Annotated in this window: 99 protein-coding genes, 2 pseudogenes, 1 riboswitch and 1 other annotated feature (2 of these 103 running past the window's edge); of the genes and pseudogenes, 39 read left to right on the forward strand and 62 right to left on the reverse strand. The window is 56.5% G+C overall.

What is annotated here, in order from left to right; genetic code table 11:
- A protein-coding gene (hofC, locus tag FFS28_RS11325) for a protein transport protein HofC (protein WP_137849581.1) crosses the window boundary here: on the forward strand, positions 1-825 show its 3' portion. The gene continues 372 nt to the left of window position 1, outside the view; only the last 825 of its 1,197 coding nucleotides appear in the window; its start codon lies off the left edge, out of view; its stop codon occupies positions 823-825.
- Between the two features lie 31 nt (positions 826-856).
- Here hofC and FFS28_RS11330 read toward each other — a convergent pair whose 3' ends face one another.
- Positions 857-1,900, reverse strand: a complete 1,044-nt coding sequence (locus FFS28_RS11330; RefSeq protein WP_006173824.1) for a GMP reductase — start codon at positions 1,898-1,900, stop codon at positions 857-859.
- A gap of 228 nt (positions 1,901-2,128) precedes the next feature.
- Between FFS28_RS11330 and coaE the strand changes: the two genes are divergently transcribed.
- Genes coaE through yacG form a run of 3 tightly spaced genes read left to right on the forward strand, consistent with a single transcriptional unit; the run spans position 2,129 to position 3,696 of the window.
- Entirely contained in the window at positions 2,129-2,749 is a 621-nt protein-coding gene (gene coaE / locus FFS28_RS11335; RefSeq protein ID WP_137849582.1) for a dephospho-CoA kinase, read from the forward strand.
- Positions 2,749-3,492 (forward strand): cell division protein ZapD, encoded by a 744-nt coding sequence (zapD, locus tag FFS28_RS11340; protein WP_042320460.1) that lies wholly within the window; start codon positions 2,749-2,751, stop codon positions 3,490-3,492. The genes coaE and zapD overlap by 1 nt, the downstream gene beginning before the upstream one ends.
- 9 nt (positions 3,493-3,501) lie before the next feature.
- Positions 3,502-3,696, forward strand: coding sequence for a DNA gyrase inhibitor YacG (yacG, locus tag FFS28_RS11345; RefSeq protein ID WP_006173828.1), 195 nt, complete (start codon positions 3,502-3,504; stop codon positions 3,694-3,696).
- A 1-nt stretch (position 3,697) separates the two neighbouring features.
- Here yacG and mutT read toward each other — a convergent pair whose 3' ends face one another.
- The 23 genes from mutT to leuO form a co-directional block, all read right to left on the reverse strand.
- A complete protein-coding gene (gene mutT / locus FFS28_RS11350) occupies positions 3,698-4,090 on the reverse strand; it encodes an 8-oxo-dGTP diphosphatase MutT (protein WP_042320465.1) in 393 nt (130 codons plus the stop codon).
- A 57-nt stretch (positions 4,091-4,147) separates the two neighbouring features.
- Positions 4,148-6,853, reverse strand: a complete 2,706-nt coding sequence (secA, locus tag FFS28_RS11355; RefSeq protein WP_137849583.1) for a preprotein translocase subunit SecA — start codon at positions 6,851-6,853, stop codon at positions 4,148-4,150.
- Positions 6,854-6,913: 60 nt separating this feature from the next.
- Positions 6,914-7,417, reverse strand: a complete 504-nt coding sequence (gene secM, locus FFS28_RS11360; RefSeq protein ID WP_042320467.1) for a secA translation cis-regulator SecM — start codon at positions 7,415-7,417, stop codon at positions 6,914-6,916.
- A gap of 278 nt (positions 7,418-7,695) precedes the next feature.
- The gene (gene lpxC, locus FFS28_RS11365) at positions 7,696-8,613 is read right to left on the reverse strand and encodes a UDP-3-O-acyl-N-acetylglucosamine deacetylase (RefSeq protein ID WP_006173839.1); all 918 of its coding nucleotides are present in this window, start codon (positions 8,611-8,613) and stop codon (positions 7,696-7,698) included.
- A 101-nt stretch (positions 8,614-8,714) separates the two neighbouring features.
- Positions 8,715-9,866 (reverse strand): cell division protein FtsZ, encoded by a 1,152-nt coding sequence (ftsZ, locus tag FFS28_RS11370; RefSeq protein ID WP_006173842.1) that lies wholly within the window; start codon positions 9,864-9,866, stop codon positions 8,715-8,717.
- A gap of 63 nt (positions 9,867-9,929) precedes the next feature.
- The gene (gene ftsA, locus FFS28_RS11375; protein WP_006173845.1) at positions 9,930-11,186 is read right to left on the reverse strand and encodes a cell division protein FtsA; all 1,257 of its coding nucleotides are present in this window, start codon (positions 11,184-11,186) and stop codon (positions 9,930-9,932) included.
- Complete coding sequence (ftsQ, locus tag FFS28_RS11380; RefSeq protein ID WP_006173847.1) at positions 11,183-12,025, reverse strand: cell division protein FtsQ; 843 nt, start codon at positions 12,023-12,025, stop codon at positions 11,183-11,185. Before ftsQ ends, ftsA begins: the two co-directional genes overlap by 4 nt.
- 1 nt (position 12,026) lies before the next feature.
- Entirely contained in the window at positions 12,027-12,947 is a 921-nt protein-coding gene (locus FFS28_RS11385) for a D-alanine--D-alanine ligase (RefSeq protein ID WP_137849585.1), read from the reverse strand.
- The gene (murC, locus tag FFS28_RS11390) at positions 12,940-14,415 is read right to left on the reverse strand and encodes a UDP-N-acetylmuramate--L-alanine ligase (protein WP_088208867.1); all 1,476 of its coding nucleotides are present in this window, start codon (positions 14,413-14,415) and stop codon (positions 12,940-12,942) included. The genes FFS28_RS11385 and murC overlap by 8 nt, the downstream gene beginning before the upstream one ends.
- A gap of 59 nt (positions 14,416-14,474) precedes the next feature.
- The gene (murG, locus tag FFS28_RS11395) at positions 14,475-15,539 is read right to left on the reverse strand and encodes an undecaprenyldiphospho-muramoylpentapeptide beta-N-acetylglucosaminyltransferase (RefSeq protein WP_058609678.1); all 1,065 of its coding nucleotides are present in this window, start codon (positions 15,537-15,539) and stop codon (positions 14,475-14,477) included.
- Positions 15,536-16,780, reverse strand: coding sequence for a cell division protein FtsW (gene ftsW, locus FFS28_RS11400; RefSeq protein ID WP_102891427.1), 1,245 nt, complete (start codon positions 16,778-16,780; stop codon positions 15,536-15,538). The genes murG and ftsW overlap by 4 nt, the downstream gene beginning before the upstream one ends.
- Positions 16,780-18,096 (reverse strand): UDP-N-acetylmuramoyl-L-alanine--D-glutamate ligase, encoded by a 1,317-nt coding sequence (gene murD / locus FFS28_RS11405; protein ID WP_006173855.1) that lies wholly within the window; start codon positions 18,094-18,096, stop codon positions 16,780-16,782. The genes ftsW and murD overlap by 1 nt, the downstream gene beginning before the upstream one ends.
- A 2-nt stretch (positions 18,097-18,098) precedes the next feature.
- Positions 18,099-19,181: a phospho-N-acetylmuramoyl-pentapeptide-transferase gene (gene mraY / locus FFS28_RS11410; RefSeq protein ID WP_003856353.1), complete on the reverse strand. Its 1,083-nt coding sequence runs from the start codon at positions 19,179-19,181 to the stop codon at positions 18,099-18,101.
- Complete coding sequence (murF, locus tag FFS28_RS11415; RefSeq protein WP_137849586.1) at positions 19,175-20,533, reverse strand: UDP-N-acetylmuramoyl-tripeptide--D-alanyl-D-alanine ligase; 1,359 nt, start codon at positions 20,531-20,533, stop codon at positions 19,175-19,177. The genes mraY and murF overlap by 7 nt, the downstream gene beginning before the upstream one ends.
- A complete protein-coding gene (gene murE, locus FFS28_RS11420; protein ID WP_137849587.1) occupies positions 20,530-22,017 on the reverse strand; it encodes a UDP-N-acetylmuramoyl-L-alanyl-D-glutamate--2,6-diaminopimelate ligase in 1,488 nt (495 codons plus the stop codon). The genes murF and murE overlap by 4 nt, the downstream gene beginning before the upstream one ends.
- Positions 22,004-23,770, reverse strand: coding sequence for a peptidoglycan DD-transpeptidase PBP3 (ftsI, locus tag FFS28_RS11425; protein ID WP_006173859.1), 1,767 nt, complete (start codon positions 23,768-23,770; stop codon positions 22,004-22,006). The genes murE and ftsI overlap by 14 nt, the downstream gene beginning before the upstream one ends.
- Positions 23,771-23,785: 15 nt before the next feature.
- Positions 23,786-24,151: a cell division protein FtsL gene (gene ftsL / locus FFS28_RS11430; protein WP_006173860.1), complete on the reverse strand. Its 366-nt coding sequence runs from the start codon at positions 24,149-24,151 to the stop codon at positions 23,786-23,788.
- Positions 24,148-25,089 carry a 16S rRNA (cytosine(1402)-N(4))-methyltransferase RsmH gene (gene rsmH / locus FFS28_RS11435; protein ID WP_006173862.1) on the reverse strand — a complete coding sequence of 314 codons (942 nt, stop codon included), beginning with the start codon at positions 25,087-25,089 and terminating at the stop codon, positions 24,148-24,150. The genes ftsL and rsmH overlap by 4 nt, the downstream gene beginning before the upstream one ends.
- A gap of 2 nt (positions 25,090-25,091) precedes the next feature.
- Complete coding sequence (mraZ, locus tag FFS28_RS11440; protein WP_006173863.1) at positions 25,092-25,550, reverse strand: division/cell wall cluster transcriptional repressor MraZ; 459 nt, start codon at positions 25,548-25,550, stop codon at positions 25,092-25,094.
- Between the two features lie 588 nt (positions 25,551-26,138).
- Positions 26,139-27,143 (reverse strand): catabolite repressor/activator, encoded by a 1,005-nt coding sequence (gene cra / locus FFS28_RS11445; RefSeq protein ID WP_006173866.1) that lies wholly within the window; start codon positions 27,141-27,143, stop codon positions 26,139-26,141.
- Positions 27,144-27,322: 179 nt separating this feature from the next.
- A complete protein-coding gene (gene ilvN, locus FFS28_RS11455) occupies positions 27,323-27,814 on the reverse strand; it encodes an acetolactate synthase small subunit (protein WP_137849589.1) in 492 nt (163 codons plus the stop codon).
- 1 nt (position 27,815) lies between these two features.
- Complete coding sequence (gene ilvI, locus FFS28_RS11460) at positions 27,816-29,540, reverse strand: acetolactate synthase 3 large subunit (protein WP_137849590.1); 1,725 nt, start codon at positions 29,538-29,540, stop codon at positions 27,816-27,818.
- 378 nt (positions 29,541-29,918) lie between these two features.
- The gene (leuO, locus tag FFS28_RS11465; protein WP_006173872.1) at positions 29,919-30,863 is read right to left on the reverse strand and encodes a transcriptional regulator LeuO; all 945 of its coding nucleotides are present in this window, start codon (positions 30,861-30,863) and stop codon (positions 29,919-29,921) included.
- 638 nt (positions 30,864-31,501) lie between these two features.
- Here leuO and leuL point away from each other — a divergent pair.
- The 5 genes from leuL to leuD all read left to right on the forward strand — a co-directional run bounded on the left by leuL (position 31,502) and on the right by leuD (position 36,361).
- Positions 31,502-31,588, forward strand: a complete 87-nt coding sequence (leuL, locus tag FFS28_RS21970) for a leu operon leader peptide (RefSeq protein ID WP_101738246.1) — start codon at positions 31,502-31,504, stop codon at positions 31,586-31,588.
- A 91-nt stretch (positions 31,589-31,679) separates the two neighbouring features.
- Positions 31,680-33,251, forward strand: coding sequence for a 2-isopropylmalate synthase (leuA, locus tag FFS28_RS11475; RefSeq protein ID WP_006173874.1), 1,572 nt, complete (start codon positions 31,680-31,682; stop codon positions 33,249-33,251).
- Positions 33,251-34,342, forward strand: a complete 1,092-nt coding sequence (gene leuB / locus FFS28_RS11480; protein WP_058609675.1) for a 3-isopropylmalate dehydrogenase — start codon at positions 33,251-33,253, stop codon at positions 34,340-34,342. Before leuA ends, leuB begins: the two co-directional genes overlap by 1 nt.
- Positions 34,343-34,344: 2 nt before the next feature.
- Complete coding sequence (gene leuC / locus FFS28_RS11485) at positions 34,345-35,745, forward strand: 3-isopropylmalate dehydratase large subunit (RefSeq protein ID WP_137849591.1); 1,401 nt, start codon at positions 34,345-34,347, stop codon at positions 35,743-35,745.
- A 10-nt stretch (positions 35,746-35,755) separates the two neighbouring features.
- Positions 35,756-36,361, forward strand: a complete 606-nt coding sequence (gene leuD / locus FFS28_RS11490) for a 3-isopropylmalate dehydratase small subunit (protein ID WP_137849592.1) — start codon at positions 35,756-35,758, stop codon at positions 36,359-36,361.
- Positions 36,362-36,453: 92 nt separating this feature from the next.
- Here leuD and FFS28_RS11495 read toward each other — a convergent pair whose 3' ends face one another.
- From FFS28_RS11495 to sgrT, 3 genes are all read right to left on the reverse strand, one after another.
- Positions 36,454-36,606, reverse strand: a complete 153-nt coding sequence (locus FFS28_RS11495) for a Hok/Gef family protein (protein WP_010427008.1) — start codon at positions 36,604-36,606, stop codon at positions 36,454-36,456.
- A gap of 217 nt (positions 36,607-36,823) precedes the next feature.
- Positions 36,824-38,002 carry a sugar efflux transporter gene (locus FFS28_RS11500; RefSeq protein ID WP_137849593.1) on the reverse strand — a complete coding sequence of 393 codons (1,179 nt, stop codon included), beginning with the start codon at positions 38,000-38,002 and terminating at the stop codon, positions 36,824-36,826.
- A gap of 119 nt (positions 38,003-38,121) precedes the next feature.
- Positions 38,122-38,274: a glucose uptake inhibitor SgrT gene (gene sgrT / locus FFS28_RS11505; RefSeq protein ID WP_042319274.1), complete on the reverse strand. Its 153-nt coding sequence runs from the start codon at positions 38,272-38,274 to the stop codon at positions 38,122-38,124.
- A gap of 88 nt (positions 38,275-38,362) precedes the next feature.
- Here sgrT and sgrR point away from each other — a divergent pair, with 88 nt between their 5' ends.
- From sgrR to thiQ, 4 genes are all read left to right on the forward strand, one after another.
- Positions 38,363-40,018 carry an HTH-type transcriptional regulator SgrR gene (gene sgrR / locus FFS28_RS11510; protein WP_137849594.1) on the forward strand — a complete coding sequence of 552 codons (1,656 nt, stop codon included), beginning with the start codon at positions 38,363-38,365 and terminating at the stop codon, positions 40,016-40,018.
- A 36-nt stretch (positions 40,019-40,054) separates the two neighbouring features.
- A riboswitch (TPP riboswitch) is annotated at positions 40,055-40,155 on the forward strand.
- 31 nt (positions 40,156-40,186) lie between these two features.
- Positions 40,187-41,170, forward strand: coding sequence for a thiamine ABC transporter substrate binding subunit (thiB, locus tag FFS28_RS11515; protein WP_137849595.1), 984 nt, complete (start codon positions 40,187-40,189; stop codon positions 41,168-41,170).
- Positions 41,146-42,756, forward strand: coding sequence for a thiamine/thiamine pyrophosphate ABC transporter permease ThiP (gene thiP, locus FFS28_RS11520; protein ID WP_137849596.1), 1,611 nt, complete (start codon positions 41,146-41,148; stop codon positions 42,754-42,756). The genes thiB and thiP overlap by 25 nt, the downstream gene beginning before the upstream one ends.
- Positions 42,740-43,441: a thiamine ABC transporter ATP-binding protein ThiQ gene (gene thiQ, locus FFS28_RS11525; RefSeq protein WP_058609672.1), complete on the forward strand. Its 702-nt coding sequence runs from the start codon at positions 42,740-42,742 to the stop codon at positions 43,439-43,441. Before thiP ends, thiQ begins: the two co-directional genes overlap by 17 nt.
- Positions 43,442-43,472: 31 nt before the next feature.
- Here the strand turns inward: thiQ and FFS28_RS11530 are convergent, their stop codons facing one another.
- Both FFS28_RS11530 and araC read right to left on the reverse strand, forming a co-directional pair.
- Positions 43,473-44,240 carry a DedA family protein gene (locus FFS28_RS11530; RefSeq protein ID WP_006173888.1) on the reverse strand — a complete coding sequence of 256 codons (768 nt, stop codon included), beginning with the start codon at positions 44,238-44,240 and terminating at the stop codon, positions 43,473-43,475.
- A gap of 128 nt (positions 44,241-44,368) precedes the next feature.
- Positions 44,369-45,214, reverse strand: a complete 846-nt coding sequence (araC, locus tag FFS28_RS11535) for an arabinose operon transcriptional regulator AraC (RefSeq protein WP_006173890.1) — start codon at positions 45,212-45,214, stop codon at positions 44,369-44,371.
- Positions 45,215-45,549: 335 nt separating this feature from the next.
- Here araC and araB point away from each other — a divergent pair, with 335 nt between their 5' ends.
- The 6 genes from araB to rluA all read left to right on the forward strand — a co-directional run bounded on the left by araB (position 45,550) and on the right by rluA (position 55,772).
- On the forward strand, positions 45,550-47,259 hold the full coding sequence (gene araB, locus FFS28_RS11540; protein ID WP_137849597.1) for a ribulokinase: 1,710 nt from the start codon (positions 45,550-45,552) through the stop codon (positions 47,257-47,259).
- A 9-nt stretch (positions 47,260-47,268) separates the two neighbouring features.
- The gene (gene araA / locus FFS28_RS11545; protein ID WP_137849598.1) at positions 47,269-48,771 is read left to right on the forward strand and encodes an L-arabinose isomerase; all 1,503 of its coding nucleotides are present in this window, start codon (positions 47,269-47,271) and stop codon (positions 48,769-48,771) included.
- Between the two features lie 84 nt (positions 48,772-48,855).
- Positions 48,856-49,551, forward strand: coding sequence for an L-ribulose-5-phosphate 4-epimerase (araD, locus tag FFS28_RS11550; RefSeq protein WP_137849599.1), 696 nt, complete (start codon positions 48,856-48,858; stop codon positions 49,549-49,551).
- 155 nt (positions 49,552-49,706) lie between these two features.
- Complete coding sequence (gene polB / locus FFS28_RS11555) at positions 49,707-52,064, forward strand: DNA polymerase II (RefSeq protein WP_137849600.1); 2,358 nt, start codon at positions 49,707-49,709, stop codon at positions 52,062-52,064.
- 129 nt (positions 52,065-52,193) lie between these two features.
- Positions 52,194-55,100 (forward strand): RNA polymerase-associated protein RapA, encoded by a 2,907-nt coding sequence (gene rapA / locus FFS28_RS11560; protein ID WP_137849601.1) that lies wholly within the window; start codon positions 52,194-52,196, stop codon positions 55,098-55,100.
- 12 nt (positions 55,101-55,112) lie between these two features.
- On the forward strand, positions 55,113-55,772 hold the full coding sequence (gene rluA / locus FFS28_RS11565; protein WP_137849602.1) for a bifunctional tRNA pseudouridine(32) synthase/23S rRNA pseudouridine(746) synthase RluA: 660 nt from the start codon (positions 55,113-55,115) through the stop codon (positions 55,770-55,772).
- A 32-nt stretch (positions 55,773-55,804) separates the two neighbouring features.
- Here the strand turns inward: rluA and djlA are convergent, their stop codons facing one another.
- Positions 55,805-56,620 (reverse strand): co-chaperone DjlA, encoded by an 816-nt coding sequence (gene djlA / locus FFS28_RS11570; RefSeq protein ID WP_006173902.1) that lies wholly within the window; start codon positions 56,618-56,620, stop codon positions 55,805-55,807.
- Between the two features lie 240 nt (positions 56,621-56,860).
- Between djlA and lptD the strand changes: the two genes are divergently transcribed.
- The 6 genes from lptD to apaH are packed head-to-tail and all read left to right on the forward strand — an operon-like array spanning position 56,861 to position 63,590.
- Positions 56,861-59,212, forward strand: a complete 2,352-nt coding sequence (lptD, locus tag FFS28_RS11575) for an LPS assembly protein LptD (RefSeq protein ID WP_137849603.1) — start codon at positions 56,861-56,863, stop codon at positions 59,210-59,212.
- Positions 59,213-59,265: 53 nt separating this feature from the next.
- Entirely contained in the window at positions 59,266-60,552 is a 1,287-nt protein-coding gene (gene surA, locus FFS28_RS11580) for a peptidylprolyl isomerase SurA (protein WP_006173906.1), read from the forward strand.
- On the forward strand, positions 60,552-61,538 hold the full coding sequence (gene pdxA, locus FFS28_RS11585) for a 4-hydroxythreonine-4-phosphate dehydrogenase PdxA (RefSeq protein ID WP_137849604.1): 987 nt from the start codon (positions 60,552-60,554) through the stop codon (positions 61,536-61,538). Before surA ends, pdxA begins: the two co-directional genes overlap by 1 nt.
- Positions 61,535-62,356, forward strand: a complete 822-nt coding sequence (rsmA, locus tag FFS28_RS11590; protein ID WP_137849605.1) for a 16S rRNA (adenine(1518)-N(6)/adenine(1519)-N(6))-dimethyltransferase RsmA — start codon at positions 61,535-61,537, stop codon at positions 62,354-62,356. The genes pdxA and rsmA overlap by 4 nt, the downstream gene beginning before the upstream one ends.
- Positions 62,357-62,359: 3 nt before the next feature.
- A complete protein-coding gene (gene apaG / locus FFS28_RS11595) occupies positions 62,360-62,737 on the forward strand; it encodes a Co2+/Mg2+ efflux facilitator ApaG/CorD (RefSeq protein WP_006173911.1) in 378 nt (125 codons plus the stop codon).
- Between the two features lie 4 nt (positions 62,738-62,741).
- The gene (gene apaH, locus FFS28_RS11600; protein WP_102891442.1) at positions 62,742-63,590 is read left to right on the forward strand and encodes a bis(5'-nucleosyl)-tetraphosphatase (symmetrical) ApaH; all 849 of its coding nucleotides are present in this window, start codon (positions 62,742-62,744) and stop codon (positions 63,588-63,590) included.
- Positions 63,591-63,626: 36 nt separating this feature from the next.
- Here the strand turns inward: apaH and folA are convergent, their stop codons facing one another.
- From folA to kefF, 3 genes are all read right to left on the reverse strand, one after another.
- On the reverse strand, positions 63,627-64,106 hold the full coding sequence (gene folA, locus FFS28_RS11605) for a type 3 dihydrofolate reductase (protein WP_006173915.1): 480 nt from the start codon (positions 64,104-64,106) through the stop codon (positions 63,627-63,629).
- A 114-nt stretch (positions 64,107-64,220) separates the two neighbouring features.
- Positions 64,221-66,086 carry a glutathione-regulated potassium-efflux system protein KefC gene (gene kefC / locus FFS28_RS11610; RefSeq protein ID WP_137849606.1) on the reverse strand — a complete coding sequence of 622 codons (1,866 nt, stop codon included), beginning with the start codon at positions 66,084-66,086 and terminating at the stop codon, positions 64,221-64,223.
- Positions 66,079-66,609: a glutathione-regulated potassium-efflux system oxidoreductase KefF gene (gene kefF / locus FFS28_RS11615; protein ID WP_137849607.1), complete on the reverse strand. Its 531-nt coding sequence runs from the start codon at positions 66,607-66,609 to the stop codon at positions 66,079-66,081. Before kefF ends, kefC begins: the two co-directional genes overlap by 8 nt.
- A gap of 367 nt (positions 66,610-66,976) precedes the next feature.
- Here kefF and FFS28_RS11620 point away from each other — a divergent pair, with 367 nt between their 5' ends.
- A complete protein-coding gene (locus tag FFS28_RS11620) occupies positions 66,977-69,901 on the forward strand; it encodes an autotransporter family protein (protein WP_171007405.1) in 2,925 nt (974 codons plus the stop codon).
- A 49-nt stretch (positions 69,902-69,950) separates the two neighbouring features.
- Here FFS28_RS11620 and FFS28_RS11625 read toward each other — a convergent pair whose 3' ends face one another.
- The 5 genes from FFS28_RS11625 to FFS28_RS11645 form a co-directional block, all read right to left on the reverse strand.
- Positions 69,951-70,184 carry a YgdI/YgdR family lipoprotein gene (locus FFS28_RS11625; protein WP_006173922.1) on the reverse strand — a complete coding sequence of 78 codons (234 nt, stop codon included), beginning with the start codon at positions 70,182-70,184 and terminating at the stop codon, positions 69,951-69,953.
- 140 nt (positions 70,185-70,324) lie between these two features.
- Positions 70,325-73,549 carry a carbamoyl-phosphate synthase large subunit gene (gene carB / locus FFS28_RS11630; protein WP_137849608.1) on the reverse strand — a complete coding sequence of 1,075 codons (3,225 nt, stop codon included), beginning with the start codon at positions 73,547-73,549 and terminating at the stop codon, positions 70,325-70,327.
- 18 nt (positions 73,550-73,567) lie between these two features.
- Complete coding sequence (gene carA / locus FFS28_RS11635; protein ID WP_042319283.1) at positions 73,568-74,716, reverse strand: glutamine-hydrolyzing carbamoyl-phosphate synthase small subunit; 1,149 nt, start codon at positions 74,714-74,716, stop codon at positions 73,568-73,570.
- 454 nt (positions 74,717-75,170) lie between these two features.
- Positions 75,171-75,992 (reverse strand): 4-hydroxy-tetrahydrodipicolinate reductase, encoded by an 822-nt coding sequence (dapB, locus tag FFS28_RS11640; protein ID WP_137849609.1) that lies wholly within the window; start codon positions 75,990-75,992, stop codon positions 75,171-75,173.
- Between the two features lie 128 nt (positions 75,993-76,120).
- Positions 76,121-77,128 carry a LacI family DNA-binding transcriptional regulator gene (locus tag FFS28_RS11645; protein WP_137849610.1) on the reverse strand — a complete coding sequence of 336 codons (1,008 nt, stop codon included), beginning with the start codon at positions 77,126-77,128 and terminating at the stop codon, positions 76,121-76,123.
- Positions 77,129-77,315: 187 nt separating this feature from the next.
- Between FFS28_RS11645 and FFS28_RS11650 the strand changes: the two genes are divergently transcribed.
- Genes FFS28_RS11650 through FFS28_RS11670 form a run of 5 tightly spaced genes read left to right on the forward strand, consistent with a single transcriptional unit; the run spans position 77,316 to position 81,623 of the window.
- Positions 77,316-79,061, forward strand: a complete 1,746-nt coding sequence (locus tag FFS28_RS11650; RefSeq protein ID WP_137849611.1) for a class I mannose-6-phosphate isomerase — start codon at positions 77,316-77,318, stop codon at positions 79,059-79,061.
- Positions 79,062-79,063: 2 nt separating this feature from the next.
- On the forward strand, positions 79,064-79,492 hold the full coding sequence (locus FFS28_RS11655) for a PTS sugar transporter subunit IIA (protein WP_137849612.1): 429 nt from the start codon (positions 79,064-79,066) through the stop codon (positions 79,490-79,492).
- 10 nt (positions 79,493-79,502) lie between these two features.
- Complete coding sequence (locus tag FFS28_RS11660; RefSeq protein ID WP_137849613.1) at positions 79,503-79,997, forward strand: PTS sugar transporter subunit IIB; 495 nt, start codon at positions 79,503-79,505, stop codon at positions 79,995-79,997.
- A 10-nt stretch (positions 79,998-80,007) separates the two neighbouring features.
- Positions 80,008-80,805, forward strand: a complete 798-nt coding sequence (locus tag FFS28_RS11665; protein ID WP_137849762.1) for a PTS mannose/fructose/sorbose/N-acetylgalactosamine transporter subunit IIC — start codon at positions 80,008-80,010, stop codon at positions 80,803-80,805.
- Complete coding sequence (locus FFS28_RS11670; protein ID WP_006173945.1) at positions 80,805-81,623, forward strand: PTS system mannose/fructose/sorbose family transporter subunit IID; 819 nt, start codon at positions 80,805-80,807, stop codon at positions 81,621-81,623. The genes FFS28_RS11665 and FFS28_RS11670 overlap by 1 nt, the downstream gene beginning before the upstream one ends.
- 37 nt (positions 81,624-81,660) lie before the next feature.
- Here the strand turns inward: FFS28_RS11670 and FFS28_RS11675 are convergent, their stop codons facing one another.
- From FFS28_RS11675 to FFS28_RS21825, 8 genes and pseudogenes are all read right to left on the reverse strand, one after another.
- The gene (locus FFS28_RS11675) at positions 81,661-82,431 is read right to left on the reverse strand and encodes a glucose-6-phosphate isomerase family protein (protein WP_137849614.1); all 771 of its coding nucleotides are present in this window, start codon (positions 82,429-82,431) and stop codon (positions 81,661-81,663) included.
- Positions 82,424-82,987, reverse strand: coding sequence for a glucose-6-phosphate isomerase family protein (locus FFS28_RS11680; RefSeq protein ID WP_137849615.1), 564 nt, complete (start codon positions 82,985-82,987; stop codon positions 82,424-82,426). Before FFS28_RS11680 ends, FFS28_RS11675 begins: the two co-directional genes overlap by 8 nt.
- A 137-nt stretch (positions 82,988-83,124) precedes the next feature.
- Positions 83,125-84,075 (reverse strand): 4-hydroxy-3-methylbut-2-enyl diphosphate reductase, encoded by a 951-nt coding sequence (gene ispH / locus FFS28_RS11685; RefSeq protein ID WP_006173954.1) that lies wholly within the window; start codon positions 84,073-84,075, stop codon positions 83,125-83,127.
- Between the two features lies 1 nt (position 84,076).
- Positions 84,077-84,526: an FKBP-type peptidyl-prolyl cis-trans isomerase gene (fkpB, locus tag FFS28_RS11690; RefSeq protein ID WP_006173955.1), complete on the reverse strand. Its 450-nt coding sequence runs from the start codon at positions 84,524-84,526 to the stop codon at positions 84,077-84,079.
- A gap of 118 nt (positions 84,527-84,644) precedes the next feature.
- A complete protein-coding gene (gene lspA, locus FFS28_RS11695) occupies positions 84,645-85,145 on the reverse strand; it encodes a signal peptidase II (protein WP_006173956.1) in 501 nt (166 codons plus the stop codon).
- Positions 85,145-87,961: an isoleucine--tRNA ligase gene (ileS, locus tag FFS28_RS11700; RefSeq protein WP_137849616.1), complete on the reverse strand. Its 2,817-nt coding sequence runs from the start codon at positions 87,959-87,961 to the stop codon at positions 85,145-85,147. Before ileS ends, lspA begins: the two co-directional genes overlap by 1 nt.
- 45 nt (positions 87,962-88,006) lie before the next feature.
- A complete protein-coding gene (gene ribF / locus FFS28_RS11705) occupies positions 88,007-88,933 on the reverse strand; it encodes a bifunctional riboflavin kinase/FAD synthetase (protein ID WP_088208840.1) in 927 nt (308 codons plus the stop codon).
- Positions 88,934-88,940: 7 nt separating this feature from the next.
- A pseudogene (locus FFS28_RS21825) lies at positions 88,941-89,148 on the reverse strand (DUF2575 domain-containing protein).
- Positions 89,149-89,261: 113 nt separating this feature from the next.
- On the opposite strand from FFS28_RS21825, the gene rpsT reads away from it, so the two are divergent.
- Positions 89,262-89,525 carry a 30S ribosomal protein S20 gene (gene rpsT / locus FFS28_RS11720; protein ID WP_003856458.1) on the forward strand — a complete coding sequence of 88 codons (264 nt, stop codon included), beginning with the start codon at positions 89,262-89,264 and terminating at the stop codon, positions 89,523-89,525.
- 57 nt (positions 89,526-89,582) lie between these two features.
- On the opposite strand, the gene nhaR is transcribed toward rpsT, so the two are convergent.
- The 4 genes from nhaR to dnaK all read right to left on the reverse strand — a co-directional run bounded on the left by nhaR (position 89,583) and on the right by dnaK (position 95,036).
- Positions 89,583-90,482 carry a transcriptional activator NhaR gene (gene nhaR, locus FFS28_RS11725; RefSeq protein ID WP_006173964.1) on the reverse strand — a complete coding sequence of 300 codons (900 nt, stop codon included), beginning with the start codon at positions 90,480-90,482 and terminating at the stop codon, positions 89,583-89,585.
- 57 nt (positions 90,483-90,539) lie between these two features.
- Positions 90,540-91,715 (reverse strand): Na+/H+ antiporter NhaA, encoded by a 1,176-nt coding sequence (nhaA, locus tag FFS28_RS11730; RefSeq protein ID WP_137849618.1) that lies wholly within the window; start codon positions 91,713-91,715, stop codon positions 90,540-90,542.
- 173 nt (positions 91,716-91,888) lie between these two features.
- Positions 91,889-93,037, reverse strand: a complete 1,149-nt coding sequence (gene dnaJ, locus FFS28_RS11735; RefSeq protein ID WP_006173972.1) for a molecular chaperone DnaJ — start codon at positions 93,035-93,037, stop codon at positions 91,889-91,891.
- An 85-nt stretch (positions 93,038-93,122) separates the two neighbouring features.
- Positions 93,123-95,036, reverse strand: a complete 1,914-nt coding sequence (gene dnaK, locus FFS28_RS11740; RefSeq protein WP_137849619.1) for a molecular chaperone DnaK — start codon at positions 95,034-95,036, stop codon at positions 93,123-93,125.
- A 296-nt stretch (positions 95,037-95,332) separates the two neighbouring features.
- Here dnaK and satP point away from each other — a divergent pair, with 296 nt between their 5' ends.
- From satP to FFS28_RS11760, 4 genes are all read left to right on the forward strand, one after another.
- Positions 95,333-95,899, forward strand: coding sequence for an acetate uptake transporter (gene satP / locus FFS28_RS11745; RefSeq protein WP_006173976.1), 567 nt, complete (start codon positions 95,333-95,335; stop codon positions 95,897-95,899).
- A 236-nt stretch (positions 95,900-96,135) separates the two neighbouring features.
- Positions 96,136-97,209 (forward strand): FecCD family ABC transporter permease, encoded by a 1,074-nt coding sequence (locus FFS28_RS11750; RefSeq protein ID WP_137849620.1) that lies wholly within the window; start codon positions 96,136-96,138, stop codon positions 97,207-97,209.
- Entirely contained in the window at positions 97,206-97,985 is a 780-nt protein-coding gene (locus FFS28_RS11755) for an ABC transporter ATP-binding protein (protein WP_137849621.1), read from the forward strand. Before FFS28_RS11750 ends, FFS28_RS11755 begins: the two co-directional genes overlap by 4 nt.
- 16 nt (positions 97,986-98,001) lie before the next feature.
- The gene (locus FFS28_RS11760; RefSeq protein ID WP_137849622.1) at positions 98,002-99,138 is read left to right on the forward strand and encodes an ABC transporter substrate-binding protein; all 1,137 of its coding nucleotides are present in this window, start codon (positions 98,002-98,004) and stop codon (positions 99,136-99,138) included.
- Between the two features lie 44 nt (positions 99,139-99,182).
- On the opposite strand, the pseudogene FFS28_RS11765 reads toward FFS28_RS11760, so the two are convergent.
- The 3 genes and pseudogenes from FFS28_RS11765 to tal form a co-directional block, all read right to left on the reverse strand.
- Positions 99,183-100,471 (reverse strand): annotated as a pseudogene (locus FFS28_RS11765) (MFS transporter).
- Between the two features lie 122 nt (positions 100,472-100,593).
- The gene (mog, locus tag FFS28_RS11770; RefSeq protein WP_137849623.1) at positions 100,594-101,181 is read right to left on the reverse strand and encodes a molybdopterin adenylyltransferase; all 588 of its coding nucleotides are present in this window, start codon (positions 101,179-101,181) and stop codon (positions 100,594-100,596) included.
- A gap of 111 nt (positions 101,182-101,292) precedes the next feature.
- Positions 101,293-102,246 (reverse strand): transaldolase, encoded by a 954-nt coding sequence (gene tal, locus FFS28_RS11775; protein ID WP_006173984.1) that lies wholly within the window; start codon positions 102,244-102,246, stop codon positions 101,293-101,295.
- Between the two features lie 262 nt (positions 102,247-102,508).
- On the opposite strand from tal, the gene FFS28_RS11780 reads away from it, so the two are divergent.
- Entirely contained in the window at positions 102,509-103,939 is a 1,431-nt protein-coding gene (locus FFS28_RS11780; protein ID WP_137849624.1) for an alanine/glycine:cation symporter family protein, read from the forward strand.
- Between the two features lie 66 nt (positions 103,940-104,005).
- A complete protein-coding gene (gene yaaA / locus FFS28_RS11785; RefSeq protein WP_137272865.1) occupies positions 104,006-104,779 on the forward strand; it encodes a peroxide stress protein YaaA in 774 nt (257 codons plus the stop codon).
- Between the two features lie 33 nt (positions 104,780-104,812).
- On the opposite strand, the gene FFS28_RS11790 is transcribed toward yaaA, so the two are convergent.
- From FFS28_RS11790 to yjjY, 7 genes are all read right to left on the reverse strand, one after another.
- The gene (locus tag FFS28_RS11790) at positions 104,813-105,106 is read right to left on the reverse strand and encodes a DUF2502 domain-containing protein (RefSeq protein ID WP_058609644.1); all 294 of its coding nucleotides are present in this window, start codon (positions 105,104-105,106) and stop codon (positions 104,813-104,815) included.
- 301 nt (positions 105,107-105,407) lie between these two features.
- Positions 105,408-106,694 (reverse strand): threonine synthase, encoded by a 1,287-nt coding sequence (thrC, locus tag FFS28_RS11795; RefSeq protein WP_006173993.1) that lies wholly within the window; start codon positions 106,692-106,694, stop codon positions 105,408-105,410.
- Positions 106,695-106,697: 3 nt separating this feature from the next.
- Positions 106,698-107,627 (reverse strand): homoserine kinase, encoded by a 930-nt coding sequence (thrB, locus tag FFS28_RS11800; RefSeq protein ID WP_137849625.1) that lies wholly within the window; start codon positions 107,625-107,627, stop codon positions 106,698-106,700.
- Position 107,628: 1 nt separating this feature from the next.
- Complete coding sequence (gene thrA / locus FFS28_RS11805) at positions 107,629-110,091, reverse strand: bifunctional aspartate kinase/homoserine dehydrogenase I (protein ID WP_006173999.1); 2,463 nt, start codon at positions 110,089-110,091, stop codon at positions 107,629-107,631.
- Between the two features lie 24 nt (positions 110,092-110,115).
- Positions 110,116-110,233, reverse strand: a sequence feature (Thr leader region).
- Positions 110,172-110,240, reverse strand: coding sequence for a thr operon leader peptide (gene thrL / locus FFS28_RS11810; protein WP_072039575.1), 69 nt, complete (start codon positions 110,238-110,240; stop codon positions 110,172-110,174). (Overlaps the previous feature by 62 nt.)
- A 211-nt stretch (positions 110,241-110,451) precedes the next feature.
- Positions 110,452-111,138, reverse strand: coding sequence for a tRNA/rRNA methyltransferase (locus FFS28_RS11815; RefSeq protein ID WP_058609641.1), 687 nt, complete (start codon positions 111,136-111,138; stop codon positions 110,452-110,454).
- 399 nt (positions 111,139-111,537) lie between these two features.
- A complete protein-coding gene (yjjY, locus tag FFS28_RS11820) occupies positions 111,538-111,678 on the reverse strand; it encodes a YjjY family protein (RefSeq protein ID WP_001541509.1) in 141 nt (46 codons plus the stop codon).
- A 95-nt stretch (positions 111,679-111,773) separates the two neighbouring features.
- Between yjjY and arcA the strand changes: the two genes are divergently transcribed.
- Positions 111,774-112,490 carry a two-component system response regulator ArcA gene (gene arcA, locus FFS28_RS11825; RefSeq protein WP_006174002.1) on the forward strand — a complete coding sequence of 239 codons (717 nt, stop codon included), beginning with the start codon at positions 111,774-111,776 and terminating at the stop codon, positions 112,488-112,490.
- 46 nt (positions 112,491-112,536) lie between these two features.
- On the opposite strand, the gene creD is transcribed toward arcA, so the two are convergent.
- Both creD and creC read right to left on the reverse strand, forming a co-directional pair.
- Complete coding sequence (creD, locus tag FFS28_RS11830; RefSeq protein ID WP_137849626.1) at positions 112,537-113,889, reverse strand: cell envelope integrity protein CreD; 1,353 nt, start codon at positions 113,887-113,889, stop codon at positions 112,537-112,539.
- 56 nt (positions 113,890-113,945) lie between these two features.
- On the reverse strand, positions 113,946-115,343 hold the 3' portion of the coding sequence (creC, locus tag FFS28_RS11835; protein ID WP_137849627.1) for a two-component system sensor histidine kinase CreC. Its footprint extends 27 nt past the window's final position; the window shows 1,398 of its 1,425 coding nt (coding positions 28-1,425); the start codon falls outside the window, past its right edge; it ends in the stop codon at positions 113,946-113,948.

Here is a 115,343-nt window from a genome sequence, read left to right on the forward strand (position 1 = left end):
GTCGCGATGGTCAAAACGGGCGAGCTCACGGGTAAGCTGGAGACCTGCTGCCGCCAGCTTGCACAGCAGCAGAAGTCTCAGCAACTTCTGCGCGCAAAGGTGATGAAGGCGCTGCGCTACCCCATCATCATCCTGACGCTGGCCGCAGCGGTGGTACTGGCGATGGTTACGCTGGTCCTGCCGGAGTTCGCCGCCATCTACAGCACATTCAATACGCCGCTCCCCTGGCTGACGCAGAGTGTAATGCGCTTGTCGGCGTTCATTCAGCATCATGCGGTCGTACTGATCGTTCTGTTCATTACCCCTTTTATCGGCGCGTATGGCCTCAGGCGGCATCCTCTATGGCAACAATTCAGCCAGCGTCTGTTGCTGCGTTTGCCGGTCCTGGGTGCGCTGGCACGGGGGCAAAAACTGGGACAGATCTTTACCGTTCTGACGCTGACCCAGCAGGCAGGCATCGCCTTTTTACACGGCATGGAAAGCGCGGCGGAGACCGTTGAAAGCCTGTTCTGGCAAGAGCTACTGACGGGGATCCGTGAAGATGTCGCGCAGGGGTCGCCGGTCTGGTCTGCATTTCAGAAGTCAGGTGTGTTTACGCCCCTGTGCATTCAGCTGGTTCGCACCGGCGAAATCTCGGGCGCGCTCGACGCGATGCTGGCAAACCTGGCACGTCATCATACGGAGCAGACGCTCCAGCAGGCGGACAACCTGGCGGCGCTTCTTGAGCCTTTACTGCTGATCGTGACGGGGGTGATTATCGGGACGCTGGTGGTGGCGATGTACCTGCCGATTTTTCATCTGGGCGATGCGATGAGCGCGGGATAGCGCTGGCGCAAGGATGCGCCAGCGAAAGCCATTACAGGCTGTTGAATACGCGGTTTTCCTGTTCCTGAACGCGAATAAACGTCGTGCGTTTAGTCAGCTCTTTCAGGCGGGAGGCCCCCACGTAGGTGCAGGCAGAACGCAGGCCGCCGAGGATATCACGCGCCGTGTTTTCTACCGGGCCGCGCAGTGGCAGCTTAACGGTTTTGCCTTCTGCCGCGCGGTATTTTGCCACGCCGCCGACATGACGCGTCATCGCGGATTCAGAGCTCATGCCATAGAACAGCATAAATTTCTCACCGTTTTCTTCCACCACGGTACCGCCGCTCTCTTCATGGCCTGCCAGCATACCGCCAAGCATCACGAAATCAGCGCCGCCGCCGAAAGCTTTAGCCACATCGCCCGGCATGGTGCAGCCGCCGTCGCTGATGATCTGCCCGCCAAGGCCGTGTGCCGCATCCGCACACTCAATCACCGCAGACAGCTGCGGATAACCGACGCCGGTTTTCACACGCGTGGTGCAGACAGAACCCGGGCCAATGCCCACTTTCACGATATCCGCGCCGGAGAGGATCAGCTCTTCACACATTTCGCCGGTCACCACGTTGCCCGCGATGATGGTTTTTGTCGGCCAGGCTTCACGCGCTTTGCTGACGAACTGAACGAAGTGTTCTGAATAACCATTCGCAACATCAATACAAACAAAATTCAGCGCCGGGTTGGCGTTCAGGATCTGTTTGGTTTTCTCGAAATCAGCATCGGACGTGCCGGTAGAGACCATCACATGCTTAATCACTTCATCAGAGGCAGCAGCGACAAATTCGTTCCACTCTTCCGGGCTATAGTGCTTATGCACGGCGGTCAGCACGTCAAATTTGGCCAGCGCTGTTGCCATGGCAAAGGTACCCACCGTGTCCATATTGGCCGCGATAATAGGCACGCCAGACCAGGTCTGACCGGAGTGTTTAAAGGTGAATTGACGATCGAGTTCAACGTCTGAGCGACTTTTCAGCGTAGAGCGTTTAGGGCGGATAAGAACGTCTTTGAAACCTAACTTCAGATCTTCTTCGATACGCATGTGCGGATTCCTGGGGTTAGAGGCAAAAATGTTAAAAGCACAACTCCAGTGACGTTATCATACGCACTAATACCTGCTCCGCAAGACTGCGAAAATCTCTTTTTTTACGCTACAATCCTATTAATTTACCTGAGAAAAGGCGGGTAAAGGGAGCGAAACATCGCGTGCAGCATGTTTGAATTTCAAGCAACTGATTTTAAAAATGAATAATTCCCAGGATTTGATTTAATGGGGTACATCGTCGCATTAACCGGCGGCATCGGTAGTGGTAAAAGTACCGTTGCGAACGCGTTTTCTCGTCTGGGCATCACGATAATCGATGCCGATATCATTGCCCGTCAGGTGGTAGAGCCGAATACACCAGCGCTAAAAGCCATCGAAACGCATTTCGGCAGCCGCATCCTCAATGCGGATGGCACGCTTAACCGCCGGCAGCTTCGCGAATACATTTTTTCTGATTCTTCAGAAAAAGTCTGGCTTAATGCCCTGCTCCACCCCATTATCCACCAGGAAACCCAGCGTCAGATCGCTGAAGCACGCTCGCCCTATGTTCTGTGGGTTGTCCCGCTGTTGGTCGAAAACCAGCTGCAGAAAAAAGCCGACAGAGTTCTGGTGATCGACGTGTCTCCCGAGACGCAGATCCAGCGCACCATGGCCCGCGACAATGTTTCGCGCGAGCATGCTGAACAAATTCTTGCCGCTCAGGCCACGCGCGATGCGCGCCTTGCCGTAGCGGATGATGTTATTGATAATAACGGCGCACCAGATGCCATTGCATCGGATGTTGCCCGCCTGCATGAACAGTATCTGTCGTTCGCCGCGCAGGCCGTTGCACAGGAAAAACCATGATGTCGACCCATATCCTTTTTGAGCATCCACTTAATGAAAAAATGCGCACCTGGCTGCGTATTGAGTTTTTGCTCCAACAGCTTTCACATCACCCCTCTATTAGCGACCATGCCGCGGCACTGCACTTCTTCCGCAATATTGGCGACTTGCTGGATGTGATTGAACGCGGTGATGTTCGCACGGAATTGCTGAAAGAGCTGGAGCGCCAGCAGCGTAAATTACAGGCGTGGGCAGAGGTGCCTGGCGTTGACCAGAGCCGCATCGATTCGCTTCGTCAGCAGTTGAAAAACAGCAGCACGATCCTGATGGGCGCACCGCGCGTCGGGCAATTTTTACGTGAAGATCGCCTCATCGCCCTGGTCCGCCAGCGTCTGAGTATTCCGGGCGGCTGCTGCAGCTTTGACCTGCCGACGCTTCACATGTGGCTGCACATGCCGCAAGCGCAACGTGACGCGCAGGTGCACAGCTGGCTGGCAAGCCTGGATCCCATGAATCAGGCCCTGACGCTGGTGCTCGATCTTATCCGCAACTCGGCCCCTTTCCGCAAGCAGACCAGCCTCAACGGGTTCTATCAGGATAACGGCGACGACGCGGATCTGCTGCGCCTCAATCTCTCTCTTGGCGAGCAGCTCTATCCGCAAATTTCCGGCCATAAAAGCCGTTTTGCGATCCGCTTTATGCCGCTCGACAGCGAAAATGGCACCGTACCGGAGCGCCTTGATTTTGAACTGGCCTGTTGTTAAGGAGTGCCCGTGACTGACATTACTACCGTAAGCTGCCCCACCTGTGGGAAAACCGTTGTCTGGGGCGAAATCAGCCCGTTTCGCCCGTTCTGCTGCAAGCGCTGCCAGCTGATAGACCTTGGCGAATGGGCCGCGGAAGAGAAACGCATCCCGAGCGAAGGCGATCTTTCTGACAGCGACGACTGGAGTGAAGAGCAGCGGTAAGTTAACCGCCCTCTACTAACCGGGTGATCACGGGCGCATTGGCGGGTGGGAATTTTTCCGCATCACTCGCCTGAAGCGCAACCCAGTTACCCGGTTGCCCCTCTTTGCCCCAGGGCTCGCCTTCCCAGTTTTCCACCAGCCAGAACCACAGCGTAACGTGGCGATCCGGAAACTGATACTCCAGCTTATCAAACAGCGTAGCGCCCAGCGGGGTGATACCCACCTCTTCCTGAAGCTCACGCACCAGCGCCTGTTCCGGCGTTTCTCCTGACTCTATTTTCCCGCCAGGAAACTCCCACTTATTCGCCATATGGGCGTCGGCGGCACGCTGGGTAATGAAGATCTGATGTTGCGGGTTACGGATAATCCCGACGGCGATTTGCAGTGTTTTCATCATGTCGCTTCCATAAAAAAGGCGCAGTAATCTGCGCCTTTTCAGTGTGTAAACGTTTTAGCTCAGGCGGCCGTGGCACGCCTTGTATTTTTTGCCTGAACCACATGGGCATGGGTCGTTACGGCCCACTTTACGATCGCCTGTCTGCGCGGCAATCGCTTCCGCCGCTTCGCTCTCGTCAGTCTGGTGGCTCAGCTGCTGCATCTGGGCCAGACGCTCGGCCTCTTCGCGACGCTGCTCTTCCATCGCTTCCACTTCTTCAGGCATACGTACCTGAACTTTGCTCAGGGTGCTGATCACTTCATACTTCAGCGACTCCAGCATGGAGGCAAACATGGAGAAGGATTCGCGCTTGTACTCCTGCTTCGGATCTTTCTGCGCATAGCCGCGCAGGTGAATACCCTGACGCAGGTAGTCCATCGCCGCCAGGTGCTCTTTCCACAGGGAGTCGAGCGTTTGCAGCATCACGCCTTTCTCGAAGTGACGCATCATCTCTGCGCCAACCACCTCTTCTTTGCGCTTATACACTTCCAGCGCGTTTTCAAAGATACGCTCACGCAGCGTCTCTTCATGCAGCTCAGGCTCTTTGTCCAGCCACTCTTTGATTGGCAGATCGAGGTCGAAGTCGTTTTTCAGACGTTCCTGCAGGCCTTCGATATCCCACATCTCTTCCAGAGATTGCGGTGGAATATGGCCGTCGATGGTTGCCTTGAAGACATCTTCACGGATGCTGTTAATGGTTTCGCTTACGTCGGACACGTCCAGCAGTTCGTTACGCTGGGTGTAGATCGCACGGCGCTGGTCGTTGGCCACGTCATCATATTCCAGCAGCTGCTTACGAATATCGAAGTTACGGCTTTCCACTTTACGCTGGGCGTTCGCAATCGCTTTGGTTACCCATGGGTGCTCGATCGCTTCGCCTGGTTTCATACCCAGTTTACGCATCATGCCGGACACGCGGTCAGAGGCGAAAATACGCATCAGCGCATCTTCCATAGACAGGTAGAAACGGGAAGAACCGGCATCACCCTGACGACCCGCACGGCCACGCAGCTGGTTATCGATACGACGAGATTCGTGACGTTCGGTACCGATGATATGCAAGCCGCCTGAAGCCAGAACGGCATCGTGACGCACCTGCCAGTCGGCTTTGATCTGCGCGATCTGCTCTGGCGTTGGGTTTTCCAGTTCAGCGACTTCTGCCTGCCAGCTACCGCCGAGCATGATGTCGGTACCGCGACCCGCCATGTTGGTGGCGATGGTAACGGCTCCCGGATAGCCCGCCTGCGCAACGATATCCGCTTCTTTTGCGTGGAACTTGGCGTTCAGAACGTTGTGTTTGATGCCCGCTTTGGTCAGCTCGTTTGAAACCACTTCGGATTTCTCGATGGAGATGGTCCCCACCAGCACCGGCTGGCCTGCTGCGGTACGATCGCGAATATCTTCGATGATCGCCTGGATTTTTTCTGCTTCGGTCATATAGACCAGATCCGGCATGTCCTTACGGATCATTGGACGGTTGGTCGGTACCACCACGGTATCCAGCTTGTAGATGGAGCTGAATTCAAACGCTTCGGTATCCGCAGTACCGGTCATCCCGGCCAGCTTCTCATACAGACGGAAGTAGTTCTGGAAGGTGATGGAGGCCAGCGTCTGGTTTTCGTTCTGGATCTCAACGCCTTCTTTGGCTTCAACGGCCTGGTGCAGACCATCAGACCAGCGACGGCCCTGCATGGTACGGCCGGTGTGTTCGTCAACGATGATCACTTCACCGTCTTTCACGATGTAATCAACGTCGCGGGTGAACAGCGCGTGGGCGCGCAGCGCCGCCGTCACATGGTGCATCAGCATGATGTTGGTCGGAGAGTACAGCGACTCACCCTCTTCCATAATGCCCTGTTCAACCAGCAATTCTTCAATCTGAACCAGACCGCGCTCGGTCAGGTTGACCTGACGTGCTTTTTCATCCACGGAGAAGTGACCTTCACCCTGGAAGGTGTCGGAGTCTTCTTTTTCCTGACGCAGGAGGTGCGGAATGATTTTATCGACTTTGCGGTACATCTCGGAGCTGTCTTCGGCCGGGCCGGAGATGATCAGCGGGGTACGCGCCTCATCGATCAGGATGGAGTCCACCTCATCCACCAGCGCATAGTGCAGTTTACGCTGAACGCGCTCTTCCGGGCTGAACGCCATGTTGTCACGCAGATAGTCGAAACCGTATTCGTTGTTGGTACCGTAGGTGATGTCCGCGTTATAGGCTTCACGCTTGGCCGGAGCAGGCAGACCGGACATGTTGATGCCCACGGTCAGGCCCAGGAACTCGAACAGCGGGCGGTTGTTTTCGGCGTCACGCTGTGCCAAATAGTCGTTGACGGTAACCACGTGAACGCCTTTACCGGTCAGCGCGTTCAGGTAAGCCGGCAGCGTTGCGGTCAGGGTTTTACCTTCACCGGTACGCATTTCCGCGATGCAGCGTTCGTTGAGCACCATACCGCCCAGCAGCTGAACGTCGAAGTGGCGCATGCCGAATACGCGCTTACTGGCTTCACGCACAACGGCGAAAGCTTCCGGGATCAGGCTTTCTAAAGTTTCACCTTTCTCCAGACGGGCGCGGAATTCCGCGGTCTTGGCTTTCAGCTCATCATCAGAGAGCTTCTCCATCGCCGGTTCCATGCCGTTGATAACGGAGACAGCTTTGCGCATACGGCGCAGGGTACGATCGTTACGACTACCAAAAACTTTGGTTAATAATTTGATTAGCATAATAAATTCTCAAACGCCCCAGTGCGGGCAGATAAATTAAGGTATTGAAAAAGGGTTAATTTAGCTGAGGCGCTGAGGCCCGGCGCGAATACCGTGAGCCTGGCTGATCCATGAGGAAACAGAGAATGTGGCGGGAGAAACGAACGCAACGTGCGTCTTCTGGCGTACAGCGACCGGCGGCTGGCTATCCTGCGTCAGCAGGGCATTAAGTGTGTCCAGCAGGGCAAGGTGCTGTACCTGAGCAGGCAGCGCCTGTTCCGCCACCGGCATCGTCTGCGGTGCCATTGCGAATGACAGATGACGAATAACCGTGCGGATGGCGTGCTGGTGCCAGTAATCAACCGAGTAATTAGGACGGCGATTGGCTTCAAGCCACGCGAGGTTAGTAATGTTAACCCGCGTGCTGAGATCGTGTTTACTGGTGGAAGCTTTGGTTGGCGTGTCCGCCTGAGCGCTGTTGCTGAGCGCAGGCAAGCCAAGGCTTGCCGCGACCATCCCTAATAAGAGATGCGGCCAGAAATAACGTCTGCCAAATTGTCGCCAGCGCGTCAGTATTCCGCTCACCTGCTCCACCACATAAGCCAGCCTGATACAGGCCGGGATCAATTATTCTTTTAGCGCCCAGATATTACCACTAAAGCCAATGCACATCAGCAGGAATGACGAGTTGCAGCGAGGAAAAACGGTCAAGAATGCAGCTAACGCACGGATTTTCAGCGCCAGACAAAGGCGACAGGAAAACGGGAACAGATCTGAGAAAGGTAAAAATAAAAACGACTGGTTTTCCTGGCCGGAGAGAGTACCAGGTTAACCAGTCGATTTTTCACGCAACGGATTGAGCGTTACGCCAGGACCGTATTGGGTGCTTTGAACGCCAGCGGCAGTTCTGCTTCGTCTTCGAAGGTCACATATTCCCAGGCTTCCTGTTTCGCCAGGACGGCCTGCAACAATTTGTTGTTCAGCGCATGACCGGATTTAAACGCGGTAAATGCACCAATGATATTGTGACCACACATGAAGAGGTCGCCGATAGCATCCAGCATTTTGTGACGAACGAATTCATCTTCAAAACGCAGGCCGTCTTCGTTCAGTACGCGATAATCGTCAACAACGATGGCACAATCGAAGCTGCCGCCCAGGCACAAACCACGGGACTGCAGATATTCGATATCACGCATGAAACCAAACGTACGAGCACGACTGATCTGGCGCATAAACGCATCAGCAGAGAAGTTCATCGCATAGCGTTGGGTGCTGGCATCAATCGCCGGATGGTTAAAGTCGATGGTAAAGTCCAACGAGAAACCATTGTACGGTTTGAATTCAGCCCACTTGTCGCCATCCTGGACACGAACAGTCTCTTTGATGCGAACAAATTTCTTCGCGCAGTTCAGTTCTTCGATGCCGGCATCCAGCAACAGATAAACGAACGGAGCAGCACTACCATCCATAATCGGGATTTCTGGCGCATCGACTTCAACCATAATGTTGTCGATACCCAGACCCGCCAGGGCGGCGTTCAGGTGCTCTACGGTAGAAATCCGCACGTCATGCTCATTCACCAGGCAAGTACAGAGCATAGTATCACGCACAGATTTGGCATCGGCCGGAAAATCTACCGGTGGATTCAAGTCGGTGCGACGATAGATGACCCCGGTATTGGCCGGCGCAGGGCGTAACGTCAGTGTGACTTTCTTGCCGGTATGCAAACCGACACCCGTCGCCTGAACGATACGTTTAAGTGTCCTTTGTTTGATCATCGTATAATCTCGCCAAATTAACTATCCAACCGAAAGTGTATATCACTAACGGTGGGCCAGTTTAGCACAAAGAGCGAAAATCCCCAAATTCCAGCCAATTCTTAGTCAGCTTGCTTACGCAGGAACGCCGGGATGTCCAGATAATCTGGCTCTTTCGCGGTTTGTGGCGTGTTATCGTTAACCACTTTCGCGGCAGGTTTTTGCTCTTGCGTCAGCGGAGCCATACCGTGCTGCTGGTAACGATCCATTACCGGCTGCTGAGTCTGTTTATTGGTCACCAGGGTGATCTCAGGACGCTTGTCCATACCGATACCGGTGGCAACAACTGTTACGCGCAGCTCGTCGTTCATTTCCGGGTCAAGGGATGTACCGATAACCACGGTTGCGTTGTCGGACGCGAACGCACGGATGGTGTTACCCACGGTTTCGAACTCATCCAGACGCAGGTCAAAGCCAGCGGTAATGTTGACCAGTACGCCGCGCGCGCCGGACAGATCGATATCTTCCAGCAGTGGAGAAGAGATCGCCATTTCAGCCGCTTCTTCCGCACGGTCTTCACCGCTTGCCACGCCAGAGCCCATCATCGCGTAGCCCATTTCGGACATCACGGTGCGAACGTCTGCAAAGTCAACGTTCATCAGGCCAGGACGGGTAATCAGTTCAGCGATACCCTGGACTGCGCCTTTCAGCACGTCGTTTGCTGCGCCAAAAGCGTCAAGCAGGGAGATACCGCGACCCAGAACTTTCAACAGCTTGTCGTTCGGGATAGTAATCAGAGAATCCACGTGCTTGGACAGCTCGGTAATACCCTGCTCCGCGAAAGCCATACGCTTCTTGCCTTCAAAGTTGAAAGGCTTGGTCACGACGGCAACGGTCAGAATACCTAAATCTTTAGCCACTTCTGCCACAACAGGCGCTGCACCGGTGCCGGTACCGCCGCCCATGCCCGCTGCGATGAAGACCATGTCTGCACCGTCCAGCGCGGCACGCAGGGCTTCACGATCTTCTTCAGCAGCGTTACGACCGACTTCAGGGTTAGCCCCTGCACCCAGACCTTTGGTGATGCCACCACCGATCTGAATCGTCTGGCCTACGGCCGTCTTACGCAGTGCCTGTGCATCGGTGTTAACTGCGAAAAATTCAACACCTTCAATGCGCTCGCGCACCATATGCTCTACGGCGTTACCGCCGCCGCCACCGACGCCGATGACTTTAATCACCGCGTCGTTGGTCAGTTCCATAGGTTCAAACATAATTTCTCTCTCCGTTGTGCCTGTCGCCCGAGACCGCTAATTCTCTCCGGTCTCTTAAAAAAATTAAAACTCTTTTCGCAACCAGTTGTTCAGTCGTTTGACCCACGACCCCACTGATACGCGTTTTTCCACTTCTGCTTCACCACTCAGATGGGATTCTTTCCCGTAGTGCAGCAGGCCCACGGCCGTTGAATAGTACGGCTCCTGAGCATAATCCGTTAACCCGGTGATATTCAGCGGCGCACCAATACGCACCTGCGTATGGAACACGCGCTGAGCGCAGGCCGCAAGACCTTCAATTTGCGCTGCCCCGCCGGTTAATACAATCCCCGCCGCGAGATGGTGTTTCACACCCTGCTGGCGAAGCTGCTCCTGCAACTGCAAAATCTCTTCGTTAACCAGATTGAGCAGCTCGGTATAGCGCGGCTCAATCACCTCTGCCAACGTCTGGCGCTGAAGGCTGCGCGGCGGACGACCGCCTACGCTCGGTACTTCAACGCTCTCATCTTTACCTACGATAGAGCCCAGTGCACAACCGTGGCGCACTTTGATCGCTTCTGCATCACTCGGTGGCGTACCAAAAGCGTAAGCAATATCGCTGGTCACAACGTTCCCTGCGTACGGAATCACTTTGGTGTGGCGCAACGCACCGCCGGTATAGACGGCCATGTCCATTGTACCACCACCAATATCGACCACACAGACGCCCAGTTCACGTTCATCTTCGGTCAGCACAGAATAGCTTGCGGCCAGACCGGCGAAAATAAGTTGGTCAACTTTCAGACCACAACGTTCAACGGCTTTTACAATGTTCTTCGCCATATCGTTGTGACATGTGATCAGGTGCACTTTTGCCTGCATACGCACGCCGGAAAGACCGACCGGATTCTTGATCCCTTCCTGATAGTCGATCGCATATTCCTGTGGGATCACATGCAGCACGCGATGCTCATCGCGTACGCGCACGGACTTCGCCGTATGCACAACGTTTTCAACGTCTTCCTGCGTCACTTCTTCTTCTGAAATCGGCACCATACCAATTTCGTTCTGGCAACTGATGTGCTTGCCAGACAGGGCCAGATAGACAGAAGAAATCTGGCAATCGGCCATCAGTTCAGCCTGGTCGATGGCGCGCTGAACGCATTTCACCACCGACTCAAGGTCGTTTACCCCACCTTTGTCCATACCCCTGGACGGGCAACTGCCCACGCCAATGATATTGACCATACCGTCGGGCAGAACTTCCCCTACTAAAGCGGCAACCTTTGCGGTGCCAATCTCCAGTCCAACTACCAGTTTTCTGTCCGTCGCCTTGATCATTGTTGTTTTGCCTGTACCTGTGCCTGATTCTGTTGCTGATTAGGTTCCTCGACCGGAGCCGGCTCCCAACCGACTGCTGCGCCTGAGTCATAGCGCAAATCAACGTAGCTTATCCGTTTGCCGTCCGTCTGCGCCTGCTGTTGTAAAACCGGGTAAAGTTCGACAAAACGCGCCAGACGTTTCATTGTGTCGCCGCGACCAAGGTTAAGCTTAATGCCGTTCGTTAACGTCAACTGCCATGAGCGGCGCGCCGTCATCGCTGCCTCTTTTAACGTAAAGCGGTCCTTAGCCAGCACCTGGCCCATATCACGAAAACCCTGCAACACTTCGTTTTCGCTACCTTCCGGGCCATACAACATCGGTAAATTTTGCTTGCTGACACGATCGCTCGGCACGCTGAAGGAATTTCCATCCACGTCTACCATGTGCTGATCATTCCAACGCGCAATGGGCACATATTCAACCAGATGAATCTTCAATTCATCAGGCCATTGCTTTCTGACGCTCGCCTGTTTTATCCACGGCAGACGTTCAATCTGACTCTGAATGATATTCACATCCTGAGTCATAAAGGTGCCGGGCGAGCCCAGCGCCAGGATCGACTGGCGAATATCATCGTTACGCGTGTAGTGGCGCTCACCGGTCACCACCAGCTTCGAGAGCGGTAACCGCTGCGCATCTTCCATCCACCCCAGCACCATCCAGCCGCTGATAAACACGGTGCACAGCACCCCCAGCAGGAAGAGGATCCCTGCAAGACGCGTTCCATTACTCCGGCGCGAAGACGTATATTCTTCTTCTTCGTCGCGGTTGCGCGTGTTCAATGCAGCCTGAGACATATCAGCCCGCCTGGTCCAGTATGCGTACAACAAGCTGGGAGAAGCTCATGCCCGCCTGACGCGCCGCCATCGGCACAAGGCTGTGGCTGGTCATGCCCGGCGAGGTATTCGCTTCCAGCAGATAAAATTGCCCGTCACCGTCGAGCATCACGTCAATTCTTCCCCATCCCCGGCAGCCTAAAACAGTCCAGGCTTTAAGCACCAGAGCGCGTAAATCAGCCTCACGTTGATCTTCTAAACCTGATGGGCAAAAATATTGCGTCTCATCAGAGAGATACTTCGCCTCATAATCATAGAAGACGCCAGCGGGTTGGATGCGAATTGACGGTAAAATTTCTTCACCGAGCATCGCCACGGTATATTCTGGCCCGCTAAGCCATTTTTCGATTAAAACTTCTTCATCATGTTGAAATGCCAGTGCTAACGCGGCGGGTAAATCCCCCGCTTTATCGACTTTCGACATACCAACGCTCGACCCTTCACGGCTCGGCTTAACAATAACCGGTAACCCCAGCGCCGCAATGCGTCCATTAACGCTATCGTTAAGGCCCATTTCATATTCGCGACGCGTCAGGGCAACCCATGGCGCAACGGGTAAACCCGCGCCCTGCCACAGCAGTTTGCTGCGCAGTTTATCCATTGAGATCGCCGAGGCCATTACGCCGCTGCCGGTGTACGGCAGGCCGATGAGTTCCAGCAGCCCTTGCAGGGTGCCGTCTTCACCGCCGCGGCCGTGCAGCGCGATAAAGACCTTATCAAAGCCCATCGTTTTCAGCTGCGTCACATCCACGTCTTTAGGATCGACCGGGTGCGCATCCACGCCGCCTTCACGCAGGCCCGCCAGTACGGCAGCGCCTGAGTTCAGGGAAACATCGCGTTCAGCGGACGTCCCGCCAAACAGGACCGCAATCTTATCAGCCATGACGCTCGTCCTCGTGAGTTTGCGGCTTCAGTTTGATTTCGGCTAAGGTACGGGCGATTTTGCCGATATTTCCCGCACCCTGAATCAGAATCAAATCGTTACCGGTCAGTACCGGTGCCAGAATTTCAGCCACCTGAGCGGGCTCTGGAACCAAAATAGGATCCACTTTACCGCGTCCACGAATGGTACGACACAAAGAACGGCTGTCTGCACCCGGAATCGGAGTTTCACCTGCTGAATATACATCCAGCATGAGCAGCGTATCGACCTGAGACAATACGTTGGCGAAGTCGTCATAGAGATCGCGGGTGCGCGTAAAGCGGTGCGGCTGGAAAATCATCACCAGGTTTTTGTCCGGCCAGCCAGCACGCGCGGCTTTGATCGTGGCATCGACTTCGGTCGGATGGTGACCGTAGTCGTCCACCAGCATGGCGCTCCCGGATTTACCGTTTACGGCATCCAGCGGGAACTCACCGAGGAAGTCGAAGCGACGACCGGTCCCCTGGAAGCTCTCCAGCGCGCGCAGGATCGCCTCGTCATCAATGCCCTCTTCCGTCGCAACGGCTACTGCCGCCGCGGCGTTCAGGGCATTATGGCGCCCTGGCGCATTAAGGGTAACGTGCAGCAATTCTTTATCCTGACGGGCAAGCGTGAAATGCCCCTGCGCGCCAGATTGTTTGTACTCTTCCACCCGCACGTCAGCGTCTTCGCTAAAACCGTAGGTAGTGATTTGACGACCAACACGCGGCAGCAGCTCGCGGATCACCGGGTCGTCAACGCACATCACCGCACGACCATAAAACGGCAGATTGTGCAGGAAATTAATAAAGGTCTGTTTTAAATTTTCGAAGTCGCCCTGGTAGGTATCCATATGGTCGGCTTCAATATTGGTGACAATCGCCACCATCGGCTGCAGATGCAGGAACGACGCATCACTTTCATCCGCTTCCGCAATCAGGTACCGGCTGTGGCCCAGACGCGCATGCACGCCCGCCGCTTTCACCAGGCCACCGTTAACAAACGTTGGGTCCAGGCCCGCTTCTGCGTAGATGCTTGATACCATTGCCGTGGTCGTGGTTTTACCGTGCGTACCGGCAACCGCAATGCCATGACGAAAACGCATCAGCTCCGCCAGCATTTCAGCGCGGCGGATCACCGGAATGCGCGCTTCGTGCGCGGCAACAATTTCCGGGTTATCTGAAGAGATGGCGCTGGAGACAACAACCACGCTCGCATCGCTGACGTTTTCCGGGCGATGGTTAAAATAGATAGTCGCCCCAAGCGACGCCAGCTGCTGGGTGACCGGGTTTGGCGCCAGATCGGAACCACTGATCTGATAACCTTCGTTCGCCAACACTTCGGCAATACCGCCCATGCCAGCACCACCGATGCCAACAAAGTGAATGTGCCGGACGCGACGCATCTCGGGCACGATTGAACGCAGTTTTGCCAGTTGTTGTGTATTCATTCTCTAAACGCCATCGACTACTTTAAAAAATTCGTGCAGCGCAACACGCGCTGCGAGGGTTAAGCCTGGGCTGCCAGGCTCACTTCTTTTGCCACCCGTTCCGTCGCATCCGGGATGGCGGTCGCGCGCGCGCGTTCGGCCATCTTCAGCAATGCGTCTCTGTCCCAGCCCGCCAGAGTGGTGGCGACCGCATCGGCGGTAAATTGTGGCTGCTCAAAAATTTTTGCTGCTCCGGCTTTCTCAAGCGGCAGCGCATTCCAGTACTGCTGTCGGTCTTTGTGCTGGAACGGCACAAATAGCGCGGGTAAACCGGCGGCGGCGATTTCGCTCACCGTCAGTGCGCCAGAGCGACACACCACAACATCGGCCCAGGCGTAGGCTGCGGCCATGTCATCGATAAACTCCGTCACTTTATGCTGCGGCTGGCCGTGCTCTGCGTACAGCTGCTCTACCATCTGCTGAGCGCCTTTTCCGCTTTGATGCCAGATCGTCACGGCATCACCCAGCTTTGCGGCCGCCTGCGGCATCGTCTGGTTTAAAATACGCGCGCCCTGAGAGCCGCCGACGACCAGCACACGCACCGGCCCTTCACGGCCCGTCAGGCGAGCATCAGGCAGCGGCAGCGCCAGCACGTCCACGCGCACCGGGTTGCCCACAACGTCTGCTTTTGGAAATGCACCCGGGAAGGCCTGCATCACCTTGGTGGCGATTTTCGCCAGCCATTTGTTGGTCAGCCCGGCGATGCCGTTCTGCTCGTGCAGAACGACAGGAATGCCCAGCGACCATGCCGCCAGCCCGCCAGGACCCGAGACATAACCGCCCATGCCCAGCACGACGTCGGGTTTAAAGCGTTTCATAATGGCGCGGGCCTGACGCCAGGCGTTGAAGATCCGCACCGGTGCCAGCAGCTGCGCCTTGATACCTTTTCCGCGCAGGCCAGAAATACGAATAAAGTCGATCTCAATACCGTGCTTCGGTACCAGGTCGGCTTCCATGCGGTCTGCGGTTCCCAGCCAGCGTACCTGCCAGCCCTGATCCATTAAATGGTGCGCAACCGCAAGTCCGGGGAACACATGCCCGCCCGTACCGCCTGCCATCACCATTAACCGCTTCGGTTGATTCATCGTGAACCTCGTGTAAACGCCTGGGCTTTTTCCAGACGCGTTTCATAATCAATACGTAACAAGAACATGATCGCCGTCGACATAATCAACAGGCTGGAGCCACCATAGCTGATTAACGGCAACGTCAGACCTTTGGTCGGCAGCATACCTGCTGCGGCCCCGACGTTAACCAATGCCTGGAAGCTAAACCAGATACCAATTGAGCAGGCCAGAAAACCTGAGAAGCGGTGATCGATTTCCAGCGCTTTCCGGCCAATCGACATGGCGCGGAAAGCGACGAAGAATACCATTAATAGTGCCAATACCACACCGATATAACCCAGTTCTTCCCCAATAATGGAGAAGATGAAGTCGGTGTGCGCCTCAGGTAAATACTCCAGTTTTTGAACGGAGTTGCCCAGGCCTTGTCCCCAGACTTCGCCGCGGCCAAATGCCATCAGCGACTGCGTCAGCTGGTAGCCGCTGCCGAACGGGTCTTCCCACGGGTTCCAGAACGAGGTCACACGGCGAATACGGTATGGCTCAGCGAGGATCAGCAGTACCACTGCAGAAATCCCCATGCCGATAATCGCGATAAACTGCCACAGCTTCGCACCCGCCAGGAACAGCATCGCCAGCGTGGTCACAAACAGCACTACCACCGTACCGAGGTCAGGCTGCGCCAGCAGCAGAACGGCGAGAACCAAAATCACGCCCATCGGCTTTAAGAAGCCGCGAAGGTTGTTACGCACTTCGTCAACTTTACGCACCAGGTAGTTCGCCAGGTAACAGAACAGCGAGAGCTTGGTGAACTCTGCTGGCTGAATACGCAGCGGACCAAAAGCAATCCAGCGCGATGCCCCGTTTACGGAGCTGCCGACAACCAGCACGATCAGCAGCATGATGATCGAGGCAATCAGCATCGCGGTACTGTGGCGCTGCCAGAACTCCATCGGCAGACGCAGGGTTATCATCGCCAGGCAGAACGCCAGAATAATGTACAGGCCGTCACGCTTGGCAAACAGGAACGGATCGTTAGCCAGACGCTGCCCGACAGGCATCGATGCCGAGGTCACCATGATAAAGCCGATCGCCGCCAGCCCCAGCGTGAGCCAGAACAGCATGCGGTCGTACATCACCAGGCTATCGGAATCTTTGTCCCGGGAGGCCATGACCCAGCCTTTTAGCGCCGCGAAAAGCCATACCAGGATGCCAAACCCCGGCAGACGCGGCATTCTCAGGCGAGGGAGAGAGAAACGCATCAGCCTAACTCCTTCGCCAGGCGGGTGAAGATATCGCCCCGCTGCTCAAAATTCTTGAATTGATCGAGGCTGGCGCAGGCAGGAGAAAGCAGCACCATATCGCCGGGCTGAACGCGCGGCGCAATCAGGCGCATCGCCTGCTCCATGGTCTCTGTTTGCTCGGCAATCTCAGGGCGCAGCTGCGCCAGCTCGCCGCCATCGCGTCCGAAACAGTACAGGCGGATGTTATCGCCCGCGAGGTACTGCTTCAGCGAGGAGAAATCGGCTGATTTGCCATCGCCACCCAGCAGCAGATGCAGCGTACCGTCAACGTGCAGGCCATTCAGCGCGGCCTCGGTACTGCCGACGTTCGTGGCTTTGGAGTCGTTGATCCAGCGCACCCCGTTGTGCTCCAGCGCCAGCTGGAAACGGTGTGCCAGACCTGAATAAGTGGTCAGCGCCTGCAGGCTGGAAGAGCGCGGCAACCCCACCGCATCCGCCAGCGCCAGCGCCGCCAGGGCGTTGGTATAGTTATGCTGGCCGGACAGTTTCATCTCTTTCACGTTCAGCACTTTCTCACCCTTCACGCGCAACCAGGTTTCGCCCAACTGACGGTTCAGGTGATAATCGCCCATAGTGATGCCAAAGCTGATACAACGATCGTCCGCGCCGCGTACCGGCATGGTGAGCGCATCATCGGCGTTGACCACGCAGACTTTGGCATTTTCATACACGCGCAGCTTGGCCGCGCGGTACTGCTGCAAACCAAACGGATATCGATCCATATGATCTTCGGTCACGTTGAGGATCGTCGCCGCGGCGGCATGCAAACTGGTGGTGGTTTCCAGCTGGAAGCTGGAGAGTTCGAGCACGTACAGCTCACAGCCTTTATCCAGCAGCATCAGCGCCGGCAGGCCGATATTCCCGCCCACGCCCACGTTCATGCCCGCGGCTTTTGCCATCTCGCCCACCAGCGTGGTGACGGTGCTTTTGCCGTTTGAACCGGTAATCGCAATGATGGGGGCCTGCGCTTCCCGGCAGAACAGTTCAATATCACCGACAATCTCAACGCCCGCATCGGCAGCAGCGCTTAACGAAGGGTGTGCCAGCGCCATACCCGGGCTGGCAACAATCAGATCGGCGGCCAGCAGCCAGTCATCATTCAGACCACCAAGGTGGCGTTCAACCTGCTCTGGCAGCGTGTCCAGACCCGGCGGAGAAACACGCGTATCCATCACCCGCGGCGTTACACCCCGCGCGAGGAAAAAGTCCACGCAGGAGAGGCCGGTCAGGCCTAACCCGATGATAACGACTTTTTTACCCTGGTAATCTGCCATGATTAACGTACCTTCAGCGTTGCCAGGCCAATCAGGACCAGCATCAGCGAAATAATCCAGAAGCGCACAATCACGCGCGGCTCCGGCCAGCCTTTCAGTTCATAGTGATGGTGAATCGGTGCCATGCGGAAGATGCGCTGTCCGCGCAGCTTGAAGGAACCCACCTGCAGAATGACCGACAGGGTCTCCACCACAAACACGCCGCCCATGATCACCAGCAGGAACTCCTGACGCAGCAGCACGGCGATAATGCCGAGCGCGCCGCCCAGGGCCAGCGAACCGACGTCGCCCATAAAGACCTGCGCCGGATAGGTGTTGAACCACAGGAAGCCCAGCCCCGCCCCGACGATCGCCGTACAGACAATCACCAGTTCACCGGCGTGACGCAGGTAAGGAATGTGCAGATAGTTGGCAAAGTTCATGTTGCCTGTCGCCCAGGCGACCAGCGCAAAACCACCCGCGACAAAAACGGTAGGCATAATCGCCAGGCCATCCAGACCATCCGTCAGGTTGACGGCGTTACCGGTACCAACAATCACGAAGTACGCCAGCAGGATGTAGAACAGCCCCAGCTGCGGCATCACGTCTTTGAAGAAGGGCACCACCAGCTCGGTAGCCGGGGTATCCTTACCTGCCAGATACAGCGCGAAGGCGACGCCCAGCGCAATCACCGACATCCAGAAATATTTCCAGCGGGCAATCAGGCCTTTGGTATCTTTGCGCACCACCTTACGGTAGTCATCGACAAAACCAATAATCCCGTAGCCGACCAGCACGGTCAGCACGCACCAGACGTAAGGGTTTGACGGGTAAGCCCACAGCAGTACGGACACGACGATAGCGGTCAGGATCATAATCCCGCCCATGGTCGGCGTACCGCGCTTGCTGAAGTGAGATTCCGGGCCATCGTTACGCACAACCTGGCCGAAAGAGAGTTTTTGCAGACGGGCAATCATGCGCGGGCCCATCCACAAGGAGATGAACAGCGCAGTCAGCAGGCTGACGATGGCGCGAAACGTCAGATAGGAAAAGACGTTAAAGCCTGAATAATATTTGACCAAATGCTCGGCCAGCCAAACTAACATGTTCCGTTCTCCTGTAATGCGTGCACAACCTCTTCCATGGCGGCACTACGTGAACCTTTCACTAACACAGTCACAATTTGTTTTTCTGCAATTAACGCGTTGAGGCGTTCAATCAATTCGGCTTTGGTCGCAAAATGCTCGCCAACGCCGCTGGCCTGAGAAATCGCCTGACTCAATTTTCCTGCGCTCAGCACGCAATCCAGACCCGCCGCTTTCGCCGCCTCGCCCACCTGGATATGGCAGGCTTCGCTCTCATCGCCCAGTTCACCCATATCACCGACAACCATGACGCGGTAGCCCGGCATTTCCGACAACACTTGCACAGCTGCGGTCATAGAACCGACGTTGGCATTGTAGGAGTCGTCCAGCAGCAGTTTGTTTTCTGCCAGCGGGATGGGGAACAGACGCCCCGGCACGGCTTTAAGATTCGCCAGCCCGGTTTTGATGGCGTCGTGCGATGCGCCCACGGCCATCGATAACGCCGCTGCTGCAAGCGCATTCGCGATGTTATGGCGACCCGGCAACGGCAGCAGCACATCCACACCACCCGTTGGGGTGTTGAGCGTGAACTCGGTGCCGTGCGAGGTCACATGGATATTGGTTGCCGTAAAATCGCTGTTGGCGGCATTCGGGGAAAAGCGCCAGGTCTTACGTGAACCAATGATGCTCTGCCAGTTCAGCCAGTCGTTATTGTCAGCGTTCATAATGGCGATACCGTCAGCAGGCAGGCCGGTGTAGATTTCGCCTTTGGCTTTCGCCACGCCTTCCAGCGAGCCGAACCCTTCCAGGTGCGCAGCCGCCAGGTTATTCACCAGCGCCGCTTCCGGACGCGTCAGGCTCACCGTCCAGGCGATTTCGCCCTGATGGTTTGCCCCTAATTCAATTACCGCAAATTTATGTTCTTTAGTCAGGCGCAGCAGTGTCATCGGCACGCCGATGTCATTGTTGAGGTTACCTGCGGTATACAGCGTGTTTCCGCACTGGCCGAGGATCGCTGCCGTCATCTCTTTGACCGAGGTTTTGCCGGACGAGCCCGTCAGCGCCACAACGCGAGCCGGAACCTGCTGGCGTACCCACGCCGCCAGTTCGCCAAACGCCAGGCGGGTGTCTTTCACCACAATCTGCGGCAGATCGATGTCGAGCTTGCGGCTTACCAGCAGCGCACCTGCGCCGTTCTCTTTCGCGCTATCGACAAAATCGTGCGCATCAAAACGCTCGCCTTTCAGCGCCACAAACAGGCAACCCGCGGTCACTTTGCGGGTATCGGTCGTTACGTCGTCAATGGTCAGATCCTGGCCCTGCAGCGTCCCCTTCAGGATGGCTGCGGCCTGACTTAGCGTAAAGCTGATCATGCTACGACTCCCAGCAGACGTGCTGCCGTAACGCGGTCGGAGTAGTCCAGACGGCGGTTGCCAACGATCTGATAATCTTCATGCCCTTTACCGGCCAGCAGAACGACGTCGTTCTCCTGCGCCTGCATAATGGCGTTGGTGACGGCTTCCGCGCGGCCTTCCACCACGCGGGCGCGGCCAGCGTCGAGCATACCGGCCAGAATGTCGTTGATGATGGTGCGCGGCTCTTCGGTACGCGGGTTGTCATCGGTCACCACCGGAATGTCCGCGAACTGTTCCGCAATCGCCCCCATCAGCGGGCGCTTGCCTTTGTCACGATCGCCGCCGCAGCCAAACACGCACCAGAGTTTACCGGCGCAGTGCAGACGCGCCGCTTCCAGCGCTTTTTCCAGCGCATCCGGGGTGTGGGCATAATCCACGACCACGGTCGGTTTACCCGGCGCGCTAAACACTTCCATACGGCCACACACCGGTTGCAGACGCTCCGCCGTTTTCAGCAGCTCCGCCATCGGGTAGCCCAGCGCCAGCAGCGTCGCCAGCGCCAGCAGCAGGTTGCTGACGTTGAATGCGCCCATCAGGCGGCTTTCGATCTCGCCTTCGCCCCATGACGACGCAACGCGAATAGTCGCTCCGCGGTCGTGATACTTCACCTCAACCGCTTTCAGCCAGCGGCCGTGGCAGTTCGGGTTAATATGGTCTTCCATCGAGACGGCAACCGCGTCCGGCAGCTTCGCCAGCCAGCGGCGTCCGACTTCATCATCGGCGTTAACGATAGCCTCGCCGTGATGGTGGGTGGAATAGAGCAGCCATTTCGCGGCTTCGTAATGCTCCATATCGCCGTGATAATCAAGATGATCGCGGCTGAGGTTGGTGAACACGGAAGCGGCAAATTTCAGCGCCGCCACGCGGTGCTGCACCAGCCCGTGGGAGGAAACCTCCATCGCGGCGAAGCTCGCCCCCTGCTCTGCCAGCCCGGCAAGCACATGTTGCACATCTACCGCCGAGCCGGTGGTATTTTCCGTCGGGCTAACGTTGCCCAGCAGGCCATTACCGACTGTGCCCATTACCGCGCCGGTTTCACCCAGCAGCTGAGCCCATTGCGCCATCAGCTGCGTAGTGGTTGTTTTTCCGTTGGTGCCCGTGACGCCCACCAGACGAAGCTGGTCGGAGGGCTCATGATAAAAACGTCCTGCCAGTGCGGAGAGACGCTCATTCAGTTGGCTGAGGTAGATAACCGGCACGCCGTGCATTTCACGGATTTCGCCGTCGGTTGCCTCATCTTTCGCCTCAGCAATAACGGCAGCAACACCTTGCGCAATCGCCTGCGGGATATAACGACGCCCGTCCGCCTGATGACCTACTACAGCCACAAAAAGATCGCCAGAAGCCGCAACGCGGCTGTCCAGAATCATCTCTCGTAGCGCTCGCGCGGGTGCGTTCGGCACCCACGGAGCGAGAAGGTCGCGCAAATTACGATCTGCCACCTGTACCCTCGCCTTGATTAATTACAAATTCACTTTTCTCGCCCGTCGCCAGCGCATCCGGTTCGATATTCATGGTGCGCAACACGCCGCCCATGATGGCTCCGAACACAGGCGCGGAAACGGCGCCACCGTAGTATTTACCCGCCTGCGGATCGTTAATCACCACCACCAGCGCAAAACGCGGATTGCTGGCAGGTGCAACGCCTGCGGTATAGGCAATGTATTTATTGATGTAGCGGCCATCTGGCCCCACTTTTTTCGCCGTACCGGTTTTAATGGCGATGCGATAGCCTTTGATCGCCGCCTTCACGCCGCCGCCGCCGGGCAGCGCCACGCTTTCCATCATATGCACCACGGTACGCACGATGGATTCCGGGAAGATACGCTCGCCCGGAACCGGTGGATCAACTTTGGTGATCGACAGCGGACGGTAAACGCCATAGCTGCCAATCGTTGCGTAGACTCGCGCTAACTGTAACGGGGTTACCATTAGCCCGTAGCCGAAAGAGAAGGTGGCCCTCTCTATGTCAGACCACCGTTGTTTTTGAGGATATAAGCCACTGCGTTCTCCGACCAACCCCAAATTGGTCGCTTTTCCCAGCCCAAAACGTGAGTAAGTCTCTACTAACGCTGAGGACGGCATCGCTAACGCCAGCTTTGAAACACCGACGTTACTCGACTTCTGTAAGACCCCGGTGAGGGTCAGTTCGCTGTAACGGGCCACGTCTTTGATTTCATGGCCATTAATGCGGTAAGGAATCGTATTCAGAACGGTACTTTCATTGACAATGCCACGCTGAAGCGCGGTCATCACCACCATCGGTTTTACGGTTGAGCCCGGTTCGAAAACGTCAGTAATCGACCGGTTACGCATCGCATCTTTTGCGGTGCCCGCGAAATTATTCGGGTTGTAAGAGGGGCTGCTGGCCATCGCCAGCACTTCGCCCGTGTTGACATCAACCAGGACGGCGCTGCCAGATTCCGCCTTGTTAAAGGCCACGGCGTTGTTCAGCTCGCGGTAGACCAGCGCCTGCAGGCGTTCATCAATGCTCAGGGCCAGGTTATGCGCGGCCTGGCTGTCCGTGGAAGAGATATCCTCAATGACGCGACCGTAGCGGTCTTTACGCACGATGCGCTCGCCCGGCTGGCCGGTCAGCCACTTATCAAAGCTTTTTTCGACGCCCTCGATCCCCTGACTATCGACGTTGGTAAAGCCGATGAGGTGAGCGGTTACTTCGCCGGAAGGATAATAACGACGTGACTCCTCACGCAGATGAATCCCCGGCAGCTTGAGCTTTTTGATGTAATCCGCCATGTCAGGGTTAACCTGACGTGCCAGATAGATAAAACGCCCTTTCGGGTTAGCGTTAACGCGCGACGCCAGCTGATCCAGCGGCATTTTCAGCGCATCGGAGAGCGCTTTCCAGCGGTTATCAAGCGTGATACCCCCCGCGTCGTGCAGTTCTTTAGGGTCAGCCCAAATGGCTTTTACCGGCACGCTCACCGCCAGCGGACGGCCAGAGCGGTCGGTGATCATGCCGCGAGAGGTAGACACTTCCTGAACGCGCAGAGAACGCATGTCGCCCTGGCGCACCAGCATGTCAGGGGCGATGATTTGCAACCACGCCACGCGTCCCAGCAGGAACCCCAGCGCCAGTAAAATGCAGCCGCAAAGCAACGCAAAACGCCAACTCACAAAGTTGGCCTGTTCTTCCTGACGTTTTGGTTTTAGCGTTTTTGCCGCTGCTTTCATGCGTCGCGTTTTCCCTTATTTTTGTACTACGATATTTTCCTGAGAAGGATCAACATGCTGCAGCTGCAGCTTTTCCGTTGCGATCCGTTCAACCCGGCTGTGATCGCCGAGCGCGTTCTCTTCAAGAATGAGGTTTCGCCATTCGATATCCAGCGCATCACGTTCCAGCACCAACTGCTCGCGCTGCGCGGTTAACAAACGGGTGTGGTGGGCCGTAGTGACCACCGTTACTGCCGTCACGATGATGCAAATGAACAAGCAGAGTGGCAGCTTCCCAAACCGCAAAAGATCGTCGCCGATCACGCCAGGCAAGGCATGGCGCTCGTTGCTTCCTAACGATCCCTTAACTTTGCTTAGGGTCTCTGTCACTCTGCCGATCATGCGTTCGTCCTCTCTGCTACACGCAGCACTGAACTACGGGCTCGTGGATTCTCTGCCACCTCTTCTTCGCCCGGCATCAACTTGCCTAGTGCTCGCAGCTGACGACCGCCCAGCTTGCTGAGCTGTTCTTCCGTCATCGGCAGCCCCGCAGGCACCTGAGGACCGCGACTTTGCTCGCGCATAAAGCGTTTCACAATGCGGTCTTCCAGTGAATGGAAGCTGATTACGGATAACCGCCCACCCGGGGCCAGTACGTCGAGCGAGCTTTTTAGCGCCAGCTCTATTTCCTCCAGTTCACTGTTTACCCAGATGCGCACCGCCTGGAAGGTACGGGTCGCGGGATGTTTATGCTTATCTTTCACCGGCGTCGCCGCCGCGATAACCTCGGCCAGCTCTTTCGTGCGGGTCATTGGCTCAATGCGGTTACGCTCAACGATGGCGCGCGCAATGCGTTTGCCAAAACGCTCTTCACCGAAGGTTTTGATCACCCAGGCGATATCCGCTTCGTCCGCCGTCTGAAGCCATTCGGCAGCAGACTGACCGCGCGTAGGGTCCATACGCATATCCAGCGGGCCGTCACGCATAAAGGAGAAACCACGTTCGGCATCATCAAGCTGGGGTGAAGAGACGCCAAGATCGAGGAGAATGCCGTCAATCTTGCCGGTTAAGCCGCGCTCGGCCACGTAGTCCGCGAGCGCAGAGAAAGGTCCATGCACGATGGAAAAACGAGGATCGTCGATGGTTTGCGCAACGGCAATCGCCTGCGGATCGCGATCGATTGCCAGCAGGCGTCCTTCCGCTCCAAGCTGTGAGAGGATTAAACGCGAGTGTCCACCGCGACCAAAAGTGCCATCAACGTAGATGCCGTCCGGACGAATATTCAGGCCGTTAACGGCCTCATCCAGCAACACCGTTGTATGTTTATAATTTTCCATCATATTTATAGAGACAAGTCCTGCAGCCGTTCCGATAGTGTCGCGGAATCCGACTGCTCAGCGTCGATATCTTCCCTGACCTGTTGATACCAGGTCGTTTCATCCCACAGCTCAAACTTATTGAACTGCCCGACCAGCATCACTTCTTTTGTCAGACCGGCATGTTGCCGCAACACAGGCGCGATCAGTAAACGCCCCGCGCTATCCATCTGACATTCACTGGCATGTCCCAATAACAGCCGCTGTACGCGGCGTTCCTGCGGGTTCATGCTCGACAGTCGCGACAGCTTTTGCTCAATAATTTCCCATTCAGGTAAAGGATAAAGCAGCAGGCAGGGGGAGTTGATGTCAATGGTGCAAACCATTTGACCTGAAGCGTTCTCGATCAGTTGGTCGCGGTATCGGGTTGGTACCGATAAACGCCCCTTACTGTCGAGATTGACTAACGTTGCCCCACGGAACATGCCAGCCTCACCCCTCTAAACCACTTAACCCCACAAATTCCCACCCAAAGGAGTTTACGGAGCGAGGGAAAAGCTTGTCAAGCCAGGACTATCCCTATATGAGTCCGAAAGCCCGGTATTTACAGAGACAACTCAACCTGATTAATAACTGCACAACTGGCGAGGCAAATTAACGTCATGAATATTTGTAAGAAAAAAAACGAATATGCACGTAAGCGATAAAGATCGCTTCATATCGTCACCAGCAAATATAAAGTGTCAGTTTGCGACGCGGGCAGCATTTTAGGACATATTGCCTGACAGGAACAGCGCCAGATTCGCGCGAGGAAGCAGGTTGATGAGCAGGCTGGCTGGAAGCGAGAAAAAACAGCTGAATATTCATTACCCCGGACAGGGTTTGTAACAAAATAATTCAGAATGGCGGATTAAAAATCGTATAAATGTTCTTTAAAAGGCTATTTAAAAGCCAGAATGAATTAAGAAAAATAGCAGACGACAACGCGTAAAGAATTATCCTAATTTTTCTGCGGGAATTGTCTTTAACCCTATTACGCTAAAAAGGGGTAGCAAACGCTACCCCTGAACAACTTAATGGCGGCTTAAAATGCCGCGGCGATAAAGATTGCGTTTGATACGCGTCAGCCCCGGTTTCGGTTTACGCGGCTCATCCAGGCTCGCCAGCACGATTTCCAGCACGCGCTCTGCCACGTCGCGATGACGCTGCGCAACGGCCAGCACCGGGCACTGCAGGAAATCGAGCAGTTCGTTATCCCCAAACGTGGCAATCGCCAGGTCAGAGGGCAGTTTACCGTCACGACGCAGCGTCACGTCCATCACACCCTGCAACAGCGCGAAAGAGGTGGTGAACAGCGCCTGCGGCATCGGATGCGTTTCCAGCCATTTTTCGAACAGTTGTGCGGCAGCTTCACGCTCATAGCTGTTGGCATAGAGGTAATGGACTTCACGCGGATCGTCTTTCCAGGCGGTTCTGAACCCTTGCTCGCGCAGGAAGCTGACGGACAGCTCGGGTAAAGCCCCCAGATACAGCACCGTTTCCGCCGGGAAGGTTCTTAGCTCGGCGGCCAGCATTTCTGAATCGTCCTGATCGGCCCCCACGACGCTGGTAAAGTGTTCGCGGTCCAGCGCACGGTCAAGCGCCACAATCGGGAACGGGTCGTTCGCCCAGCGTTGATAGAAAGGATGCTCAGGCGGCAAGGACGTCGAGACAATAATGGCATCAACCTGCCGCTGGAGGAGGTGTTCGATACAGCGCATCTCGTTATCAGGCTGATCTTCTGAACAGGCGATGAGCAGTTGGTAGCCACGCTGGCGCGCCTGACGTTCAAGATAGTTAGCAATGCGGGTATAGCTGGTGTTTTCCAGATCTGGGATCACCAGACCGATAGAGCGGGTGCGCCCGGCACGCAGACCGGCGGCGACAGCATTCGGATGGTAGTTATGCTCACGAACCACCGCCATGACTTTTTCCACGGTCTTATCGCTGACACGGTACTGCTTTGCTTTACCGTTAATCACATAGCTGGCCGTAGTTCGTGACACGCCGGCTAGCCGGGCGATTTCATCCAGTTTCACAATTGCCCCTCAAAAAAAGAAAAGAGTCCATGGCCCTGTCAAGGTTATGGTTAAATCTTTTAACATCTAAACGCAGAATAGTCACCGCGGCAATCGCTTTTATCTGCATTCGCGGCGGTTTGAACAAAAAAAAGCCCGGCTTTGGTGACCGGGCAGAAAGAGGCGAACCTTTTTGACGTTTAACGCATGATTTTATCGCCGCGCGACAGGCCCACAATGCCGGAGCGCGCCACTTCAACTATTTTTGCGACATCCCGCACCGAGGTGAGAAAAGCATCCAGTTTGTCACTCGTGCCGGCCAGCTGCACGGTATATATAGAAGGGGTAACATCGATGATCTGCCCACGGAAGATATCCGTATTGCGTTTAACCTCTTCACGGCCATACCCGCTGGCCTGAATTTTCACCAGCATCACTTCACGCTCGACGTAAGCGCCCTGCCCCAGTTCGCTTACGCGCAGCACGTCGACCAGTTTATGCAGCTGCTTTTCGATCTGCTCAAGCACTTTGGCATCACCCACGGTCTGGATGGTCATCCGCGAAAGCGTTGGATCGTCCGTCGGGGCAACCGTCAGGCTTTCAATGTTATAGCCGCGCTGAGCAAAAAGCCCAATGACGCGCGACAGTGCGCCTGACTCGTTTTCCAGTAATACAGATAATATCCGGCGCATATCAGGTTCTCTCCGTTTTGCTTAACCACATTTCGTCCATGCCACCACCGCGAATATGCATGGGATAAACATGTTCGGCCCCGTCCACGATGACGTCCATGAAAACAAGACGATTGTTTTTAACGTGCTCAAGCGCTTCGCTGAGTTTCGCCTCCAGCTCAGCCGGATTAGACACCCGCATCCCCACGTGCCCATAGGCCTCGGCCAGACGGACAAAATCAGGCAGGGAGGTCATGTATGACTGCGAGTGACGACCGGAATAGATCATATCCTGCCACTGCTTCACCATTCCGAGGTAGCCATTATTCAGGTTCAGGATCAGCACCGGCAGTTCGTACTGCAGCGCGGTGGAAAGCTCCTGAATGTTCATCTGAATACTGCCATCCCCCGTCACGCACACCACGGTTTCGTTGGGCAGCGCCAGCTTCACCCCCAGCGCGGCGGGAAGGCCAAAGCCCATGGTGCCCAGCCCGCCGGAGTTGATCCAGCGGCGGGGTTTATCAAATGGATAGTAGAGCGCGGCAAACATCTGGTGCTGGCCAACGTCCGATGTCACGTACGCATCGCCGTGGGTGAGACGCCAGATCGTTTCGATCACCGCCTGCGGTTTAATGTGCTCGCTTTGGGTATCGAACTTCAAACACTGGCGCGCACGCCACTGGGCGATCTGCTGCCACCAGTCGCGGATCTCATCCAGCGGCTGAGCGGTGGTTTCCTGAACCAGCAGCTCCAGCATCTGCTCCAGAACCTGACGAGCATCGCCGACGATCGGCACATCGGCCGCGACAGTTTTGGAAATCGACGTGGGATCGATATCAATGTGCAGCACCGTCGCGTTCGGGCAGTATTTCGCGAGGTTATTGGTCGTACGATCGTCAAAGCGCACGCCAACCGCAAAGATCACATCAGAATTGTGCATCGTCATGTTGGCTTCGTAGGTACCATGCATACCCAGCATCCCCAGCGCCTGACGGTGCGACGCCGGGAACGCGCCAAGCCCCATCAATGATGACGACACCGGAAGGTTTAATTTCTCAACCAGCTCACGCAGTTGCGTTTCACACGCGGCATTAATGGCTCCGCCGCCCACGTAGACCACCGGCTTTTTAGCCGCCAGAAGCGTTTGCAGCGCGCGCTTTATTTGTCCTTTATGTCCCTGAGTCGTCGGGTTGTAAGAACGCATGCTTACCGACTCCGGCCAGACGTAAGGCAGTTTGTTTGCCGGATTCAAAATGTCTTTCGGCAGATCGACCACCACCGGGCCGGGACGACCACTCGCCGCCAGCCAGAACGCCTTTTTCAGCACGCCGGGAATATCTTCCGTCTGCTTCACCAGAAAACTGTGCTTAACAACGGGGCGCGAGATCCCCACCATGTCGCACTCCTGAAACGCGTCGTAGCCAATCAGGGAGGTGGCCACCTGCCCGGAGAGGATCACCAGCGGGATGGAATCCATATAGGCGGTGGCAATCCCGGTGATGGCATTGGTTGCGCCAGGGCCGGAGGTGACCAGCACAACGCCCACCTCACCCGTCGCCCGCGCCAGACCGTCGGCCATGTGCACCGCAGCCTGTTCGTGACGAACCAGAACATGATCGACGCCGCCTACCGTATGGAGCGCATCGTAAATATCAAGAACTGCGCCTCCGGGATAGCCAAACACATGCTTCACGCCCTGATCGATGAGCGATCGGACGACCATTTCCGCGCCAGACAACATCTCCATGCTTTGCCTCCAGGCTTTTGTTATCGACAGGTCGCAAACGTATCATCCACGCCGTCTTACAACGGGGATTAACCCATCTTATATTTTGCAGAGTGAGCGTTACCTTAACCGCTCGTTATGAGGCAGGCAATTAGCAAACCGGGGCGACCTGGAGGCTTAAAAAGTGGAAAAGAGAGGGATTATCATAATTACTGGTGAATTCATCTGAGGGAGTGAAACGCGCTGATAAATCATCGCCTAAAAGCGGGAGGAATCAGTAAATGATCTATTTTTACGCGCTGGCTGGCAGGGCAAAAAAAATGAAACAGAATAAAATAGTAGATATTTAAACAAACCCAGGATAAATCGTGGTCGTTATCACGATTTACCCCGATTCATTTAGCGACCACACACGCTAATAAGAAGCTCTTCCATCCATTGATGGCCTTTATCTCGTCCAGCGGCTTCATGCCAGGAAAGATAGCAGGTGCGGCTATTGAGTTTGAGCGGTAAAGGCAGGACTTGCAGCCCCAGCGGCTCTGAGAACTCTTCAGCCAGCCAGCGCGGCGCAATAGCCACCAGCTGAGTCTGAGATACCACGTTTAATACACTTACCATCGCCATTCCCTGATAGGCCACGCAGGCTTGTTTATCGGGCGTGTCATACCACGGTTGGCTGAACGAAGCATATCTGTCGAGAGCAACAACGGCGTGCTGTTCGTTATAGACATCATTTTCACGCAGCGGTGAATTCATACGCGGATGTTTTTTACTGGCGACCAACACCATTTCATCTTTAAACAGAGGAACGCAGGAAAATTCCGGGCGACGGAACTCTTCATAACCCAGCACAAACTCGGTTTCCTGGTAACGCAACTGATGCTCAGTGTTCTGATTTAACGATGATTTAAAAACGAGGTGAATATTTGGCGCAATCTCTTCCACTTTATTGTAGATAATAGATGTTAAATAATTATCTAAAGGGCTGCAGACGCAGAGATGGAATACACGTTCGCTGCTTAGCGGTTCAAACCCTGAACCCGGCAGTTCATTTTGCACTAATTGCAGCGCCTGGCGAACCGCGCCGAAAAGCTGGAATGCACGCGCCGTAGGTTGGATCCCCCTGCCATAACGAACAAAGAGTTCGTCATTAAACATCACCTTAAGTCTGGCGACAGCATTACTGACTGCGGGTTGAGACATTCCCAGAGACTGCGCCGCTCTCGTGATATTCTGCTCCTGCATGACCGCATCAAACACGGTTAACAGATTAAGATCGACGGTGCGTAACTGAGGCTTAACCCCATCATAGACTTGAGGTTGATTAATATTATTTTCTTGCATTCTTGACTCCACTGTCACGCTAAACTCCCTTTACCAAAGTGCAGTAATAAGTTCGAAAAATATGATTTATCATGCATATAAAACCAGCGAAAGAGAATTCTTTAAAATTCGGAAAATATAAAGAAAAACTCATCAAAAAGTGGCTTCGCTTAGCCACTAAGCGAAAGGTAACGTTCGAATAAACGATATATAAAACATTAATAATGAAATGAAAGCATAATTTCGGCAAATAAACAATCACCTCAAAAATGAATGATAATTTAAGTATTATTAAACTATTAACCTCAGACTACACAAACTCATTAACATTTTGCTATCATAGGGCCCGCCTCAACCCCACTTAAAATCATTCACCGTAGTTATAAATAAATGAATTAAAAAAGGTTTAGCTTCATTACACATGACGTTTAAAATATGTGTTTATTTGAAAGAAAATATATTCAAACCATTTCACAAATAAATGCCCGGTCCAAAAATAGACAATCAGAATGGTTATAAACACGAAATCCAGCACAATTAGCTAAAGTGTAAAATCCGTCCTGCCCGTTTATCCGCTGCGTTTTTACCGTCGGGGGTTGACATGAAACCTCGTATCCAGTACCACTAAAAGCATATCGATTTTAACGGGAGCACGATTCATGATCCGCACCATTCGCTTCACCAGCCTACTACTACTAAACGCATCCACTGTGCGCGGTAGTCTGGCGGGCGAAATTCAGCGTTGAATCGTCTCCAGTAAAACTAAGAACCCGCGCCACTGCGCGGGTTTTTTTATGCTCGTAGCAAGGCGCCCTAAGACAGACAAGGACCTAACCCATGAGCCAGCAAGTCATTATTTTCGATACGACATTACGCGACGGTGAACAGGCGTTGCAGGCAAGCCTGAGCGTGAAAGAAAAACTGCAGATTGCGCTGGCCCTCGAACGTATGGGCGTTGACGTGATGGAGGTCGGTTTCCCGGTCTCTTCCCCGGGCGATTTCGAATCGGTACAGACCATCGCGCGCACCATCAAAAACAGCCGCGTCTGCGGTCTGGCACGCTGTGTTGAGAAAGACATCGACGTAGCGGCCGAGTCGCTGAAGGTGGCTGAAGCCTTCCGAATTCATACGTTTATCGCCACCTCTCCTATGCACATTGCCACCAAGCTGCGCAGCACGCTGGATGAGGTGATTGAACGCGCGGTATATATGGTTAAGCGTGCGCGTAACTATACGGATGACGTTGAATTCTCCTGTGAAGATGCGGGCCGTACGCCGATTGAGGACCTGGCGCGCGTGGTGGAAGCCGCAATCAACGCGGGAGCCAAAACCATCAACATCCCGGACACCGTCGGCTACACCATGCCGTTTGAATTTTCCAACATCATCACCGGCCTGTATGACCGCGTGCCTAACATCGATAAAGCGATCATCTCCGTTCATACCCACGATGATTTAGGTCTGGCTGTCGGCAACGCCATTGCGGCCGTTCACGCCGGGGCGCGTCAGGTAGAAGGCGCGATGAACGGGATCGGCGAACGCGCCGGTAACTGCTCGCTGGAAGAGGTCATCATGGCGATTAAAGTGCGTAAAGACATCATGAATGTGAATACGCGCATTAATCACCATGAAATCTGGCGCACCAGCCAGACCGTAAGCCAGATCTGCAATATGCCGGTCCCTGCCAACAAGGCGATTGTTGGCACCGGCGCGTTTGCGCACTCCTCCGGTATTCACCAGGACGGCGTCATCAAGAACCGTGAAAACTACGAAATCATGACCCCGGAATCCATCGGCCTGAACCAGGTTCAGTTGAACCTGACCTCACGCTCTGGTCGGGCAGCGGTGAAACACCGTATGGAAGAGATGGGTTACAAAGACAGCGATTACAACATGGACCAGCTGTACGACGCGTTCCTGAAGCTGGCGGATAAAAAAGGCCAGGTCTTCGACTATGACCTGGAAGCGCTGGCGTTCATCAACAAGCAACAGGAAGAGCCAGAGCATTTCCGCCTGGATTACTTCAGCGTGCAGTCCGGCTCAAGCGATATCGCCACCGCCTCGGTGAAACTGGCCTGCGGTGAAGAAATTAAAGCCGAAGCGGCCAACGGCAACGGCCCGGTGGATGCCATTTATCAGGCAATCAATCGCATCACAGAGTATGACATCGAGCTGGTTAAGTATGGCCTCAGCGCTAAGGGGCACGGTAAAGATGCCCTGGGTCAGGTTGATATCGTCGTCAATCACAATGGCCGCCGTTTCCACGGGGTTGGTCTGGCAACGGACATCGTTGAATCCTCTGCCAAAGCGATGGTTCACGTCCTGAATAACATCTGGCGCGCCGCTGAAGTGGATAAAGAGTTGCAACGCAAAGCTCAGAATAAAGAGAACAACAAGGAAACCGTGTAATGTCGAAGAATCACCATATTGCTGTGTTACCGGGCGATGGTATTGGCCCGGAAGTGATGGCACAGGCGCTGAAAGTACTGGAAGCCGTTCGCTCGCGTTTTGCGATGAAAATTACCACCAGCCACTACGATGTGGGCGGTGTCGCCATTGATAATCAGGGTACGCCACTGCCAAAAGCCACGGTTGAAGGCTGCGAAAATGCCGATGCCGTGCTGTTCGGCTCCGTAGGTGGCCCTAAATGGGAACATCTGCCACCGGCAGAGCAGCCTGAGCGCGGTGCGCTGCTGCCGTTGCGCAAACATTTCAAATTGTTCAGCAACCTGCGTCCGGCGAAGCTGTACCCGGGGCTGGAAGAGTTTTGCCCGCTGCGCGCGGATATCGCCGCTAACGGCTTCGACATTCTGTGCGTGCGTGAGCTCACCGGCGGGATCTACTTTGGTCAGCCGAAAGGCCGTGAAGGCAGCGGCCAGCATGAAAAGGCGTTTGATACCGAAGTCTATCACCGCTTCGAGATCGAGCGGATCGCCCATATCGCGTTTGAATCCGCACGCAAGCGCCGTCACAAAGTGACCTCAATCGATAAAGCGAACGTACTGCAATCCTCAATTTTGTGGCGCGAAATCGTCAGCGACGTTGCCAGACAGTACCCGGACGTTGAGCTGTCGCATATGTACATTGATAACGCGACGATGCAGCTGATTAAAGATCCGTCCCAGTTTGACGTACTGCTCTGCTCCAACCTGTTCGGCGACATTTTGTCGGACGAGTGCGCGATGATCACCGGCTCCATGGGGATGCTGCCTTCCGCCAGCCTCAACGAAGAGGGCTTTGGCCTGTACGAACCAGCGGGCGGCTCTGCTCCGGATATCGCGGGTAAAAACATTGCCAACCCGATTGCGCAGATCCTGTCGCTGGCTCTGCTGTTGCGCTACAGCCTTGATGCAGGCGAAGCCGCGACGGCCATTGAAAACGCCATCAACCGCGCGTTAGAAGAAGGCATTCGTACCGGCGATTTGGCGCGCGGCACGGCGGCAGTCAGTACCGATGAAATGGGCGACATCATTGCCCGCTATGTTGCTGAAGGGGTGTAATCATGGCGAAGACGTTATATGAAAAGTTGTTTGATGCCCATGTCGTTTATGAGGCGCCTGACGAAACCCCACTGCTGTACATTGACCGTCACCTGGTACACGAAGTGACCTCTCCACAGGCATTTGACGGCCTGAGGGCGCACAAGCGCCCGGTACGTCAGCCGGGCAAGACCTTTGCCACGATGGATCACAACGTCTCCACCCAGACTAAAGACATCAACGCCTCAGGCGAGATGGCGCGGATCCAGATGCAGGAGCTGATTAAAAACTGCAACGAGTTTGGCGTTGAGCTGTACGACTTGAATCACCCGTATCAGGGCATCGTCCATGTGATGGGGCCTGAGCAGGGCATCACCCTGCCGGGGATGACCATCGTCTGCGGCGACTCCCATACCGCCACCCACGGCGCGTTCGGCGCACTGGCGTTCGGGATTGGGACCTCTGAAGTTGAACACGTGCTGGCAACCCAGACCCTGAAGCAGGGCCGCGCCAAGACCATGAAGATTGAGGTAAAGGGCAAAGCCGCTCCGGGCATCACCGCGAAAGATATCGTTCTGGCCATTATCGGTAAAACCGGCAGCGCGGGCGGCACCGGCCACGTTGTCGAGTTCTGCGGCGAAGCCATTCAGGCCCTGAGCATGGAAGGTCGTATGACCCTGTGCAACATGGCGATTGAGATGGGGGCGAAAGCGGGTCTGGTTGCGCCAGACGACACCACGTTTGACTACGTGAAAGGCCGCCTGCACGCCCCCAAAGATCGGGATTATGCCGATGCGGTGGAATACTGGAAAACCCTGAAAACCGACGACGGCGCGGTCTTCGACACCGTGGTCACCCTGCAGGCGGAAGAGATTGCCCCGCAGGTGACCTGGGGAACCAATCCCGGTCAGGTGATCTCCGTTAACGATAATGTGCCGGATCCGGCCTCTTTTGCCGACCCGGTAGAGCGTGCCAGCGCCGAAAAAGCGTTGGCCTACATGGGGCTGAAACCCGGCGTTCCGCTGACCGATGTCGCGATCGACAAAGTGTTTATTGGTTCCTGCACCAACTCGCGTATCGAAGATTTGCGCGCCGCAGCCGACATCGCCAAAGGCCGCAAAGTGGCACCCGGCGTGCAGGCGCTGGTCGTGCCTGGCTCCGGCCCGGTGAAAGCGCAGGCGGAAGCCGAAGGTCTGGATAAGATCTTTATCGACGCGGGCTTTGAGTGGCGTCTGCCCGGCTGCTCCATGTGTCTGGCCATGAACAACGACCGCCTGAACCCGGGCGAGCGCTGCGCCTCCACCAGCAACCGTAACTTTGAAGGCCGTCAGGGCCGCGGCGGGCGTACCCATCTGGTCAGCCCGGCAATGGCCGCTGCGGCAGCCGTCACCGGCCATTTCGCCGACATTCGTAGCCTGAAATAAGGAGACAATCATGGCAGAGAAATTTACCCAACATACGGGCCGGGTTGTCCCTCTGGATGCCGCCAACGTTGATACCGACGCGATCATTCCCAAGCAGTTTTTGCAGAAAGTGACCCGGACCGGTTTTGGTGCGCACCTGTTCAATGACTGGCGGTTCCTTGACGATAAAGGTGAGGTTCCGAACCCTGAGTTCGTTCTGAACTTTACTGAATTCAACGGCGCCTCGATTCTGCTGGCACGTGAAAACTTTGGCTGCGGTTCCTCACGTGAACACGCGCCGTGGGCGCTGACCGACTACGGCTTTAAGGTGGTTATCGCCCCGAGTTTCGCGGATATTTTCTATGGCAACAGCTTTAACAACCAGCTGCTGCCGGTGACGTTGAGCGATGAACAGGTCGATGAGTTATTCGCGCTGGTGCAGGCGAATCCAGGCATGTCGTTTGAAGTGGATCTGGAAGCGGAAGTGGTCAAAGCCGGCGATAAAACCTACAGCTTCAGCATTGACGCGTTCCGTCGTCACTGCATGCTGAACGGGCTGGACAGCATCGGCTTAACGCTGCAGCACGAAGCCGCCATTTCCGAATACGAGAAAAAACAGCCTGCGTTTATGGGCTAAAGGCAATGGCCCGCAGAATGCGGGCCATTGATAAGGGTGCGTTGAGGCTCAACCACTCTGGAGAGGCGGGGACACTTCCCCCGCCAATACCGCTAACGTTTTGCTTCGTAAGCCAACACTGCCGCCAGCTCTGTTTTCTCCTGTCTGAAATGCAATTCACATAGCGAATCGCGCACCATCCAGGTGAAGATCAACAGCGTGGTACAGATCAGAAACAAACCTAACAGCAGAGTACGTTTTGGCATTCCAGCCTCCTTATTGCTTTTCGGCAACGAAGAGACTAACCTCGCAATGTGTGTTGTGAAGTTGGTCTCCCCATCAGTTTTATTGATGTGGGACTCTCCACTGTTTGCCTCTTGCGAAAGCCTGAGGCAAACAGCCTCAAGCACCCGCCACGCACTCTATTCCCCTTCTCAGCATCTGTCAGAAAGTCATTTCATTTCGTGAAGCCGCCTTCCAGAATCAGACGTCTTTTACCCGGCACGTCAACACCAGCGTCACGACCGAAATGGCCGCAATTACCCAGTACACCACAGCGTGCCCGTAGCTTTGCGACAACGCGCCCTGAATAACCCCTGCCAGTATCACGCCCGTTGAAATACTGTTGGTAAACAGCGTCGTGGCCGACCCGGCGCGTCCCGGCATCAGGTCCTGGAACCAGAGCATGCCAATTCCGGCGACGATACCGATAAACACGGCGTTGAACAGCTGCAGTGCCAGCAGCGCATCACGCGAGTGAAAGAGGATCAGCCCAAGGTAGAACAGCACCCCAGCCGCCACGGCGACAATCATCATCCGGCGTTTTCCAAAGCGCTTTACGTAATACCCGGCCAGGATCATCGCCGGGATTTCCAGCCCGGCGGCCGTGCCCATCAGGATCCCCGCAAGCCTGTCAGGCAGGCCCAGATCGCTGCTTACCCACAGCGGCATGTCGATGATGTACATGGTGTTGCAGGTCCACATCAGGGTAGAGGCAATAAACAGCATGCGCACGTTCTTATCCTGCCAGCCGCTTACCTGGGTGATCGGTTTATCCGTTATCTGTTCAACCCGTGCGACCGAGGGCAGCGCGAAGGCGATCAGCGCAAGGCTAATCACAAAAATCCCGGCGGCGATGGAAAACATGACGGTAAAACCGTAATTGAGCGCCAGCATGAAGGCCAGCGGCGGGCCGATGACCCACGCCAGAGAGAGCTGCGCACGCATAACCGAACTGAACATCACCACTTCGCGCGCCGAGTTATCGGCATATTCGCGAGCCAGCGCAAACAGCTGTGGCATGGCGGTATTGGCCAACGAAGCCAGCAGCACGCCGCAGGTAATGAGCGTCAGGTAGTGACGGTTGAAGGCAAACAGCAAGGCATTCCCCACCGCCATGGCGCAGCAGAACAGGATGAGCCGGCGGCGATCGCCCTGGCTGTCCGATCGTTTTGCCAGCCACAGGCTCACCAGGATCCCGGCGATGGCGTTAACGGTATAAAACAGGCCGACCCAAAACGGCTGCGCGCCCACTTCACGGCTGAGGAACAGGCTCAGCGTCGGGGCCTGTAGCGCCCCTGCAACGCCCATCATAAAGGCGACCAGCATAAAAGCGGCGTACACGCCGTTCAGGCGTCGCCCCATTGTCATCAACCAGAGCATGCGCAAATCCTTATGAAAGCAAAACGAATTGGGCGAAATAGTAAACGAAAAAAGCCAGCAAAAACATTTTGCTGGCGGGTGATTAGCACCAATACTCAGTCACACATGATCGAGGCGAGTTAGCGAGAAGAGGTCGATTTCGTAACGTCCCACTGCATCAGTTCTTCAAGCATTTTCAGCCGTTGCTCTGCACACTGGCGGGCCAGCCAGGACACACCCTGTGTCGCTAAAAAATACTGTTGATAAAACTGACGTGCGGTAGACCTCTTCATAATTTACCTCCTCGCTTCATCAGGGAGAATTATTGGCTTAATATAGGGATAAATAAATTGCTGATTTTTTGTCAGGAGTTCCCCTTTTATGCCGTCCGGTCGTCTGCAACAACAATTCATTCGCCTCTGGCAGTGCTGCGAGGGCCAGTCGCAGGAGACCACGCTTAACGAGCTGGCTGATTTGCTTAACTGTTCCCGACGCCATATGCGCACGCTGCTCAACACCATGCAGCAGCAGGGTTGGCTAAACTGGGAAGCAGAAGCCGGACGCGGCAAGCGCTCGCGTCTGACCTTTCTTTATACCGGCCTCGCCTTGCAGCAGCAGCGGGCGGAGGATCTGCTGGAGCAGGACAGAATCGATCAGCTGGTGCAGCTGGTCGGTGACAAGGCGGCGGTGCGCCAGATGCTGGTCTCGCATCTCGGGCGGAGCTTCCGCCAGGGCCGTCACATTCTGCGGGTGCTGTACTACCGTCCGATGAAAAATCTGTTACCGGGAAGCGCCTTACGCCGCTCGGAAACGCACATGGCGCGGCAGATTTTCAGCGGCCTGACGCGCATAAATGAGGAAAACGGGGAACTCGAAGCCGATATTGCGCACCACTGGCAACAGCTTTCTCCGCGCCACTGGCGCTTCTTTTTACGTCCCGGCATCCATTTCCATCACGGTCGCGAGCTGGAGATGAGCGACGTTATTGCCTCGTTAGAACGCGCCCGCAAGCTGCCGCTCTATACGCATATCACCCGTCTTCATTCACCGACGGCCTGGACGCTGGATATTGAACTGTCGCAGCCGGATCAATGGCTCCCCTGGCTGCTGGGCTATGTGCCGTCGATGATTTTGCCCGCCGAATGGGAATCACTGAACAACTTTGCCAGCCTGCCAATCGGCACCGGCCCGTATGCCGTTTCCCGCAATAACAGTAACCAGCTCAAGATCCGCGCCTTTGATGACTACTTTGGCTACCGGGCGTTAATCGACGAGGTGAACGTCTGGGTACTGCCGGATATCACTGAAGAGCTGAGCGTGGGGCTGACGCTGGAAGGCCCGACGACCGGGGAAAAAGCCGTGGAGAGTCGCCTTGAAGAGGGTTGCTACTATCTGCTGTTCGACAGCCGCACCCACCGCGGTGCAAACCTGGAGGTTCGCCAGTGGATCAGCCACGTTCTTGCCCCCGCGAACCTGATTTATCACGCGGAAGAGCAGTACCAGTCGTGGTGGTTCCCGGCGTATGGGCTGCTTCCCCGCTGGCACCACGCGCGCCCGGTGCACGCTGAAAAGCCTGCCGGGCTGGAGTCCATCACCCTGACTTTCTATCGCGAGCACGTCGAGCACCGGTTTATCGCCAGAATCATGCACAGGCTGCTCGCCGCCGTGGGGGTGACGCTGGAGATCAAAGAGGTTGATTATGACGAATGGCATCGCGGCGAGGTGGTCAGCGACATCTGGCTGAACAGCGCTAACTTCACGCTGCCGCTTGATTTCTCGCTCTTCTCGCATCTTTATGAAGTGCCGCTGATCCAGCACTGTATCAACCGTGACTGGCAGCAGGACGCCGCCCAGTGGCGGGCGGGAGAGATGAATCTGGCCGTCTGGTGCCAGCAGCTGATGGCGGAGCAGGCAATCGTTCCGCTGATCCACCACTGGCTGATGATTCAGGGGCAACGCAGTATGCGCGGCCTGCGGATGAACACCCTCGGCTGGTTTGATTTTAAATCCGCCTGGTTTGCGCCGCCGGAACCATAACGCTTTCGAAATATTCACCAAATCATTACAATGCTGTCGTTCTCAACGGGGTGCTGCATCACTGATGTGCGCTGAGATAATACCCGTCGAACCTGATCCGGATAACGCCGGCGAAGGGATTTGAGGCTGTCGCTCAAAATCCTTTGCCACTCAACTTTGAGGTGCAAAGTGTTAAAAAAAGTTCTTCCCCTGCTGGCGCTGTTTGCGCTGCCTGCGTTTGCTAAGCCCGTTCTGACGGTCTACACCTACGACTCCTTCTCTGCCGACTGGGGCCCAGGCCCGGTGGTGAAAAAAGCCTTTGAAGCTGACTGCGGCTGCGAGCTGAAATTCGTGGCGCTGGAAGACGGCGTCTCGCTGCTCAACCGTCTGCGTATGGAAGGTAAAAACAGCAAAGCCGACGTCGTGCTGGGCCTCGATAACAACCTGCTGGACGCGGCCACGCAAACGAAGCTGTTTGCCAAAAGCGGCGTCGCGGCAGAGGCCGTTAAGGTGCCGGGCGGCTGGAAAAACGACACCTTCGTGCCGTTCGACTACGGCTACTTCGCGTTTGTATATGACAAAAACAAGCTCAAGAATCCGCCAAAAAGCCTGAAGGAGCTGGTTGAAAGCGACCAGAAATGGCGCGTGATTTATGAAGATCCGCGCACCAGCACCCCCGGGCTTGGCCTGCTGCTGTGGATGCAAAAAGTCTACGGCGATAAAGCGCCTGACGCGTGGCAGAAACTGGCCGCCAAAACCGTTACCGTGACCAAGGGCTGGAGCGAGGCTTACGGCCTGTTCCTGAAAGGGGAAAGCGATCTGGTGCTGAGCTACACCACCTCTCCGGCCTACCACATTATCAGCGAGAAGAAAGATAACTACGCCGCCGCCGATTTTGCCGAAGGCCATTATCTGCAGGTGGAAGTCGCCGCGCGTACCGCCGCGAGCAAACAGCCGGAGCTGGCTGAGAAGTTCCTGAAATTTATGGTCTCCCCTGCGTTCCAGAATGCCATTCCGACGGGCAACTGGATGTACCCGGTTATCGACGTGACGCTGCCCGCGGGCTTTGACACCTTGAACAAACCGCAAACCGCGCTGGAATTTACACCGCAGCAGGTTGCCGCAGAGCGCGGTGCATGGGTAAGTGAATGGCAACGCGCCGTCAGCCGCTGATCCCTGGCTGGTTATTCCCCGGGCTACTCGCCGCCATGCTGATGGTGACGGTCAGCCTGGGTGCCTTTCTTGCGCTGTGGCTGAACGCGCCCGAGAGCGACCTGCTCGCGCTCTGGCATGACAGCTATCTCTGGCACGTCGTCCGCTTCTCCTTCTGGCAGGCGTTTCTCTCGTCGATGCTCTCGGTGGTGCCGGCCATCTTCCTGGCTCGCGCGCTCTATCGCCGACGTTTCCCCGGCAGACAGGCGCTGCTGCGCCTGTGCGCCATGACGTTGATTCTGCCCGTGCTGGTGGCAGTGTTCGGGATCCTGAGCGTCTATGGCCGCCAGGGCTGGCTCTCCTCGCTGTCTGGTCTGCTAGGCCTGGAGTGGACCTTCTCCCCTTACGGGCTGCAGGGCATTCTGCTGGCGCACATCTTTTTTAATATGCCGATGGCAACCCGGCTCTTTTTACAGGCGCTGGAGGCCATTCCGGGCGAGCAGCGGCAGATTGCCGCCCAGCTCGGGATGCGAGGCTGGTCGTTCTTCCGCTTCGTGGAGTGGCCGTGGCTGCGCCGCCAGATCCCGCCCGTTGCCGCGCTTATCTTTATGCTCTGCTTCGCCAGCTTCGCCACCGTGCTCTCCCTCGGCGGTGGCCCGCAGGCCACCACCATTGAGCTGGCGATTTATCAGGCCCTGAGTTACGACTACGATCCCGGGCGCGCCGCGCTGCTGGCAATCGTGCAGATGATGTGCTGCCTGGCGCTGGTTCTTCTGAGCCAGCGCTTAAGCAAAGCCATTCCTCCCGGCAGCAATCAAATTGCGGGCTGGCGCGATCCGCAGGACAGCACGCACAGCCGCATTACGGACGGCATTCTGATTGTGATGGCGCTGTTACTGATGCTCCCGCCGCTGATCGCGGTTGTCGTCGATGGCTTAAATCCGGCGATGGCGTCCGTGCTCCAGCAGCCGGTTCTGTGGCAGGCGACGTGGACCTCGCTGCGCATCGCGCTGGCCGCCGGTCTGCTGTGCGTCGTTCTGACCATGATGCTGCTCTGGAGCAGCCGCGAACTGTACGCCCGCCACGCACGCAAGGCCGGGCAAGCCCTAGAGCTAACGGGGATGTTGATCCTCGCGATGCCGGGGATCGTGCTGGCGACGGGCTTCTTTTTACTCTTTAACAGCACCGTCGGCCTGCCGGAAAGCGCAGACGGTATCGTGATTTTTACCAACGCCCTGATGGCCATTCCGTATGCGCTCAAGGTGCTGGAAAACCCGATGCGCGATATCAACAGCCGCTACGGTTTGCTGTGTCAGTCGCTGGGAATGCAGGGCTGGCGTCGGATAAACGTCGTCGAACTGCGCGCGCTGAAGCGCCCGCTGGCTCAGGCGCTGGCCTTCGCCTGCGTGCTGTCGATTGGGGATTTCGGCGTCGTCGCCCTCTTCGGCAATGACGATTTCCGCACGCTACCGTTCTGGCTGTATCAGCAAATTGGCTCTTACCGTAGCCAGGACGGGGCCGTCACCGCGCTATTACTGCTGCTGCTGTGCTTTGCGTTATTTACCGTTATCGAAAAAATCCCGGGGCGTGATGTTAAAACTGACTGATGTAACCTGGCTGTACCAGCATCTGCCGATGCGTTTCACGCTGTCCGTTCGACAGGGCGAGATGATTGCGGTCCTTGGCCCGAGCGGTGCCGGCAAGAGCACGTTGCTCAACCTGATTGCCGGTTTTCTGCAACCGGCCAGCGGGTCAATCTTGATTGAAAACCGGGACCATACCCGCACGCCACCGGCAAAGCGCCCGGTGTCGATGCTGTTTCAGGAAAATAACCTGTTCACGCATCTGACCGTGCGACAAAACATCGCCCTGGGGATGAACCCGGGCATGAAGCTGAACGATGCACAGCGTCATAAGCTTGATACGATCGCCGCCCAGATGGGGATCGCCGACTTCATCGACAGGCTGCCCGGCGAACTGTCCGGCGGCCAGCGTCAGCGGGTCGCACTGGCGCGCTGCCTGGTTCGCGAGCAGCCGGTGCTGCTGCTGGATGAGCCGTTTTCGGCGCTCGACCCGGCCCTGCGTCAGGAGATGCTCGCGCTGGTGCAGGACGTCTGCCAGCGCCAGCAGCTCACGATGCTAATGGTATCCCATAGCATTGAAGATGCGGCGCGGATTGCGCAGCGATCGGTGGTGGTCGCCGAGGGGCGGATTCTGTGGGATGGGGAAACGGAAGAACTGCTGAGCGGTAGAGCGGGGGTGTCTTCACTACTGGGCATTCATGCGGTCTAAGGCCCTCTCCCACGGGGAGAGGGAAAAAAGATTAACGGCTTACCACCTTCAGCAGGATCTCACCGTATACCGGCATCATCGGGTGGCGAATCAGCGCCACCAGTGCCACTACCGCCACGCCCAGCGTCAACGGGGCCAGCCACAGCAGGCGAGTGCGCGGCAGATAGCGCGTCAGGCGATCGGTACTGGCTTTCGCGCTGCGCCATAACCGCCAGCACAGCCATACCGCCAGCCAGAGCAGCACAGCTGTTCCCAGCAGCAGCCACTTAAACTCCCCGCTTTGCATCCCGTCAGGGATATCGATTGCCGCCCCCGCGAGGATCCCCGGCAGGAAGTAGAACGGCGGCCAGAAGACGCAGCCGATGATGTTCGGCACCACGAATTTCGCCACGGGCAGATCGAGCATGCCGGCCACCATTGGCACCAGCGGACGCGTTGGTCCGACAAAGCGCCCCACCAGAATCGTAAACATGCTGTGTTGATGCAGCGCGTGCTCGGTTTTATCCAGCAGCGCTTTGTTCTTTTTCATGAACGACCAGCGGTGCAGCGGTTTCTTAAAGCGCCAGCCCAGCCAGAAGGAGATCCAGTCTCCCAGCAAACAGCCGATGATCCCGGCCATCCACGCCTGCCAGAAATTGACCTCACCGCTGCCGATAAGCGCCCCAAGCCCCGCCATCATCACGGTGCCGGGCAGGATCAGCCCCACCAGCGCCAGCGATTCCAGAAACGCCACCAGCGCCACGGCGATGAGCGAGTACATAACGGACTGGGTGATAAAATGTTCCAGCAATGCCTGCATAACTATTCCGGTCAGAAAACGAATCAGCGATTCTGCTTAGCGCCCTGCACCGCGTCAAGGCATCAATTGTCTGAATAGTTTACAGGGTGCTTTCCAGGTTCACCCGCCTGTTTATCTTTTTTTACCGTTTATTCACATCCAGCCCGAAATTCACTGGGGCTGGCACCCGTACACTTTTTAAAGACGCGGGAAAAGTAGAGCTGATCTTCAAAGCCGACGTTGCGCCCGACGGTCGCGATCGGCATCCGGGTGGTGCTCAGCAGCAGCTTCGCCTGGCTGATGCGCTGATCCTCGCGCCAGCTCAGCACGCTGACCCCCAGCTGCTGACGGAAAAGGTGCGACAAGCGTGACGGTGAAAGGCAGACATGCTGGGCGACGCTGGCGATATCAAACTGGCTGTCGGCGAGATGATCGCTGATGTACTGGCAGGCATCGCGCACGCGGTTATCCAGCGGCGGGTTCAGCGATTCGTTGATCGCCTCCATCCGGCGCAGCAAGACCTGCTCAAGCAGGTTAATCGCCAGCAGCTCGGCGTAGCGCCCGCCGGCCTGCCCCGCCTCAATAATCTGGGCAAACAGCTCGCGGAACTGCGCCTGATGGGCCTCGTCCGGGCGATAAAAACCGGTATGCGCAAAAATGGCTGGCCACGACAGCCACTCCTGCCAGTAGGCGCGCGGGCGGAAATAGACCCACTGGTGATACCACTCTTTAGCATCCGGATGACGCCCGTAGTGGTGGATCTCTCCCGGCGGGAACAGCAGGATGTCGCCGGGCCGGCAGATAAACTGCCGATCGTTATTTTTGATAACCCCTTCACCGCGCACGGTAAGGTTCAAAATGTAACCTTTCATTCCCAGCGGTCGATCGACGTAAAAATCAAGATACCCGTCGGCTTCAATGGGGGTTAATCCCGCCACCAGATGGGCGTTAAACGAGTATCCCGGCAACAGGGGATCGTTTTGCGTTTCGGCCATAAACTCAGTTCTCCCGGCGGTCCTGAAGGAAACCAATTGTCCATATCGTTAAAAGCAGGATAAAAATGGCCCGCGAAACGATCCTACACCCATCTCGCCGCTTTTACGTCCGCCATGTTTCAGCCTTTTCCCCTGATTTATCCACGCTGGCGCGCAGATAAGCAGTAACAAAAGTGTCTATAAGTACGGCAGAAATGTCCACATTGATTATTTGCACGGCGTCACACTTTCAAACGTAACAGCAATTTAATCCATAAGATTAGCGGATCCTGCCTGACGATTTTTGCCCCCAGTCTCTAATGTTCTTCCATACCTGTTTTCGATGGAGCAACACCATGGCAATTGCAATTGGCCTCGACTTTGGCAGCGACTCGGTTCGCGCGCTGGCAGTGGACTGCAACACTGGCCAGGAGATAGCAACCAGCGTTGAGTGGTACCCGCGCTGGCAAGAGGGGCGCTACTGCGATGCGCCGAATAACCAGTTCCGTCACCATCCGCGGGATTACATTGAGTCGATGGAAGCGGCGATCAAAACCGTGCTGGCGGAGCTCACCGACGCGCAGCGTGCGGACGTCGTGGGCATTGGCGTGGACAGCACCGGCTCAACGCCAGCCCCCGTGGATGCCGAAGGCCGCGTGCTGGCGCTGCGCCCGGAGTTTGCCGACAACCCGAACGCCATGTTCGTGCTGTGGAAAGACCATACCGCCGTTGAAGAAGCCGAAGCCATTACCCGTTTGTGCCACCAGCCCGGCAAAACCGACTACTCGCGCTTTATTGGCGGCGTTTACTCCAGCGAATGGTTCTGGGCCAAGATCCTGCACGTGACCCGCGCCGACGCGTCAGTGGCGCAGGCGGCGGCGTCCTGGATTGAGCTTTGCGACTGGGTACCCGCCCTGCTTTCCGGCACCACGCGACCACAGGATATCCGTCGCGGTCGCTGTAGCGCCGGGCATAAATCTCTGTGGCACGAGAGCTGGGGCGGGCTGCCGCCTGCGGCGTTCTTCGATGAGCTTGATCCGGTTATCAACAAGAGCCTGACCTACCCGCTGTTTACCGACACCTTTACCGCCGATATCCCGGTTGGCACGCTCTGTGAGGAGTGGGCGACGCGCCTTGGGCTGCCGCAAAACGTGGCGATCTCCGGCGGCGCGTTTGACTGCCATATGGGCGCGGTCGGCGCCGGTGCGCAGCCAAACACCCTGGTGAAAGTCATAGGCACCTCAACCTGCGACATCCTGATGGCCGATAAAGCCAGCGTGGGCGACCGCGCGGTGAAAGGCATTTGCGGCCAGGTTGATGGCAGCGTCGTGCCGGACCTTATCGGCCTTGAGGCGGGCCAGTCGGCCTTTGGCGATATCTACGCCTGGTTTGGCCGCGTGCTGGGCTGGCCGCTGGATCGGCTGGCGGCCACGCATCCTGAACTGAAAGCGCAGATTTCTGAAAGCAAAAAGCAGCTACTGCCGCAGCTTACGGAAGCCTGGGCGACGAACCCTTCTCTCGATCATCTTCCGGTGGTACTCGACTGGTTTAACGGTCGCCGCACGCCGTTTGCGAATCAGCGCCTGAAAGGGGTGATTACCGATCTCAACCTGGCGACCGACGCGCCCGCGCTGTTTGGCGGCCTGATTGCAGCGACCGCCTTTGGTGCCCGCGCCATTATGGAGTGTTTCACCGAGCAGGGTATCGACGTGGACAACGTGATGGCGCTCGGCGGCATCGCCCGTAAAAACCCGGTGATCATGCAGGCCTGCTGCGACGTTCTGAATCGTCCGCTGCAGATTGTGGCCTCCGATCAGTGCTGCGCGCTTGGCGCGGCGATTTTTGCCGCCGTGGCCGCAGGCGTTCACGCGGATATTCCGGCGGCACAAACACACATGGCGAGCGCGGTGGAAAGTACGCTCCAGCCGCGTCCTCAGCAGGCGCAGCGCTTCGAACAGCTTTACCAGCGCTACCAGCAGTGGGCGAAAAGCGCCGAACTTCACTATCTCCCTGTCGCCGCCCCGGCTAAAAACGCCGCGGATGCTACGGCAACCCTGACTCATTAAGGACACGATATGACCCTGTTTAATAACTATGAAGTGTGGTTTGTCATTGGCAGCCAGCATCTGTACGGGCCGGAAGCGCTGCAGCAGGTCACGAAACATGCGGAGCACGTCGTCAACGCGCTGAACGCGGAAGCCAAACTGCCGTGCAGGCTGGTGCTGAAACCGCTCGGCACCACGCCGGACGAGATCACCAACATCTGCCGCGACGCGAACTACGATGATAAATGCGCCGGGCTGGTCGTGTGGCTACACACCTTCTCCCCGGCCAAAATGTGGATCAACGGCCTGTCGATTCTTAACAAACCGCTGATGCAGTTCCACACCCAGTTCAACGCGTCTCTGCCGTGGGACAGCATCGACATGGACTTTATGAACCTGAACCAGACCGCACACGGCGGCCGCGAGTTCGGCTTTATTGGTGCACGTATGCGCCAGCAGCACGCGGTGGTGACCGGTCACTGGCAGGATCAGAATGCGCAAAAACGTATCGGCTCATGGATGCGTCAGGCGGTGTCGAAACAGGATACCCGCCATCTGAAAGTGGTGCGTTTTGGCGACAACATGCGTGAAGTGGCGGTGACCGACGGCGATAAAGTCGCGGCGCAGATCAAGTTCGGCTTCTCGGTAAACACCTGGGCGGTTGGCGATCTGGTGCAGGTCGTCAATGAGATCACCGACGGTGACGTGAGCGCGCTGGTCGACGAGTACGAAAGCAGCTACCGCCTGACGCCCGCCGCCCAAATCAACGGTGAAAAACGCCAGAACGTGCTCGATGCCGCGCGTATTGAGCTGGGGATGAAGCGCTTCCTGGAACAGGGCGGCTTCCACGCCTTTACCACCACCTTTGAAGATCTGCACGGCCTGAAACAGCTGCCCGGCCTGGCGGTGCAACGTCTGATGCAGCAGGGCTACGGCTTTGCGGGCGAAGGCGACTGGAAAACTGCCGCTCTGCTTCGCATCATGAAGGTGATGTCAACCGGTCTGCAGGGCGGCACCTCCTTTATGGAGGACTACACCTACCACTTCGAGAATGGCAACGACCTGGTGCTCGGCTCGCACATGCTGGAAGTCTGCCCGACGATCGCCGTGGAAGAGAAACCGATCCTCGACGTGCAGTATCTCGGCATTGGCGGCAAAGCGGATCCGGCTCGCCTGATCTTCAACACCCGCACCGGCCCGGCCATCAACGCCAGCCTGATCGACCTGGGCGATCGCTTCCGCCTGCTGGTCAACTGCGTGGATGCGGTCGAAACGCCGCACTCTCTGCCAAAACTGCCGGTGGCTAACGCCCTGTGGAAAGCACAGCCGGATCTGGCGACCGCGTCCGAAGCCTGGATCGTCGCCGGTGGTGCGCACCACACCGTCTTTAGCCACGCGCTGGATCTCAACGATATGCGCCAGTTCGCTGAGCTGCACGACATCGAATTGACGGTGATTGATAACGATACCCGTCTGCCAGCGTTCAAAGACGCGCTGCGCTGGAACGAAGTCTATTACGGTTCAAAACGTTAAGCCCTGTATGCCCGGTGGCGCTGCGTTTACCGCCTGCGGTTCTGTAGGCCCGTTAAGCGAAGCGCCATCCGGCAGGAGATAAGAATGTTAGAAGATCTCAAACGTCAGGTGCTCGACGCCAACCTGGCGCTGCCCAAACATAACCTAGTGACCCTGACCTGGGGCAACGTCAGCGCCGTCGATCGCGATAAAGGGGTTTTGGTGATCAAACCCTCCGGCGTGGATTACACGCTGATGACCGCCGACGACATGGTGGTCGTCAGCCTCGCCACCGGTGAGGTGGTGGAAGGGACGAAGAAGCCCTCCTCCGATACCCCAACCCATCGCCTGTTGTACCAGGCGTTCCCGACTATCGGCGGGATCGTGCATACCCACTCACGCCACGCGACCATCTGGGCGCAGGCGGGCCAGTCGATTCCGGCCACCGGCACCACGCACGCGGACTACTTTTACGGTTCGATTCCCTGCACGCGCCTGATGACCGATGCGGAAATTGGCGGTGAGTATGAGTGGGAGACCGGTAACGTCATTGTTGAAACCTTTGAAAAACAGGGTATCGACGCGGCACAGATGCCGGGCGTGCTGGTCCACTCTCACGGTCCGTTCGCATGGGGCAAGAATGCCGAAGATGCCGTACATAACGCGATTGTGCTGGAAGAGGTGGCCTATATGGGCATCTTCTGCCGCCAGCTGGCGCCGCAGTTGCCGGATATGCAGCAAACCCTGCTGGATAAACATTACCTGCGCAAGCACGGCGCGAAGGCGTACTACGGGCAGTAATTTCCCGCCTGGTGGCACGACGCTTGCCGGGCCTGCGGGACAGGTAGGCCGGATAAGCGCAGCGCCATCCGGCAGAACACACCTGTATAAAACCCCAGCAAAACCACCTCAACCAGGCTATAATCAAGCCTGGTTTTGCTTTATGGGATAACGCCGTGGCGCAGGCGCAAGAAGGCTTTTTACTGACCCGACACTGGCGGGATACCCCTCAGGGGACAGAAGTGGATTTTTGGCTGGCAACGGACAGCGGTCCGCTGCAGGTCACGCTGCCACCGCAGGAGTCCGTGGCCTTTATCCCTGCAGCCCAGGTTGAGAAAGTTAAACAGCTGCTGCGCGGCGAAAACAACTGGCGTATCACCCCGCTTGAGCTGAAAGATTTTCACCGCCAGCCGGTGTACGGCCTTTACTGCCGCGCACACCGTCAGCTAATGCGCTATGAAAAGCTGCTGCGCGAGGCGGGCATGACGCTGTATGAAGCCGATATCCGCCCGCCGGAGCGTTTCCTGATGGAGCGGTTTATCACTGCTCCCGTCTGGGTCGATGGCACCCTGCAAAACGGCAGGCTTGTGAACGCCCGCCTGAAGCCCCACCCCGACTTTCGCCCACCGCTCAAATGGGTCTCTCTGGATATCGAAACCACCCGCCACGGTGAGCTTTACTGCATCGGCCTTGAAGGCTGCGGCCAGCGCGTTGTCTATATGCTGGGGCCGCCAAACGGCGATGCGTCCCGGCTCGATTTCCAGCTTGAGTACGTCACCAGCCGCCCACAGCTGCTGGAGAAGCTGAATCAGTGGTTTGCCGAGCACGATCCGGACGTGCTGATCGGCTGGAACGTGGTGCAGTTCGATCTGCGCGTTTTGCAAAAGCACGCCGAGCGCTACCGTATCCCGCTGATGCTGGGGCGTGGCAATAGCGAGCTGGAGTGGCGCGAGCACGGTTTCAAGAACGGTGTGTTCTTCGCTCAGGCCACAGGTCGGCTAATTATTGACGGTATCGATGCGCTGAAATCCGCCTTCTGGAGCTTCCCGTCGTTTTCGCTGGAAGCGGTGGCGCAGGCGCTGCTGGGCGAAGGAAAATCCATCGACAACCCGTGGGACAGGATGGATGAAATCGAGCGGCGCTTTAACGAAGATAAACCGGCGCTGGCCACCTATAACCTGAAAGACTGTGAGCTGGTCACCCGCATTTTCCATAAAACGGAGATCATGCCGTTCCTGCTGGAGCGCGCGTCGGTGAACGGCCTGGCCGTCGACCGGCACGGTGGTTCGGTGGCCGCGTTCAGCCACCTCTATTTCCCGCGGATGCACCGGGCAGGCTATGTCGCGCCAAACCTCGGTGACGTGCCGCCGCAGGCCAGCCCCGGCGGCTACGTAATGGATTCCCGTCCGGGTCTTTATGACTCGGTTCTGGTACTGGATTATAAAAGCCTTTATCCGTCGATCATTCGCACCTTCCTGATTGACCCGGTCGGGCTGGTGGAGGGCATGGCGCAGTCGGACGATGCGCACAGCACCGAAGGCTATCTTGGGGCGCGCTTCTCGCGTGAGACGCACTGCCTGCCGGATATTGTCGGTAAAATCTGGCACGGGCGCGACGATGCCAAACGTCACGGCAATAAGCCCCTTTCTCAGGCGCTGAAAATCATCATGAACGCCTTTTACGGCGTGCTGGGCACCAGCGCCTGCCGCTTCTTCGACCCGCGTCTGGCGTCGTCGATTACCATGCGCGGGCACGACATCATGCGCCAGACCAAAGCGCTGATTGAATCCCAGGGCTATGACGTGATCTACGGCGATACCGACTCGACGTTTGTCTGGTTAAAGGGGCCGCATTCGGAAGACGAGGCCGCGCGTATTGGCAAACGGCTGGTGGCTCTTGTGAACGACTGGTGGCGTGAAACGTTGCAAAAAGAGCGGTTAACCAGCGCGTTAGAACTGGAATTTGAGACCCATTTCGCGCGGTTCTTAATGCCCACCATCCGCGGCACCGACCAGGGGAGCAAAAAGCGCTATGCCGGGCTTATCCAGGAGGGCGACACGCAGCGCATGGTCTTTAAAGGGCTGGAGACGGTGCGCACCGACTGGACGCCGCTGGCGCAGCAGTTCCAGCAAACGCTCTATCTGCGGATATTTCGCAATGAGCCGTATCAGGACTATGTGCGCGAGACCATTGCCAGCCTGATGGCCGGCGAACTGGACAGCCAGCTGGTCTATCGTAAACGCCTGCGCCGCCCGCTGGCGGAGTATCAGCGTAACGTGCCTCCACACGTGCGCGCCGCGCGCCTTGCGGATGAAGAGAACGTTAAGCGGGGCCGCGCGCCGCAGTATCAAAACCGCGGTTCCATTAAATACGTCTGGACCACCAGCGGCCCGGAACCCGTGGATTACCAGCGATCGCCCCTGGATTATGAGCATTATCTGACGCGTCAGCTTCAGCCGGTTGCCGAGGGAATTATGCCCTTCCTGGACGACGATTTTGCTACACTAGTGACAGGACAACTTGGGCTATTTTGACGCGTGACGAAATCGTTGCCATCCAGTACCATAGCGCCCTTTCCATTCCCGGACCCATTTTTCACTGGCCGTCATTCTGCGACGGCGGTTGAACTATTGCCTGCAATTAAAGATTAGAGCCGAACAAATATGCCTTTTACACTTGGTCAACGCTGGATCAGCGATACAGAAAGCGAACTTGGATTAGGAACCGTAGTAGCGGTTGACGCGCGCATGGTTACCCTCCTTTTCCCGGCCACCGGTGAAAACCGCCTGTACGCTCGCAATGACTCTCCTGTGACCCGCGTGATGTTCAATCCGGGTGACACCGTGACCAGCCATGACGGCTGGCAGCTCAAGGTTGAAGACGTAAAAGAAGAGAATGGACTGCTTGCCTATATTGGTACGCGTCTGGATACGGATGAATCCAATGTCATCCTGCGCGAGGTGCTCCTCGACAGCAAGCTGGTGTTCAGCAAGCCGCAGGACCGCCTGTTCGCCGGGCAAATCGACCGCATGGACCGTTTCTCGCTGCGCTATCGCGCGCGTAAGTTCCAGAGCGAACAGTACCGTATGCCGTGGAGCGGGCTGCGCGGCCAGCGTACCAGCCTGATCCCGCACCAGTTAAACATCGCCCATGACGTGGGCCGTCGCCATGCGCCGCGCGTGCTGCTGGCAGATGAAGTGGGTCTGGGGAAAACCATCGAAGCCGGGATGATCCTGCATCAGCAACTGCTCTCCGGGGCGGCAGAGCGCGTGCTCATCGTCGTTCCTGAAACTTTGCAGCACCAGTGGCTGGTCGAAATGCTGCGCCGCTTCAACCTGCGCTTCTCGCTGTTTGACGACGAGCGCTACGCTGAAGCGCAGCACGATGCGGATAACCCGTTCGAAACCGAACAGCTGGTGATCTGCTCTCTGGACTTTGTGCGCCGCAGCAAGCAGCGCCTTGAACACCTGTGCGATGCCGAGTGGGACCTGATGGTCGTCGACGAAGCGCACCACCTGGTCTGGAGCGAAAATGCCCCCAGCCGCGAATATATGGCCATTGAACAGCTCGCCGAGCGCGTGCCAGGCGTCCTGCTGCTGACCGCAACGCCGGAGCAGCTGGGTCTGGAGAGCCACTTCGCCCGCCTGCGTCTGCTCGATCCGAACCGTTTCCACGATTTTGAGCAGTTTGTCGAAGAGCAGCAAAACTACCGTCCGGTTGCGGATGCCGTCGCCCTGCTGCTGGCAGGTAAACGCCTGTCCAACGATGAGCTGAACACCCTGAGCGAGCTGATTGGTGAGCAGGACATCGAACCGCTGCTAAAGGCCGCCAACAGCGAGGGCGATAACGCCGAGCCTGCGCGCCAGGAGCTGGTCTCCATGCTGATGGACCGCCACGGCACCAGCCGCGTGCTGTTCCGTAATACCCGTCACGGCGTGAAGGGCTTCCCGAAACGCGAGCTGCACACCATCAAGCTGCCGCTGCCAACCCAGTACCAGACGGCCATTAAGGTCTCCGGCATTATGGGCGCGCGTAAAAGCGCCGAAGATCGCGCGCGCGATATGCTCTATCCGGAACAGATTTATCAGGAATTTGAAGGCGATACCGGAACCTGGTGGAACTTCGATCCGCGCGTCGAGTGGCTGATGGGCTACCTGACCGCGCACCGTTCCCAGAAGGTGCTGGTGATTTGCGCCAAAGCCGCGACGGCGCTTCAGCTGGAGCAAGTTCTGCGGGAACGCGAAGGGATTCGTGCCGCCGTGTTCCACGAAGGCATGTCCATCGTCGAGCGCGACCGCGCGGCGGCCTGGTTTGGTGAAGAGGACAGCGGCGCGCAGGTGCTGCTCTGTTCTGAGATCGGTTCTGAAGGCCGAAACTTCCAGTTCGCCAGCAACCTGGTGATGTTCGATCTGCCGTTTAACCCGGACCTGCTGGAACAGCGTATTGGTCGTCTGGATCGTATTGGCCAGGCGCATGATATTCAGATCCACGTGCCTTACCTGGAAAAAACCGCCCAGTCCGTGCTGGTGCGCTGGTTCCACGAAGGTCTGGACGCGTTTGAACATACCTGCCCAACCGGCCGGGCCATTTACGATCGGGTTCATTCCGATCTGATCGGCTATCTGGCGGCGCCGGAAAACACGGACGGGTTTGACGATCTGATCACATCCTGCCGCGAACAGCACGAGGCGCTGAAGGCCCAACTGGAACAGGGCCGCGACCGCCTGCTGGAGATCCACTCCAACGGCGGCGAAAAAGCCCAGGCGCTGGCAGAAAGTATTGAAGAGCAGGACGATGACACCAGCCTGATCAGCTTCTCAATGAACCTGTTCGATATCGTGGGGATCAACCAGGACGATCGCGGGGAAAACATGATCGTCCTGACGCCGTCCGATCATATGCTGGTTCCGGACTTCCCGGGCCTGCCGGAAGACGGCTGCACCATTACCTTTGAGCGCGACGTGGCGCTGTCCCGCGAAGACGCGCAGTTCATCACCTGGGAACACCCGCTGATCCGCAACGGGCTGGATCTGATCCTCTCAGGCGACACCGGCAGCAGCACCATCTCCCTGCTGAAAAACAAAGCGCTGCCGGTTGGCACTCTGCTGGTCGAGCTGATCTACGTTGTGGAGGCGCAGGCGCCGAAGCAGCTGCAGCTCACTCGCTTCCTGCCGCCAACGCCGGTACGTTTGCTGCTGGACAAAAACGGCACCAACCTGGCAGGACAGGTTGAGTTCGAAAGCTTCAACCGCCAGCTGAGCGCGGTTAACCGCCATACCGGCAGCAAGCTGGTCAACGCGGTACAGCAGGACGTGCACGCCATTCTGCAACTGGGTGAAGCCCAGGCAGAAAAAGCGGCTCGCGAACTGATTGATGCCGCGCGCAGCGAAGCCGACGAGAAGCTCTCCGCAGAGCTGTCCCGCCTGGAAGCGCTGAAGGCGGTGAACCCGAACATCCGTGACGACGAGCTGGCCGCCATTGAAAGCAACCGCCAGCAGGTGCTGGAAAGCCTGAATCAGGCCGGCTGGCGTCTGGATGCCCTGCGTCTTATCGTTGTGACGCATCAGTAACCGGAGCACAACATGGTGATGGAGCCCTACAATCCGCCGACCGATCCCTGGCTGGTCATTCTGTATCAGGATGAGCATATTATGGTGGTCAACAAGCCGAGCGGCCTGCTGTCCGTGCCGGGACGCCTGGACGAGCACAAAGACAGCGTGATGACGCGTATTCAGCGCGACTATCCGCAGGCCGAATCCGTCCATCGTCTGGATATGGCAACCAGCGGCGTGATTGTGGTGGCGCTGAATAAAGATGCCGAGCGCGAACTGAAGCGTCAGTTCCGCGAGCGTGAGCCGAAAAAGCAGTACGTCGCGCGCGTGTGGGGCCACCCGGCGCAGGCGGAAGGGCTGGTAGATTTACCGCTGATCTGCGACTGGCCGAACCGGCCAAAGCAGAAGGTCTGTTATGAAACGGGCAAAGCGGCGCAAACCGAGTATGAAGTGCTGGAGTACGCCGCGGATAACACCGCGCGCGTATTGCTTAAGCCGATTACCGGGCGCTCGCACCAGTTGCGTGTGCACATGCTTGCCATGGGCCACCCGATTCTGGGTGACCGTTTCTACGCCCCGCCCGACGCGCTGGCGCTGGCGCCGCGTTTGCAGCTTCATGCACAAATGCTGACCATCACTCATCCGGCATTTGGCAATTCGATGACGTTCAAAGCCCCGGTGGACTTCTGAACAAAAAGGCCCGACATCGTCGGGCCTTTTTATTATTTGAAACCTTTCTGCTCTTTTATCAGCTCGTACGCTTTCTGAATTTCCTGGGCTTTTTGCTTCGCCATTTCCATCATTTCCGGCGGCAAACCTTTCGCCACCAGCTTATCCGGGTGATGCTCGCTCATCAGCTTGCGGTAGGCGCGTTTAATGGTCGTTGCATCATCCGTCGGTTTTACGCCGAGCACGTTACAGGCATCTTCCAGCGTCGGGCCACGCTGCGCCTGCTGCCAGCCTCCGCCAGAAGACTGTTGCTGGTAACCCCCGCCGAACTGCGCTCCGCCCTGCATCATGCGCAGGAACTGATCGAACTGCATACGCGAAATCCCCAACTCCTCGGCAATGACGTATAAAACGTCGCGTTCGTTGGGATGGAGAGACCCGTCTGCGAACGCCGCCTGGATTTGGATCTCCAGAAACATCCGAATTAAATCAAAACGTCCGAAGCAGATGCTGCGGAACTGGCGCATTTTTTCACGCAGCGGATAGTTATCAGCCTTGCCGACACGAAACGCGTTTTGCGCCGCCAGCCGTGACTCACCGTGCAGATTCATACGATCCATGAATACGCTGGCGATTTGGATATCCGCCTCGGTGACGCGCCCTTTTGATTTGGTTAAATGCCCCATCACCTCAAAAGTGGTGGAGAAAAAGAGTGACTGACGCTCGCGCTGGTTGGCAAACCACGCCATCTTGCGGCTGCGTGCCTTGTCAAACATGTGGCCGATAATAAGGCCGAGAACGATGCCCCAAAATCCGGCACCCATCATAATAGCGAACGCGACGCCGATTATTTTACCCCAATACTGCATATACTCCCCGAATAGTCATGTTCCTGGTTCGACGCAACTCCATCATTACAGTGGTCGAGCCACGGTCAATTGAGGGACATCGCCTATAATTTGCATTATCATACTCGTCATTCGATAGCGAGCCTAACACTCTGGCGCGCAAACGGGCAGGATTAACGCTGGTACTGCGCTGATGAGTAAGATAGTCTCTGAGCGTTTGTACGCCGTAGCCACTGATGACGGAACACTAAAATATAACGTATGAAAAAACGTATCCCCACCCTCCTGGCCACAATGATTGGCTCCGCCCTGTATAGCCATCAGGGGCTGGCAGCCGATCTTGCCTCGCAGTGTATGCTTGGCGTCCCAAGTTATAATCGCCCGCTGGTACAGGGCGATGCAAACAGCTTGCCGGTCACTATTACTGCCGACAGTTCAAAAGGCAATTATCCGGATAATGCCACCTTCACAGGTAATGTGGACATTAACCAGGGCAATAGCCGTTTGCAGGCTGACGAAGTGCAGCTGCACCAGAAGCAACCGGACGGGGCGGCAGAACCGGTACGTACCGTGGATGCGCTGGGTAATGTGCACTACGACGATAACCAGGTCATCCTGAAAGGTCCGAAAGCCTGGTCAAACCTGAATACCAAAGACACGAACGTCTGGGAAGGCGACTACCAGATGGTGGGCCGTCAGGGGCGTGGTAATGCGGATTTGATGAAACAACGTGGTGAAAACCGCTATACGATTCTGGAAAACGGTTCATTCACCTCGTGTCTGCCAGGTTCAAACACCTGGAGCGTGGTGGGCAGCGAAGTTATCCACGACCGTGAAGAACAGGTTGCAGAGATCTGGAACGCGCGTTTTAAACTCGGCCCGGTGCCCGTGTTCTATAGCCCTTATCTGCAGCTCCCGGTGGGCGACAAGCGTCGTTCCGGCTTCCTGATCCCGAACGCCAAATACAGCACCTCGAACTACTTTGAGTTCTACCTGCCGTATTACTGGAACATCGCGCCGAACATGGACGCGACGATCACGCCGCACTATATCCACAAACGCGGCAACGTCATGTGGGAGAACGAGTTCCGTTATCTGACACAGGCAGGCGCAGGCCTGATGGAACTGGATTATCTGCCATCCGACAAAGTCTTCCAGGATGAGCATCCAACCGAAGGCGATAAACACCGCTGGATGTATTTCTGGCAGCATGCCGGAGTGATGGATCAGGTGTGGCGTTTTAACATTGACTACACCAAGGTCAGTGACCCGTATTACTTCAACGATTTTGATTCCAAATACGGTTCCAGTACCGACGGTTACGCCACGCAGAAATTCAGCGTCGGTTATGCCTTACAAAACTTCAACGCCACGGTCTCCACCAAGCAGTTCCAGGTCTTTAACACCCAAACGGCAAGCACCTACGGCGCGGAACCGCAGCTGGATGTTAACTGGTACCAGAACGATGTGGGCCCGTTCGATACCCGTATCTACGGCCAGGCCGTGCATTTCGTGAATACCAACTCGGATATGCCGGAAGCGACGCGTGTTCACCTGGAGCCAACGATCAATCTGCCATGGTCTAATGACTGGGCAAGCCTGAACACCGAAGCCAAAATGATGGCCACCCACTACCAGCAGAAAAATCTGGACTGGTACAACAACCGCTATGGCACCGATCTTGAAGAGTCAGTGAACCGCGTGCTGCCGCAGTTCAAAATGGACGGTAAGCTCATCTTCGAACGCAATATGGGCCTGCTGGCAGACGGTTATACCCAGACGCTTGAGCCACGTATGCAGTATCTCTACGTGCCCTATCGCGATCAGAGCAAAATTCAGAACTACGACTCCTCGTTCCTGCAGTCTGACTATAACGGCCTGTTCCGCGATCGTACCTATGGCGGCCTCGACCGTATTGCCTCTGCTAACCAGTTAACGACCGGGGTCACATCACGCGTTTATGATGATGCTGCCGTTGAACGTTTTAACGTTTCTGTGGGTCAAATCTACTACTTCACCGAGTCTCGTACCGGTGATGACGATATTAACTGGGAAAAAGACAACAAAACGGGTTCACTGGTGTGGGCAGGTGATACCTACTGGCGCATGACCGATCGCTGGGGCTTACGCGGCGGTTTGCAGTATGACACGCGTCTGAACAACGTTGCGACGAGCAGTACGGCAATTGAATATCGCCGCGATGAAAATCGCATGATGCAGCTGACGTACCGTTATGCCAGTCCTGAATACGTTCAGGCAACGCTGCCGAACTACGCCACTGCTGATCAATATAAAGATGGGATTTCGCAGGTGGGCGGTGCAGCGAGTTGGCCTATCGCCGATCGCTGGTCAGTCGTCGGGGCTTACTACTTTGACACCAACGCCCATAAATCCGCTGACCAGATGTTGGGTCTGCAATATAACTCCTGCTGTTACGCTATTCGCGTCGGCTACGAGCGTAAGCTGAACGGCTGGGATACCCAAAACAATCAGAGCAAATACGACAACGTGATTGGCTTTAATATCGAGTTGCGCGGCCTGAGTTCCAACTACGGTCTGGGCACGCAGCAGATGCTGCGCTCGAACATTCTGCCGTACCGTAGCTCATTGTAATGTGCTTGATTTACAACGTAATCCGCTTTGCGGTTAATTGAAATGGAAAAAGTATGAAGAACTGGAAAACGCTGCTGCTCGGTGTCGCCATGGTTGCCAACACCAGCTTCGCTGCTCCCCAGGTTGTCGATAAAGTCGCAGCTGTGGTTAACAACGGCGTCGTGCTTGAAAGTGACGTTGACGGTTTGATGAAATCCGTAAAGCTCAACTCGGGCGAAGCGGGTCAACAGCTACCGGATGACGCCACGCTGCGCCACCAGATCCTGGAACGTCTGATCATGGATCAGATCGTTCTGCAGATGGGTCAGAAAATGGGTGTGAAGATCTCCGACGAGCAGCTCGACCAGGCGATCGCCAACATCGCAAAGCAAAACAACATGACCCCGGACCAGATGCGCAGCCGTCTGGCCTACGATGGCATCAGCTACGCCACCTACCGCAATCAGATCCGCAAAGAGATGCTGATTTCCGAAGTGCGTAACAATGAAGTGCGCCGCCGCGTCACCATTCTGCCGCAGGAAGTGGACGCGCTGGCGAAACAGGTGGGTAATCAGAACGATGCCAGCACCGAGCTGAACCTGAGCCACATCCTCATTCCTCTTCCGGAAAACCCAACCTCCGATCAGGCAGCCGAAGCGGAAAGCCAGGCGCGCTCTATCGTTGAACAGGCACGTAACGGCGGCGATTTCGGTAAGCTTGCCATCACCTACTCTGCCGATCAGCAGGCGCTGAAAGGCGGCCAGATGGGCTGGGGACGTATTCAGGAACTGCCTTCCCTCTTTGCCCAGGCCCTGAGCACGGCGAAGAAAGGCGATATCGTCGGTCCTATCCGTTCTGGCGTGGGCTTCCACATTCTGAAGGTCAACGACCTGCGCGGTCAGAGCCAGAATATTTCCGTTACGGAAGTCCATGCTCGCCATATCCTCCTCAAGCCGTCGCCGATCATGACTGACGATCAGGCGCGTGCGAAGCTGGAACAGATTTCAGCAGATATCAAGAGCGGTAAAACCTCGTTTGCCAACGCGGCAAAAGAGTTCTCTCAGGATCCTGGCTCTGCCAATCAGGGCGGCGATCTGGGCTGGGCGGCAGCGGATATCTACGATCCGGCCTTCCGCGATGCGCTGATGAAAATGAGCAAAGGACAGATCAGTGCGCCAGTGCACTCTTCCTTCGGCTGGCACCTGATCGAGCTGCTCGATACCCGCAACGTGGATAAAACCGACGCGGCGCAAAAAGACCGCGCCTATCGCATGCTGTTCAACCGTAAATTCTCTGAAGAAGCGGCAACCTGGATGCAGGAACAACGCGCCAGCGCCTACGTGAAAGTGTTGAGCAACTAATGCAACAGCACCGTGTTGTTATCACTCCCGGCGAGCCCGCCGGGATTGGTCCCGACCTTGTCGTCCAGCTTGCTCAGCGCAGCTGGCCGGTAGAACTGGTCGTCTGCGCAGATGCAACACTCTTACAAGACCGGGCAAAATTGCTCGGTCTGCCATTACAGCTTCTCCCCTATGATGCCGGCCTGCAGCCCTCCCCCCAGCAGGCGGGGACGCTCACGCTGCTTTCCGTTCCGCTGCGTGCTCCTGTCGTACCGGGTCAGCTCAGCACGGAAAACGGCCACTACGTGGTCGATACGCTGGCACGCGCCTGCGATGGCTGCATTAACGGCGAGTTTGCAGCGCTGATCACGGGGCCGGTGCACAAAGGCGTGATCAACGAGGCGGGAATTCCCTTTACGGGCCATACCGAGTTCTTTGAAGAGCGCTCACACAGCCCGAAAGTGGTGATGATGCTGGCAACCGAAGCGATGCGCGTCGCGCTGGTCACTACGCATCTGCCGATCAAAGCCATTCCTGACGCCATCACCCCGGAACTGCTGCGCGAGATCATCGGTATCCTGCATCACGATCTGCAAACCAAGTTCGGTATCGCGCAGCCGCACGTGCTGGTGTGCGGCCTGAACCCGCATGCCGGTGAAGGCGGGCATATGGGAACCGAAGAGATCGATACCATCATTCCGGTGCTGGAAGAGATGCGGGCGAAAGGAATGAATCTAAGCGGGCCGCTGCCTGCAGACACGCTTTTCCAACCTAAATATCTTGATAATGCCGATGCCGTGCTCGCGATGTACCACGATCAGGGCCTACCCGTGCTAAAATACCAGGGCTTTGGCCGCGGTGTGAATATCACGCTCGGTTTACCTTTTATTCGAACGTCCGTTGACCATGGTACTGCGCTGGATCTGGCAGGCCAGGGTAAAGCGGATGTCGGCAGTTTTATTACGGCGCTTAATCTCGCCATCAAAATGATTGTTAATACTCAATGACTAATCGAGTCCATCAGGGCCACTTAGCCCGTAAACGCTTCGGGCAAAACTTCCTTAACGATCAGTTCGTGATCGACAGTATTGTGTCTGCCATTAATCCGCAGAAAGGCCAGGCCATGGTCGAAATCGGCCCGGGCCTTGCCGCGCTGACCGAACCCGTAGGCGAACGCTTAGACGAGCTGACCGTTATCGAGTTGGACCGCGATCTGGCCGCGCGCCTGCAAACGCATCCGTTCCTCGGGCCAAAGCTGACGATTTATCAGCAGGATGCCATGACCATGGACTTTGGCGAACTGTCAGAGAAAATGGGCCAGCCGCTGCGCGTATTCGGTAACCTGCCGTACAACATCTCCACGCCGCTGATGTTCCATCTGTTTAGCTATACTGATGCCATTGCTGACATGCACTTCATGTTGCAAAAAGAGGTGGTGAATCGTCTGGTTGCGGGGCCGAACAGTAAAGCGTATGGTCGTTTAAGCGTGATGGCACAATATTTCTGCAACGTGATCCCGGTACTCGAAGTGCCGCCGACTGCGTTCACGCCGCCGCCGAAAGTCGATTCTGCGGTTGTGCGTCTTGTGCCGCATAAAACGATGCCGTACCCGGTTAAAGAACTGCGTGTACTGAGCCGTATCACTACGGAAGCCTTTAACCAGCGCCGTAAAACGATTCGTAACAGCCTTGGCAATTTGTTTACCGTTGACGTGCTGGCTGAGTTGGGCATTGACCCGACTATGCGTGCGGAGAACATCTCCGTAGAGCAGTACTGCAAGCTGGCTAATTACATCAGCGACAATGCGCCGCCGAAGGAGAGCTAAGCCATGATTGATTCGCCCCGCGTATGTGTTCATGTACAAAGCGTCTACATTGAGTCCCAGTCCACGCCGGATGATGACCGTTTTGTCTTTGCGTACACCGTAACCATTCGCAATCTGGGGCGGATGCCTGTGCAACTGCGCGGGCGTTACTGGCTTATCACCAACGGCAATGGCCGTGAAACAGAAGTCCAGGGGGAAGGTGTGGTCGGTGAACAGCCGCACATCGCCCCTGGCGAAGAGTATCAATACACCAGCGGTGCAGTCATTGAAACGCCGATGGGTACCATGCAGGGCCATTATGAAATGGTCGATGCCGACGGCAACGCGTTCCGCGTTGCTATTCCTGTGTTCCGTCTCGCCGTAACCACACTCATTCATTAATCTAATGTCTACATATCTGATTGGCGACGTTCACGGTTGTTACGATGAACTGATCGCCCTGTTAAAACAGGTCGACTTCGTGCCCGGGCAGGATACGCTCTGGCTCACCGGTGATTTAGTCGCGCGTGGCCCCGGCTCGCTTGACGTGCTGCGCTACGTTAAATCGCTGGGCGACAGCGTTCGGATGGTGCTGGGTAATCACGATCTGCATCTGCTGGCAGTCTACGCCGGGATTAGCCGCAATAAGCCTAAAGACCGCCTCTCTCCGCTGCTGGACGCCCCGGATGCCGACGAGTTGCTCAACTGGCTACGTCGCCAGCCGCTGCTGCAGATCGATGAAGAGAAAAAGCTGGTGATGGCGCATGCCGGGATCACGCCGCAGTGGGATATCGAGACTGCAAAAACCTGCGCGCGCGACGCCGAAGCGGTGCTGGCGAGCGACTCTTACCCGTTCTTTCTCGATGCCATGTACGGCGATATGCCGAATAACTGGAGCGACGATCTCAGCGGCCTCGCGCGTTTGCGCTTTATCACTAACGCTTTCACGCGCATGCGCTTCTGCTTCCCGAACGGGCAGCTGGATATGTACTGTAAAGAGACGCCTGAAAGCGCCCCTGCGCCGCTTAAACCCTGGTTCGCCATTCCGGGGCCGGTCACGCATGACTACAGCGTCGTGTTTGGTCACTGGGCGTCACTGGAAGGAAAAGGCACGCCGGAGGGCATTTACGGTCTGGATACGGGATGCTGCTGGGGTGGCGATTTGACCTGTCTGCGCTGGGAAGATAAAACCTATTTTGTGCAGCCGTCCAACCGACAGCTGAACACAGGAGAAGGTGAGGCGGTCGCCTCCTGACGTTTGAAACCCTCTCCGGAAGGAGAGGGTTATCGCTTAACGACGTTCCAGAATCTCGAAGCAGTAGCTATGCGAATTCTGTGCATCAGCGTCGTGGAATTCACTGAACACCGACTCCCACTCGTCCGGATCGTAATCCGGGAAATGGGTGTCCCCTTCCACTTCCGCATCAATGTGGGTCAGATACAGCTTCTGCGCTTTTGGCAGGAACTGCTCATACACACGCCCACCGCCGATCACCATGATCTCTTCGGCATCGCCACACGCGGCAATCGCTTCGTCGACGGATTTTACCCATTCAACGCGATCGTCCGTGCCCGGCTGGCTGCTGATAACGATATTTTTACGGCCCGGTAATGGACGACCGATTGACTCCCAGGTCAGGCGGCCCATCACTACCGGCTTGTTCAACGTCGTACGTTTAAACCATGCGAGATCGGCAGGCAGGTTCCACGGCATGGCATTCTCCATGCCGATAACGCGGTCTACCGCCAGCGCTGCAATCAGACTGATCATTAAAAATTTCCCGGATACAAAAAATTGCCGCCACTATACGGAAAGCTTAATCTTTCGTCGACTGGCGGCAGGGTAAAGAAAAAGAAATTTTTTAATATTGCTGGCAACTCCACTTCACGCGGACGGTTTACTCTCCGGTTCATCCTGCGGATCGCCGGTATGCTTGCCCTCTTCCGTGCCTTGCCAGCCGTGACGCTGGGTCAGGGAGAGGTGGTTGCGGTCTTCGCTGATGATTTCCGTCAGCATCGCACTGGTACGTTTAAATACCGCCGCGCGTTCAGTGTCCGTACTGCCCGCCATCTCAACCATCTCTTCCACCATCCCGGTATTGAACCGGCGGAACAGATCGGCACGCTCGCGCGCTTCATAGGCTCCCAGACCAAGACTTTCCAGCGCCATGCGGCCCGATTTCAGCGCGCCTTCGAACGTTTCACGCTCTGGCGCAGCCACCCCGGCCTGACGCAGCTGAATGTAGTGGTCGACGTCACGGGCGCGGGCAATAATGGTCAGGTTCGGGAAATGTTCTTTCACCAGTTCAACCATCTGCAGGCTGGTTTGCGGATCGTCAATGGCGTTGATCAGCACCTCCGCCCTCGCCGCACCGGCAGACTCCAGCAGATCGACCCGGGTCGCATCGCCGTAGAAGACCTTCATGTCGAATTTACGCAGGGTCTCGACGTGATCGGGGTCATGATCGAGGATCACCATCTTTACACCGCTCGACAACAGGAGACGTCCGGTGATCTGCCCAAAACGGCCAAAACCGGCGATGATCACACGCGGCTGCTCCTCGTCGATCTCATCCGCCTCGCGTTCCTGCTCGCTGCCCGATTTTTCCAGACGCGTCAGCAGCACCAGCAGGATCGGCGTGGCCGCCATCGACAGCGCCACGGCAAGCGTCAGCGCTTTCGCCCACTCAGGATCGAGGACATTGGCCATCCGGGCCGCGCCAAACACCACAAAGGCGAATTCGCTGCCCTGCCCCAACAGCACGGCAAACCAGCGGCGCTGTTTACTGGGCACCTTCAGCGGACGGGCGATCAGCCACAGCATCGCCATTTTAATGACCAGGAAACCGACCAGCAGAATGATGATCCGCAGCGGGTGCGTAACCAGGGTACCGAAGTCGATCGACATACCCACCCCGATGAAAAACAGCCCCAGCAGCAGCCCTTTAAACGGCTCAATATCGCTTTCCAGCGCATGTCGGTATTCGGAGCTTGCCAGCAGTACGCCCGCGAGGAACGCGCCCATCGCCATTGACAGCCCGGCCTCCTCCAGCAGCAGGCCAAAGCCAAACACCAGGAACAACGCCACGGCGCTGAAGACTTCGCGCAGGCCCGAGCGGGCAACAAAGCGCAGCAGCGGACGGGTGACGTATCGACCAAGCAGGATCACCAGCGTCAGCGCAGCGACGACTTTAAGCGCCGACAGGGCAAATGCGCCCAGCGTCGTTGATGCGCCGCTGGCGGCCAGCAGCGGGATCATCGCCACCAGCGGAATGGCGGCAATGTCCTGGAACAGCAGCACCGAGAACGCGCTGCGTCCCATCTGAGAGACCGTCAGGTTGCGTTCGTTCATCGCCTGCATGGCAATGGCCGTCGAGGAGAGCGCCAGGGTCATGCCAATCAGCGCGGCCACTTTCCAGTCCATTCCCAGCACAATGCAGAACCCGCCGAGCAGCAGGCCACAGGCCACCATCTGCAATGCCCCGCCGCCAAATACCGATGCGCGTAATTTCCAGAGGCGCCGTGGATCCAGCTCGAGGCCAATCACGAATAGCATCAGCACGACGCCAATTTCAGCGAAGTGAAGAATCGACTCGGCATCGGTGACCAGACGCAGCGCCCACGGCCCGATGACGCAGCCCGCAATCAGATAACCCAGCACGGACCCTAACCCAAGGCGCACCGCCACGGGCACAATCAGCGCCGCCGCGCCAAGGTATATCAGCGCCTGTATAAGCGTATGGCTATCCATTTTGCGTCTCCTGCCACTCAAGTAAGCGTTGTTTATAATGACGGGCCTGCGCCTGCAGCGTTTCATCGTCGCAGACAAAGGTACAGTGCATCGCAAATGGTGGGAGCCAGTTCATTCCACAATACAGCGCGGTTGCCTGCAGCGGTTGGGCCAATACGTCAAAGCCCGGGAAAGCCCCAATATCAAAATGACTCTCCCCCCCGCCGGTCGTTACGGCCCACATCAGGCTTTTCCCCTTAAGAGCATTAGCGTTGTGGCCATATGCCCAGCCGTGGGAGAAGACTTTATCGATCCACAGCTTCAGAAGCGGCGGCGTGCTGTACCACTGCATCGGATGCTGCCAGATAATCAGATCGGCACGCGACAGCGCCTCCTGTTCGGCGGCAATATCAATATTAAAGTCGGGGTAAAGTTGATAGAGAGAGCGGATTTCCACTCCGTCGAGGCTCCCTGCCTGTTCAAGCATCCTTTTGTTCGCATGTGAATGATGCGGATAAGGATGCGCATAAATAATTAAAATCATCGATGGGCCTGTTTTCACTTTCTTCTTGTCTGGTAGCAGTGAGTGTAGACAGTTACGTTGGCAGCCGAAAGAGCGTAAAGGCAGCGCTAAACAAAAAGGCAAGTATTGCCACCCGCGGCTTCCAGCCCCTTGCCCCCCTGTGAGTCCCTTTTCGATATATTGATTAAGTGAATTAATTAATGATTAATGATCATTGGTGTCAACATATTTAGATATATTAAAAAGCATATTTAATAAAATAAAGTATACATAACACATTGAAAAAATAATAATTTTGCGTTTCCTTCCCTAAGCCAAACTATTCTACATGTAAAAAGACTGGTTTAATTCATTCGCCTATCGTCTTTTCTTTCAAATGGATGTGCACATGAGTAATAAATATTTTGTATTAAACAGGACCACGATAACCCTGGGGAAAATATTCCCTGCCCTGCTGATTTTCACTCCGATGATGGCCTCAGCAGGTACGATCGACCAGTCCACTTCTGTCCCGCAAGAATTTTCCGCTGACGCTGAATATACCGTTAATAAAGATGTCACTATATCCTCAGCCGGCACCGCAGCGGCCGTTACCGTCTCCGGCATCAAGGTCTCAAGCATAACAAACCGCGGAAATATTTCAGGCTTTGCGGATGGTATGAGTATTAATACCGGAGCGCAGAGTATTACCGTCAATAATGAAGTCGGAGCAACAATATCCTCCAGGATCGGAAATGCCGTAAATATTTCATCAATGCTGGGTGACTTTTACAATAACGGCAATATTACCGGCGAGAAAAAAGGCATTTTTGTTAGTCAGGATTCCTCCGCTATAAATATCAGTAATACCGCTACAGGCTTAATAAAAGGTCAAACCGGCCTGAGTGCAGCAACAGGCATTGGTGTGAAGAACAGCGGGTCAATTGTCGGAACAGACGGAGACGGTGTCGCGCTGAGTGGTGGCAATACTAAAACCATTAACACAGGTACCATTCAGGGAAGCCAGAATGGGATCAATGTCACCGGTGATGCAAAAGTCGATATCACCAACAGCGGAACGCTGAGCGGCCAGAATGCTGCCGTCATGTTCGCCAGCAATAAAAACAACACCCTGGTACTCGACACCGGCTCGTCACTGGCGGGCGATGTCATCTCCACCGTTTCTACCGGTAACACCCTGACGTTTGTAGGCACAGGCACCGAAGACAGCAATTTTGTCGGCCTCAATGAAGGCGACGGCTTTGCCTCCGTCAAAATGAACGGTGAAAGCTGGGCGCTGTCGGGCGATCTCGATATTATCGGCTCTGGCGATGCCCTGCAGGTCAACAGCGGTAATTTAATCCTGACTGGCGATGTCGATAACAGCGGCAATACGCTGGTGGCTCAAAACGCCACGCTGCAGCTGGGTAACGGCCAGAATACCGCCACGCTGAGCGGTGGCATGACCAACAACGGCACCCTCATCTTCAATCAGGGCAGCGATTTCACTTACGCTACCGACATTACCGGCAGCGGCAACATTGAAAAAGCGGATGCCCACACCCTGACGCTTAGCGGCAAAAACACCTATACCGGTAATACGGTTTTACACAGCGGCACCACGCTGGTTACGGCTGGCGCACAGCTCGGTGTGCAGGGCAGTAACGCCACCGTCACCATCGAAAATGGCGCAACCTTTGCGTCTGCCGGACAAGTCAACGACAACATTGATATCCTGAGCGGCGGTACGCTGGCCGCGTGGAACGCGGTTCAGGGTAACGCCACCCTGAGCACGTCAGGCATTGATACCATTAATGGCAACGTAACCAATAGCGGCACAGTTCTGCTCAGCGCAGCCAACAACAGCGTGGGCAATAACTTCGTCATTAACGGCGACTATACCGGCTCTGCCGGCAGCCAGATTGTGATGAACAGCGAACTGGGTGCTGATAATGCCCCGACAGACCACCTCACCATTACCGGCAGCAGCTTCGGTCAGTCTGGCGTGACCGTCAGCAATATGGGTGGCCTCGGCGCGCAGACCGTTAACGGTATGGAGATCGTCAGCGTCGACGGCAGTTCCGAAGCACAGCTGACGCTGGCTAAACCGGTGGTTGCAGGCGCATACGAATACAACCTGTATCAGCACAGCGACGGCAACTGGTATCTGGAATCGAAAGCCACCCCGTCTGACGATCCGGCGGATGATACCGATGGCGGGGATAAGCCAGATGATGGCGGCAATAAACCTGACGACGGCGGTAATACCGATGGCGGTGGCAATACCGACGGTGGCGGCAATACTGACGACGGCGGCAACACCGATAATGGCGGTAATACCGATAACGGTGGCAATTCTGACAACGGCGGCGATGCCGATAACGGTGGAAACGCTGCGCCAGAAGTGATGGCACCGGAAGTTGGCGCATACCTTGGCAACTACCTTGCCGCGCAAAGCATGTTCCTGCATAAACGTGACGACCGCGATCAGATCACCTTCCGCAACGAAGAAGATCTGAACACCTGGATGTACGTCAAAGGCCGTTATCACGAAAACGACGCCGGCGGTGACAAGGTTAACTATGACACCACCACCACCGTCCTTCAGGTGGGCAGCGATTTCATGAGCAAGCCGATGGACAACGGCATTCTCCGTGCCGGGGGTATGTTCGGTGCAGGCCAGGCGAAAACGCATTCCGACGCCAAACACAACGTCCGCGATGCGCAGGGTAAAGTGGATGGCTTTAACGTTGGGCTGTATGCGACCTGGCAGGAAGATCAGAAACTGCGTCTGGGCAACTACATTGATACCTGGGCGGCCTACAGCTGGTACAACAACAAAGTGACCAGCAATCGTAACGACGAAGATTACGATAGCGAAGGCTTTGCTGCCTCTGTCGAAGTGGGTCACGCATGGATTATCGCTTCAGAGAACGAGCGCACCTGGAAAATCGAGCCGCAGGCACAGGTGATCTACAGCTATCTGGATCAGGAAAACCATACTGACCGCGATGGCGTACGCGTTACCACGCTGGATAACGATACCTTCTTCGGTCGTCTCGGTGTTAAATCGAGCTATTTCCAGCAGAAAGACGTGAAGGCATGGCAGCCGTACGTTGCGGTTAACTGGCTTAAAGGTGCGGGTCAAAACGATCTGGCCTTTAACGATGAAACCGTCAGCAACGATACGCCAGACGATCGTGGCCAGTTAGAGCTGGGCGTGACCGGCAACCTGAACGACACCACCACGATTTCGCTGCGCGCCAGCGGCGAATGGGGTGAGAACAGCTATGCCGCTTACGGCGGTCATATCCTGCTGAATCACCGCTGGTAATCACTTACCGCAAAATGCAACAAGCCGTGGCTCTCGCCACGGCTTTTTTTTAGTTATCCAGTTCACCCATGGATTTTACCTGGTCACGGTTAATCTGTTCGGTTTGGCCCGTCTCGGCGTTTTTATACGATACCAGACCCGTGTCATCATCCACCTGCGGCTTGCCGTCGGTCACGATGGTACGGCCATCGGTGGTTTTCACCGCCTGGTTAGACGAACATCCCGCAACGGTAAACAGTGCAGTGGCAGCCAGAAAAGAAGTGATAAGGAGTTTATTGCGCATGGTGTTTCCCCTGCTTGTCAGTTGAATGTAATTAACGTCCTGTTAATTCTAGGCTAACTGACTGAATGCGGATGGAAAACCAGATGGTTCCTAATAGGGGGGATAATGCCCGGCAAGCGAATGCTGCCGGGCTGGCTTATTTACTTATTAATCTGCGCGTGCATTTCCTGCACCGAAATCACCTTCTCGGTGGCATCCGCGTTCAGCGCCATCGCCGTCGCGAAACCGCCGTTCAGGGTGGTGTCGTAATGCACTTTGTACTGCAGCGCGCTGCGGCGGATAAGCTTGGAGTCTTCAATCGCCTGGCGGCCTGCGGTGGTGTTGATGATGTAGGTGTATTCGCCATTCTTGATACGGTCCTGAATGTGCGGACGACCTTCATGCACCTTGTTCACCAGACGCGGATTGATACCGGCTTCACCCAGCACAATCGCCGTACCGTGGGTCGCATCCAGCTCGAAGCCCTGTTTCAGCAGCTTGGCGGCCAGGTCGACCACGCGCTCTTTGTCACCTTCACGAACGGAGAGCAGCGCACGGCCCGATTTCTTCATGGTGGAGCTGCTGCCCAGCTGTGCTTTGGCGAACGCTTCCGCGAAGGTACGGCCCACGCCCATCACTTCCCCGGTAGAGCGCATTTCTGGCCCTAACAGCGGGTCAACGCCCGGGAATTTGTTGAACGGCAGCACCACTTCTTTCACCGAGTAGTACGGCGGGATGATCTCTTTGGTCACGCCCTGCTGCGCCAGCGTCTGGCCCGCCATCACGCGCGCTGCCACTTTCGCCAGCGGTACACCGGTCGCTTTCGATACAAACGGGACGGTACGCGCCGCACGCGGGTTCACTTCAATCAGGTAGACTTCGTTGTCTTTCACCGCGAACTGGACGTTCATCAGGCCGCGAACCTGCAGCTCGAAGGCCAGCTTCTGCACCTGCTGGCGCATCACGTCCTGAATTTCCTGGCTCAGGGTGTAGGCTGGCAGAGAACACGCTGAGTCACCGGAGTGCACGCCCGCCTGCTCGATGTGCTCCATAATGCCGCCAATCAGCACCATTTCGCCGTCGCAGATGGCGTCGACGTCCACTTCTACCGCGTCATCCAGGAAGCGGTCGAGCAGAACCGGCGCATCATTAGAGACGCTAACCGCCGTCTGGAAGTAGCGGCGCAGGTCGGCTTCGTCGTAGACGATCTCCATTGCGCGGCCGCCCAGTACGTAGGATGGGCGCACCACCAGCGGATAGCCAATCTCTTTCGCCTTCTCCACCGCCATTTCAATCGCGGTCACGGTGGCGTTAGCCGGCTGTTTCAGCTTCAGACGGTCAACCGCCTGCTGGAAACGTTCGCGGTCTTCGGCGCGGTCAATCGCATCCGGGCTGGTGCCGATGACCGGTACGCCTGCAGCTTCCAGCGCGCGTGCCAGTTTCAGCGGGGTCTGGCCGCCGTACTGCACGATGACGCCCTTCGGCTTCTCGATACGCACGATTTCCAGCACGTCTTCCAGGGTGACCGGCTCGAAGTAGAGGCGGTCAGAGGTGTCGTAGTCGGTCGAGACGGTTTCCGGGTTACAGTTGACCATGATGGTCTCGTAACCGTCTTCGCGCAGCGCCAGCGAGGCGTGGACGCAGCAGTAGTCAAACTCAATGCCCTGGCCGATACGGTTAGGACCGCCGCCCAGTACCATGATTTTATCGCGGTCGACGGACGGGTTCGCTTCGCACTCGTCTTCATAGGTGGAGTACATGTAGGCGGTGTCGGTGGAGAACTCCGCCGCGCAGGTATCCACGCGCTTGTAAACCGGGTGCAGGTCATACTGGTCGCGCAGCTTGCGGATTTCCGCTTCGCGCACGCCTGCAAGCTTAGCCAGACGCGCATCGGCGAAGCCTTTACGCTTCAGCATGCGCAGGAAGTCAGCGTCCAGGCCGTTGATGCCAAGCTCTGCCACTTTCTCTTCCAGACGCACCAGCTCTTCAATTTGTACCAGGAACCAGCGGTCAATGTTGGTCAGGTTGAACACGCCGTCGACGGAGAGGCCCGCACGGAAGGCATCGGCGATGTACCAGATACGCTCAGCACCCGCGTCTTTCAGCTCGCGGCGGATTTTGGTCAGCGCTTCAGGGTCGTCGAGGCTCACTTTCGGGTCGAAACCGGTGGCACCGACTTCCAGGCCGCGCAGCGCTTTCTGCAGGGATTCCTGCTGCGTGCGGCCAATCGCCATCACTTCACCCACGGATTTCATCTGGGTGGTCAGGCGGTCGTTCGCACCGGCGAATTTCTCAAAGTTGAAGCGTGGAATTTTGGTCACAACATAGTCGATGGACGGCTCGAAGGACGCAGGCGTGCGGCCACCGGTGATGTCGTTCATCAGCTCATCGAGGGTGTAACCCACCGCCAGCTTCGCCGCCACTTTCGCAATCGGGAAGCCGGTGGCCTTGGAGGCCAGCGCGGAAGAACGAGACACGCGCGGGTTCATTTCGATAACAATCAGACGGCCCGTTTTCGGGTTCACCGAGAACTGCACGTTAGAGCCGCCGGTTTCCACGCCGATTTCACGCAGTACCGCCATCGAGGCGTTACGCATGATTTGGTACTCTTTATCGGTCAGCGTCTGGGCTGGCGCAACGGTGATGGAGTCTCCGGTATGGATCCCCATCGCATCGAAGTTTTCGATAGAGCAGACGATGATGCAGTTGTCGTTTTTATCACGCACCACCTCCATCTCGTACTCTTTCCAGCCAATCAGCGACTCGTCAATCAGCAGCTCTTTGGTTGGGGAGAGATCCAGGCCGCGCTCGCAAATCTCTTCAAACTCTTCGCGGTTATAGGCGATGCCGCCGCCGGTGCCGCCCATGGTGAAGCTAGGCCGGATGATGCACGGATAGCCCACGTCAGCCGCCACGGCCAGCGCCTCTTCCATATTGTGCGCAATGCCGGAACGCGCGGTATCGAGGCCGATTTTCTTCATCGCCACGTCGAAGCGGCGACGGTCTTCTGCTTTATCAATCGCGTCGGCGGTGGCACCAATCATGGTCACGCCGAACTCTTCCAGCACGCCCTGACGCTCCAGCTCCAGCGCGCAGTTCAGCGCCGTCTGGCCGCCCATGGTTGGCAGCACCGCATCCGGGCGCTCTTTTTCGATGATCTTACGTACCACTTCCCAGTGAATCGGCTCGATATAGGTCGCATCGGCCATTTCCGGGTCGGTCATGATGGTCGCCGGGTTGGAGTTCACCAGGATAACGCGGTAACCCTCTTCGCGCAGGGCTTTACACGCCTGCGCGCCGGAGTAGTCAAATTCACAGGCCTGGCCGATAACAATCGGGCCAGCGCCGAGGATCAGGATGCTTTTTATGTCTGTACGTTTTGGCATGGTCTTCTCAGCTCCTGATTATTTAGCGGTCTTACGGTAGTGCTCAATAAGTTCGATGAAGTGATCGAACAGCGGTGCGGCATCGTGCGGGCCAGGGCTGGCTTCCGGGTGGCCCTGGAAGCTGAAGGCTGGCTTATCGGTGCGATGAATACCCTGCAGGGTGCCGTCGAACAGCGATTTGTGCGTCACGCGCAGGTTGGCCGGCATGGTCGCTTCATCCACTGCAAAGCCGTGGTTCTGAGCCGTAATCATCACCGTGTCGTTATCAATGTCTTTCACCGGGTGGTTGCCCCCGTGGTGGCCGAACTTCATCTTGACGGTGTTCGCCCCGCTCGCCAGCGCCAGCAGCTGATGGCCGAGACAGATGCCGAAGACCGGAATGTCGGTTTCAAGGAAGGCTTTGATGGCGTCGATAGCGTAGTCGCACGGTGCCGGGTCGCCCGGGCCGTTGGAAAGGAAGATACCGTCCGGGTTCATCTTCAACACCTCTTCGGCGGAGGTTTTCGCCGGGACAACCGTCAGGCGGCAGCCGCGGTCCACCAGCATGCGCAGGATGTTGCGCTTGGCACCGAAATCATACGCGACAACGTGGAATGGCAGCTCGCTCTCCTGTTTCGCTTCCGGCAGGTCACCTTCCAGCGTCCAGCTCCCCTGGGTCCAGCTATAGGCTTCTGCGGTCGTCACTTCTTTCGCCAGGTCCATGCCGTTCAGGCCCGGGAAGGCTTTTGCTTTTTCCAGCGCCAGCGCCGCATCGAGGTTATCCCCTGCGATGATACAGCCGTTCTGTGCGCCTTTCTCGCGCAGCAGGCGCGTTAATTTACGGGTATCGATATCAGCAATCGCCACGATGTTATGGCGCTTCAGGTAAGACGAGAGGTCTTCGGTGTTACGGAAGTTGCTGGCAATCAGCGGCAGGTCACGAATGACCAGACCTTGCGCATGTACCTGAGAGGATTCTTCGTCAGCCGCATTGGTGCCGACATTGCCGATATGAGGATAAGTAAGAGTAACGATTTGGCGAGAATAGGAAGGATCAGTGAGGATTTCTTGATAACCGGTCATTGAAGTATTGAAAACGACTTCCCCAACCGCCGAACCCGTTGCCCCTATGGCCCGACCGATAAACTGGGTTCCGTCTTCCAGAACCAATAGCGCTGACTTAATCAAAACACCCTCCAGAGAATATTCACTCACTTTATTTGCATATTAATTCATAACCGCGTTATGAAGCAATGCAAATGTGTTGCCAGCGGATTTTTGGCAAACGGCGGCATTCTGGGGATTTGGTGGCTAAAAGTCAACTTAAAACGGATATTTTGCTTAGTCTTTTGCAGGCCTGGTGGCTGAAATGCAGAGTAAGCGGCGAAAAGATCAGGCAAATCACTGCGGAAAACGCTTGCGGGAGGCGTTAAATTGAAATGTGCGCTCAACGCGATAAAAAAGTGGACCAAATGGTCAAAATTTACAATTCAATAACGAATAAACGAAGGTTAACCCATACTTTCATGGATTAAGCGGATTAAAAGCCGCTAAACAGGTAAAATAAAAGGGCAATAAAATATTGCCCTATGCAATCAATCAATTACGACTGCAATAACCACATCACGAAGGGTAATAATGCTTACAAATTGTTAAGATCAAGCACATCACACATATCAAAAAGACCCTTATCCTTTTCTTTTAACCACAATGCGGATCGAACGGCACCGTTGGCAAAGGTCATGCGGCTTGAAGCTTTGTGAGTAATTTCAACGCGCTCGCCAATATCGGCGAAGATCGCCGTATGTTCACCGACGATATCCCCCGCACGAACGGTAGCGAAACCAATCGTGCCCGGTACGCGTTCACCCGTGTGGCCTTCACGCGCATAGACCGCGCAATCTTTCAGATCTTTATCCAGCGCCTGGGCAATCACTTCGCCCATCGCCAGCGCGGTGCCGGACGGGGCATCGACTTTGTAACGGTGGTGCGCTTCAACGATCTCAATGTCGGTATAGTCGCCCATCACTTTTGCCGCCTTCTCAAGCAGCTTCAGCATGACGTTTACGCCCACGCTAAAATTCGCCGCAAAGACAATCGCAATATCGCGCGAGGCATCCTGAATAGCCTGTTTACCGGCATCGTCAAAACCGGTGGTACCAATGACCATTCCTTTGCCGTGCTTACGGCAGAACGCCAGATGGTTCAGCGTGCCTTCCGGGCGCGTGAAATCAATGAAGACATCAAAGTCATCTTTTACTGCCTCAAGGCTGCTCTGCACGGTGACGCCCGTCTTCCCTGCCCCCGCCAGCTCACCCGCGTCGGTTCCCAACAGCGACGAGCCTTCACGTTCCAGCGCCGCGCCAAGCGCCACGCCATCCAACTGGAGTGCCGCCTGAATAAGCTGGCGACCCATACGTCCACCCGCGCCCGCTATAGCGACACGGATCTGTGCATCATGCATAGTTATTCTCTTACGTTAAAATGATGTAAATCGTTTTCAGAGTAACCAGCCCTCACGAAGGCTGCCACTAAAAACGCCCATAATTAGAAATTAATGTGAAACCGCAGCCGATATCAGTAAAAGACATACTAACTGAAACCGCATGATTCTCTGATCACCAGGGCAGGCGGCAGAATGATACGTTTCGGCGGCTCGTTATTGCCCTGAATTCGGCTGTAGAGCAGCTCTCCGGCTTTACGACCTATCTCTTTTGCCGCTACCGATACGGTGGTGAGCGCAGGCTGAACCAGCGCCGCCTCGGTGATATCGTCAAACCCCACCAGGGCAAAATCACGCCCGACCTCGCGCCCCATTTTACGCAGCGCCTGCATCACGCCGAGCGCGACGATATCCTGATAACAGACCGCGGCAGTGATCGCCGGGAACTGGCGGAACAAACTCTCGGCTACCCGTGCGCCGTCGCTTTGGCTCGCCAGGCTGGGGACAATCCATCGCGAGTCCGCTGAAAGACCTTTTTCGAGCAGTTTGCTGGTAAAACCGCCAATACGCTGGGCACGCGTACCAGAACTCTGGCTCCCGCCGATAAAGGCAATATGCCGGTGTCCCAGGGCGAGCAGATGCGCGGTCGCCATCTGGGTGCCAAGAAAGTTGTCGGTACCGACAAAGTCGAAATCCGGATCGTTAACGGGCCGCACCACCATAATGGCGGGAATATTGCGACGCTTGAGGCTCTCAAAAAACGTCTGTGGCGTTTCGCGGGCCGCGCACAACACCATACCGCACGCGTTATTACGCATCAGCGAATCGACGAACTTCTGCTGTCGCTCACCGGACTCTTCGCTGTTCGCCAGAAACAGCAGCATCTCGTGACGCTCAATCTCATGACTCAGCCCGGCCGTCATCTCGCCGTAAAAGGGGTTAGTAATATCGTGCAGAAGCAGCCCGACCTGGTTGCTGCTGCGGTTTCGAAGATTCGCCGCCGTCTGGTTATAGACATAACCCGCGTCATCCAGCGCTTTTAATACTCTTTCACGGGTGGCTTGCGAGATCCGCCCCCGGTTTCGCAAGACCATCGACACCGTGGCGGTCGACACGCCTGCTCGTTCAGCGACCTGCGCCAGCGTTACAGTTGTCATTGTTCCTCCCTTATTCTTCACAGATTAATCGAATAACCTGATTTTTGTCTAATTCCCTGTGAAGCGGTTCACACTCCCCGCCATAAAACCGCCTTTCCTCGCCGTTTTGCCAGGTTAATCGCGTTAACCACTCTTCCATCGCAAGGTTAATCGATTAATCTAGTTTCAACGACAATGGAGTGAAACGATGACTTATCCCCCTTATAACAAACATCCTGAAGTCTCTGTTCGGGGATTTGACGCTCACGCATGGCGTGGGTGGAACGACATTATTACGGCGCTTAACACCAGGGTCCTGACGTCCCGGAAAACCGTGCTGGTTATCGATTGCTATCCTGGCGTCCGTCTGGAGGAGCTTGAGCGTAATGTGCTTGCCCGGTTCGGCAACGCGGTGCGGATAAACGTCGAAACGGCCCGCCGCGACGAGCACACGCTCAGCGAGATGCTGGCCCGCAACCTGACGGATGACCGCGTGTTTGGCGTACTCTCCTGCCACCAGCTCGCCGAGTTTTTTGATGCCGAAGCATTAACGGCCCTGCAAAAGCAGGTGGCCGAGGCGGCGGGACTGGTGATTGTGTATGGCGCCGGTGCCGCTCTGGTCCATCCAGGCGATGTGCTGGTGTACGCCGATATGCCGCGCTGGGAAATTCAGCAGCGCATGCGCGCAGGCGAGCTGGGCAACTGGGGTGTTGAAAACCTCACTGAAGATATGCTGCGCCGGTATAAACGCGCCTTTTTCGTTGAGTGGCGCGTCTTTGACCGACACAAAACGCCGCTGCTCAAGCGCTGTGATTTCCTGCTTGATACCACCCAGGCCGACGCACCGGCCATGGTCAGCGGCGAGGCACTTCGCGCGGGGCTTAAGCAGACCACACAACAGCCGTTCCGCGTTGTCCCCTTCTTTGATCCCGGCGTCTGGGGCGGCCAGTGGATGAAACAACGATTCGATCTCGATCCAGCGAAGCCTAACTACGCATGGTGTTTTGACTGCGTGCCCGAGGAAAACAGCCTGCTGATGCGGTTTGGCGACGTTCGGATCGAGATCCCCTCCATTGATGTCGTTCTGTTGCAACCGCGCGCGCTGCTGGGCGAAAAGGTTCACGCCCGCTTCGGGGCCGAGTTCCCCATCCGCTTTGATTTTCTTGATACCGTCGGGGGGCAGAATCTGAGTTTTCAGGTGCATCCGCTGACGGAGTACATTCAGCAGCAGTTTGGCATGCATTACACCCAGGATGAGAGCTACTACATTCTCGACGCCGAGCCGGGGGCCGTGGTCTATCTCGGCACCCAAACAGGCACCCGGGCTGAGGCGATGATGGACGATCTGCGCCAGGCCGCGCGGGGCGAAAAGCCGTTCGACGATGCACGCTTTGTGAATCAAATCCCCGCCAAAAAACACGATCACTTTCTCATCCCGGCCGGAACCGTACATTGTTCAGGTGCCGGCACCATGGTGCTTGAGATCAGCGCCACCCCGTACATTTTCACCTTTAAGCTCTGGGACTGGGGCCGCCTGGGTCTTGATGGCTTACCGCGCCCGGTTCACCTCGATCACGGCGAGCAGGTTATCGACTGGCAGCGCGATACCCAATGGGTAAATGACCACCTGGTCAACCGGATTGAACCGGTGGCGGAGGGTGAAGGCTGGCGTGAAGAACGAACCGGACTGCACGAACGTGAATTTATCGAAACACGCCGCCACTGGTTTAGCGGCCCGGTCGTTCACCACACTGAAGGCGGCGTCAACGTGCTTAATCTGGTTGAGGGCGACGAAGCGCGCGTCGACAGCCCGAGCGGCGCGTTTGAGCCTTTCGTCGTGCATTACGCTGAGACGTTTATCATTCCTGCCGCCGTAGGGGAATACCGAATTACACCGTGGGGCAAAGGCTCAGGCCAGCAGCTCGCCACCGTTAAAGCCTGGGTCAGGGGGTAAGCATGATTAACATCATTGTGGCCTCCCACGGGCCGATGGCAAACGCGATGCTCGACAGCGCCCGCATGGTTTACGGCGATCTGCCCTACTGCTATGCCGTTACGCTCACCGGTGAGGCGGGAATTGAAGGCTTTGAGCAGGACTTTGCCCGCGTGCTGGCTCAGGCCTCACAACACGCAGAGGGTGTACTGGTGCTGTGCGATATGCAAAGCGGCACACCGTGGAACGTCGCCAGCAGCGCCGCCTTTTCGCCAGATACCACGCCGCCGGTGGCGGTGCTGGGCGGGGTTAATCTGCCGATGCTGCTGCAAACCGATGAGATCCACGCGCTTGCCGACGTGAACGCCGCGGCCAGCCTGCTGCTGGCGCTCACCCAACCCACGCTGGTGGTAGCTGCTCCCGCTTCTGCCGTGCAATCCGACGACTTTTGAGGACTCCACTATGAGCATTTCTTTTGTACGCATCGATGACCGCGTGATCCACGGGCAGCTCATCACACGCTGGGCCAAAGAGCTGCCCTGCGACGGTATCGTGGCCATTGACGACGCCGTGGCGGCCGATCCCCTTCTCTCTTCCGTCATGAAAGGTGCCGTCTCCGACACCAAAGTCTGGCTTTTTGATACCGCAACGGCGATTGAAAAATTGCCGAAGGTCATCGCCAGCAACAAGCGCTATTTCGTTATTGGCAAATCGCCCCTCACCCTGCAGCGCATTGAACAGGCCGGTATCAGCCTGAAAAACAGTAACGGCAAAATCAACGTTGGCCCGATGAGCGCCCGCGCGGAGACCACCACTATTGGCCCGAACCAGTCGGTCAACGCAGAGGAGATCGCGGCGTTTGACTGGCTTAACGCTCAGGGGCATCTCATTGAATTTCGTCTGGTACCGGATGCCAGCAGCTACAGCTGGCAGGATGCCCGGCAAAAGCTGAAATAAGGAGCGAATGATGATTATCGAAGCGGCATTAATTGGCGTGCTCTGTTATCTGGGCGCGCTGAGCAGCCCCTGGCTGCTGGGCCTGACCGGCGGCTGGTATTTGATCACCCGCCCGCTGGTGTCAGGCATGCTGGTGGGCATTATCCTTGGCGATATTAAGACCGGGATCATGATTGGCGTGGCGGTGCAGGCGGTCTATATCGCCATGGTGACGCCGGGCGGGTCAATGCCCGCCGACCTGAATTTTGTCGCCTACCCGGCCATTGCGCTGGGTATTCTGTCGGGTAAAGGCCCGGAAGTGGCGGTGGCGCTGGCGGCCACGATCGGCATTGCCGGGACCATTCTGTTTAATACGATGATGGTGCTGAACTCCTTCTGGAACCATCGCGCGGATAACGCCCTTGAGCGCGGCGACGAGAGGGGGATCTATCTGAACAGCGCCATCTGGCCCCAGGCGACCAACTTTATTCTGCGTTTTGTTCCAACGTTCATTGCCGTCTACTTCGGCGCGCAGTATATCAGCGGCATCATGGACAGCCTGCCAGCCGTGGTGCTGTCTACCATGAACGTTTTAGGTGGGATCTTGCCCGCCGTCGGTATCGCTATCCTGCTCAAGCAGATCATCAAAGACTACAGCATGCTGATCTACTTTCTGGTGGGCTTTGTCTGCATCGTTTTCCTGAAGCTCAACATGGTTGCGCTGGTCATCGTTGGCGCGCTGCTGGCGCTGATCCACTATAACTACAAACCGGAATCCGCAAAGGCCGTCGCCTCTGCGCCGGTCGACGATGACGAGGACGAATTCTGATGGAAGAACGTAAACTGACCCGTAAGGATCTGCGCCGCTGCTGGCGGGCATGGATGATGCACAACCTGTCGTCGATGAGCTTTGAGCGCCTTGAGTCATTCGGATTCTGCCTGAGCATGCTGCCGGTCGCCAAAAAGCTCTACCCGGATGCCGACCAGCGGCGGGAAATGCTGCGTCGCCACGCCTCTTTCTACAATACCGAGCCGCAGATTGGCGCCATTGTGAACGGGATGGCGCTGGGCCTTGAAGAGAAAAAGGCCAACGGTGAGCCTATCGATGGTGAGACGATCAATACCCTCAAGGTTGGCCTGATGGGGCCGATCGCCGGGATCGGCGATTCGATGATCCCCGGCATGTTGATCCCTATTCTGCTCAGCATCGGTATGGCGCTGGCGGCAGGCGGTAACGCCCTGGGACCGTTGTTCTACATAGTGGCCTGGCTTGCCATTATCATACCTGGCTCCTGGTTCTTGTTCCTGAAGGGTTACCAGATGGGATCCGGCTCTGTTGAAATGCTGGTGAGCAGCAAATCTACCCGCCTGCGCGAAGCGCTGTCCCTGCTGGGTGTTTTTGTGATGGGTGGCGTCGCGGCAAGCTATGTGAAGCTGGGCACCGGGCTGGAGTTCATCACCAAAGATGGGGTTAATATCCATGTTCAGCAGATGCTCGACGGGATTTTCCCGCAGCTGCTGCCGCTGGTGGTGGTACTGAGCACCTGGTACCTGATGGCGAAACGCGGTGTGTCACCGGTTAAGGCGATGCTGCTCCTGCTGGTACTGGCCGCCGCTGGCGTGGCGTCGGGGCTTTTCGCCGGATAATGCTTGCGATAACCGGGGCCAACTGGCCCCGGTTTTTTTATGGGTGAAAATTCTGCCACAGCGCGGCGACTTTATCGGGCCGGGAGATAAACTGAAAGCGCGCCGGATCGGCAACAAACTGCTGATAGATGGGCTCCGCAGTAATACCAAACTCAGCATACCGACGCGGCGTGATGACCTGTAATCGTCCCGGCGCATAGCGCGGGTTATGCTGCCAGACGACCTGCCGGTCCTGCATCAGCGGATACCAGGCCAGCCCTTTATGCGCCCGCACGGCCTCGTACTCAAAACCATATTCCCGGTCGCACCAGGCGCCAAACGTCAGCGGAACATCCGGATCGGCGGAGAGTGTGGCATGGCCCCAGCCCGGTGGAACCAGCACCTTCTCGCCTTCGTGAGCGATCACGGCAAAGCAGCGGCCCGGATCGTTTTCAACCCGCTCCTGCATATAAATAATGGCGGTCCCCTGCCAGATCTCATACAGCTCTGGCGGCGACCAGCCGCTGTGCTGGCTGATGCGATGAACATGCCCCTGGCTGCGCACGGGCTCGTCGCCAAGCTGTCCGGCGGCATAGGTCACCACGCCAAACAGCAGCATCCGTTTGCTCAGCTCATCCCTGTCCTGCATTCGCGCCACGTCCATCGCAATAGCGTACACCTCTTCCGGCCCCTGACAGTCCGGATCGCGCAGCGACGAGCGGATCTGATCCAGACGGCGGATCTCCGGCATCGGGCCTGTGACCTCTTCTCCGTATGAAAAGCCGAGCGGCCGATGATGTATCTGCATATCCAGCCCGTAATTAGCCATGCTGCACCTCACGCACCAGGATGTCGCCGTCCACCTCCGTCACCCTCAGCGCAAAACCCTGCTGAAGAGCCGCGTAATCATGCCCGGCGATTGTCGGCCAGACCGCCAGCGCGGAGAGTACCTCCGTGCCGGTGTTAATCAGACGATGTGCGGTAAAGCCGGGAATGACGTGTACCGAACCGGCGATCACGGGTTCCAGCCACGCCTTGCCGCTCTCTGATTGCAGCAGCAATAATCCCGTCCCGCGCAGCCCGAGATAGACTTCCCCCTGCTCCCGGCGCGCGTGGAAGTGGCCGCGGGTCATAAAGAATTCATTGCCGACTTTTCCGGGCTGAAGATGGGTTACGCCAGTGAACAGGCTGCCTTCGGCCGTATTACCGTCGAGGATTTCAACGTCGTAAACGGGCCGTTGCGGGTCGCCGTTCTGCCAGGCGTCGGTGCAGGCAAACACGCCAGCCAGATCGGCAATGCGCGTCGTTTTACGAAGGATATGACCCTGCGCGAACGCGCCGGTCTGCCAGTCCACCTGCGGTGGCTGGATAATGTCAGGTTTCATATGTGTCTCCGGCCCGAGGAGAACAGCCTGAAAAGCATAGCAGATTAATCGATTAACCTTGTGATGCCGTGCCGGAATTGCGCCGTGGATCAAAAAAGCCAGGCTCCGGGCCTGGCTTTGCATTCATTAAAACTCAGTTACTCGACTTCGCGCGCATCGATACGCAACTCTTTCGGCACTTCGAAGACAATGTTCTCTTCGCGCCCTTCCAGCGGAACCGCTTCGCCGCCGCCGAGTTCCTGCAGTCGGGTGATGACGTTCTGCACCAGAATATCCGGCGCGGAAGCCCCGGCCGTGACGCCAACACAGGCTGCATTTTTCACCCACGCTTCCTGGATATCCGTCGCGTCGTCGATCAGAAACGCCGCTTTCCCCATACGCTGGGCCAGCTCGGCCAGACGGTTAGAGTTAGAGGAGTTTTTCGAGCCGACCACCAGCACCACATCCGCCTGTTCAGCCAGCGCGCGCACCGCTTCCTGACGGTTGGTGGTGGCGTAGCAGATATCGTCTTTACGCGGCCCGACGATCTTCGGGAAGCGCTGACGCAGCGCGTCAATCACGTCTGAGGTGTCGTCCACGGAGAGCGTCGTCTGGGTCATAAACGACAGGCGGGCTTCGTTTTTGACGTTAAGCGTCAGCACATCGTCCGGCGACTCGACCAGATACATGCCCCCTTCCGGGTTACTGTACTGGCCCATGGTGCCCTCGACTTCCGGGTGGCCCGCGTGACCAATCAGAATCGACTCTTCACCGCGACGGCTGGCGCGCGCCACTTCCATATGCACCTTGGTCACCAGCGGACAGGTTGCATCGAAAACGGTCAGTTCACGGCTTTTCGCTTCGTTACGCACCGCCTGGGACACGCCGTGGGCGGAGAAGATCAGGATCGCGCCGTCCGGCACTTCGCTGATCTGCTCGATAAAGATGGCACCGCGCTCGCGCAGGCTGTCGACCACGTAGCGGTTATGCACCACTTCATGACGCACGTAAATTGGCGCGCCGTAAATTTCCAGCGCGTTTTCAACAATGCTGATAGCGCGGTCTACACCGGCGCAGAAACCGCGCGGGTTAGCCAACAGGATCTGCATTTCAGGCCTCCAGTGCCGGATCGATCTCCAGCACTTCTACATCAAAATGAACGGTACGCCCGGCAAGCGGATGGTTGAAGTCGACGGTGATAGAGTCGCCGTTGATTTCGCGGATCACGCCAGGCATTTCGCTGCCGTCCATAGCGGTAAAGAGCATGATAGCCCCGATTTCCGGCTCGCCCGCGTCCATAAACTCACGGCGCGAGAAATACTGGATCAGGTCCGGGCTTGGCACGCCAAACGCCGCATCCGGCTCCAGCGAAAAGACCTTCTTCTCGCCCTCTTTCAGGCCCAGCAGCTGTTGCTCAAGACCTTCAGACAGTGAGGTATCGCCAAGACGGAACAGGGCAGGTTTGCCGTTGTTACGGGTAGACTCGGCCGTTGAGCCATCGTCCAGCTTCAGCGTGAAGTGAACGAGGACTGCGCTGTTGCTCTGTACGGATTTAGACATGCACATTGCTCGCTTGTTTTGGGGTGCCTGTTTGCCGGGTGGCGCTTCGTTTACCCGGCAAACAGGAGGCCACAAATTTTATAGGCCGGAATCGCTGCACGCGACCCGGCATTAATGCTTACACCTGCTCTTTCGCGGCCGGTTTAGGCAAGAAGCCTTCCAGCACGATTAACGCCGCACCGACACAAATTGCGCTATCGGCCAGGTTAAAGGTGGCGAAGTGCCAGTCGCCGACGTAGAAGTCGATCATATCGACCACGAAGCCGTGCCACAGGCGGTCAAACAGGTTGCCTAACGCACCGCCAATGATCAGCGCGTAGGCGATGTTATTCAGCTTCTGCGTGGCCTTTGAACGGTACATCATCACCGCCAGCACCACGCAGATACCCATTGCGATACCCGCGAAGAACCAGCGCTGCCAGCCACCGCTGTCAGCAAGGAAACTGAACGCCGCGCCGTAGTTGCGCGCGTAATGCAGATTAAGGGACGGGAACAGGGAAACCGTCTCCCCCAGAGCGAAGTTCTGGAGGATCAGGAATTTGCTGCCCAGATCGATAATCAGCACCACCACAACCAGCCACAGCCAGCGCAGTCCTGTTGAACTTAATGGTTTACTCATCAGGCAAACTTACGTTTTTCGCCATCACCGGCGACGTTGCTGACACAGCGTCCGCAGATTTCTGCGTGTTCCGCCACCTGGCCGATATCGGTGGTGTAATGCCAGCAACGCGGGCACTTCTCACCGTCGGCTTTGCTCAGCGCGACTTTCAGCCCTTTGAGCAGTTCACTCTGCTGTGCATCAGCAGGCGCCCCGGCATAATCCGCAACTTTCGCACCGGAGGTCAACAGGACAAATCGTAATTCATCGCCCAGCGCCGTCAGCTTGGCCGCCAGCTCAGGTTCTGCGTACAGGGTCACTGCCGCTTCCAGAGAACCACCGACTTTCTTATCAGCACGCGCCTGCTCGATAACCTTGTTCACTTCGCCACGCACTTTCAGCAACTCGTCCCAGAAGGCATCGTTCATCGCTTCGGTGCTTGAGAGATCGAACAGACCTTCGTACCACTCGCCGGTGAAGACATACTTCTCGCGGTCGCCCGGCAGGTAGCCCCAGATCTCGTCTGCGGTGAAGGACATGATTGGTGCCATCCAGCGTACCAGCGCTTCTGCGATGTGGAACAGCGCAGTCTGGCAGCTGCGACGCGCCACGCTGTCCGCTTTCGCGGTGTACTGGCGGTCTTTGATGATGTCGAGGTAGAACGAGCCCATCTCGATGGAGCAGAAGCGCATCAGGCGCTGCACCACTTCGTGGAAGTCGTAAGACTCGTAGGCTTTCAGGATATCTTCCTGCGCGGCTTTCGCACAGCCAACCGCCCAGCGGTCGAGAACCACCATCTCTTCCGGTTTCACCATGTCTTTCGCCGGATCGAAACCGTTAAGGTTCGCCAGCAGGAAGCGCGCGGTGTTACGGATACGACGATAGCTGTCGGCGGCACGTTTCAGGATTTCATCAGAAACGGCCATTTCACCGGTGTAGTCGGTTGATGCCACCCACAGACGCAGAATGTCCGCGCCCAGTTTGTTCATCACGTCCTGCGGAGAAACGGTGTTGCCGATAGATTTGGACATCTTACGGCCCTGACCATCGACGGTGAAACCGTGAGTCAGTACCTGGCGGTATGGCGCTTTACCTTTCATCGCGGTGGAGATCATCAGCGATGACATGAACCAGCCGCGGTGCTGGTCAGACCCTTCCAGATACATATCGGCGGCGTGACCGGCAAACTCAGGACGCACGTCCACAACGGAAGAGTGGGTTGACCCGGAGTCGAACCACACGTCCAGGGTATCAGGCACTTTTTCGTAGTTGTCTGCGTCCGCGCCCAGGATGTCGCGGGCGTCGAGATCCCACCACGCCTGAATACCGTCAACTTCGACGCGCTTCGCCACGTCTTCCATCAGCTCCAGCGTATTCGGGTGCAGTTCCTGCGTCTCTTTATGCACGAACAGAGACATTGGCACGCCCCAGGTACGCTGACGGGAGATACACCAGTCAGGACGGTTAGCCACCATGGATTCGATACGCGCCTGGCCCCAGTCCGGGATCCACTGCACGCCTTTGATCTCTTTCAGCGACTGCGCGCGCAGGCCTTTCTGATCCATGCTGATGAACCACTGCGGGGTCGCACGGAAGATGATAGGCGTCTTGTGGCGCCAGCAGCACGGATAGCTGTGCTGCATTTTCTCTACGTGCAGCAGCGCGCCGCTGGTGCGCAGGATGTCAACGATGATGTCGTTGGCTTTAAAGACGTTGATACCGTCCAGCGCCGGGTAGGTGCCAGGCAGATACGAGCCGTCTGGCCCCACCGGGTTAGCGATTTCCAGACCGTATTTCAGGCTGATGTTGTAGTCGTCAGGACCGTGGCCACCGGCGGTGTGAACCGCACCGGTACCAGCGTCCAGCGTTACGTGATCGCCCAGGATCGCAGGCACATCGAAATCGAGGAACGGGTGTTTGAAGCGCATCAGTTCCAGCGCATCCCCTTTCACGGTGCCCAGCACGGTGTATTCGGTGATGTTCGCACGCTTCAGCACGCTCTCCACCAGATCTTTCGCCAGGATTACCGCGCGGCCATCAATCTGCACCAGCGCGTAGTCGAACTCACTGGAGAGGGAGATCGCACGGTTGGCTGGCAGGGTCCACGGGGTGGTGGTCCAGATCACCAGCGAGATCGGGCCGTTTACGTCAGGCAGACCGAATTTACCTTTGATGGCATCCTGATCGACCGCTTCGAAAGCGACGTCGATAGACGGCGAGGTTTTGTCGTAATACTCAACTTCCGCTTCAGCCAGCGCAGAACGGCAGTCAACGCACCAGTGCACCGGCTTCGCGCCTTTATGCAGGTGGCCGTTACCGATGATTTTACCCAGCGCACGGATGATGTTGGCTTCGGTTTTGAAATCCATGGTCAGGTACGGGTGCGACCAGTCGCCCAGTACGCCCAGACGGATAAAGTCAGCACGCTGACCGTCAACCTGAGTGGCGGCGTATTCTCGGCATTTCGCGCGGAATTCAGCGGCGGTGAATTTCTCGCCTGGTTTACCGAACTCTTGCTCAACTTTCAGTTCGATCGGCAGACCATGGCAGTCCCAGCCCGGAACGTACGGCGAGTCGAACCCCGTGAGGCCTTTAGACTTCACGATAATGTCTTTCAGAATCTTGTTAACCGAGTGACCAATATGAATGCTGCCATTCGCATAGGGAGGGCCATCATGCAGAATGAAGGTTTTTTTGCCTTTTTTGGCTGCACGAATGATGCCGTACAGGTCATCATCGGTCCAACGCGCCAGCATTCCCGGTTCGCGCTTAGCGAGATCGCCGCGCATCGGGAACCCTGTTTCCGGCAAATTCAGGGTTGATTTAAAGTCACTCATCAGATTCTCGGTTCCGTATTTATCACGTAGGCATTAAAGCCGGTTTTATAGCCCAAAAAACTCACGGGCCGTCAATTCATCTCGCGCAATTTGCGCTTTTAGTTCATCCAGCGAGGCAAATCGCTGTTCGTTGCGTATCTTTTTACGCAGTATCACATCTATATGGCGACCGTAGAGGTCCATTACAACGTCCAGGAGGTGTACTTCTAACTGTTGACGCACACCGGCGACAGTAGGACGCGTGCCAATGTTAGCGACGCCATAAAAGGGTTTATCGCCAAGGCCAGTCACTTCCACCGCGTAAACCCCTTTTACCGGGGAGACCTGGCGGCGCAGCGGGATATTCGCCGTCGGGAAGCCGATGGTACGCCCAAGCGCATCGCCATGCACCACGCGGCCTGAAATGGTGAACGGATGCCCCAGCAGGTTTGCTGCTGTCTCCAGTTCGTCATTAGCCAGCGCCTGGCGAACCGCCGTGCTGCTGACGCGAACGCCGCCTTCGCAGAACGTCATGGCGCTGGTGACGTCAAACCCGTACTCCAGACCAGCCTTCTGTAATAGCAAGAAATCACCCTGACGACCAGCGCCAAAGCGGAAATCATCGCCCACGGCGAGAAACTGCACGCCAAGCTGCTTGACCAACAGGTCGCTGACGAAGTTTTGTGCTGTCAGCGCGGCAAAGCGACGGTCGAAACGTACGCACAGTACGTAGTCCACGCCAGACTCGGCCAGATAGCGCAGCTTCTCGCGAAGGCGAGTCAGGCGGGCAGGAGATTTTTCACCTGCAAACAGCTCCAGCGGCTGTGGCTCGAAGATCATCACTACAACGGGCAGGCCACGCGCCTCCCCTTCTTTACGCAATCCCTGCAACAGCGCCTGATGACCACGATGCACGCCGTCGAAATTACCAATGGTCAGCACGCACCCGTGCGGGGCTTTGCTGAGATTATGTATGCCGCGTATCAGCTTCATGTCTGGCTCAAAACAGTGAAAATCGCCAAAGTATACCTTGTACAGCGATTAAGGTTAACCGGCGATTGTTCACGCAAAACAGAAAGCCGTAATGATTTCATCATGCTGACCTTTCACAGCGAAAAAATCTGCCTTAGAGGTGCTTTTTTTTCTGCCGAAAAGCTGTATTCGCACGAGACAAGCTGGTAGAATCCTGCGCCATCACTACGTAACATAGCGTCGCTTATTAACGGCGCTTATTTGCACAAATCCATTGACAAAAGAAGGCAAAGAGGGCATATTCCTCGGCCTTTGAATTGTCCACATAGATCATATTTGGGAGTTGGACTTGGCTAATATCAAATCAGCTAAGAAACGTGCCGTTCAGTCTGAAAAGGCTCGTAAGCACAACGCAAGCCGTCGCTCTATGATGCGTACTTTCATCAAGAAAGTATACGCAGCAATCGAAGCTGGCGACAAAGCTGCAGCGCAGAACGCATTTAACGAAATGCAACCAATCGTGGATCGTCAGGCTGCTAAAGGTCTGATCCACAAAAACAAAGCAGCGCGTCATAAAGCAAACCTGACCGCGCAGATCAACAAACTGGCTTAATCGCTACTTGTTGTTGCTTGTTTAAAGAACCCGCTTAACGCGGGTTTTTTTATGCCTTCAGAGTGCCGGTGGCGTAAACAACGCCGCGTAGTCCCGGTTGCAGATGCGCTGCACCGCCGGATGCTGAATCATTCTTTCGGCGAATATGGCGTGATACTCCTCCATCACGTTATCGACCCTGCCAATCTCCGTAATGCCCTTCGCCGAATAGAGATCGTGCGCGTACAGCGTCGGTGCGACAAAGATAGCGTTATGCGCTTCGCCAAAAGCCTTCATCAGCGCAGCGTCGTCGAACTCTCCGAGGATCTCCACCTTCAGTCCCTGGGAGTTAAACCAGTTTTGCAGTTTACGTCCCAGCATTGAACGTCTGCCTGGCACCAGCAGGCGACGCTCCTCCAGGCACGCCGGGAACGGTGTTTCCGGCGGCGGATTGATGCACCAGAAGCTGACACCGCATTCGCCAATCTTCACCGAGAACAGCCCCTCCTGCTGCGTGGAGTCAATCGGGCAGTCCGAGATAATCATATCCAGCTTGTGCTGGCTCAGCTGCTCAAGCAGCATCTCATGGGTGGACTCGAAGCAACGCAAATGAATTTGCTCATCTTCCACCACGGCGGCATCCAGCACGCCGCTCACCAGCCGTTTCGACAGCGCGTCCGCCACGCCTACGTCAAAGAGCAGGTTCGACTCCTTGCGGTAGTTGACGATATCCAGCATCTCCTGGCTGAGGGTGAACATCTTGTCCGCATAGCGAAATACCAGCTCGCCCAGCTCCGTTGGTTCTATCCCGCGGCCTTTGCGCTTAAAGAGTTTGCCCTGCAGGCGCTCTTCCAGGGCTTTGATTTGCCCGGTGATGGTCTGCGGCGTCAGATAGAGCGCCTCTGCGGCCCCCACCACCGAGCCTTGTTTGTAAACGTGCCAGAAGTAGTAAAGATGGTTGTAATTCAAATGAGACATCGCGTCTTCGCTCCCTGATCGTTTACCGGGAGAAGGTCCCCCTCTCCCGGTCTTCCGTTATGCCCGGGCAACCTGCCCTGACAGTTTCACTTTCAACAATGTATATCCTGTTACTGCGGCCAGTAATGACCCGATAAGAATGCCGAGCTTCGCCCAGACAATCAGCTCAGGCGCATGTGCGCCAAACGCCAGCGTCGAGATGAAAATCGACATCGTAAACCCGATACCGCACAACACGCCCACCGCCATAATTTGTCTGAAGGTCGCGCCGTTCGGCAGCGATGCCAGCTTGAGTTTCAGCGCCAACCAGCAGAACAGGCTAACTCCCAGCGGCTTACCGATAAACAGCCCGGCAATAATGCCCAGCGGCAGAACCGACGTCAGGCCATCAAGGGTCACACCAGCCAGCGAAACACCCGCGTTGGCAAAGGCAAACAGCGGCAGGATCATGAAGGCGACCCACGGCTGAAGCACATGCTCTAACTGTTGTGCAGGAGACTTGCCCTCCTGCGGCTTAAGCGGCACAAAGAAGCCCACAATCACCCCCGCCAGCGTGGCATGGACGCCCGATTTCAGCACGGCGGTCCACAGCACGACGCCCACCAGCATATAAATGCCAATGCGGCGGACGTTGAAGATATTCAGCAACGCCAGCACCGCAATCGCCCCAGCCGCCACGCTCAGCGACAGCACCGACAAGTCGCTGGTATAGAACAGCGCAATAATGATGATTGCGCCCAGATCGTCAATGATGGCCAGCGCCATCAGGAAGATTTTTAACGCCATCGGCACGCGGCTGCCCAGCAGGGCCAGTACCCCGAGCGCAAAGGCGATATCCGTGGCGGCCGGAATGGCCCAGCCGTGGCGAGCAACCGGATCCTGCCAGGTAAATGCCAGGAAGAGCAACGCCGGTACGACCATACCGCCAAGGGCGGCAATCACCGGGAACGCCGCACGCTGTCGGCTGGCAAGCGAACCCAGCACTAGCTCACGCTTCACCTCCAGCCCTACCAGCAGGAAGAATACCGCCATCAGCGCGTCGTTGATCCACAGCAGCATGTTCTTGTTAATTTCCAGCGGCCCGACCTTCAGCTCGACGGGGGTTTCCAGAAATGCATGGTAGAGATCGCGCGTAATGCCCATGTTAGCCAGGGCCATCGCGGCCGCAGCGGCGATGATCAGGATCACGCCGCCGGAGGCTTCGTTGCTAAAGAAACGTTGTAATAATTTCACTTAAATTCTCTCTTTACCCAGAATACGTCGTTAAAACCATAATACCAAGCCATATAGATCGGGAAAATCAGATTAATATTGGCTCTACACTCAGTTTTACCGAGCTATACCCACAAATAGAAAAAGCCCGGAATCGCTTCCGGGCTTTTTAAAGGATAGTGACCAGCGGAGAATTAGCGGGTCAGGTCATCGAAGAATTTTTTGACGCCATCGAAGAAGCTTTTAGAGCGTGGGCTATTGTTTTCACCCGTCGGCCCACCAAAGCTTTCCTGCAACTCTTTCAGCAGCTGTTTCTGCTTATCGTTGAGGCCAACCGGCGTTTCGACCACCACACGACACAGCAGGTCGCCCTGCGCACCGCCGCGAACGGACTTCACGCCTTTACCGCGCATGCGGAACAGCTTGCCGGTCTGGGTTTCGCCTGGCACTTTCAGGTTGACGCGGCCATCAAGCGTTGGCACTTCAATCTCGCCACCAAGCGCGGCCATCGCGAAGTTGATCGGCACTTCGCAGTACAGGTTGTTACCTTCACGCTCAAAGATTGCGTGCTGTTTCACCTGAACCTGAACGTACAGATCGCCTGCCGGCGCGCCGTGCTCGCCTGCTTCACCTTCGCCAGACAGACGGATGCGGTCGCCCGTATCGACGCCAGCCGGAATTTTAACGGACAGGGTTTTGGTTTTCTCAACGCGACCATGACCGTGGCATTTGTTGCACGGATCTTTAATCAGCGTACCGCGACCGTGACAGTGAGGACACGCCTGCTGTACCGCGAAGAAGCCCTGGCGCATCTGCACCTGACCGGAACCGTGACAGGTTGGACAGGTCTGTGGCTGGGTGCCCGCCTTCGCGCCGCTGCCGTGGCAAACGTCACACTCTTCCAGCGTCGGGATACGGATCTCTTTTGTGACACCGCGAACAGCTTCTTCCAGCGTCAGATCCATGTTGTAACGCAGATCTGCGCCGCGCGCCGCGCGCTGGCGACCACGACCACCGCCGAAGATGTCGCCGAAGACATCGCCAAAGATATCGCTGAAATCAGCGCCGCCGCCAAAGCCGCCCGCGCCGCCGAATCCGCCGCCGCCCATGCCGCCCTGTTCGAAGGCCGCGTGACCGTACTGATCGTAGGCTGCACGTTTTTGCGCATCGGTCAGAACTTCGTAGGCTTCTTTGATCTCTTTAAATTTGGATTCAGCCTCTTTATCACCCTGATTACGGTCCGGGTGATATTTCATGGCCAGGCGCTTATACGCCTTTTTGATTTCACGCTCTTCCGCTGTTTTGGGAACGCCTAAAATCTCGTAATAATCAAGCTTCGCCATCTTGTTTTATCTGCCCCTAACATGCGTGCACGGGCGGAGAGGAAACCTCTTCGCCCGTGCCAGTAATTACCCGTTCAAAGGGCGATTATTTTTTGTCTTTTACTTCTTCGAACTCAGCGTCGACCACGTCGTCGTCTTTCGCGTTGTTCGCAGAGGCATCAGCGCCAGCCTGCTGCTGTGCGTGCTGCTGCTGTGCGATTTCCATCAGCTTCTGAGAAGCCTGTGCCAGCTCCTGCATCTTCGCTTCGATGTCCGCTTTGTCTTCGCCTTTCAGCAAGGTTTCCAGCGCGCTCAGTGCAGTCTCGATAGCCGTTTTGTCTTCTGCTGGCAGTTTATCGCCTGCTTCTTCAACCTGCTTACGGGTGCTGTGCAGCAGATGGTCACCCTGGTTACGGGTCTGAACCAGCTCTTCGAACTTACGGTCGGATTCAGCGTTAGCTTCTGCATCACGAACCATTTTTTCGATTTCCGCTTCGTTCAGGCCAGAAGATGCCTTGATGGTGATCTTCTGCTCTTTACCGCTGTTTTTGTCTTTCGCAGACACGTGCAGGATACCGTCAGCATCGATGTCGAAGGTGACTTCGATCTGTGGCATGCCGCGTGGTGCCGGGTTGATACCGTCCAGGTTGAACTGACCCAGAGATTTGTTATCCGCCGCACGCTTACGCTCACCCTGAATCACATGGATGGTTACCGCAGACTGGTTGTCTTCAGCGGTAGAGAACACCTGGCTGTGTTTCGTTGGGATGGTGGTGTTTTTGTTGATGAGCGCCGTCATCACACCGCCCATGGTTTCGATACCCAGAGACAGCGGGGTAACGTCCAGCAGCAGTACGTCTTTCACTTCACCGGTCAGTACGCCACCCTGAACCGCTGCACCGATAGCAACAGCTTCGTCCGGGTTAACGTCTTTACGTGGCTCTTTACCAAAGAACTCTGCCACTTTCTTCTGAACCATTGGCATACGCGTCTGACCACCGACCAGGATAACGTCCTGGATGTCAGAGACGGACAGACCCGCGTCCTGCAGCGCAACTTTCAGCGGCTCGATAGAACGGTTCACCAGGTCTTCGACCAGGCTTTCCAGTTTCGCACGAGTCACTTTGATGTTCATGTGTTTTGGACCGGTCGCGTCTGCAGTGATGTACGGCAGGTTCACGTCGGTCTGCTGAGCGGAAGACAGCTCGATCTTCGCTTTCTCAGCGGCTTCTTTCAGGCGCTGCATAGCCAGCGGGTCGTTACGCAGGTCAATGCCCTGATCTTTCTTAAACTCGTCAACGAGGTAGTTGATCATACGGCTGTCGAAGTCTTCACCACCCAGGTGGGTATCACCGTTGGTTGCCAGAACTTCGAAGGTTTTTTCGCCGTCAACGTCGTCGATTTCGATAATAGAGATATCGAAGGTACCACCACCGAGGTCGTAAACCGCGATAGTACGGTTGCCCACTTCTTTATCCAGACCGTAAGCCAGTGCAGCTGCGGTTGGTTCGTTGATGATACGTTTTACTTCCAGACCTGCGATACGGCCAGCATCTTTCGTCGCCTGACGCTGAGCATCGTTGAAGTATGCAGGTACGGTGATAACCGCTTCAGTTACCGGTTCGCCCAGGTAATCTTCCGCCGTTTTCTTCATTTTTTTCAGCACTTCAGCAGAGATCTGCGGTGGTGCCGTTTTGGTGCCTTTCACATCAAGCCATGCATCGCCGTTATCCGCCGCGATGATTTTGTACGGCATGATAGCAACGTCACGCTGAACTTCTTCGTCCTGGAAGCGGCGGCCGATCAGGCGTTTAATCGCAAACAGGGTGTTTTGCGGGTTTGTCACTGCCTGACGTTTAGCCGGCTGACCAACCAGAGTTTCACCATCCTGGGTATAGGCAATGATAGAAGGCGTGGTGCGATCGCCCTCGGCATTCTCCAGCACACGTGCGGTAGTGCCGTCCATAATCGCTACACAAGAGTTGGTAGTACCCAGGTCGATACCAATAATTTTACCCATCTAAACGTCTCCACTAAAAATTCAGTCAACATGTGGTTGTGTACCTGTAATAAGGGCAGAACGTGCTTTTTCAACTGCCCAGATTTGATTTTTTCAGGTCCACACACTGCGGTTGCTTACAAGATGGGGTCGCAACGGCATCCATCAAGGGGGAAGGATAAAAAATATTTTAATTTCACCCTGATCAGATCATAGACGGCATGGTGCGTCCCCATTATGATGCCGCGCCCCGTCAGGGAGAATTGACGCGGGATTCACCATTTCACCATATTAATGATGATTTTTTTTGAGGACTTATGGGCAACACTAAGTTGGCTAATCCGGCTCCGCTGGGCCTGATGGGTTTTGGCATGACCACCATCCTGCTGAACCTGCACAATATCGGGATGTTCCCGATGGACGGCATTATCCTGGCGATGGGCATCTTTTACGGCGGTATCGCACAAATCTTCGCGGGCCTGCTGGAATACAAAAAAGGCAACACCTTTGGCTTAACGGCCTTTACCTCTTACGGCTCCTTCTGGCTGACGCTGGTCGCCATTCTGCTGATGCCTAAAATGGGTCTGACAGACGCGGCAAACGCGCACTTCCTGGGCGTTTACCTGGGCCTGTGGGGCGTCTTCACGCTGTTCATGTTCTTCGGTACGCTGAAGGCTAACCGCGCGCTGCAGTTCGTCTTCCTGAGCCTGACCGTGCTGTTCGCCCTGCTGGCGATTGGCCACCTGGCGGATAACGAAGGCATCGTTCACATCGCGGGCTGGGTTGGCCTGGTGTGTGGCGCAAGCGCTATCTACCTGGCAATGGGCGAAGTGCTGAACGAGCAGTTTGGCCGCACTGTGCTGCCGATTGGTGAAAAACACTGATAGCTCTTCCGTCGTGCCTGCCCTGCAGGCACGACTCCCCTGCCCGCTTCGCTTAATTTTGCGCCAAAACTCCAACAGTTCGTCAATGAAACACCCGTTATTTCAATATTGAATTGATAAGCATTATCACTTTAAATATCGTCGCCGGAGCCTCCGGGATATTGGATATCATGCAGCGCTCTCCACAGGAACGGTGGGAGGCATCACGATGTTGTTGTGTTGCATAAGGTTATCCAATGAACTCCAGCCTTGTCGCCAGCGTAAAGCCTGACGAATCGACCATTGCCTCTCACTATCGCCGGGTTGTGCTGCGCCGATACGCCCTTGCGGGCGCGCTTCTGCTTTTAATTGTCTGCTCCCTGCTTCTCGACTTTACGCTCGGGCCGTCCGGCATGTCGGTTTCGACCCTCTGGCACACCCTCGTCAACGCCTCCGCCGCCGACGCAGGTACGCGCGTCATTGTCTGGGATATTCGTCTGCCGTTCGCGCTGATGGCTGTGGCCGTGGGGATGGCGCTGGGGCTTGCCGGTGCAGAGATGCAGACCATCCTGAACAATCCGCTTGCCAGCCCCTTTACGCTCGGCGTGTCGTCTGCCGCCTCGTTCGGCGCCGCGCTGGCGATTGTGCTTGGCCTGGGCATTCCCGGCATCGACGACAAATGGTTTATTCCCGCCAACGCCTTTGTTTTTGCGCTGCTGGCCTGCTTTATTCTCGACGGCATCAGCCGCTGGACCCGTGTCGCCACCTCGGGCGTGGTGCTGTTCGGAATCGCGCTGGTGTTTACCTTCAACGCCCTGATCTCCATTCTGCAGTTCGTTGCCAGCGAAGATACGCTGCAGGGGCTGGTCTTCTGGACGATGGGCAGCCTGGCGAGAGCCTCCTGGGATAAGCTGGCGATCCTGGCCGTCGCGCTGGTGATTATCGTCCCGCTGTCGCTGAAAAACGCGTGGAAACTCACGGCGCTGCGCCTGGGGGAAGATCGTGCCGTGAGCTTCGGTATCAACGTGAAGAAACTGCGCATGACCACGCTGTTTCGCATCAGCATTATCTCGGCATTGACCGTCGCCTTTGTGGGGCCGGTCGGCTTTATCGGCCTGGTCGCGCCGCACATTTCGCGGATGTTGTTTGGGGAGGACCACCGCTTTTACCTGCCCGGCAGTATGCTGATTGGCGCGCTGGTACTGTCGCTGGCCTCGGTCTTCTCGAAGAACATGGTGCCCGGCGTCATTATTCCCGTCGGCATTGTCACCTCGCTCGTTGGCGTTCCCTTCTTCCTGAGCATCATTATTCGTAACCGGGGGAACGTATGACCGACGGCCTGCTCGTTCGCGATCTGCACACCGACTATCGCAAGAAAAAAATTATTACCGGGCTGAATACGCCCTGCCTGCCACGCGGGAAAATTACCGCTCTGCTCGGCCCCAATGGCTCGGGTAAGTCGACCCTGCTGCGCGCCCTCGCTGACCTCAATCCCGCCCAGGGGGCGTTACACCTCAACGGGGAAGACCTGATGACGATGCCCTCCGCCCAACGTGCGCAGAAGGTGGTTTATCTGCCGCAGTCCTTGCCGCAGGGAGTGCACCTTCACGCCCTGGAATCGGTCATCGTGGCCCGCCGGGCCAGCGGCAGCGAGCAGAGTGAAAATGTTGAGCAAGAGGCCTACGCCATCCTTGATAAGCTCGGCGTCGCGCACCTGGCGATGAGCTTTCTTGACCAGCTTTCCGGCGGGCAGAAACAGCTGATTGGCCTGGCGCAGTCTCTTATCCGCCAGCCGGACCTGCTGCTGCTGGACGAACCTCTCAGCGCCCTCGATCTGAACTACCAGTTTCACGTCATGGATATCGTGGCGCGCGAAACGCGGCTACGCAATATCGTCACCGTGGTGGTGATCCACGACATCAACATTGCGCTGCGCCATGCCGATTACGCCATGATGCTTAAAGGCGGCGAGTTGATTGCCAGCGGGCCGCCGGGAGAGGTAGTGAACGCTGCAAATCTGGCAACGGTCTACGGCGTGCAGGGTCGGGTTGAATACTGTTCGCGCGGGCTGCCGCACGTGGTGGTTGACGGGTTAACGCCTTACTAAAACAGACGGGGAAAACATGACGCTCAGAAAACTTCTCGCCGCCGCAGGCGGTCTGGCACTGCTCCTTTCACCTTTCATCGCCCAGGCGCAGAGCTGGCCGGTCACGGTAAAAGATCTGGATAACCGCACGGTCACGATTGAACACAAGCCGCAGCACATCATTTTGCAGGACGGGCGCGACATCTTCACGCTGGCGCTACTGGAGCGCGACAACCCGTTTGCCAGCGTGGTGGCGTGGAATAACCTGCCGAAGAAGCAGGACACTGAAACCTGGAACGTGCTGAAGCGAAAATGGCCGGAAGCAGAGAAGATCCTCGACATGAAGTTTTCCGACCAGGGGAACGTGGATCTGGAAACCGTGATCTCTCGCCAGCCGGACCTGATGATCGCCCAGCTTCGCGCCAAACCTTCGCTGGTGCAAACCGGCGTACTGGAGAAACTCGACGCGCTGCATATACCGGTCATTTTCGTTGACTACGAACTACATCCGGTTGAAAACACCCTGCCGAGCATTGCCCTGCTGGGTAACGTCCTGGGCCAGACGGCGCGCGCGCAGGCCTACATCGATTTCTATCAACAGCGTCTGGACACCCTCCACCAGCGCCTGGCGGGCATCACTAAAAAACCCCTGGTGTTTATCGAGCCGATTGCCGGTGTCGGTGGCCTGGATAACGGCTGCTGCTTTACCCATGCGCGCAACGGCTGGGGCGGGCTGGTCGAGGCAGCGGGCGGGATCAACATTGGCTCACAGCTGCTGCCGGGCGCAACCGGGAATATCTCCGTCGAAAAAATTATCTCGATGAACCCGGATTACTACCTGATGACCGGATCTAAACGCCCGGGTAAAGGCACGGCGGTGATCCCGTTCGGCTATAACGTCCCGGCTGGCGACGTGACCGCGGCGTTCACTGCGCTGTTATCGCGTCAGGGCGTGTCGAGCATTCCGGCCGTCGCGGAAGGCCACACCGGCGCGCTCTATCACCACTTCTACAACAACCCGTACAACATCATCGCCATTGAGGCGCTGAGCAAAATCTTCTATCCAACGCAATTTAAGGATGTCGACCCGCTGGCGGATTACCACACCATTATCACCCGCTTCACCCACATTCCGGATGACAACATTATCCTGAGCTATACCCCTTCGCACTAATCCATCAGCCGGGTGGCGGCTTCGCCAACACCCGGCCTGCCCTGCTATCCGGCCAGAACTGGTGCATTCACCGGTTTCTGACGCAGCCAGATGCCCAGCACCAGCCCCATCAGCGACACGCCAGTACATACCAGGCGGGAGCCATCGGCGACACGCCCATCAGCACGGTGACGGCAATCGGCGTCAGCCCGCCAAAGATGGCGTACGAAACGTTGTAGGAGAACGAGATGCCGGTGAAGCGAACTTCCGGCGGGAAGGCGCGCACCATCACATAAGGCACGGCCCCCACGACGCCCACGCACAGCCCCACAACGCCGTACAGCACGAATAGTTGTTCAGGATGGCTTCCCGCAAGATGATAGAACGCCCAGCTGGATGCCGCGAGCAGCAGGCTCCCCACGATAAAGGTCAGGCTGGGGCCGAAACGATCGGCCGCGAGCCCGGCTGCCAGGCAGCCGAAGCACAGCATAATCGTCGCAATACTGTTGGCCTGAAGCGTCACCGCCGGAGCAAAACCGTACTGCTTTTGCAGCCAGACCGGCGACATTAAAATCACCACCACAATGCCCGCCGACAGCAGCCAGGTGAGCAGCATCGACACCACCACGGCCTGGCGGTGGCGTACCACCACCGCTTTGACCGGCAGCTCCTGCGCCAGCGCCTTACGCTGCTGCATCTCGAGGAAAATGGGCGTCTCCTGCAGCCAGCGGCGCAGGTACATCGCCACCAGCCCGAACGCACCGCCTAACAGGAAGGGGAGTCGCCATCCCCACTCATGGACGGCCTGCTGCGTCATGCTGGTGTTGACGATGGTCGCCACCACCGAACCAAGAAGAATGCCGATCGTCAGCCCTGCCGTTAAGGTGCCGCAGGCGATACCAATGCGGCGCGCCGGCACATGCTCGGCGACAAACACCCAGGCGCCAGGCACCTCGCCACCGATTGCAGCGCCCTGCAAAATACGCATCAGCAACAGCAGTAGCGGAGCAACAATGCCCATCGTGGCGTAGGTAGGCAGAAGGCCGATCGCCAGAGTGGGCACGGCCATCAGCAAGATACTGAGGGTAAACATCTTTTTACGCCCGACCAGATCGCCGAAGTGCGCCATCACAATGCCGCCCAACGGTCGCGCCAGATAGCCCGCGGCGAAAATCCCGAAGGTCTGCACCTGACGCAGCCATTCCGGGATATCCGCCGGGAAGAACAGTTCTCCCACCACGGCGGCGAAGAAGACAAAAATGATGAAGTCGTAAAACTCCAGCGCGCCACCCAGTGCCGCGAGGGTCAGCGTTTTATAGTCCTGTCGATTGAGAGATCGGGCGTTATGTGACATAGCGAACCATTTGTCGTGTGATGTGGATTAATTTTTACAGTAATCGTAAAGAAAAGATGACTATACCGTAAAACGGTTACCACGCTATCGCGACTTCAGCTAATGTCACATATTGATTAATTTCAGGAGATTGTTTCGCGACGCGCGCTTTTCGGGCGAAATGCTGCTACGACATTGTCGTGCGTTTCCACGTAAGGGCCGTCCAGCAACTGTATACAATACGGTACACTTGCGAAAATACCGTGGACAATGACCTTGCCATCCTCGCCTTTCAGCCCTTCCAGCGTCTCTTTAATCGATTTCGGCTGGCCCGGCAGATTAAGTATTAACGCCTGTTTGCGGATCACGCCAACCTGACGCGACAAAATGGCGGTCGGGACAAAGTGCAGGCTGATCTGGCGCATCTGCTCGCCAAAGCCCGGCATTTCACGATCGGCCACGGCAAGGGTTGCATCCGGGGTCACGTCGCGACGCGCCGGCCCGGTTCCGCCGGTGGTCAGAACAAGGTGGCAGCTCATCTCATCCACCAGCTCACACAGCGTCTGCTCAATAATCAGCTGCTCGTCCGGGATCAGGCGGGTCTGGATCTCAAACGGGGTGGTCAAGGCGCTGCTCAGCCACTCTTCAAGTGCGGGGATGCCTTTATCCTGATAAACACCGCTGGAGGCGCGGTCTGAAATCGACACTAAGCCGATGCGTAAGGTATTCATGTTCATTCCATTCAAAAAAGTACTGACTATGGGGAATGATACACGCAGAGGGGGAATTCAGACAGAGTACGAAAGAAGTAGCGTGACCGGGAGCCCGGCCACGCGAAATGATTACAGCAGGTCGCCGATCATTTTTTCCAGTTTTTCCTGGTCGATGGCAAACTTACGGATACCGTCCGCCAGTTTGTCTACCGCCATAGGATCCTGGTTGTGCTGCCACAGGAACTCGGATTCGGTGATACGCTCAGGACGCGCTTTCACTTCACCGGTGTAAGACAGTTTGCGCTCGATTGCGCCTTCGCTCTCTGCCAGCTCTTTCAGCAGCGCAGGGGCGATAGTCAGGCGGTCGCAGCCAGCCAGCTCAATGATTTCACCGACGTTACGGAAGCTTGCGCCCATCACAACGGTCTCATAGCCGTGCTGTTTGTAATATTCGTAGATTTCCGTCACTGACACTACGCCCGGATCTTCAGACGCCGCGTACTCTTTTTTGTCAGTGTTAGCTTTGTACCAGTCCAGAATACGGCCAACGAACGGAGAAATCAGGTAAACACCCGCTTCTGCACATGCACGCGCCTGCGCGAAGGAGAACAGCAGGGTCAGGTTACAGTTGATACCCTCTTTTTCCAGCTGCTCTGCCGCGCGGATGCCCTGCCAGGTAGAGGCCAGTTTGATCAGGATACGGTCGTTGCTGATGCCCGCGTCGTTGTACAGCTTGATCAGGCGCTTGGCTTTGGCGATAGACGCGTCGGTGTCGTAGGACAGGCGTGCATCCACTTCGGTAGAGATACGGCCCGGCACCAGTTTCAGAATTTCCAGACCGATGTTCACTGCCAGTTTGTCAGTTGCATCCACAACCTGCTGCGCGCGGTCGTTGCTCTGGCCTTTTGCCCAGGTCACAGCGTCGTCAATCAGTTTGCGATACTCAGGGATCTGCGCGGCGTTAAGGATCAGAGAAGGGTTGGTTGTGGCATCCTGCGGCTGGTACAGCTTCATTGCCGCGATATCTCCGGTGTCAGCTACGACAGTGGTGAACTGACGAAGGGAGGTCAATTTATCCGTCATGATAGTGTTTCTCTTTTAACGTGCCCTGGATAATTCACGCTACCGACAGCGAGCCAGCAACGGAAAAATGACAGGTTTACTTGTTAGGGGGATGTAACCGGTCTGCCCTGATGATAACACGACGGAGGGGTAGCGCAACCGCAGACAGTGCGCTTAGGCAGAGTATGATAAACTCGCAATATTAACAGGCTGCTAAGTAACGGCATGCTCACTCACTGGTAGCGCTTACATATGCATTTTGGCATCAACAAGAGGGACGTTAGTGCCTGATTTCTTTTTCTTTATTAATGAAATTCTCTGGGGTTCGATAATGATATACCTGCTGCTGGGAGCAGGTGTATGGTTCACGCTGCGCAGCGGTTTTATCCAGTTTCGCTATATCCGCAAGTTTGGCAGAAGTCTGAAAAACAGTGTAAGCCCTCAGCCCGGCGGGTTGACCTCGTTCCAGGCGCTGTGTACCAGCCTCGCCGCGCGTGTCGGCAGCGGCAATCTGGCGGGCGTGGCGCTGGCCATCACTGCCGGCGGCCCCGGTGCGGTCTTCTGGATGTGGATGACGGCGGTTATCGGCATGGCGACCTCGTTTGCCGAATGTTCGCTCGCCCAGCTTTACAAAGAGAAGGACAAAAATGGTCAGTTCCGCGGCGGCCCCGCCTGGTATATGGCCCGCGGGCTGGGTATGCGCTGGATGGGCGTCCTGTTTTCCCTCATTTTGCTCCTCGCCTACGGCCTGATTTTCAATTCCGTACAGGCTAACTCCGTGGCTCACGCCCTGCGTTATGCCTTTGCCTGCCCGGAGTGGGTCACCGGCGTCATGCTGGCCGCCCTTACGCTGCTGACCATCACCGCGGGCCTGAAAGGCGTTGCCCGCCTGATGCAGTTCCTGGTGCCCGTTATGGCACTCCTGTGGGTGTCAGCCAGCCTGATTGTCACGGTGATGCACATTGATCAGCTGCCGGAGATCGTAGCGGGCATCTTTAAGAGCGCGTTTGGCTGGCGCGAAGCGGCCTCCGGCGCGCTGGGCTACACCATCAGTCAGGCGCTCACGGCAGGCTTTCAGCGGGGCATGTTCTCGAATGAAGCGGGCATGGGGTCGACGCCCAACGCGGCTGCGGCTGCGGCCTCATGGCCTCCTCATCCTGCGGCCCAGGGGATCGTCCAGATGATTGGCGTGTTCACGGACACCATCATTCTCTGCTCCGCCACCGCGATGATTGTGCTGCTGGCTGGCCCCGATTCCCATTCGTCAGAGATTGCCGGGATCCAGCTTATCCAACTGGCGCTGGCCAACATGGTCGGCAACTGGGGCGCAGGGTTTGTCTCACTCATTGTGTTGCTGTTCGCCTTCAGCTCGATTGTGGTGAATTATATCTACGCCGAAAATAACCTCATCTTCCTGAAGCTGGATTCGCGTTCTACACGCAACGGGCTTCGCGCGTGCGTTATCGCGATGGTAATGACGGGTTCCCTGCTCCACATGCCGCTGATCTGGCAGCTGGCAGACGTCATTATGGCGCTGATGGCCATCACCAACCTGACGGCGATCTTACTGCTCTCACCGGTGGTGACGCTGATCGCCCGGGACTACCTGCGCCAGCGTAAGCTTGGGGTGCCACCGGTGTTTGATGCTGCGCGCTATCCTGAAATCGAGGCGCAGATCGCGCCGGGTACCTGGGATGATTTGCCGCGGCAATAACAGCTATCGATCAATTCAGGGCGATTTTTTGGTAAAGTCGCCCTAAATTTCCTGCAAGGACTGGATATGCTGATTCTGATTTCACCTGCTAAAACGCTCGATTACCAGAGCCCACTCGCCACCGAGCGGTATACCCAGCCTGAACTGCTGGACTACTCGCAACAACTCATCCACGAGGCGCGCAAGCTTTCCGCTCCGCAAATCGGCAAGCTGATGAGCATTAGCGACAAACTTGCCGATCTGAACGCGACCCGCTTCCACGACTGGCACCCGGATTTTACGCCAGACAATGCCCGCCAGGCGCTGCTCGCTTTCAAAGGCGATGTGTATACAGGCCTGCAGGCAGAAACGTTCAGTGAAGCCGATTTCGATTTTGCCCAGCAGCATCTGCGCATGCTCTCCGGCCTGTATGGCGTACTGCGCCCGCTGGATCTGATGCAGCCGTATCGCCTGGAGATGGGTATCCGTTTCGAAAATGCTAAAGGCAAAGATCTTTACCACTTCTGGGGCGATATCATCACCGATACGCTTAATCAGGCGTTAAAAGCCCAGGGCGATAACGTGGTGATTAACCTCGCCTCCGACGAATATTACAAATCGGTGAAGCCGAAAAAGCTGGACGCAGAGATCATCAAGCCGGTATTCCTGGATGAGAAGAACGGCACGTTTAAGGTGATCAGCTTCTACGCCAAAAAAGCGCGCGGGCTGATGAGCCGCTACATCATTCAAAACCGCCTGACCCGTCCGGAGCAGCTGACCGGGTTTAACAGCGAAGGCTATTTCTTTGACGAAGACGCGTCGGGGAAAGGTGAACTGGTGTTTAAGCGTCACGCGCAGTAAAAACAAAACCCCGCCTTCAGGCGGGGTTTTTGGTTAATGGTGCTTCCAGTCCGGGCCATGACCGCGATCGTCGTGGCGATCGTGGTGGTGGTTATCGTGCCCATGGTGCTCATCGTGCGGACGCCAATGGTTATCGCGCCAGTCGTAGTGAGATTTCCACCAGTCATGGTCGCGCCAGCGGCCGCCATCCCAGTAGTGTCCGTTATTGTCCCGATCGCCAATCTGCAGTTTTACCGCAGGCACGAGGGTGATCTCAGCTGCCTGTACCGCCATGGGAGCGACCAGCATCAGTGAAAGCGCGATAAGTGCAGGTTTCAGTTTCGACATGGATAACTCCTTATTATTCTTGCCCGTCGTGGGCCGATGTAAGGAGAATACGTGAGGGGGATGGAGGATGTTATTCTCTGCAATCCTAAACGCTAAGTGACCGCATTTATTGGGAATTTCTGCTTATTTACTGCGTTTTTTCTCCTTAATTTCTTCACAAAAAAGCCGGGTGGCGGCTGCGCCTTACCCGGCCTACAGATCGGTGCCGCTGTTGCCGGGTGGCGCTGTGCTTACCCGGCCTACGAATGGGGTCGCGGTGGGCGTTGTAGGTCGGGTAAGCGAAGCGCCACCCGACAAAACATCACCCGCGCGTCATCATTAACTTACGCAGCGCGGCAAAATCCGCTGGCAGTTCATGAGACAGCAGCGGCAGGTCGGCGCGGTCGGCCAGCTCTTTCGGCAGCGGCAGCGTTTCACCGAGGATCGCTTCAACGCTCTCCTTGAACTTCGCCGGATGCGCGGTGCCGAGGAACAGGCCATACTCTCCCGGCTGAAGCTGGTCGCGCAGAGCGCGGTAGGCAATCGCCGCGTGCGGTTCTGAGGTATATCCCACCGCTTTCAGCTCGCGCATCGTCGCTTTGGTGGTCTCGTCCGTCACGGCAGCGTAACCCAGGTCGCCAAGACGCCAGACCTTGCGGCGGAACAGCTCCTCAACGCGCGGCCAGTTGTTCGGCTGGCTCACGTCCATCGCATTTGAAAGCGTCGCCTGCGTGGCGTTCGGTGCCCATTTCCCGTCTTTCAGGAAGCGCGGTACGGTGTCGTTGGCGTTGGTCGCCGCGATAAAGCGTTTCACCGGCAGACCCAGCGATTTCGCCAGCAGGCCCGCCGTCAGGTCGCCAAAGTTGCCGCTCGGCACGGAAACAACCAGCTGATTGCGCGCCTCCTGCGGCAGCTGTGCCACTGCTTCGAAGTAGTAGCAAATCTGCGCCAGCAGACGGCTGATGTTGATGGAGTTAGCCGAGTTCAGCCCCAGCGCCACTTTCAGCTCTTCGTCGTCGAATGCCTGTTTAACCAGCGCCTGACAGGCATCGAAATCGCCGTCGATCGCCACGGTTTCAATGTTGCCGCCAAGGGTACAGAACAGTTTTTCCTGCAGCGGGCTGATTTTGCCTTTCGGGTAGAGGATCACCACGCGGACATTTTTCAGGCCATAGAACGCATGCGCGACCGCGGCACCGGTGTCGCCGGAGGTGGCGGTCAGAATGGTCACCGGCTTGTCGCCGCTGATGTGGGTCAGCATCTGCGCCATAAAGCGGCCGCCGAAGTCTTTAAACGCCAGCGTCGGGCCGTGGAACAGCTCCAGACAGCCGACGTCCGGCTCAACCTGCTTAACCGGTGCCGGGAAGGCAAAGGCCGCACGCACGCGCGCTTCCAGCTGCTCTGGCGGGATCTCATCGCCGATAAACGCCGAGAGGATTTTGGTGCTGCGGGTGACAAAGTCCTGCTTCAGCAGTTCGTCGATGTCGGTGAGCTGAAATTCCGGCAGGTCGTGCGGGAAGAACAGCCCCTGATTTTTGCCCAGCCCCTGAGTCACCGCCTGCGCGAAGCTGACCTGCTCGTTATGATCTTTAAGGTTGTAGAGTTTCATTATTTATCCCAGTACTCGTGCGCCAGCCGTGTCCAGACGGCAAATATGAACAAAGCCTTCCTGATTTTGCAGGTAGTGTTTCGTGAGCCAGTCCGCCACGCGCTGCGCGGTGTCAGGCTTATCGCACAGGGCGAACAGCGTCGGGCCGGAGCCGGAGATGCCGCACGCCTGCGCGCCAATATCCAGTGACGCTTCTCGCGCCTCGTTGAAGCCGGGCAGCAGCTTAGTGCGATACGGCTCGGCAATGACATCTTTCATCAGTTTCGCCGCCAGCTGCGGCTGTCGGGTATAGCAGGCGTGAATAAAGCCTGCCAGATGACGCCCGTGGGCGATACAGTCCTGACGACGATACTGCGCGGGCAGGATCGCGCGCGCTTCGGCGGTGGAGACCTTAATGCCCGGATAGGCCAGCACCCACAGCCACTCGTCAAACCCTGGCACCTGCTGGCTGATGATGCCATTTTCTTCAATCATCAGCTGCATACCGCCGAGGAAGCACGGTGCCACGTTATCATAATGAATACTGCCGGAGATGCGCCCTTCCAGCTCGCCCATTAACCCCAGCAGGCGGTTGTTGTTCAGCGGCTTTCCGCAGTGTTCGTTCATCGCCACCAGTGCAGCAACCACGGAGCAGGCGCTGGAGCCGAGACCCGAGCCAATCGGCATGCTTTTTTCCAGGGTCATGGTGACCGGCACGTTTTTGCCGATCTCCTGACAGAACCTTTCCCAGCACTGATAAACAATATTCTCGCGCGGGTCCGACGGCAGCTTGCTGGCGAAGCGGCCCACGTTGTGCAGGCTGAAGCTCTCTGCCGCTTCCACCGTCACCGTATCGCCCAACAGCGAACCGTCCACCGGCGTCACCGCCGCGCCCAGCACATCAAACCCGACGCTCATATTGGCGCTGGAAGCCGGGGCATAAACTTTGACCATGTTAAACTCCTAACTTCCATGACAGGGTACGCAGCAGATCGGCAAACACACCCGCCGCCGTGACGTCGTTCCCTGCACCATAGCCGCGAAGCACCAGCGGTAATGGTTGATAATAGTGGCTGTAAAACGCCAGGGCGTTCTCGCCGTTTTTCACTTTATACAGCGGATCGTTGCCATCCACTTCGGCAATCTTCACGCGGCAAACGCCATCCTCTTCAATATTGCCAACATAGCGCAATACCTTACCTTCATCACGGGCTTTCGCCACGCGCGCGGCAAAAGCGTCGTCGAGCTGCGGTAAATGGGTCATAAAGGTGCTGACATCCCCGCTGTCGTCAAACCCGGCGGGCAGCACCGGTTCAATAACGATATCCGACAGTTCCAGCTCGCGGCCGGTTTCACGGACCAGGATCAGCAGCTTGCGCGCCACGTCCATGCCGGAAAGATCATCGCGCGGGTCCGGCTCGGTATAGCCCAGTTCGCGCGCGGCGCGGGTCGCCTCCGACAGGCTCATCCCCTCTTCCAGCTTGCCGAAGATGAAGGATAACGAGCCGGAGAGGATGCCGGAGAAACGCTGCAGTTCATCGCCCGCGTTGAGCAGGTTTTGCAGGTTTTCGATGACCGGCAGGCCGGCGCCGACGTTGGTGTCATACAGGAACTTGCGGCGCGACTTGCTCGCCGCCAGGCGCAGCTGATGGTAGTAATCCATCGACGAGGTGTTGGCCTTTTTATTTGGCGTCACCACGTGGAAGCCTTCGCGCAGGAAATCGGCGTACTGGTCGGCCACCGCCTGAGTGGAAGTACAGTCGACAATCACCGGGTTAAGCAGGTGATACTCTTTCACCAGGCGGATCAGGCGGCCCAGATTGAACGGCTCGTTGGCGCCGCTCAGCTCGGCCTGCCAGTTTTCCAGATTCAGCCCGTGGACGTTGGTCAGCAGCGCTTTCGAGTTCGCAATGCCGCACACGCGCAGATCGATATGCTTCTTCTTCAGCCACTCCTGCTGGCGCTTCACCTGCTCCAGCAGCGCCCCGCCGACGCCGCCGACGCCAATCAGGAACAGCTCAATGACCTGATCGGTGTTGAACAACATCTGGTGGACCACGCGCACACCGGTGGTAGCGTCGTCGTTATCCACGACCACAGAAATTGAACGCTCAGACGACCCCTGAGCAATCGCCACAATGTTGATATTGGCGCGGGCCAGCGCGGCGAAGAATTTGGCGGAGATACCGCGCAGGGTGCGCATTCCGTCGCCGACCACGGAGATGATCGCCAGACGCTCCTGAATAGAAAGCGGCTCCAGCAGCTCCTCTTTCAGCTCCAGATAAAACTCCTCTTCCAGCGCACGGCGCGCGCGCAGGCAGTCTATCTGCGGTACGCAGAAGCTGATGCTGTACTCGGATGAGGACTGGGTGATCAGCACCACGGAGATCCCGTTGCGCGACATCGCGGCAAATACGCGCGCCGCCATGCCGACCATCCCCTTCATGCCAGGGCCGGAGACGCTGAACATCGCCATGTTGTTGAGGTTAGAAATGCCCTTCACCGGCAGGCCATCTTCATCAGTGCTGGCACCTATCAGGGTGCCCGGTGCCTGCGGGTTACCGGTGTTTTTGATCAGGCAAGGGATCTGGAACTGGGCAATTGGGGAGATGGTACGCGGGTGCAGCACTTTGGCGCCGAAGTAGGAAAGCTCCATCGCTTCCTGATACGACATCGATTTCAGCAGCCTGGCGTCCGGCACCTGGCGCGGGTCGCAGGTGTAAACCCCGTCGACGTCGGTCCAGATTTCGCAGCAGTCTGCGCGTAAGCACGCCGCCAGCACGGCCGCAGAGTAGTCCGAGCCGTTACGGCCCAACACCACCAGTTCGCCTTTCTCGTTGCCGGCGGTGAAGCCCGCCATCAGGATCATGTGGTCGGCAGGAATTTTGCTCGCGGCAATGCGGCGGGTCGATTCGGCAATATCGACGGTGGATTCGAGGTAGTGGCCCACAGCCAGCAGTTTTTCAACCGGGTCAATCACCGTCACGTTGTGGCCGCGTGCGCTCAGCAGGCCCGCCATGATGGCGATAGAAAGTTTTTCACCACGGCAGATCAGCGCCGCATTGATGCTGTCCGGGCACTGGCCGAGCAGGCTAATGCCGTGCAGCACGTGTTTAATTTGCGCGAACTCTTGCTCAACAACGGTTTTCAGCTTCGCGAGTGGGAAGCCGGGCTGAGCCTCAGCCAGCCCCTGCAGCAGCTCGGCGAAAATACGCTCGGCATCGCTGATGTTCACAAGCGCATCCTGGCCACCGATGGTCTTCTCAATCATCGCCACCAGATGATTAGTGATTTTTGCCGGGGCAGAGAGCACGGTAGCAACCTGCCCCTGCCTGGCGTTACTCTCCAGGATATCGGCAACACGCAGAAAACGTTCTGCATTTGCCACTGATGTACCGCCGAACTTCAACACTCGCATGGTTCTACCTCGTTTCCTTTAGCCGAAAAAAAAGCCCGCACTGTTCAGGTGCGGGCTTTTTTTTGTTTTTCCTGTACGCGTCAGCCCGCATCGTTACCTGTGGTAATGATGGTGGTTGTTGTAATGGTGGTAATGCTGATGCGTTTCATGGATGTTGTGTGCTCTGTCATTATTATCTGTCTGTGCTCTATTCTTTTAGGGTTAAAGGATTGGCCCTGCTAAGTCAACGAATTTTTAATTTGATCACAGATTCGCTCACTCTGATGACCCGCTGTTTGCGGATTTATTTTCATCCGATTCCCCCAAAAGCAACCCCTGATATCAGACAGTTCAGCCATACTAAAAACGTATGGCAGCATTTTACTCGGCCAGTTTTTTTTCAATATCGTGCAGCAAACGGTGCAACATTGCCGTGTCGCGCTGTTCAAGTCGTCCCAGACGCTGCTGCAGCCAGTCCGTCATTTTTTGGTCGTCCGCCACGCCCAGGTGTGAAATCAGACTTTCTACCCGAGCGCGTAACGCGGTCAGTTGATTTTCATCGGTCGCGGAAACGGGCGGCGGGGTAATTTGCATTAAGGATGCTAATTGATAGCAGTAAACCATCACCGCCTGGCCCAGATTCAGCGAGGGATAATCCGCCACCATTGGCACGCCGGTAAGCACATCCGCCAGCGCCAGCTCGTCATTCGTCAGCCCGGAATCTTCACGGCCAAACACCAGCGCAGCGTGGGTGAGCCACTGACTTTTTTCACGCAGTAACGGCACGAGTTCTTCAGGCGTGGCGTAATAGTGGAACTTCGCCCGGCTGCGCGCCGTGGTGGCAACGGTGAATGAAATATCGTGCAGCGCGTCGGCGAGCGTATCGTAAGTCGTTATATTATCGACAATATCTCCCGAACCGTGCGCCACCCAGCGGGTTGCTGGCTCCAGATGCGCAACGCTTCCGACAATGCGTAAATCGGTGAACCCCATAGTCTTCATGGCACGCGCCGCCGCGCCGATATTTTCTGCTCTTGCTGGCTGAACCAGCACAATCGACAGATGCATTTTTGCTCTCTTTTTAATCAGTTAGCGGGTAAAAAGGTGATGCGCTTCGACATATTACGCAGCACGAATTTACAAAATTGCAACACAAATCACCGAAATAGCATTTCTTAACGAATTAAAGACGCTAAACTATTTTGTGACTGAACAATCAGTTAGAATGTTAACAGACGCTTATTATCCTTATGTTTTATAATGATAATAGCCGTATGAATACCCTCTGGTGATTGGATTCGTAACGTTTATCAATCAATGTCCGCAACTGGTTGGTTTATTGAAAAATTGTGACAAAGGCTAGCATTCGGCTACGATGATTTCATCAAACTGTTAACGTGCTACAATTGAACTTGATATATGTCAACGAAGCGTAGTTTTATTGGGTGTCCGGTGTCACTTAGCCTGTTATGTTGCTGTTAAAATGGTTAGGATGACAGCCGTTTTTGACACTGTCGGGTCCAAAGGGAAAGTACCCACGACCAAGCTAATGATGTTGTTGACGTTGATGGAAAGTGCATCAAGAACGCAATTACGTACTTTAGTCACGTTAAGCCGATCATGTTAATTTGCGACATGCATCAGGCAGGTCAGGGACTTTTGTACTTCCTGTTTCGATTTAGTTGGCAATTTAGGTAGCAAACATGCAGACCCCGCACATTCTTATCGTTGAAGACGAGTTGGTAACACGCAACACGTTAAAGAGCATTTTCGAAGCAGAAGGCTACGATGTCTTTGAAGCGACCGATGGCGCAGAGATGCATCAGATCCTTTCTGAAAATGATATCAACCTGGTCATTATGGACATCAACCTGCCAGGCAAAAACGGCCTTCTTCTGGCGCGCGAACTGCGTGAACAGGCGAACGTGGCGTTAATGTTCCTGACGGGCCGCGACAACGAAGTCGATAAAATCCTTGGCCTGGAAATCGGTGCGGATGACTACATCACCAAACCGTTTAATCCTCGCGAGTTAACCATTCGTGCACGCAACCTGCTGTCCCGCACCATGAACCTGGGTACGGTCAGTGAAGAGCGTCGTAGCGTAGACAGCTATAAATTCAACGGCTGGGAACTTGATATCAATAGCCGTTCGCTGGTTAGCCCGAACGGTGAGCAGTATAAACTGCCGCGCAGCGAATTTCGCGCGATGCTGCACTTCTGCGAAAATCCGGGCAAGATCCAGTCTCGTGCAGAACTGCTGAAGAAAATGACCGGTCGCGAGCTTAAACCTCACGACCGTACCGTTGACGTGACCATCCGTCGTATTCGTAAGCATTTCGAATCCACGCCAGACACGCCTGAAATCATCGCCACCATTCATGGCGAAGGTTATCGTTTCTGTGGTGATCTGCAGGAGTAATCCCGCAGATAATGCATTAAAAAACGGCGCATTTGCGCCGTTTTTTTTATTTCCAGATCCTCATGGTGTCGTTGTCCGGCTCAGCGGGAGGCGTTGGGCGCTTCGGCTGAGAGAGCGCATACCAGTCTAAATGACGCGTCAGATACATCACCGCAAACAGCGCGAACGCAAGCACCGCAGAACCCAGCAGCAACGCGCTGTCCTCCGAGCGCAGCAGGAACCACATCACCACGTCCAGCCCCAGCAGCGCCAGCACAAACAGTCCGCTGCGCTTCCAGCTTTTCAGCACGGCCTGCAGGTACATTCCGTTCATCAACGCCCCCACAAGGCTCGCGACAATCCAGGCGGGGGTAAACCCGGCATGCTCGGACAGCGCCAGCAGCACCAGATAGAACAGCACCAGCGACAACCCTACCAGCAGATACTGCATCGGGTGCAGGCGCAGCCCCGTTAAGGTTTCGAAAACAAAGAAGGCCATAAACGTCAGGGCAATCAGCAAAATAGCGTACTTGATTGCCCGGTCGGTTAGCTGATACTGGTCAGCCGGTGTCGCCACCGTGACGCTAAAGGCCGGGATAGTGCTCCACTCCGGTGTCTCATCATCGCTCAGCCAGCTTTGCATATTGTTTGCAAACCAACTGCTCTGCCAGTTTGCCTGGAACCCGGACTTACCGATCTGATGCTTAACAGGCAGATAATCCCCCATAAACCCCGGGTGCGGCCAGTTGCTGTTGAGCGTCATTTCGCTGTTACGCCCTACCGGTGCGACGGCAAAACTTCCCGTTCCCGCCAGATTTAACGAGATATCAAACGCGAAGGTTTTGTTCTCCAGCGCTTTATCGGTGAGTGGAATATGAATACCGGAAAGCGCGCCACTGACGCCCGCGCCCGGCTCGACGCTCAACGTTTCACCGTTGATTTTAGAGACATTCACCGTGCCAATCCCGCGCGCGTCTCCAACGCCGACCACGATAAACGGCTGCCCCAGCGTCAGCGTTTCACCCTTAAACTGTGACATTTTCTCCGTCGAAAACTGCGCTTTTATCTTCAGGTCGGTGTTCCAGATTTGTCCGTCATAGATACCGATACTCCGGGATTCCACATGCTGATTCCCTTCAACGAGCAGTGACTCCGGCAGAATGAAATGCATATAGCTTTTCTTGTATTCCACCTTTTTTTCATCTTCCAGCTTGTAAAAGACTTCCGTCACCGGAATGGCAATCAACGGACCGACCAGCTTCTGTGGTCCGCTGGTGCTCTGGCGCAGCGTGTTCTCGACATCGTTGCGATAGCTTTCGCGCTCCGAAACCAGGTTGCTGACCATAAAGAGGGGAATTAATAACAGCAGGATACACCCGAGCAGGGTGCTTACTTTCCAGAACAGGGGGGATTTCATCATTACGTCTCCTTTGTGATGAGGAGAGCGTACCGGGCCTGTGTGGGGCCAGTTTGAAGCTATGTGAAGTGACGGTGAAGCGTCAGCGTGGCAATGACGCCGCCCTCCTCCCGGTTACGCAGCGTAATCTCCCCCAGGTGCAGCCGGGCAACCTCCTGCACAAACGCCAGCCCTAACCCGCTGCTCTTCACGCCATTCTCACGCGGCAGCGAATAAAAACGTTCAAAAATACGGTCCAGCGCGTAATCGGGGATCCCGCTTCCGCTGTCGGTCACGGTGAGTTGTACCCGATCTTGCGTTTCACGGGCAGCAAGCTGGATTGCCCCGCCCTCAGGCGTGAAATCGATGGCGTTATCCAGCAGATTACCCAGCGCCTGTTCGAGCAGGTCGGGATCGCCCTGCACCGCCAGCGACCCGCTCTGGCAGACCAGCGTAAGCTGTTTTGCCGCCAGCAGCGCCGGGCGCGAGCCTGCAAGCCGCGTAAACAGCGTTTCAACGCTCACGTTCACCGGGACAATGTCCACCCGGTTTTCCAGCCGCGCCTGCGCAAGGAGCTTCTCCACCAGCGACTGCATACGGGCGTTTTGTACCAGGATGTTATCGATAAATCGTGCGGTCACCTCCGGAGGCGGACGTTCTGACAAAATTTCAGCCGCGCCGCGTATCGCCGCAAGGGGGCTTTTCAGCTCATGGGTCAGCGCATGAACGTAGCGCTCGATATAATTTTTTCCTTCCAGCCGAAGACGCATATTCTCCAGCGCCTGCGCCAGCTTTCGCAGTTCGCTGCTGCCGGGATTGGGCAGCGGCAGCGGCGTCTGGGTGGTCACCGAGTCGGCGTAGCGTGACAACATGCTGATGGAGCGGTTAATCCATACCACAACCAGCAGACCAATCAGCAAGGCAATCCCGAGCAACGCGCCGCCCGCCCAGAGTATCCGCCGCTCGCTGCGGTTAATAACAGGCGCCATCGCGCTGTTGGGTTTTCCAACCGACAGCACGCCGATGATCTTGCCCCGATCGACAACCGGTGCGGCAACGTACATCACCGTGCTCTCCGGATCGTCAGGATTGCGTTGGGTACTCCTGGCCCCGTATTTGCCGCGAAGCGTCAGCCAGACGTCGTTCCAGCGGGAATAATCTTTTCCCAGCGCCTGCCCGGCAGAATCAAACACCACCGTGCCCTGCGCATCGGTCATGTAGACGTGATACTCGTTACGGACTTTGTGGATGCCGCCGATATTGGCCCGGAAGGGCCGCTGGTGGAGCTGTAAAAACGCCTGCGCCAGTTTGCCCTGCCGGGCATGACCTGATAGCAGATCGTCACGCCCGACTTCCGCCAGCAGCGTGGCGGTGTCTATCAACGTGCCCTCGGTCGCCCGTCGTACGCCGGGTTTCACCTCCTGAACGAAGATCGACAGCACGAACCATGCCGCGATAGCGACGATCAGGAAATACCC

This window comes from Enterobacter sp. 2VL, assembly GCF_005503595.1.
In the GTDB taxonomy this organism is placed as follows: domain Bacteria; phylum Pseudomonadota; class Gammaproteobacteria; order Enterobacterales; family Enterobacteriaceae; genus Enterobacter; species Enterobacter cancerogenus.

Excerpts from the sequence above, each read along its gene's own strand:
- FFS28_RS11330 (WP_006173824.1), bottom strand. The coding sequence starts at position 1,900 with ATGCGTATCGAAGAAGATCTGAAGTTAGGTTTCAAAGACGTTCTTATC.
- coaE (WP_137849582.1), top strand. The coding sequence starts at position 2,129 with ATGGGGTACATCGTCGCATTAACCGGCGGCATCGGTAGTGGTAAAAGT.
- zapD (WP_042320460.1), top strand. The coding sequence starts at position 2,749 with ATGTCGACCCATATCCTTTTTGAGCATCCACTTAATGAAAAAATGCGC.
- mutT (WP_042320465.1), bottom strand. The coding sequence starts at position 4,090 with ATGAAAACACTGCAAATCGCCGTCGGGATTATCCGTAACCCGCAACAT.
- secA (WP_137849583.1), bottom strand. The coding sequence starts at position 6,853 with ATGCTAATCAAATTATTAACCAAAGTTTTTGGTAGTCGTAACGATCGT.
- lpxC (WP_006173839.1), bottom strand. The coding sequence starts at position 8,613 with ATGATCAAACAAAGGACACTTAAACGTATCGTTCAGGCGACGGGTGTC.
- ftsZ (WP_006173842.1), bottom strand. The coding sequence starts at position 9,866 with ATGTTTGAACCTATGGAACTGACCAACGACGCGGTGATTAAAGTCATC.
- ftsA (WP_006173845.1), bottom strand. The coding sequence starts at position 11,186 with ATGATCAAGGCGACGGACAGAAAACTGGTAGTTGGACTGGAGATTGGC.
- ftsQ (WP_006173847.1), bottom strand. The coding sequence starts at position 12,025 with ATGTCTCAGGCTGCATTGAACACGCGCAACCGCGACGAAGAAGAAGAA.
- FFS28_RS11385 (WP_137849585.1), bottom strand. The coding sequence starts at position 12,947 with ATGGCTGATAAGATTGCGGTCCTGTTTGGCGGGACGTCCGCTGAACGC.
- murC (WP_088208867.1), bottom strand. The coding sequence starts at position 14,415 with ATGAATACACAACAACTGGCAAAACTGCGTTCAATCGTGCCCGAGATG.
- murG (WP_058609678.1), bottom strand. The coding sequence starts at position 15,539 with ATGAATCAACCGAAGCGGTTAATGGTGATGGCAGGCGGTACGGGCGGG.
- ftsW (WP_102891427.1), bottom strand. The coding sequence starts at position 16,780 with ATGCGTTTCTCTCTCCCTCGCCTGAGAATGCCGCGTCTGCCGGGGTTT.
- murD (WP_006173855.1), bottom strand. The coding sequence starts at position 18,096 with ATGGCAGATTACCAGGGTAAAAAAGTCGTTATCATCGGGTTAGGCCTG.
- mraY (WP_003856353.1), bottom strand. The coding sequence starts at position 19,181 with ATGTTAGTTTGGCTGGCCGAGCATTTGGTCAAATATTATTCAGGCTTT.
- murF (WP_137849586.1), bottom strand. The coding sequence starts at position 20,533 with ATGATCAGCTTTACGCTAAGTCAGGCCGCAGCCATCCTGAAGGGGACG.
- ftsI (WP_006173859.1), bottom strand. The coding sequence starts at position 23,770 with ATGAAAGCAGCGGCAAAAACGCTAAAACCAAAACGTCAGGAAGAACAG.
- ftsL (WP_006173860.1), bottom strand. The coding sequence starts at position 24,151 with ATGATCGGCAGAGTGACAGAGACCCTAAGCAAAGTTAAGGGATCGTTA.
- rsmH (WP_006173862.1), bottom strand. The coding sequence starts at position 25,089 with ATGATGGAAAATTATAAACATACAACGGTGTTGCTGGATGAGGCCGTT.
- mraZ (WP_006173863.1), bottom strand. The coding sequence starts at position 25,550 with ATGTTCCGTGGGGCAACGTTAGTCAATCTCGACAGTAAGGGGCGTTTA.
- ilvN (WP_137849589.1), bottom strand. The coding sequence starts at position 27,814 with ATGCGCCGGATATTATCTGTATTACTGGAAAACGAGTCAGGCGCACTG.
- ilvI (WP_137849590.1), bottom strand. The coding sequence starts at position 29,540 with ATGGAGATGTTGTCTGGCGCGGAAATGGTCGTCCGATCGCTCATCGAT.
- leuO (WP_006173872.1), bottom strand. The coding sequence starts at position 30,863 with ATGCAAGAAAATAATATTAATCAACCTCAAGTCTATGATGGGGTTAAG.
- leuL (WP_101738246.1), top strand. The coding sequence starts at position 31,502 with ATGATCCGCACCATTCGCTTCACCAGCCTACTACTACTAAACGCATCC.
- leuA (WP_006173874.1), top strand. The coding sequence starts at position 31,680 with ATGAGCCAGCAAGTCATTATTTTCGATACGACATTACGCGACGGTGAA.
- leuB (WP_058609675.1), top strand. The coding sequence starts at position 33,251 with ATGTCGAAGAATCACCATATTGCTGTGTTACCGGGCGATGGTATTGGC.
- leuC (WP_137849591.1), top strand. The coding sequence starts at position 34,345 with ATGGCGAAGACGTTATATGAAAAGTTGTTTGATGCCCATGTCGTTTAT.
- leuD (WP_137849592.1), top strand. The coding sequence starts at position 35,756 with ATGGCAGAGAAATTTACCCAACATACGGGCCGGGTTGTCCCTCTGGAT.
- FFS28_RS11495 (WP_010427008.1), bottom strand. The coding sequence starts at position 36,606 with ATGCCAAAACGTACTCTGCTGTTAGGTTTGTTTCTGATCTGTACCACG.
- FFS28_RS11500 (WP_137849593.1), bottom strand. The coding sequence starts at position 38,002 with ATGCTCTGGTTGATGACAATGGGGCGACGCCTGAACGGCGTGTACGCC.
- sgrT (WP_042319274.1), bottom strand. The coding sequence starts at position 38,274 with ATGAAGAGGTCTACCGCACGTCAGTTTTATCAACAGTATTTTTTAGCG.
- sgrR (WP_137849594.1), top strand. The coding sequence starts at position 38,363 with ATGCCGTCCGGTCGTCTGCAACAACAATTCATTCGCCTCTGGCAGTGC.
- thiP (WP_137849596.1), top strand. The coding sequence starts at position 41,146 with ATGGCAACGCGCCGTCAGCCGCTGATCCCTGGCTGGTTATTCCCCGGG.
- thiQ (WP_058609672.1), top strand. The coding sequence starts at position 42,740 with ATGTTAAAACTGACTGATGTAACCTGGCTGTACCAGCATCTGCCGATG.
- FFS28_RS11530 (WP_006173888.1), bottom strand. The coding sequence starts at position 44,240 with ATGCAGGCATTGCTGGAACATTTTATCACCCAGTCCGTTATGTACTCG.
- araC (WP_006173890.1), bottom strand. The coding sequence starts at position 45,214 with ATGGCCGAAACGCAAAACGATCCCCTGTTGCCGGGATACTCGTTTAAC.
- araB (WP_137849597.1), top strand. The coding sequence starts at position 45,550 with ATGGCAATTGCAATTGGCCTCGACTTTGGCAGCGACTCGGTTCGCGCG.
- araA (WP_137849598.1), top strand. The coding sequence starts at position 47,269 with ATGACCCTGTTTAATAACTATGAAGTGTGGTTTGTCATTGGCAGCCAG.
- araD (WP_137849599.1), top strand. The coding sequence starts at position 48,856 with ATGTTAGAAGATCTCAAACGTCAGGTGCTCGACGCCAACCTGGCGCTG.
- rapA (WP_137849601.1), top strand. The coding sequence starts at position 52,194 with ATGCCTTTTACACTTGGTCAACGCTGGATCAGCGATACAGAAAGCGAA.
- rluA (WP_137849602.1), top strand. The coding sequence starts at position 55,113 with ATGGTGATGGAGCCCTACAATCCGCCGACCGATCCCTGGCTGGTCATT.
- djlA (WP_006173902.1), bottom strand. The coding sequence starts at position 56,620 with ATGCAGTATTGGGGTAAAATAATCGGCGTCGCGTTCGCTATTATGATG.
- lptD (WP_137849603.1), top strand. The coding sequence starts at position 56,861 with ATGAAAAAACGTATCCCCACCCTCCTGGCCACAATGATTGGCTCCGCC.
- surA (WP_006173906.1), top strand. The coding sequence starts at position 59,266 with ATGAAGAACTGGAAAACGCTGCTGCTCGGTGTCGCCATGGTTGCCAAC.
- pdxA (WP_137849604.1), top strand. The coding sequence starts at position 60,552 with ATGCAACAGCACCGTGTTGTTATCACTCCCGGCGAGCCCGCCGGGATT.
- rsmA (WP_137849605.1), top strand. The coding sequence starts at position 61,535 with ATGACTAATCGAGTCCATCAGGGCCACTTAGCCCGTAAACGCTTCGGG.
- apaG (WP_006173911.1), top strand. The coding sequence starts at position 62,360 with ATGATTGATTCGCCCCGCGTATGTGTTCATGTACAAAGCGTCTACATT.
- apaH (WP_102891442.1), top strand. The coding sequence starts at position 62,742 with ATGTCTACATATCTGATTGGCGACGTTCACGGTTGTTACGATGAACTG.
- folA (WP_006173915.1), bottom strand. The coding sequence starts at position 64,106 with ATGATCAGTCTGATTGCAGCGCTGGCGGTAGACCGCGTTATCGGCATG.
- kefC (WP_137849606.1), bottom strand. The coding sequence starts at position 66,086 with ATGGATAGCCATACGCTTATACAGGCGCTGATATACCTTGGCGCGGCG.
- kefF (WP_137849607.1), bottom strand. The coding sequence starts at position 66,609 with ATGATTTTAATTATTTATGCGCATCCTTATCCGCATCATTCACATGCG.
- FFS28_RS11620 (WP_171007405.1), top strand. The coding sequence starts at position 66,977 with ATGAGTAATAAATATTTTGTATTAAACAGGACCACGATAACCCTGGGG.
- FFS28_RS11625 (WP_006173922.1), bottom strand. The coding sequence starts at position 70,184 with ATGCGCAATAAACTCCTTATCACTTCTTTTCTGGCTGCCACTGCACTG.
- carB (WP_137849608.1), bottom strand. The coding sequence starts at position 73,549 with ATGCCAAAACGTACAGACATAAAAAGCATCCTGATCCTCGGCGCTGGC.
- dapB (WP_137849609.1), bottom strand. The coding sequence starts at position 75,992 with ATGCATGATGCACAGATCCGTGTCGCTATAGCGGGCGCGGGTGGACGT.
- FFS28_RS11645 (WP_137849610.1), bottom strand. The coding sequence starts at position 77,128 with ATGACAACTGTAACGCTGGCGCAGGTCGCTGAACGAGCAGGCGTGTCG.
- FFS28_RS11650 (WP_137849611.1), top strand. The coding sequence starts at position 77,316 with ATGACTTATCCCCCTTATAACAAACATCCTGAAGTCTCTGTTCGGGGA.
- FFS28_RS11655 (WP_137849612.1), top strand. The coding sequence starts at position 79,064 with ATGATTAACATCATTGTGGCCTCCCACGGGCCGATGGCAAACGCGATG.
- FFS28_RS11660 (WP_137849613.1), top strand. The coding sequence starts at position 79,503 with ATGAGCATTTCTTTTGTACGCATCGATGACCGCGTGATCCACGGGCAG.
- FFS28_RS11665 (WP_137849762.1), top strand. The coding sequence starts at position 80,008 with ATGATTATCGAAGCGGCATTAATTGGCGTGCTCTGTTATCTGGGCGCG.
- FFS28_RS11670 (WP_006173945.1), top strand. The coding sequence starts at position 80,805 with ATGGAAGAACGTAAACTGACCCGTAAGGATCTGCGCCGCTGCTGGCGG.
- FFS28_RS11675 (WP_137849614.1), bottom strand. The coding sequence starts at position 82,431 with ATGGCTAATTACGGGCTGGATATGCAGATACATCATCGGCCGCTCGGC.
- FFS28_RS11680 (WP_137849615.1), bottom strand. The coding sequence starts at position 82,987 with ATGAAACCTGACATTATCCAGCCACCGCAGGTGGACTGGCAGACCGGC.
- ispH (WP_006173954.1), bottom strand. The coding sequence starts at position 84,075 with ATGCAGATCCTGTTGGCTAACCCGCGCGGTTTCTGCGCCGGTGTAGAC.
- fkpB (WP_006173955.1), bottom strand. The coding sequence starts at position 84,526 with ATGTCTAAATCCGTACAGAGCAACAGCGCAGTCCTCGTTCACTTCACG.
- lspA (WP_006173956.1), bottom strand. The coding sequence starts at position 85,145 with ATGAGTAAACCATTAAGTTCAACAGGACTGCGCTGGCTGTGGCTGGTT.
- ileS (WP_137849616.1), bottom strand. The coding sequence starts at position 87,961 with ATGAGTGACTTTAAATCAACCCTGAATTTGCCGGAAACAGGGTTCCCG.
- ribF (WP_088208840.1), bottom strand. The coding sequence starts at position 88,933 with ATGAAGCTGATACGCGGCATACATAATCTCAGCAAAGCCCCGCACGGG.
- nhaR (WP_006173964.1), bottom strand. The coding sequence starts at position 90,482 with ATGTCTCATTTGAATTACAACCATCTTTACTACTTCTGGCACGTTTAC.
- dnaJ (WP_006173972.1), bottom strand. The coding sequence starts at position 93,037 with ATGGCGAAGCTTGATTATTACGAGATTTTAGGCGTTCCCAAAACAGCG.
- dnaK (WP_137849619.1), bottom strand. The coding sequence starts at position 95,036 with ATGGGTAAAATTATTGGTATCGACCTGGGTACTACCAACTCTTGTGTA.
- satP (WP_006173976.1), top strand. The coding sequence starts at position 95,333 with ATGGGCAACACTAAGTTGGCTAATCCGGCTCCGCTGGGCCTGATGGGT.
- FFS28_RS11750 (WP_137849620.1), top strand. The coding sequence starts at position 96,136 with ATGAACTCCAGCCTTGTCGCCAGCGTAAAGCCTGACGAATCGACCATT.
- FFS28_RS11755 (WP_137849621.1), top strand. The coding sequence starts at position 97,206 with ATGACCGACGGCCTGCTCGTTCGCGATCTGCACACCGACTATCGCAAG.
- FFS28_RS11760 (WP_137849622.1), top strand. The coding sequence starts at position 98,002 with ATGACGCTCAGAAAACTTCTCGCCGCCGCAGGCGGTCTGGCACTGCTC.
- mog (WP_137849623.1), bottom strand. The coding sequence starts at position 101,181 with ATGAATACCTTACGCATCGGCTTAGTGTCGATTTCAGACCGCGCCTCC.
- tal (WP_006173984.1), bottom strand. The coding sequence starts at position 102,246 with ATGACGGATAAATTGACCTCCCTTCGTCAGTTCACCACTGTCGTAGCT.
- yaaA (WP_137272865.1), top strand. The coding sequence starts at position 104,006 with ATGCTGATTCTGATTTCACCTGCTAAAACGCTCGATTACCAGAGCCCA.
- FFS28_RS11790 (WP_058609644.1), bottom strand. The coding sequence starts at position 105,106 with ATGTCGAAACTGAAACCTGCACTTATCGCGCTTTCACTGATGCTGGTC.
- thrC (WP_006173993.1), bottom strand. The coding sequence starts at position 106,694 with ATGAAACTCTACAACCTTAAAGATCATAACGAGCAGGTCAGCTTCGCG.
- thrB (WP_137849625.1), bottom strand. The coding sequence starts at position 107,627 with ATGGTCAAAGTTTATGCCCCGGCTTCCAGCGCCAATATGAGCGTCGGG.
- thrA (WP_006173999.1), bottom strand. The coding sequence starts at position 110,091 with ATGCGAGTGTTGAAGTTCGGCGGTACATCAGTGGCAAATGCAGAACGT.
- FFS28_RS11815 (WP_058609641.1), bottom strand. The coding sequence starts at position 111,138 with ATGCATCTGTCGATTGTGCTGGTTCAGCCAGCAAGAGCAGAAAATATC.
- arcA (WP_006174002.1), top strand. The coding sequence starts at position 111,774 with ATGCAGACCCCGCACATTCTTATCGTTGAAGACGAGTTGGTAACACGC.
- creD (WP_137849626.1), bottom strand. The coding sequence starts at position 113,889 with ATGATGAAATCCCCCCTGTTCTGGAAAGTAAGCACCCTGCTCGGGTGT.